We start from the raw sequence: 115343 nt of genomic DNA on the forward strand, positions 1-115343 counted from the left end.
TCTGGTTGCTGGGGGCTTTTTCATTGGTTTATTTTACCAGCTTTTGTCACCGAAGTTTTTTTGACCTGAATCCTTACAAAAAACCTTCTACAACATGGGGGTTATTCACTTTAGGTTGGGGGAAAAAAAGAAAGCGTGTGAGGATTACACTCAGGCAATTCAGCTTGAAGGGAAATTTGCTGAAGCTTATCACAACCGAGGCATTGTCTACGGTCAGTTGGGAAATTACGAAAAAGCAGCTCTGGATCTTCACCACGCTAAAAATTTATATCATGTACAGGAAAAAGAAGAAAATTATCAAGAGGTACTTAATCTAATAGAAGAACTTCAGCAAGAAGATTGAGAGCGATCGCATTCAGTAAATTGATAAAAAGAGCGATCGCTACATTGCTTAAAGCTTCAAATATACTATTCACTGTAATGATTCTTACAAGCTGCGATCGCAATTTCGACCTCCGTAACTTGGTAAACCAAACGATGTTCGTTATCAATGCGCCTCGACCAAAAACCACTTAACTCGTATTTCAGAGGTTCAGGTTTGCCCAATCCTTCAAAGGGCGATCGATCTATATCTTTAATCAATTCTACAATTTTGCGATAAATCTTTTTGTCTAATTTTGCCCATTCATTAAAATCTGCAAAAGCAGAAGATTCAAAAATAATTCTTCTACTCATTACAAATCCTGTAAATCGACTTCAACTAAATTTTGTCTGTCTTTAACATTTTCAATAGCTTTCAACAGTTTGTTTTTATTGATTTCCGATTTCAAAAGATATTCGGTTTCATCGCATTCTGAGACAATTATTTCAATCTCTTTATCTCCAAAAATCGCTTTAATTTGTTCTAAAAAGTTACGATCTAGTTCGCTGGCTTTTAAACGATAAACTGTTGACATCGTTTTTACCTATTTTTGATTGCGTTAAAATGCTTAATATTGTCTTTAAATACAGTAGTTTGAAGTTGACACTAAGGGCTGGCAATTTTGCCACCAGCCCTTAATTTGTTTTAGCGTTTGACCAACTTCTTAGAAACCTTCCGCAAGCGAATTGATTTTGGCGTTACTTCCACCAATTCATCCTGGCCGATGTACTCCAAAGCACGTTCCAAACTCATATCGACTGGGGCTTGCAATTGCGCCAATTCTTCACCGCCAGATGCGCGGTGGTTTGTCAACTGCTTCGACTTGCAAATATTCAGCTCCATGTCTTCATCTCGGTTGTTTTCTCCGATAATCATCCCTCTGTAAACCTTGGTTCCGGGGGTAATGAAAAACACGCCGCGGTCTTCAGCATTTTTCAGTGAATAAGTAGTTGCAACTCCTTCTTCAAAGGAAATCAATACTCCGTTGCGACGGGCGACAATTTCTCCACCGAGGGGGCGATAGTCGAGGAAGCTGTGGTTCATAATTCCAGCGCCGCGAGTCAACCGCATGAACTCGCCTCGGAATCCAATCAAACCGCGAGCGGGGACTGAAAATTCGATTTGGGTGCGACCGGTGCTGCTGACGTGCATATCTTGCATTTCTGCTTTCCGCTGACCGAGGCGTTCGATGCAGCCGCCGACTGCTTCTTCGGGTACGTCTAATACCAAACATTCAAAAGGTTCGCAGGGACGACCGCCGATTTCGCGGAAGATTACTTGCGGTTGAGATACTTGGAATTCGTATCCTTCGCGACGCATATTTTCGATCAGGATTCCGAGGTGGAGTTCGCCACGGCCGGATACGAGGAATTTGTCGGGAGATTCGGTTTCTTCGACGCGCAAGGCGACGTTGGTTTGGAGTTCTCGCATTAGCCGATCGCGAATTTGCCGAGATGTCACCAAACTACCTTCTTGACCGCAGAACGGCGAATCGTTCACCGAGAAAGTCATCTGCAAAGTCGGTTCATCTACCTTGATTAAAGGCAGCGCTTGCGGGTCGTTCGGACAGGTAATTGTCTCGCCAATATACGCATCAGCAAAACCGGCAACGGCGACAAGATTTCCAGCAGAAGATTCTGGGATATCAATCCGCTTCAGGCCTTCAAAGCCCATCAATTTGGTAATTTTTGATTTGACAATGGCGCCGCTTTCGGTGATTAAGACTGCTTGTTGACCGATTCTAATGGTGCCGTTGTGGATACGGCCGATGACGATGCGACCGACGTATTCTGAGTAATCTAAGGTGGTTACTTGCAGTTGTAGTGGCTTGTTGGGGTCGCCTACGGGGGGTGGTACGTGGTCGAGGATTTCTTCAAAGAGGGGCTTCATATCTACCCCTTCGTCTTCGAGGTGTTTTTTGGCGTAACCGCTTAAGCCGGAACCGAAGAGATAGGGAAATTCGCACTGATCGTCGTCAGCACCTAGTTCGAGGAACAGATCCAAAACTTTATCGACGGCTTTGTGGGGGTCGGCTCGCTCGCGATCGATCTTATTGACAAATACGATCGGGCGCAGTCCTTTTTCTAGGGCTTTTTTGAGCACGAAGCGGGTTTGTGGCATCGGGCCTTCGTTGGCGTCTACGATCAGCAGACAGCCGTCAACCATGCCGAGAACTCGTTCGACTTCTCCGCCGAAGTCCGCGTGTCCGGGGGTATCGACGATGTTGATCAGGGTTTCTCCGTACCTGACGGAGGTGTTTTTGGAAAGGATGGTAATGCCACGTTCGCGCTCGATGTCGTTGGAGTCCATGACGCAATCTGGGATTTCTTCCCCTTCGCGGAAGATCCCGGACTGTCTGAGGAGAGCGTCCACAAGGGTGGTTTTGCCGTGATCGACGTGAGCAATGATGGCGACGTTGCGAATGGGAAGACTCATAATGCGTCTGGAACGTTAAACGGATCTAACTAAAGATTTCTTAATAATTGTAGCGCATTGAGTCAAGGGGCGATCGGGCGCGGCTGTAAGATTCGACTGCGATCGTCGCTAGAATCAAGATTATGGAAGCGCAACCGAGAGAAATTCAGCGTTACACCACGCCTGACGGCAGAGTTTTTTTCGATCGGCAATTTTGAGTTGGCCTTGGTGAAGAAGCTTGGATACGGGGCGATCGCCGATATTAAGATGAGTGTGCAAGTACGATCGACTTTATGGAAGTACAACCGAGGGAAATTAGACGTTATATTACCCCAGACGGTAAAAATCCTTTCGCAGAGTGGCTTAGTTCCCTGCGAGATTTGAATGCGGTAGTTAAAATTGAGCAAAGGCTTGACCGAGTTCGCTTAGGGAATTTAGGAAACAGCAAGTCTGTTGGGGAAGGAGTCTGCGAATTAAAAATTGATTTTGGGCCGGGGTATCGCGTGTACTTCGGACAATTGGGGTCAACAATAGTTCTTCTTCTCTGCGGTGGGGATAAAAGCACTCAAGAACAAGATATCCGCAAAGCTAAGGAGTATTGGAAAGAATATGGAGAACGCGAAAATGCCAACGAGCGATAGTTACCAGGCCTATCTGATAGAAGCGCTCAAGGATAAAATACACGCTGCGGCTTATCTAACAGCGCATTTGCAAGACGAAGAGCCTGAACCTGGTTTGCTGGAACTCGCACTTCGCAATGTATTTGAGGCTCTTGGCGAACCAAATATGTCTGCAGAGGATGCTAAATTGCATTTGGAAAAATTAGATCTTTTGTTGTCGGGAGAAGGAAGTGCGAGAATTTATGCTTTGGCAAGTTGGCTGAAGGCTCTGGGATTGAAGTTATCTGTTGTGGTTGATGAAGGGGATAAAGGGGAAGAGAAAGATTCTGTTAGTGCTGCTGAATTGGCGGAAGTTGGTAATATTTGATGAGGCGCTAACTTCCCAAACATGGCTTTTTAAGTTTTTTTGATTTGAGGGTAGCACTATGTCAGAAACCGAACTAGATTTAGTATCAATAGCCACGAGAGTATTGCAGCTTGAAGAAGAGCAAGTTATTCTGAAAAAATATCTAGCCAAACTTAAGAGGCAGTTAGAGGCACAGGAACAGAGATTTAACGATCGCCCTGAACCGCAAATGCTAGAAAGTTTGACTGCTGAAATTGCGTCCCTGCAACAGCCGTGTGATTTGGGAAATGGCGATATGTCGGTCAGTGCTGAGCAGCCCATCGAGCTTGACACCGAGACCGAAAAGCCAAAGTCAGACTTTCAGTATCAGTTAGTATGCGATCGTCCTAACAGTCGTGCTGTATTGATGGAAGCTTTATCACTAGCTCAAGAGCGGCTGATTATTGTTTGCCCTTGGCTCAATTGTAACAGCATTAATGATGAATTGCTGCAAAAAATTAGAGAGTGTTTGAACCGAGGATGTTTGATAAATATTGGCTGGGGTTATCTGGGAGACAGGCAAAAAATCGGCAAGGGATGGCGCTACAATGCTTTAGCAGATTTGCAAGAATTAGCCAGCGAATATCCCGATAAATTTTGTCTCTCTTTATTGGGAACTCACGAAAACTTTTTAGTATGTGATTCTAGTTTTGCCATGTTGGGCAGTCATAATTTGCTGACTAACAGCGACCAAAGTGCAGAAAAAGAAGTGGGAATTCGCACGAATGACTGCCAAATTGTCAAGCAATTAATTCAGCGATTTGACAGCAGCGAAGTATTAAATGAGGAGGAGATAGAAAGGCGGTTTGTAGCGAGTTCGGATTACTTGGATAGAGCAGATTATTTGGAAGGATTGGCGGCGGATGCTGGAGATATTGCTTTAGAGGATAGCTGTGAGAATGTGGAGGATGAGTCTGAGGAATGTCGGGAACCTGTTGTTGCCGTTGAGGAGTTTTGGGAGCGTTGCACTAAGGGAGAAAGAGATTTTACTGGGATTAATTTAGCTGGTGCTGATTTGAGCGGAAAGCGTCTAAATTCTGGTGTGAACTTGAGTAATGCTAATCTGAATAAAGCTAATTTGATTGGTACAACTTGGCAGGCTGTAAATCTTAGTGGGGCAATTTTGAAGGGAGCAGATATGAGGGATGCACGTTTTGATGGCACAAATTTTAGTCAGGCTAATTTATCAATGACTAATCTCTCGAATACAAATTTATCCAGCACCAATCTGCATCAGGCAAACTTAGTCAACGCCAACCTTTCTCAGGCTAATTTATCCAGTGCGAATCTGCATCAAGCAAACTTGGTAAATGCCAACCTTTCTCAGGCTAATTTATCCAGTGCGAATCTGCATCAGGCAAATTTAATCAATGCCAACCTCGCTCAGGCTAATTTACAATCAACTAAACTAGAAAAAGCCAAATTAAGCAAAGCAAGCTTAAGATTAGCTCACGTAGAATCGGCAAATTTTAGTGATGCCGATTTGAACGGTGCAAACCTTAGCGGGGCGAAACTTAATCAACAAACAAAATTCACAAATGCCAACCTTGCTCAAGCTAACTTAAGCGAGCTATACTTGAGGAAAGTAGACCTAAAAAATGCTGATTTGACAAATGCAAATCTGAGTAATTCTAACCTTTTAGAAGCCAACCTCGATCGAGCAAATATCAAACGAGTTCAGCTTCAAGGAGCGATTTACAATGAAGCAACTTTATTTCCTACTGATTTCGATCCCGTGAAAGCGGGCGCTTACTTAATTGCTCCTTATGTATCGCTGCAAAATGCCGATCTAACTGGTAGGGACTTGAACAGTGTTAACTTCATGGGAGCCGATTTACAAGGGGCTAATTTGAGTTCAGCAAAATTAAATTATTCCGATTTGAGAGATGTTAATTTAAGTGGGGCCAAACTTCAGGGAGCAACACTGGATAGCACCAATTTGAGCAGGGCTAATTTAAGACAAGTTAACTTGAACGATGCAAGATTAGTTAGTGCCGATCTAACTACAGCAGACTTAACCGAAGCTGATTTGCGTCAAGCTGAATTAAACAGTGCAAAACTGCGTGGTGCTGACCTAATTTTAGCAGACCTCCGCGCGGCAAAGTTAAGTTTTGCCGACTTATCGGGCGCTAACTTAACAAATGCAAAAATAGGGGGAGCGGGCTTTCTAAATGCTACACTCACTGGTGCAATTATGCCAGATGGTTCTACTCACGAATAAAATTAGTTAAGGGGTTTGCTAAACAAACTCTACTCAAAAAGCGTGAATACACTCTTTCACCAAAAAATAAATATCATGAGAGGTTGTCTAAAAAAGTGATTGCTCTTCCGTTTCTGAGGCCGGGGGCCGATCGCCCTTTAATATCTAATTACTTAAATTCACAATACTTGCCCTTTGTCAAGCATAGAATTGGTGAGGTTGCGGATTTGAGAGCTGGCTGCTGAGAACGGTTCGACTCAGACAGAGGTTGCCACTCGATCGGGCGTTCACTACAGCACGCTGAAAAGCTATGCCCGATCGCCCGGTATGGCAATGGCTGACATCGGTGCTCTGCTAAAATTGGCGCGGACGTTTGATGTGTCGATCGCAGAATTGTTCGATTTTGTGGAACAGTAACAAATTACACTTAAAATAAACCAGCGCTACCAGCGCCAACCAGTTCGACCTCGCAGGAACGATCGACTGTGGGCCCAAGTAACAAATGCGAGAGTTGGCGGATGGGACGGGGCGAGGTCAGAAAGAGATGATATACTCTCAGCGGCAATTGTAGCTGTCCGATCGCCCATATCGGTCTACAATTTGTAACGTTGAGCCTTATTGAAGTGCAGGAGTGGAGCTGGCTTGGATAACGCTAGTCTGTCAAGAAAACCCCCGCAAGCCTCGGAGCTTGTCGCCGACGAAATTCCAGAAGCAGTGCGAGACCACCCATACCCAGAAGCACGGCAGAGTCAGTCTAAGAAAAAAGGGCTGATTTGGAAACTGCTAGGGTTGGCCGCCTTAGCCTTTGGGGTCAGCATCTGGCTGCACCTCAACTTTAACTTGTTCCCAGCCACCAGTCAGGCAGAGCAAACTCAACAAGACTCAGCGCCCACCAGTTCCGCGTCTCCGTCTGTCGCGAGTCCAGCTACCACCCCAAAAGTCCCCGCAATCCCAGAAAACCTGCTGGGACACTTGCCATACCCAGAAGCACCAGCAAAAGACTTGGTAAGCGTCACCTCCGACGGTAGCGTCAAACTCCGCACCTCAGCAGCAGCAAAATATCAGGAAATGGTTAACGCCGCAGCGGCATCAGGCATCTACTTCGCTCCCATTTCCGGCTTTCGCTCCCTGCAAGACCAACAGCACGTATTTTTTGACGTGAAAGCCGAACGCAGGCAAAACGCCAGCAAGCGAGCCGAAGTCAGCGCCCCTCCAGGTTACAGCGAACACCACACCGGTTATGCGATCGACATTGGCGACGGCACCGCCCCGGAACACAACCTCAGTCCCAGTTTTGAAAATACCCAAGCATTCAAGTGGTTAGAAGCCAACGCCGTCGCCTTCAGCTTTGAAATGTCATTTCCCAAAAACAATCGCCAAGGCGTCAGTTACGAGCCTTGGCATTGGCGGTTTGTGGGCGACAAGCAAAGCCTCGAAACTTTCTACAAAGCTCATTCCATGAAAAAGTAGATGTCAGTTGACAGTTGACAGTTGACAGTTGACAGTTGTCAGAAGGAAGGCACTACACGGATTAACACGGATACAAGGATAATAGACTCTCCCACTCCCCCGCTCTCTCTCCTCTTATGCCACATTCCCCCACTCCCCCCCACTTCGTTGAGCCAAACTCGTGATTGCAATCTATCCAGGCAGCTTTGACCCCATTACCTTCGGTCACGCAGACATTATCGAGCGGGGATCTAAACTTTTTGACCGGGTAATTGTTACCGTCGTCAGAAACCCCAGCAAAACGCCTCTCTTCACCGTAGAGGAACGGATCGAGCAGATCCGGCGCTCTACCCAACACTTGCAAAATGTAGAAGTAGACAGTTTTGAGGGTTTGACAGTAAACTATGCTAAGATTCGACAAGCCAAAGTGCTGCTGCGGGGGCTCCGGGTATTAACAGATTTTGAAATGGAACTCCAGATGGCCCACACCAATAAAACCCTTCTGGGTGAAATTGAAACAGTTTTTTTGGCAACTTCTAACGAGTACAGCTTTTTAAGTAGTAGTGTAGTTAAAGAAATAGCCAAGTTTGGTGGCTCCGTAGATCATCTTGTTCCGAAACACGTCGCCCTAGATATTTACAAATGTTACGCCAGCAGGAACCAACTCGCATCGAACCCGACACTACCGGACGCGGCACTGAGAACGAATCACCTCAGAACACAGCCACCTTCGGAGACCCCACCCGAACCGCAGGAGTAGACATCCAGCGGGAATTGAATCGGCTTGAGGAAATTGTTCTCGACAGTCCGCGAATTCCCATGACCAGACGCACTCTGGTGGATGAAGAACAGTTGCTCGATCAGTTAGACTTGGTGAGGTTAAATTTGCCGATCGCCTTTCAGGAAGCCGAGACGATCATCCGGCACAAGGACGACTTGCTTCAAGAAGCGGAACTTTACGCTCAGGAAGTGATAGAAGCAGCAGAACAGCGAGCAGCAGAAATTTTAAACGATATGGGCTTGCTCCAGCAGGCGAAGATAGAGGCAGATCAGTTGCGACAGCAAGTTTTGCTCGACTGCGAGGCAATTCAGCAGGCGACGCTGGCGGAAGTCGAACAAATTCGCTACCAGGCTCAAGAAGAATTGGAAGAGATGAGAGTCAGGGCGATGGCTGAATGCGAGGAAATTCAGAACGGAGCTGATGATTATGCCGACCAAGTTCTCGATAATATCGAGCACAAGTTGAGCGATATGCTGCGCGTGATCCGCAACGGGCGCGATCAGTTGGATAGTGTTTCTGCGTCGCACATCCATCACAGCAACGGTTAGCCAACAGTGAACTCATTGCTTGAACATTTCTAAAAGTCTACCTAATTTAGGTAGATTTTTTTTCGCAATAGTCTCTATAGTCTTTATTCCTCAGTCCCAGCAGTCGGTGACTTATTTTTGCCGGCCTAAGTTTTGTGAAGATAGGAGCAGATATAAAATTTCATGCTAGAGTTTGGTGAAAACTAATCAGACAAAAAATTCTTAATTGGGTTCCAATTTTTACAATCTAATTTTTACCATGCAAAAAGTTTCTAATCGGTTCGCTGAATTTGATTTGATCCGAGCTTTAGCAATCGTCAGTGTGGTGATTACTCATGCTGGGTTCTTTACATTTCGCGATCGCAGAATTTTATTTGTGGCGATCGATACATTTCAACTATTTTGCGTACCTGCATTTTTACTGTTGAGCGGTTTTTTTCTTAGCAACAAACTGGAAAATCAAAATAATCCCGCACTGGTAGTCAAAAAAAGACTGTCAAAAATTATACCCCCTTATCTGTTTTGGTCAGTAGCTTTGTACATCTTAAATAATTTGGGAGAAATCCAAAAATTTGACTTACTTTCATTACTCAGAGATATCTTGACGGGTTCAGTGATGCCTCCCTATTACTTCATCGTTGTGATTGTTCAATGCTACGGCTGGTGGTGGCTTCTCGTGAAATTAAGATTTTTAGAACCCAGAAAAATTTTGGCTTTGGGCTTAACAATTCAAACAATTTTTACAATCTTCTTCTACTTAACCGCTTTCCAATACATATCAATACCTCTACCTTTGATGGAGCGCTGGATTTTCAGTTGGATTTTGCCATTTTCAACTGGTCTATTTTTGGGCAGCTCCTATGACAGAATTCAACCCGTTCTCGAAGGAATGAAAATGCCAATTTTAGGGGCCACCATCCTTTTTTATCTAGCTAGCATTTGGGAATTTTACCTAAAAAGTGGAGTTAATTCGGAGGCATGGTTTCTCCGATCGTTTTTTAAACTATCTGCTCAAGGATACGCAATTTTGTTCGTATTGTCGATCCTCGCATTTTCTAAGAATATTGCACTTCCCAGTAGAGTGTCTGGGTTAGTCAAAATATTGGCTGCTTACTCATTCCCTATATATCTGCTGGATTCGACAGTAGTGAAATATGTCTTGTTAGTGTTTTATAAGTTTATTGACCCGGTAAATCCGCTACTGAAGCTCGGCTTTTTAGTTACTGGGACTTTGTTAGGTTGTTGGGCGATTATTTACCTGTTGCAGAAAGTTTTGCCGCCAAAATACAACCAATACATTCTTGGAATTTAAGCGGGTTTTGTGTTCAGCGGATGTCTTCATAAAACTGCTTGAGATACCTTGGGGAAACGCCAAAACCCCACAAAAAACCAATCGAAAGATAGATCGCAATAGCTTTAAATTCGCCCCAAGTTGCAACTCGACGGTCGCTACTTTCCACTACCCGATTGACTAACTTAAGTCTTCCCCGTCGCACTAACTTCAAACACAAATCCGCTTCCTCCATAATTGGCAGCGCGGCATCGAAACCAGCGCATTCCCAAAAATCGGTACGGCGGCAAAAAATAACTTGGTCGCCAAACAGCAAGCGCAATCCTTTGAAAAATAAATGAGGTCGAAATAACAGCGGCGCGTAATAAGTTTTTAGGTAATTGTGGAGGGAAAAACCCCATCTTGTTTGCTGCGAACCAGCCATCATGGAGATAAACCCGCCGCCGGCAATTTCGGCATCGGACAATGTTTTCTGGATGACTGCTACAATGTCGTCGGGAACTAAAGTATCGGCGTGGAGAAAGCACAGAATTTCACCGGTGGCGACTTGAGCACCTAAGTTCATTTGCACGGAACGTCCGGCTATACTGCTAGAAATAACGCGCGTGGCGGCGGAAAGTGCGATCGCCACTGTTTCGTCTTGACTGCCACCGTCTACCACCAACACTTCCCAAGCGGGAGGATTAAGGATGCTGAGTTGGCGGAGGGTGCGTTCCAGACAAGTCGCTTCGTTGAGGGCTGGGATGATAATAGAAACGCGATCCATCTGGTTGAAATTTATGCCAAAGATATTATAATAAACAACTGTGGCGATTCACAATTCACGAGAAAATAGAACTTACGCCTACAGATTCAAAAACCCGGTATCTGCCTGTGAACTCGTCACGAAACATCCGATTTTCTACAGAAATTGGTTTTTTGGGCGTCATTCCTATAAAATCACGCAAAAGTGCAATCGCCCTCTATATTTTCCACTAATCAGGACAGAGAAAATCGTGCAGAAAACAGAAGTAAAAAATGATTTAGAATTTTATGAGGAAAATGCCGATAATTGGTGGGACGAAAATGCTAAAATTTATGCCTTATACCATCTAAATAAACCCAGATTTGAGTTTTTCGACAGACATGCGACTAATTGGCAAGGGCTGAAAACCTTAGATGTCGGGTGCGGCGGTGGCTTTTCTTGCGAGTTTATGGCCGAGAGAGGTGCTATTGTTTCTGGAATAGATCGATCGCAAAAATGTATTGTAGCAGCTCAAAATCACGCATTTACCAGCGGTTTCGAGATTAACTACAGGCAAGGTTTTGCCGAAAATATGCCCTACGAAGACAATACCTTTGATGTTGTAATCTGCGTGGATGTTTTGGAACATGTGGCCGATTACAAAAAAGTTGTGTCTGAGGTTCACAGGATTCTTAAGCCTGGGGGACTGTTCTTTTTTGATACAATCAACCGAACTTTTTCCTCGCAAGTTGTGATGATTGGGCTGATGGAAAATATTTTGCAGGAGATTAGGCGGGGCGTTCACGATTGGGAAAAATTTATTACCCCGGATGAACTGTCTGTTGTAATGCGCGATACGGGTTTCGGCAAGATTGAAATTAAAGGTTTTGATATGTTTGGAGAAATGGGCGCTATTTTAGCCCAGATGCACGGTTTTTGGGGGAATCTTACAAGTGGAAAGCAGCTATTTCCTTCGGGGGAAAGTTTCCAACAAGTTTCTCAAGTGCTAATCTCTAATATCGCTAACTATTTTGATTACAAAAAGTCGGGCTTGTTTAAAATCAAAATTAATGAGGATACGTCGATTATGTATGTGGGCGTAGGGGCGAAGAATTAGTCGGTTAATTGGTGACTCTTGTCATTAGGGGCGGGTTTTAGACTGGTTTTTGCGATTGACAAATCCGGCTAAACCCCGCCTCTATTACATTTTTTAGGGTAAGCACGCAGCGGTACACCTTATCCTGTTGAGTGCAATACACATATTCCGTAGGCACGGCGCCGTATCCTTACTGTATTGCGGGCAATTGAGAATTGCTATATTGGCGAGCGCACGACAAACCTAAGTCTGGGCTCAGGGATACTGAGTATCGATCGAATTTTCATGACTCGCCCCAACTCCTCAAATAGCGATCGAGCAAGCATATATACTTAAATGTTAGGGCGGACATAGTGGCATCGCCCCTACCGATTCACAATTTATCAAGAATTATGCCAGCAAGTTTTCTGCCAAAATCGATCGCACAACTTACAGAATCTACCTCAATTGCCTTAGCCCAAAGCATTCAACAAGCAGCAATTACAACTCCCCTATCTTCTCGACCAATTGCCACAACCTACGTGCGCCAAGGCAGTGGCAACACACCAATTTTGCTAATTCACGGCTTCGACAGTTCCTTGTTTGAATTCCGCCGCCTGTTGCCGCTGCTAGCTGCCGAAAATGAAACTTGGGCGGTTGATTTGTTGGGTTTCGGGTTTACAGAAAGAGCGGCAGGCTTGGCATTCAGCGCGAGGGCAATTGAAAGTCACCTTTATTATTTTTGGAAAACGCTAATTTCGCAGCCTGTAATCTTAGTCGGTGCTTCAATGGGAGGTGCAGCAGCAATTGATTTCACTCTCAATTATCCAGAAGCTGTAAAACAATTAGTGTTAATAGATAGCGCAGGTTTTGCCATCAGTTCTAATAAGGGAAAGTTTTTAATTCCTCCTTTAGGGTATCTGGCAACTTCATTTTTACGCAATCCCAAAATTCGCCAGCGAATTAGCGTCAATGCTTATTTCGATAAAAATTTGGCTTCTCAAGACGCTCAAACTTGTGCTGCTTTGCACTTGGAAATGCCCAACTGGAATCAAGCTTTAATTGCGTTTACCAAAAGCGGAGGTTACGGTGGTTTTGGGGAAAAATTATCGCAAATTCAGCAGCAGGCGCTGATTTTGTGGGGAAAACAAGACCGGATTTTGGGGACGGCGGATGCGGAAAAGTTTGCAAGGGCGATCGCAAATTCTCAACTAATTTGGATACCCGACTGCGGGCACGTTCCCCACTTAGAAAAGCCACAGATTACCGCGCAACATATTTTAGAATTCATCACAAAAAGCGGACTCACGCAAAAAAATTAAACCTAGGGTGCGCTGCGGCGCACCTTATATATATGTTATATATATGTTTTCCCTTGGATATTTGGTATAGTTTGAGGTCAAATAGACAGGTTTCAAACTTTCGGCAAATACTTTTGTACGATCGTCCATCCTGTGAGCAACACAGTCACAAATCCCCCAAACAAGGCCAAATTAGTGCCGATGTGGAGGGGGCGGGCCCAAGGATGTTTAGGGCCAATTTGCAGCCCGCTTCCAACAGAAACCAACACCAAAGCCACAACAGCTAACCCCGCCGGTAAATGAGCCGAGTGACCCAAATTGCCGTAGTATCCTAGCGTACCGACTACACCAATTCCCAGCAGTAAAATTACCAAAGTTGCCATTCCCGCACCAGTGGCTAAATGAAAGGGACGCAGCCATTTTGGGCGCGGTTGTTTGGTACTCCTAGCGGCAAACATCCACGTTCCAGTAACGGCCAGCAACAAGTAAGCCAACAGGGAAACACCCATTGACCAAGCCGCTATTTTCCACAACCACAAGAAAGAAGGCAGATTCATCGGTTGCATCCCTAATTAGGATTTTCCACAAAAGGTTTCTTTCCGATTTTACCTGGACTTGAAAGCAAAAATGAATTATTTTGAGATCAAGTGAGATGTGCGCTCGGACTATCCACAGATTGCATCAGTCTTACCTTAAAGTCAAACCCACTTTCTCCGACACTCAGCTTAATTTATGCTAGAGATTGGTCGCTCACCTTTTTAGGAGCCACCTTTCCATTCTAGCTGGCTGGTTTTGCTCTCCATGAAAGGCATTTTATAAAACCCTAATTTTTGTTCTAAGATTAACCGGAAAAAAGGCAGACCTTCAATCAAATATCTTTTCCACAACCTTCTCGGTTCACTTAACAGTCGGTACGCCCATTCTATGCCGACTTCGCTCATCCATTTGGGAGCTCTGGCTTTGCAACCAGCTTCAAAATCAATGGTTGCACCTACGGCTAAGAAAATTTTGACGTGTGTTAATTTGCTCCTGTATTTAACCAGCCACTTCTCTTGCTTGGGCGCTCCCACTCCTATAGCGAGAACAGTCGCTCCTGATTTATTAATCGCGTCAATTATTGTTTCACATTCTTCCTCGTTTTTTTCAAAGCCAAAAGAAGGAGAAAGTGCTTCAACCACTATTTCTCTACCAATTTTTTGGTTAATTTTTTCCTGGGCTTTCTTAGCAATACCTTCAGCCGCTCCTAGCAAAAATATTTTAATTTTATCGTTATCTTTGTGATACATATAAAAGGCAGGAAACAAATCCGAACCTGAAATTTTTTCTTTGAGAGGAGTACCCAAAAACTTCGAGGCATACATCAATATTTGACTGTCGCAGACTCTATAACTAGATTTATTGTAAGCTTCATAGAAGTCGCGGTCATACTGCAACTTAATCAAGTGGTCTACATTTGGCGTAAATACAACACCGCCTTCGGAGTCGAGTTTTTCAAACAACTCTGTTATTGAGAAGTTATCTATCGAGACATTCAATAAATTAACTGTTTTCATTTATTATTCCCTTCCTGCTTTATATTAAACTACAACTCAAACTATTATAACCCGCAATACAGTTTCGTGTTTTCACTGCTTGGGCGCTTCATTGAACATACTTTTCTCAGTATATCCTCCTAGACCCTACCTGTCTAGTCAGGATTTTTAAAGATTATGTAAAGAATCAGCTCGTTTTAGAAAAAGTGTATAAAGCCAATTTTGAAGTTTATAAGTCGCAACACAGTTTCAAGTAAACAGCCATCCAGTGCTAATACTTGTTGAAGCATGGCATATGAATGTAAAAAAAAGAGTTTATGAGATTAAAAGTTTAACCTAGTGAAAAATATCTGGCAACTTCTGAACTGGATTTCATCCAAAAGTGGTAGATTTTTTAGTTTTTGTCTCCAGGGAAGGCAACCTAGTGTCAAGCTTGCAGTGAAGCAGCGATCGCCTTCAGGAAAATCATCCGGATTTTTGGTGAACCAGCGCCTGTCTTCTTGGTGGCGAACTGGTTTTCTTTGCCTTAAGACTTTCTGGAGCTTTTAAGACGAGACCCGATATTCCTCCAGCAATCAGCGCAAAAATCGGGTTAGTCATAGCATTCAAAACACAGTCAAACACGTACATACTTAAGGCTACTCCCAGGGCGGCAGCAGGGGCTACTTTGGGATTAGACCAGGTTCTGGCGGGATATTTGAACAAGCAAAAGACGATAACAGGAAGTAACATTGAAGAAAATAAACTAACTAAACCGACTGCACCGTTGATGCCAAATGCAATAATCCATAAGCTGTCGGTGACCGAGATATCATCACCGTACTCGTTATACACGCGGTTTCCGCCGGAATCTCCCCAGCCAAACATAAATCTTTGCCGCGCCTTTTCCCCCAATATCTCTTCATTGTCAAATCTAAACTTCAAAGAGGCGGCTCGTTCTTCGCCAAATATTTGAGTAATGAATGCAACCACGTCTTGGCTCGAAAATTGACCCGATGCAGCTATGTACAGATAAAACACTATATATCCAATTATCAAGAGCAAGGGCAAAGAGGTGCGAAAAATCTTGGCAGAGAATAATACGAGCAACGCCATTCCAAATAAACTGTAGGCGCCAGTAGAACGGCACAGGAAAAAAGCTATAGTTAATATAATTGCTAAAGTCTTGATGTTACGGCCCATAAACTTTTTGAGCGTCCCAGTTTGCCACAGCCAAACAGCAATTAAGGCGGCTGTCATCATCCACAGGCCCACCATCAAACCGTGCTGCATAAACACTACTGGTCTCCACCCCCCCAAACGCCTTGCTTGACCCCAGTCCTCAAAGGCATTGACGCCGTAAATCATTTGGTGCAGAATTGGGCCCCTAACCCCTTCAATTAAAGTAAAAGGAATGTAGGCTAACCCACCTGCAAAAATGCCGATCGCTAATTGTCGCAGCCCGTCTAAACTACCCACATACAAGCGTCCTAAAAAATAAGGCAGACCCCAAGTAACGATTTGGTTGATAGTCGGAGAAATCGGGCTGCCACCATTACTAACTTGTGAAATAATTGGACACAAACAGTAAATTACCATTGGCACGTCCAGCCAACCGGGCTTAAAAGAGGTGAGGCGCGCAGTATCGTAGATAAGAGTCCCCAGCAAAATCCCGTAGCAAGCTGCAGAGATTTTGGTATACGGTGGCAATGAGGGGATGGGATAAGAAGCTTGCGGTAAAAAAAGCCACGCTACTACAAAACTTATAATTACCGCCCGCTGAGCCGGAAACCTTATAAACAGGTAACAAACGACTGGAATAAAGCCGAACATAGCCAGTGGGATCAATGCAACCATAGGTCTTTTTTGGCAGTAAAATTGTAGAAAGAAAACTCAAATTGCCCGATAAAAATTCTCGATTAAACGATCGCCCAACCCCACTCTTTTAAATCAACCTCAATTTTACATCTTGTTCGTTAATTGTGCCTGACGTTCCAAAGCAGTGTACAGTGCCGCCTCGAAGAGATTAGTTGCATCCTCCCAAGTATAATTTATTACCGTATCCAAAGCTGCCTCGGACATTGCGCGCCATTCGGCATCAGGCAACTGACAAATCTGCTCGATCGCTTTTGCCATATCCTCTGGGTCTTCTGGCTTGACAAGTATGCCACCCCCGCCAGCAAGTAGTTCCGGAGCCGCACCTGCAGGAGTGCCGATGACTGGAGTGCCACAAGCCATAGCTTCTAAAATTGGCAAGCCGAAGCCTTCGGATCTGCTGGAAAACAGCCAAGCATCGCATTTGCTGTAAAATTCTCTTAGTTGGTCTTGAGTAGGTTCCTTATTATACTCAGTATCCTCTGGCACCAAATGGGGAAGAGGACGATCGTCGCCGGAACCAAATGCAACTAAACGAAGGTTCGGAATTTTTTTAGCAGCTATAGACAAAGCTTTCAGGGCAATATCGCAGCCTTTCCAAGGAGTTGTACTATAGTAGATCCCGACTGTGGGAACTAATTGCTTGCCTCGCGGCTGCTTCGATCGCGACTGGGGGTCGTAAAACTGTTTGGTGTCCACGGTAGGAGGGACGAGAGATACAGACAAATCGCCGTATTCATTCCGAGCTAGGTCTGTCAGCCACTGGGCCACAGCGATTTTGTGCATCGGCAGCCGCCAAGTTGCCTCTACTCTACCTTTTGGTACGTACTCAAATGCCTCGTAGTGTTGGAGAAAATATACTTTTGTTCCTTTGCTCGGAGAGAGTTTTGCCACCCACTCGGCAGTTTCCCACCAAGTAGCCATGATGATATCGGCATCAGGCACGTCCAGGTCGGTAATTGGACGGTTGGTTTCGAGAACTCGACTTTCGACATCCACTTTGTCAAAGTGAGACTTTTGTGTCTGGGAAGCGGACAGCCAACCCCTACCCCTCAGCAGTGATCGCAATTGTTGGAGCAAAGTTGGTTGCGGCACGGGCATAGACACGATAAATATTTTGTGTCCTCGCTTTTGCAGCAGTTCTGTGTAGATAGATAACACCCTCATACCACCTGTAAGGCTCAGGGTAGGAAGGACAAAAGTAATTTTCATGAATAGATGCTGAAGATTGATACTGGTTAAAACTCCTCCATAACAGCAAGTTCGCACTTACCAGCCTATTTTTGGCTTTTTTGCGGGGTGCGGATCTGTGCTGGAGGCGATCGTAACTCGATAGTCGAGCCGATCTTAACTTTGTCGTCAGGGACTTTTCCCAATTACAAATCGGGAGATGTTTGATGACAAGACAAGTTTAACCGGTAACGGAGCCAGCCTTAAAACCTCCGTTGCCCTCTAGTTAAGATTTTGGCAGATCAATTTATAACCTGTATTCCGTCGTCGCTGCGGTCAGAATTCGTGTCGAGACTGCTGCGTAGAAAACAGGACACAGGCGATTTTATTTGTAGCAGAAGTACCCCACCAAACGATATTGAGTTTCTCCCCAGAATCCGGCGCCGAAAACGCCCGTAGCGCCGAATTTCAAATGGCAGCGCGGCACTTAGCATTCAACCAGAATTTTTTTGTCCGCATAGTAGGGAGAAAAGCAATCTATGTTAACCTCGCGGTTTTTAGATTTGTCTACAGCAACTTCCAATGCCGCTTCAAAATGATCCGTGGCATCTTCCCAAGTATAATTGTTTACCTTGGCATAGGCGGCTTCAGACATGGCTTGCCACTTGGAATTTGGCAACTGACAGATAGACTCTATGGCTTTTGCCATTTCTTGGGGATCTTCTGGTCTTACAAGTATGCCAGTACCGCCGCTCAAAATTTCAGGAGCAGCACCTGCTGGGGTACTGATGACGGGAGTGCGGCACGCCATCGCTTCGATAATTGGCAAGCCGAAGCCTTCTGATCTGCTCGCCAGCAGCCATGCATCGCATTTGCTGTAATAGTCTTTGATTTTGTCTTGGTCGGGTTGAATTACATACTCGGCATTGGCCGGTAGGGGCAATTCCGAGGATGGGGCATCTACACCGAAGGCAACCAGACGCAAGTTGGGGATCTTTTCGGCTGCTAGGGAAAAAGCTTTGAGGGCGATGTCGGTTCCTTTCCAGTAGATTGTAGAGTACATTAGGCCAACTGTAGGAACCGATTGTTTGTTGCGAGGACAGGCGTAAAATTGTTTGGTGTCCACGCTAGGAGGAGCTAAGGAAACTTGGTCATCGCCATATTTAGTCCGAGCTAGCTCAACTAACCACTCAGAGATCGTAATTTTGTGCATGGGCAGCATCCAAGTTGCTTCTACTCTTCCTTGAGGTAGATAGTCAAAAATTTCGTGGTGCTGGATAAAATAAGCTTTTGCTCCTTTGCTAGGAGAGAGTTTGGCTACCCACTCGGCGGTTTCCCACCAGGTGGCAACTACTACGTCAGCGTCAGGTACATCTTTGTCTTCTACGGGGCGGTAGCGATCGGTAATTTTGTGTTCTACACCTAAGTTATCGAAAAATGAGGGTTCATTTTCAGGTGGGGAAATCCAACCCCGTCCTCGCAGCAGCGACTTGACTTGCTGGCGCATACTCGGCTGGGCACTGGGTACAGAGATGACGAACACGGAGTGTCCTCGCTTTCTCAAAAGTTCTGCGAAAATAGATATTACTCGTATTCCACCAGTCAGAGACAGAGTAGGAAGAACAAAGGTGATTTTCATTTTTAAGTCCCGCTGACGACTTTAACTCGCTCTCGGCGCTGCTAGCAGCGCTGATATTAGAGCCCAAAAGGAAAGAGGGGCGGGTGAATATTAATTACCGCTTTCCTGGTGTTTACATAGAATCCAACTGATCGACTGTTCGCAACACCCCAACATCTATCTGCCAAAATATCACTGTCATTGCATTGATGATAAGGATTTATTTGATCGCGAAACAGTTCCTAGAGGGATAATTTTCAGGTCAGCGAAAGTTCCTCCTGAAGATAGATTCCTCATCTAATAGGAGCTTTGTTCGCGACAAACACCAAGCTAGACAACACCCTCTGTTAAAGATAACATCATTTACGATTAAACAGACAGAGATGTACGGTAAACCGAATATCAGCCAACTTTTAATGTGGGGGATAAAGGTAGCATTAACAACAATATGCAGTAGATAGACACCGCTTTTGGCAAAATTTTATACTCGATTCAAGAGGGGAATTCTTACCTTGAGAATGTTGATTGCCTCATTGAACCAACAGAGCTAAATACAATCAGTGGCTGTGGTTTTTTGGTAACTGTGCTGTCGGTATTGCTTGATACAATATCCTATTTGGTCAAGATTCAGAGATGGTGGTTTTCTCAGATACCAGCAGGGGCGCGATCGCGCGAATCACCGTTGTGAACGCGCGAATGAGGGGATAAACCCTGTTTTTCAAGCGATATCCCTAGCCCTCACTTGTCGTATGTTCGTGTAAAAACCCGGTTGATGCGTCCACTGTTTGACAAAATAGGTTTCCCAATCGTGCTAAAGAAGATAGAGTTTTACCGATATAAATTTAGTTAGCTGCCTGAGTTTTAAATTTGTTAATAAAAGGCGATCGCATGAAAAAGTTCCCAAAAGAGACTGCCACTTCGGGGCAAAGTATATGTAGCGTCCCTGCCCAAGTTCTGTATAAGTAATTACCGTAAAAAACTTCTTACACAAATTATCAAATTATCCTAGAAAGATCAAAGGAATACTCAAGGTTGAGCCGCCTATATCGTGCAAACCTTGACTCCTAAGCAGTAGCAGCAACTTCGTGGTATGTATCAAGCGATTTCGCGTACAAAAAATTTCATGTTATGAAGGGATCATTTTTCCTAAGTTTGCAATTCCAGATGACAATCGGTGTGCTGTTGGGGCCCGGCCGCCGATGATTGTAGCGGTATGTGGGCCAGTTTTCATGCCGCTAAAATTATGCGATCGCCAGCAAAACCCAACCTAGAATTAAAATCAGATGCCTTAACGAAAAGCATCTTCCGGTGGGAAGATATGAACGGTCGATTATTGCACAGCATCAGTCAAGAGCTCAGTACAATCAGCATCAATGCCAGCAAACACTTGTCGCTGCTAGTTGGCATCAACCGCAGCTATAGCCACATATACCTTGCCGAATTTTAAAATTTGTCAGGGTACATTATCGCCCGCGGCAGTGGCACGCCGCCCGGATGATGGGGGGAGAGATTAATCTGGAGAGTGAGTTGGGCAAAAAGTCAATTTTTACTGTAGAATTGCCTGCGATTGTCGCTGAAAAAGCAGCTAGTTAAAGAGAATTTCCCAACCAATAGTTGCTAGGGCTAAATCTGCGATCGCGTGGCTGATATAACTCGACCAAAGCGAACGGTAAGTCACATAAGAGTGCGACCAAATTATCCCGGCGGCGAAGACAGCTAATGAACCTAATAGCACAGCCTGCCAGTCGCTGTAAGCTGCTATTACAAAAATGTGGTGGAGGGTGAAAAATAGCGAACTCAGAAATATTGCTTTTGGGCCCGGTATGAGAATCTGGCACTTGTTGCAGACAAACCACCGCCAAGTAAATTCTTCAATCAGCGAGTTAACTAGCACAAAATATGCTTCTACAATCAAGTAAATAGTAGGGCTGCTAATACCTAATTGGTACGATTTTTCTTTAGCAACTACAGGATCGATCCACTGCTGACCGAAAAGGCTATAGATACCCAGAATTACGGCAAACATGAATATTCCCCAAATAGATCCAGCCAGCAATTCTTGGCGCTTGGGCAGGGATAAACTGAGCTTTTTGCGATCGACAAAAACAGACCACGCGATCGGAAAAACCAACAACCAAACTTGACACAAGACAGACAGTGTTTGTCCCCAGCTTCCCGGGGCAATATACAAGCCTGCTATGATACCAATACTAGCTGCAGGGACAAGCAGTGTTAGAGACCATAGTGCTGTTTTGCGATCGCCCATGTCCAACATTTTTCACGCTTCATTACAAAATTGGATTAATACCAAAGGTAAAAAATTGCGACGGCGGAGAGATTATACCATTTTCAAGAAACAATGCAACTTTATGCCCAAATTCCCAACCCTTATGCAGTTAGTCATTCTCAAGGTTTTAATATAAAATCTAAAAGGGGAGGAGTTTTGTGCCGCTTATAAAAGTGGCGCTTATTTGTTGCAAATAAAAATATGCAGTTGCACAAAATTGAAGACTCGGCCGCGAAAGCTGTTCCGGTTGTAACAAAATCTTTATTCAAGCACAATTTGAGAATCTATTTGCATTTGCCGCTCCAAATACCATATTATAATCTAATCCCTAGTAGCTGTGTATTTTGGCTGAATGACGATCGCAATTGACTTTGGAACTAGCAACACCGTCGTCGCTCGCTGGAATCAAGTCCTCCAGCAGCCCGAAACTTTAAAATTACCGGGGTTGTCGGCAATCTCGGCTCAAAATCCGCCCCTAATTCCCAGTTTACTCTACGTTGAGGACGCTGCTCAAAGTAAAGTCATACTCGGTCAGCAAGTCCGCGACAAAGGCCTGGATTTGAGTGGAGATTCTCGGTTTTTTCGCAATTTTAAGCGGGGAATTGGCACTTCTGTTCAGGGTTTTGTGCCGGAACTTGACGGGCAACTTATTACTTTTGAACAAGTAGGTGAGTGGTATTTAAGCCAAATTGTGAACTCAATTCGCGAACTGCCTTTGCCGATCGACTCTTTGATTTTTACAGTGCCTGTAGATAGTTTTGAAGCTTACCGCCATTGGTTGGGCAAAGTGTCACAATCTCTGCAAGTAGAACAGGTGCGAATGTTGGACGAACCTACGGCGGCTGCTTTGGGTTACGGTTTAGCCGATCGCGAAAATCTGTTAGTAATTGATTTCGGCGGCGGAACTCTAGACCTTTCTTTAGTGCGTTTGGACGCTTCCACCGACAAAAAGCCCCTCGGTTTTATTCTTAAGTGGGGCGAAAAGCTATTAGCTGAATCTTCAGCGCAAAAAACAAAAGTTGCCCGGGTTTTGGCTAAAGCCGGACAAAATTTAGGCGGTTCTGATATTGATAATTGGCTAGTTGACTATTTTGTTAAAACAAAAGGGCTGGCAAAATCTCCGATTACAACGAGATTAGCAGAACGGTTAAAGATTCAGTTATCTTTAGTAAATCAGGCAGTTGAAGTTTATTTTGATGACGAAAATTTTGAGAGTTACGAATTAGAATTAGACAGAAGTCGTTTTGAATCTATCCTCGCTGAACATCAGTTTTTCGACAAACTGGACGACTGCATGAATCAAGTATTGCAGCAAGCGCGGCGCCAAGGCTTAGAAATTGGCGATATTGATGCAGTTTTGCTAGTTGGCGGTACTGTACAAATTCCCGCTGTCGGGCGTTGGGTGCAGCAATATTTCGATCCGGCAAAAATTTGCTGTGACAAACCCTTTGAGGCGATCGCCCAAGGTTCTCTGCAACTGAGTCAAGGCATAGAAATCAAAGATTTTCTCTATCACAGTTACGGCATTCGCTACTGGAACCGCCGCGACAATTGCCACAGTTGGCACAGTTTAATCAAATCCGGCCAATCTTATCCGATGAGCGAACCCGTAGAATTAGTCTTGGGAGCTTCTTTAGAAAGTCAGCCAAGTATAGAATTAATTATCGGCGAATTGGGAGCGGAAACTGGTGGCACGGAGATATATTTTGACGGCGACAGGCTAATTACTCGCCAACTCGCGGGTCAAACATCGGTACAGCCCTTAAATGATAAAGAAGGTGCACGCAGCATCGCTCAATTGACGCCGCCTGGGTATCCGGGGAGCGATCGCATAAAAGTTTTGTTCCGCGTTGACGAACAGCGCTTTTTACGCATTACGGTGGAAGATTTGCTGACAAATGAAACTTTGTTAGAGGATAAACCCGTGGTGCAGCTAAGTTAAGCATTCCTGAACGCATAGGAGCTCAGAAACCGGGTTTTTTACGAAAATCCTTCGTTGCAGCCCGCCGATTAAGTGAAAAACCCGGTTTCTTTGATGGAGTGTGTCCAAAACTAAAATTATTAAAAGCAGATGAACTACAAACTAGAATGTCCACTCTCTCCAGAACTAGAAAAGTATCGCGACAGAATCGAAGCTACCATTAAACCTTACATCGAAATTCAAACCCAGAATAATGATGACGTTAATTGGTGGCAGAGTAAATTTGGGGGATTGCCCTATTTACCTAAAGGCTTTGAATATCCCAAAACTTGTGACGGTAAATATTTATTTTTGCTAGCGCAACTCAACTTTGATGAAATACCGCCTTTAGATGGTTTTCCCGATCGGGGTATCTTACAGTTCTATATAGCTGACGATGACCTATATGGTTTAAATTTGGACAATTCTGCCAATGCAGATAATCATACAATCGAAGACCAATTCAAAATAATCTATTTTCCTCAGCCCGACTTCAAAGTTGAAAACATCATTACCAATTATGATTTTTTGCCGGAACCCGAATATTTTCCTGTTCAGGGCTGTTACGGCTTGCAATTTACTAAAAAATATGCGCCGATTAGTACAAATGACTACCAATTTACCGAACTTTTAGGATCGGAAATTGAAGAGTTATTTATGAACTCTGAAATAGAGGATGAGTACCTAGAAATATCACAACCCGTTGGTCATAAAATAGGTGGTTATCCTGATTTTACACAAGAGGACGTAAGAAAATATAGTAATACATCTGAGCAAAAACAAAAGCTAGACATTCTTCTATTGCAAATGGATACCGATTGCAATGAGACAGTAGATATCATGTGGGGAGACACTGGTGTAGGTAACTTTTTTATTGATGAATCAGCACTCAGAGAATTAGATTTTAGTGAGGTTTTATATAATTGGGATTGTGCTTGAAGGCAGTAATGAAGTAAGCAAGCTAAAAAAACCAGAACTGATGAACTCCGATCGAATAAACCGGGTTTTTGACCGAATCTACGGCTGTAACGCAGTATTTCCCAAAAAAACCCGGTTTCTGACCATCGGTGCATAAGTTCTAATAATGTTCGACTATGCCCGATGCCCGATTCCCAATTCCCAATTCCCTAAACCTGAGATTTGTGCACAACCACGGGTGTTCCCACCGAGGCCCATTCAAATAGCCATTTAGCGTGATTGACAGCTACATTTGTGCAGCCGTGAGTAACGGGATTGCCAAACAAATTGTGCCAGTAAGCGCCGTGAATTGCCATGCCTCCGTCGTAATACATTGTATAGGGAACGTCGGGTACGTCGTAGTCCGGCCCAGTCATTCTAGTAACGCGGTGTTTGGTTTCAACGGCAAAGGTTCCCGTGCGGGTGGGAGTCGATGATTTGCCGCTGGAAATAATCACGGCGTAAACGGGTGTATTTCCTTCCCAAGCTATTAACCTTTGTCTTGACAAATCTATTTCTATCCAGCGTTCGCTGGATTGCTGCAACAGCATAATTTTATTGGCAATTATGTTGTGCTGTTCGCTGGCAAATGCGGTCATTGAACCGCCGCAGAATGTAGCAAAAGTGAGGGCGAAGCCGGCACAGAAAGTTCCAGCGCGACGGAAGTAAGTTGAGTTAATAATCCTGTTCATTTCTCACACCTCGTACTATTTTAGATTTTAGGTTTTAGATTTTAGATTGGCTTGTCCTATTTTAGATTTTAGATTTGAAATGTTGGATTGGGAAAGTGGACTTAACAAGTTGTTAAGTTTTGGGCGAGAGTTCGGGCAATTTGGACGATCGCCCGCCAATCGCGATTTTCCACTAAGTGTTTAGGAAATAAGTCTCCGGCTAAACCCACGGCGATCGCCCCGGCGTCAATAAATACTTTGGCATTTTCCAGCGTCACCCCGCCAGTGGGAATTAAAGGAATGTTTCCCAGGGGGCCTTGCAGGCTTTTCAGGTAAGCCGCGCCTCCCAAAGCCGATATCGGAAATACTTTAACGCAGGTAGCGCCTGCTTGCCACGCCGTCACAATTTCCGTGGGAGAAAAAGCACCGGGGACGATCGGCACTCCGGCGTCAACTGCTGTTTTAATCATCGCTAAATCGGTGTGCGGAGTAAACAGAAATTGAGCGCCGCAGTCTATTGCTTGTTGCAACTCTTTTAAGTTTAATAAAGTGCCGGTACCAATACTCAAAGTAGGAAATTCTGACCGGAGTTCGGCAATTAATTCAGCAGCTTTGTGCGTGTTCCAAGTGATTTCAATAAACTGGATTCCTCCTGCTGCTACCGCTTTTGCCATCTGGGAAGCGAGTTCTTTTTCGGAGGAGCGGATAACTGCGATCGCGCGGTGTTTTTTTAGTAGTGTCAGCCAAAATTGATGATTCATACAATTTTAGATTTTAGATTTTAGATTTTAGATTTCAGCGTGCTCAGTCGAAGGATTTTAAATTGGGCAGATCCCAAATTTGAAACTCCTATCATTCTGACTCGCATCTAATTTTAATACAGGTTGCTAACTTCGATATATGGCAAATTACAATATGTGCGACGTTCAATTTTTAACGGACAATCTAGGCAACAAAACCGCTGCAATTGTTGACCTCAAAAACCACATAGATTTTTGAGCTGACGGCGTTGCTGATTTACGGTAGGAAAGGGTAAATATGCAAATCATAGAAACCAGTATCTATAAAGCTTCTGGATTTTCAACTAATTTTTTCATACCCTGATTAAGCAACGCCGAGCTGACGTGCTGGCTGAATGCGGCGAACCGACAGACTTTCTGTTTTTATATCAATTCCTGTTGTATCGGAATGATGAAACCGCAGAGGAAACAGAGGATACAGAGAAAGGGAAGAGAGAGATGAATAATTCCGATGCCAACGGATTTGATATTAGTTGAGTCTTAAGGCTAAAAAATCGCCTTACTGCTTGACTTCCAGTACCCAGACGATATCTGGGAGGATGTTGAGGACTGTCGGATTATTGAATATAGAAAAGATGAAAGAAGATTTCCCTGGGAATAATTTAAGCCCCAGCTTGAGGGAAAGCGTATGTTGAATGTCTGATTGCTTGGCTATTCTTTAGATTAAATCTAAAATCCAAAATTTAAAATCTAAAATCGCTCGATCGCGCTCATAAAAAAATCGGGGCGATTCCAGACAATCCCAGAATCACCCCAATTATTGATTTCAAACTTTAGATTTCATCTAAAATCCAAAATCCACAATCCAAAATTGATTAGGCGATCGTCGCCATTTTCACATCGCTATTAGCTAATAAATTTTGCAATTCATCCGCATCCACAGTTTCCTTTTCAACTAGCATATCTGCCAAAGCATTAAGGACGTGGCGGTTGCCGACGAGTACATCTTTAGCGCGACGGTAAGCTTGTTCTACCAACAAACGCACTTCATCGTCGATCGTCGCTGCGGTTTCTTCCGAGAAATCGCGTTCAGCCATAATATCGCGACCCATGAACATATTGCCTTGTTGACGACCGAGAGCTACAGGGCCTAGCCGATCGCTCATTCCGAAGCGAGTCACCATTTGCCGCGCTACTCTTGCCACTTGCTGCAAGTCGTTAGATGCCCCAGTCGTTACTTCTTCTTCGCCGAAGACAATTTCTTCAGCAATGCGGCCGCCCAAAGCTACCGCCATTTGATTTTGCAAGTAAGACCGAGAATACAAGCCAGAATCCATCCGATCTTCGCTGGGTGTGAACCAAGTCAAACCGCCAGCGCGGCCGCGGGGGATAATGCTAATTTTCTGCACCGGGTCATAATCGGGCATCAGCGCGCCGACTAAAGCGTGACCGGCTTCGTGGTAAGCTACCAAAGTTTTGCGCTTTTCGCTCATCACGCGGTCTTTCTTTTCCGGGCCAGCGAGCACGCGGTCGATCGCGTCGTTGACTTCATCCATCGAGACTTCGGTCAAGTTGCGACGGGCGGCTAAAATTGCTGCTTCGTTGAGTAGGTTGGACAAATCCGCACCTGTGAAACCGGGTGTCCGGCGGGCGATTTTTTCCAAGTCCACGTCTTTGGACAAAGTTTTGCCGCGGGCGTGAACGTTGAGAATTTCTAGGCGGCCTCCGAAGTCGGGGCGATCGACTACAACTTGGCGATCGAAGCGACCCGGACGCAGCAGCGCCGCATCGAGCACGTCGGGGCGGTTTGTGGCAGCAATCAAAATGATGCCAGTATTGCCCTCAAAGCCGTCCATTTCTGTCAGCAACTGGTTCAGGGTTTGTTCCCGTTCGTCGTTACCACCGCCCAAACCAGCGCCCCGCTGGCGGCCTACTGCGTCAATTTCATCGATAAATACGATACAAGGAGCGTTCGATTTAGCTTGTTCAAACAAGTCACGGACGCGGGAAGCACCGACACCCACGAACATTTCCACAAATTCTGAACCGGAAATCGAGAAGAAGGGAACGCCTGCTTCTCCAGCCACTGCTTTTGCCAGCAGGGTTTTACCAGTTCCGGGAGGGCCGACCAGCAGCACGCCTTTGGGGATTTTTGCTCCGACTGCGGTGAAGCGGTCTGCATTTTTCAGGAAGTCCACGACTTCTGCGAGCTCTAGCTTGGCTTGTTCGATGCCCGCCACGTCGCCGAAAGTTACCTGAGTTTGTGGCTCCATTTGGACTCTAGCTTTGGATTTGCCGAAGTTCATGGCTTGGTTGCCGGGCCCGTTTTGCGCGCGCCGCACCAGGAAAAACAGTCCGACCAAAAGCAAGATCGGGAAGAACAGGCTGCTGAGGGCTTTTACCCAGAAGCCTTCGTCGCTTTGGGGCAGAACTGAAATATCTACGTTATTTTTGGTCAGGATGTTGATCAGTTCGGGGTCGTTCGGCAGGTTAACGAGTACCTTGTTTCCGTCCTGGGCTGTGACCAGGGCTTTGCTGCGATCGGAACTGATATTTATTTTGTCTACTCTCTTGCCTTCGACTTCCTGAATGAATTGACTGTACTTCCAAACTTCGCGGCTTGGGGGCTGTTTGTCAAAAAAAGCCGTTGCTAAGGCAATGACTACAATAGCCAGCAGTGCGTACAGGCCAGCGTTTCTCCACCGTTTATTCACCGAGGTCGATCCTCCTAATTTTTAGTCCCTGTGATTTGGGAATTTTTATTTATGTTCATCAATCTTAACGTAATTGTAACTTGTTTTTGTGTGGTGAGGAATCCCGGCCATGCTGCGGCGGTCTGATGTGAGGTCGTGGAAACCGAACTGCCCTGAGCGTCGTCAGGAGATGCGGGTGCTGTCTTAATCGTTGAATTTTCGCCTACACTATAAGACAGAATTTGTCAATAGATTGTCTCTCGATCGACTGATAAATTAACTTGTTCGCAGTTGCACGCTCTTTGCACCGCGTGGCATTGAAACGCAACTTCTGTTTAGACCGACAATGTGACCGGAAATTTGGGTGCAAGCCCCTTCTTCAGTGGCCGGCTTTAATTATTTTATTGAAAAAGCGTCCCGACGTTCGCTCATGGTTGTGGTAGAGTCAGGTAGGAGGATAGAGCAAATGTTTAATTTAACCTACGAATTCAAACTTAAACCAACAACGGGACAGACAGCAATCTTTGAGGATTGGCTAGAACAATGCCGTCGCGTGTATAACTACGCATTAGCTGAACGTAAAGACTGGTTTAAGTCTCGTAGTTGTCAGATTAACGCTTGCTCTATCCGATCTGAATTCATCATAGGAGCTGAAACAAAACGACCAACTTATGCCAGCCAGTGCAAAAGTTTAACTACGGCTAGGGCAAACATACCTGCTTTGGCTGCTGTTCAGGTACACGTTCTACAACAGACACTGAAAAGACTTGAAAAAGCTTTTGTAAGTATGTGGGAACAAAAGCACGGTTTCCCTCGCTTTAAGAAAGCAGGAACAATGCGATCGTTTGTATTCCCACAATTGGGGGTTAACCCCGTCCAAAATCAAGCGGTGAAGCTTCCTAAGATTGGTTTGGTTAAGTTTCATCAATCACGGACTATCCCTGATGGTGCAACGATGAAGCAAGCAAGGATAGTCCGTAGGGTTAGCGGTTGGTACGTGATGTTAACCCTACAATGGGACGTTTCAGCGCCAAATCCAATGCCCCACGGTGAAGGTATCGGAATTGATGTTGGATTAACTAATTTCATAGCAACTTCTAACGGTCTTTTAGTCAAGCGCCAAAGATTTTTTAAAGACGCAGAACGCAAGCTTAAATTGCTGCAACAACGTGTCTGTCGTAAAAAACTAGGTTCTAACAATTGGCGTAAAGCTCAAAAAAAAGTCGCAAAACTGCATGAGTACGTTGCTAACAGTCGGAAAGATTGGCATCGTAAATTATCTCATCAAATCTGTCAAAATGTAGGAATGATTTTCGTTGAGGATCTGAATCTGATTGGGTTCTCTAGGGCGATGCTAGGGAAACATTGCTTAGACGCAAGCTGGGGTCAGTTCTTCACGATCCTAGAGCAAACTTGTTTGAAATATGGCGTGTACTTTCAGAAGGTAAGCGCCCACAAGACAAGTCAGACTTGCCCTAACTGCCTAACGGAAACGGGTAAAAAAGAGCTGTCAGAACGTACTCATTCATGCTTGAATTGCGGCTATACAACCGACAGAGACGTTGCAGCAGCCCAAGTAGTTCTAATTAGAGGACTTGCAGCCGTAGGGCATACGGTCAAGATGCTTTCTGAGGGTAAATTCGTCGGAATCCCTGCGAAGAAAGAATCTCCATGCCTTTAGGCTGGGGTATGTCAAGTATAAATTAAGATGCACCGATCGCAATTCACCGATCGCCAATAGCCCAAGGAAAACTCAAAATGTCAGATTCGCAAGATACTTTCATTTTCAACGGTCAACGGCTCGCCTACAACCGGCTCAAGCACAACAACTATCCCGCCTCGGAGAGAGCGGTAGAAATACCAATAGCCTACAACTTTATTGCCGGATTGAAGGATAAAAGCAGACTGCTGGAAGTGGGTAACGTGCTGCAATATTACCCCGAACTGATCCCGACAGATATTGCCGAAATTCAAGCTAGAAGAATTATCGACAAATACGAAACTGCTGTGGGAGTAGACAAAATTGATTTAATGGATGCCGATCCTGAAGAGAAGTATAGCGGTATAATTTGCATCTCTACAGTAGAACACATAGGACAAGGATCTGACCCAAGTGAAGCTTACGGTGAAGAGCAGGAAAAATATGATTGGCAAGGGCCTTTAAAGGCGATCGCCAAAATCTACGATTTGCTGTCAGATCACGGTAGAGCGCTGATTACAGTACCCTTCGGTAAATTCCTCGAAAGGGGGTGGTATATCCAATTCAGTCAAGATTACTTAAATCTCTTATTTGAGCCATACAATATTCCTAAAAATGCGGTCAGTGCCAGTTATTTAAAATTAGTTAAAGTTGACCCATCCCAGCCGCAGCCTTCAGTTTGGGAACAAGCAAATCCCGAAGAACTTGTTAGCGCACAATACAATGCACCTTTTCCTTTTGCCAATGCGATCGCCGTCCTAGATATTACCAAAATTCCCGCAACTCGAGGGGCATTGACTCAACCCCCAACCGCCGACAAACAGCCGCTAGTATTTAGTAGAGTAACAAGCAAGCTGTGCGTCAACCGAGACTTCGAGACAGATTACTATGAGCATTGGATAGACAAACTCCAAGCTTCCAAAACTATTCACCGCAAAAATTGGGAGTGGGTTGTCATGTCTCAAGCTTTGAATGAAAGAGGATTTCTCAAACCCGGAAAAAAAGGCATGGGTTTTGCGGTTGGTAACGAACCGCTACCGTCAGCATTCGCTTCTTTAGGGTGCGAAATTGTCGCCACCGACCAAAATTACGACATTCCGGAAGCCCAGGAACACTGGGCCACAACAGATCAACTTTGTCGCGGCAAACAAGCACTTAATGAAAAGCAAATCTGCCCGCCAGAAACCTTTGACAAACTTGTCAGCTTCCGCGAAGTTGACATGAATAATATCCCCGAAGACTTAAAGCAAGGTGAGTTCGATTTTATTTGGTCTTCCTGTGCCTTTGAGCATATAGGTTCGATCGAACACGGACTCAGATTTGCCAAAGAATCTCTGAAATGCTTAAAGCCCGGCGGTATGGCAATTCATACAACAGAGTTCAACTGTTCATCAAATGAAGGAACCTTAAACACAGACAATTTAGTATTCTTCAGACACAGAGACATTCAGCGTTTAATCAGCGAACTAACAGCCGAGGGATATCGCGTAGAACCTCCAGATTACTGGATGGGCGACAGCAAATACGATTTGACGCCGATGAAAGATCTTAGCAATCAATGGGCACCGCACCTGAAAATAGAATTGGGCGGTTACATTGCAACTTCCTTGCTTTTAATAATCCACAAACCCCAGGAAATATCTGCCGAATCTTACCCGCCAGTCTATGCGTATAGCGAAAAACAGCAGGAGTTGATCAAGATTTTTTATGACATATCCGTACTGGGATACGGACACTACGATTCGCGTTCTCGAACCGGTGTTGCCAGAGTCATCGAGAATATCGCATCGGGTTTAATTGCCTCGAAAGAGTTGGATTTATCTTTTTGCGCGACTAATTCTTGGTACGCCGTGAAGTCTTGCCTGGATTACTTGCAGACTCAGCCGAATTTTCGCGGGATACCTTTGGCTCACTCCAGCTTTTTCAAAAACTTTGAAAGCAAATTAATGGAGCTTTACAAGATGTTAGAAAACCGGGAAAAAATCTTCCCGGAACACAGCCAAGAACCCCAATCCAAACTTTTAACAGACAACTTAAAAAAATACCTCTCAAATTCGATCGGCATTTCAAAGCAACGCAGCCATTTAATCGACCAGGAGAGCTTGAGCGAAGCCGATATTTTCCACGCGACATTCTATCAGATTCCCAACCAAGCACGCGAGTGCAAAAAAGTCAAAAAAATTGCCACTGTTTACGATTTGATTCCCATCCTATTGTCGCAGTTATTTATCGGTAAAAATGATGAGGATTATCAGAGAATGCAGGCATCTTTAAACAGCTTAACGGCCGAGGATTACATTCTCTGCATATCTCAAGCCACCAAAAACGATTTGCTAAATCACGTCAAACTCAACCCGGAAAGAGTTTTGGTAACTCATCTCGCGGCAAATACCGCTTTATTTTACCGCTGTAACGATGCGGAAAATATGGCATCTGTCAAGCACAAATACGGCATTCCCGACGCACCGTATATCTTGGGTGTCAGCACATTAGAACCTCGGAAAAACCTCGAACACGTCATCCGCTGTTTCGCAAAAGTCGTGCAGCAACAAGGTATCAAAGACCTCAACTTAGTTTTAGTCGGTGCCAAAGGTTGGGAGTACGAAAAAATATTTCAAGAAATTGCTAACTTCGGTCTCTCAAAAGACCGTATCATTATAACTGGCTATGTAGCTGATGAAGATTTAGCCGTCATCTACAGCGGTGCGATGGTTTTTGTTTACCCGTCGCTGTATGAAGGTTTCGGTTTGCCGCCTTTAGAAGCAATGCAGTGCGGGATTCCTGTGCTCACCTCGAATAATTCATCGTTTCCCGAAGTAGTCGGCGATGCGGGAGTTATGCTTAATCCGACAGATGCTGACGGACTTTGCCACAGCATCCTAACACTGTACCGTACACCTGCTTTGCGGCAAGAAATGTCTTTAAAGTCGCTAGCACAAGCGAAAAAGTTTAGCTGGGAAAGGTGCACTCAGGAGACAATTGCTGCTTACAAAACAGCTTTGTCTGGTTGAGAAATCCCAGCAGGTTGACTGCGTAATTCCAGTCTGTCATTCGCAAGTGTGGCGAAGAATCTCAACCCTTTTCAACACCGCCATTGAGTGCGTAAGTCCTGTAAGTGTACGAAGCGAGTTAACCGAGTATGTCAATTGCACGGGAGAATCAAATTAAAGTTATTTACGATATCTCTGTCCTCGGACAGGGACACATGCACCAGCGCGCTAGAACCGGCATTTTTAGAGTTGTTGAAAGTATTGCTGAGAATTTAGCAAACTCGAAAGAATGCGATTTGTTATTTTGTGTCAGTCAGTATTTGCATTTGTTGGATGCGAGTTTCGATTATCTGGAAACGAATCCAAAATTAGCGGGTATTCCCCTGCTGCATTCGAGCTTTGCCAGGGTTTTTTACAGGCAGCTACTCGATGTTTACAATATGCTGGGTCTTCAAATCCAAGCAAATGAGGCGGGCAATGCTGTCGCGGAAAAAGCTGTTTTTGACCATTTGAAGAACAATTTACAAAATGCCGTTCAAATCATGGGTGGTTCCTGTGTTCCGGTAGATGCTAATAATTTAGAGTCAGCAGATATTTTTCACTCGCCCTACGATGAAATCCCTGTTTGGGCAAAGCAAACAAGTAAAGCTCAGATTTTTTTGACTATCTATGACTTGATTCCTATTTTGTACCCGCAGTTTCTGCTGAGCGAGCAAATCCCTTTACTTTACAAAAAAACCTTAGCAAGCATCTCTCAAAAAGATTGGGTGATTTGCATATCGCATTGTACTAAGAATGATCTTTGCAACTATCTAAAAATTGACGAATCGAGAGTTATTGTCACTCACTTAGCTGCGGAACCGAGTATATTTTATCCTTGTCGCGATACTGCAAAGATTGCCTCGATTCGCAGCAAATACGGGATTCCTGATACGGGTTACATTTTGAGTTTGGGTACGCTAGAACCTCGGAAAAATATAGACCACGCTATCCGCTGTTTTGCTCAACTGATTCAGGAACAAAAAATCAAAGATTTGTATCTGGTGTTAGTGGGGACTCCGGGGTGGAAATATGACAAAATTATGGCAGAAGTTTCCAAGCAGGGTTTATTGAAAGAGCGGATAATTTTTACTGGATACGTGCCAGAATCAGATTTGGCAGCTCTTTACAGCGGTGCTTTAGCTTTTGTATATCCTTCTTTTTACGAAGGTTTTGGTTTGCCGCCTTTGGAAGCGATGCAGTGCGGAGTACCGGTGATTACCTCAAATACATCTTCGCTTCCCGAAGTAGTTGGGGAAGCGGGAATTATGGTAGATCCAAAAGATACCGACGCGCTTTGTCATAGTATGCTAGAAATCTACAACAAATCATCGCTGCGAGAAAGTATGTCTTCCAAATCTTTGGCACAAGCTAAACTTTTTAGCTGGCAAAGGTGTACTGACGAAACTATCGCTGCTTATCGAACTGCTTTATCGTAATTTTACAGGAAACTCACTAATCATGAAAATAGTTATTGACGGCATATTTTTTCAAAGCCAGCAAAAAAGTGGGATTGCTCGCGTTTGGCAGTCTTTGATGGAAGAATGGGTAAAAAGCGGTTTCGCTGAGCATATAGTAATGCTGGATCGCGCAGGCACTGTACCGAAGATTGCCGGCATTCAATATCGCTCGATTCCGGTTTACGATTACAACAAAACCGATGCTGACAAACAAATGTTGCAGCAAATGTGCGATCGAGAAAATGCAGATTTATTTGTTTCTACCTACTATACAACACCCATTTCGACGCGATCGGCATTTGTCGCCTACGATATGATACCCGAAGTTACGGGAGGCGACCTGAATAATCCCATGTGGCGAGAAAAACATCATGCTATCCGCCAAGCATCTTCCTACATCGCCATTTCCCAAAGCACGGCCCGCGACTTAGTAAAGTTTTTCCCCGAAATATCTCCCGCATCAATTACTGTCGCTCACTGCGGCATTCAAAAACATTTTTATCCTTCTAATCTAGCAGAAATAGAAGCATTTAAAACTGCACACCGGATTGATAAACCCTACTTTTTGATAGTGGGAGAAAGATTGGGATTCAACGGTTATAAAAATACGATCGCTTTTTTTCAAGCTTTATCGAGACTCAGCAGCAAGTCGGGATTTGATGTTGTTTGTACTAGCGGTCAACCTTCGCTAGAACCTAAATTACAACCGTACACTGCTGGTGTAAACGTCCATCTGCTGTATTTGGGCGACGCTGAATTAAGAGCAGCTTACTCGGGTGCGATCGCCCTCATATTTCCCTCAAGATATGAAGGTTTCGGACTGCCAATATTGGAAGCAATGACTTGCGGTTGTCCCGTCGTCACTTGCCCCAACAGCTCGATTCCAGAAGTAGCAGGCGAAGCAGCATTTTATGTAGGTGAAAATGATGTTAATGCACTGGGAAATGCCCTGCTTGATGTGCAGAAACCGGATATTCGCAACTCGTTAATTGCTGCCGGACTTGGACAATCCCGCAAATTTTCTTGGTCAAAAATGGCAACAACAGTTAGTTCAGCGTTGATGCAAGCCTGCGGGAGCGAACATAAAATCTCGGCAAAATCGCCGCAAAATTCAATCTTATTGTCAAGCATTATCGAGGAATACCAGAAAAATTCCGCTGATTTATCTGCACTAGAAAATGTCCGCCAAGCTAGAAAACAAATTGCTGCAATTTGGCTTAGCTTACCAGCCGAACAAGTTGCAAATGCCTTTGCCGGCGAAGCAGGCAAACAGCACCAAGCGCTGCTGACCAGCGACATTAGATATGAACCGCTAACTGATACAGAAGAGACTTTGGTGAGCGAATTAGTCGCCAATGTGGCGAAAGGATTTAACGAGCCAAAAGCCATCAATTACCTGCTCGCAGCCATGCTGTACCGACGGGCAGACCAATTGCCGATCAAGTACGAGCGCGCTACAGTGCCTAATTGGTTCGCCAACGAATATCTCAAATTCATGTTTACTTGTCCGAACGTATTTCAAACCAGAGGAGAAGCAGACACTTACTATCAATTCATCCAAGGCTGGATTGATTACTTACATACTAATTTGTTCAAAAATGCAGATTCGCCACTTTGGCAGAATATTGCTTTGTTGTTCGCGCAAGTTGCCAACTTTATCCCGCTTTATTTTACCACGGCAAACCTACGCGATATTTACACCAAACGGGCGGAAATTATTGAGTTTTCGCTCAAAAATCGCGGCAGTTCAATTGATTGTATATTCCCGGCGCGATCGCCAAATCGGACAAAAATCCGTGTGGGCATCATCAACGACCATTTCGTGCCGCAAACCGAAACCTTCGCCACAATCCCGGTTTTCGAGCATTTAAACCGCAACGAGTTCGAGATATACCTGTACGCGCTCAACACCAGCGGCCACCAATTAGAACAATACTGTCAAAGTCGCGCCGACAAACTGGTTGCACTTCCGAAAGACTTTGCATCGCAAGTCCAAACAATCCGCGCCGACGACTTAGATATCCTGTTTTTCGGTACGAATTTAACAGCTATTAACAAACCGCTGACTTCACTAGCAATGCACCGTTTAGCGCGGGTACAAACTACATCTTTCTGTTCCCCGACAACCACCGGAATCCGGCACATGGATTACTACATCGCAGGTCAATTTACTGCGCCGGATGCTAGTTATCAAGAACAATATCGCGAACAGTTGGCTGTTCTTCAAGGCAGCGGTTTTTGTTTCACATACGCAACAGAATCGGAAGTAGCTACAGTTAAACCTACCCGCCAAAGTCTGGGGATTTCAGACAATACAACCGTTTTTATCTCCGGCGCTAACTTCTACAAAATTCTGCCGGAGTTGAGGGAGAGTTGGGTGAAAATTCTAGCTGCTGTACCCGATTCAATCTTGATTTTATATCCCTTCGGGCCGGCTTGGACTCGCACCTATCCAGCGACACCTTTTGTCAACAATCTGAATGCTGTTTGCGCTAAATACGGGGTCAATAACAACCGCTTGCGGTTCGTAAAACAACTGCCTAGTCGCGCGGATGTGAAAGAATTTTTGCAGCTAGCAGATGTTTATCTCGATTCCTATCCTTATGCTGGGGCAACATCGTTAATTGATCCTTTGCAAGTAGGATTGCCGGCGGTGGTTGTGGAAGGAAATGCTTTGCGGTTCCGCCAAGGTTCGGCGATGCTGCGGGAACTGCAAATGCCTGATTTAATTGCGTACGACGAAGCATCTTACATTCAGCTAGCCGTTACCCTCGGCACTAACCCGCAATTGCGGCAGCAAAAACGGCAGGAAATTCAGCAAAAAATGCAAGCTAATCCGGCTTGTTTTGACAGTGTGGCATACTCTGGGGCGATCGGCAAATTATTCCAAGAACTGTTTTGCCAATGGCAAACCAGCCACCTGGAAGCATCGCGAAACTTACAGGATAGCATTCCCAAGCAGCCAGATTTGGACGAGATTCTCTCGAATGCCCTCAAGCTTTACCAACGAAACTCCTCAAACATTTCAGCAATATCCGAACTGCGTCAAATCCGCAAACAAATCGCTGATTTTTGGCTGAACCTTCCCACTGAAAACCTGGAAACCGCTTACAAAAGCGCTTCAGGTAACAGCTATAAAATCCTGCTAAAAAGCGATTTCCAACGTCAACCGATGATCGAAAGCGAACAAATATTTTTGCAGCAATTAACCCAGATTAGCAAAGGATTAGTGCATCCCAAAGCTGTCAACGCCTTACTCGCGGCGATGCTGTATTTCCCGCCGGAAACTATGCGAATTCCCGCCGCTCGCAACCGTTTGCCGCACTGGTTAATTGGGGATTACGAACAAGTTTTTGAGACGGAAGCCGCCGCCAAGTCTGATTCAACTTCTGACTTGCTCGCTCAATACATTCAATCCCGGCAATTTGTGAATCAACTGTTAGGATGCGTCAATCTTTACCGCATTGATCCGTCAGACGAATCGGTAGTTTTGGAACTCCGCCAAATCAGGAAACAAATGGCTGATTTTTGGCTGACTGTTCCTTCGGAGAAACTAGAAAATTTTTACCGAGGACAAGTTCGCAAGGGATATCAAGCAATTCTTAGCTGCGGCTTGCAAGCAGAATCGATGACTGAAGTCGAACAGCAGTTTTTGCACAAATTGACTGAAATTAGCAAAGGGTTGGTGCAGCCTCAAGCTATCAATGCTCTGCTGGGGGCAATGCTGTATTTTGTACCGGGTAAAATGCGGGTTCCCGATGCTCGCACCCGCTTACCCCAGTGGTTGCTTGAAGATTACGAAAAGGTGTTTGAAAGCGCATTGGCGACCACAGAACAAACAGTGATCCAACAAGATTATATGCCGCAGTTTCTCAATGAATTAACTGCTGCCGTCAATCTCTATGAAATTGACCCGACGGATGAATTGGTAATAGCAGATTTGCGGCATATTCGCAAGCAAATTGCCGATTTGTGGCTGAGCGTTTCCGGCGAACAAGTAGAAGTTTTGTACCGGAGCGATTTGGGCAAGGGTTACAAAGCAATTCTGGGCAGCGGGTTTATTAACGAGCCGCTGAATGAGAGCGATCGCGAGTTTTTTAACTCGTTGGTTGTTGAGTTGAGTAAAGGGTTTGAAGGGCCGAAAGCTGTGAATAATTTGTTGGCGGCGATGCTGTATTGTCGCCCTGGACAGTTGCGGGTTCAGGATGCGAATACTTGTTTGCCTCCGTGGTTGTTGGCGGATTACGAGAAGTTGGTTGGGGGTGCGGTAAAGGTTGCTGTTGGGTGAAAAAGTGCGTTAGCGAAGCCCTCGAAGAGGATCGCGCTGCTGTTTACATCGGTACTATTCACTGGTATAATATCTAAAATTACTACCGAAGTTTCCATTTTCTTCTACAACAGATGAACAGCACCAGCGATCGAGACTCCAATTCCAACAGCAGTTCGGATGCAGGAGCGATCGCCCGCAAGGATATTTCAGCGCTCAACCGCCAAGCTGCTGTATATTTTACTCAGGGGAAGTTTGCAGAAGCGATCGCACTTTGCCATCAAGTCATCATCATCAAACCGGATTGCGCTTTAGCCTACGACATTCTGGGTGCTGCTCTCATGTCACAGAAAAAAGCAGCCCCGGCTATTCGCTCGTTTTCTCAAGCCCTAGCAATCAATCCTAACTCAGCACAAATCCTTGCTAAATTAGGCTATTGTTTGGTTGCAGAGGGGCGACTGGATGAAGCAATAACTACTTACCAAAAAGCCCTTCAGTTAAACCCGAATTGGGCTGATGTTTATTTGAGAATGGGCAAGGTATTGAGTCAGCAAAACCGCTGGGAGGAAGCTTTAGATTGTTGGCTTAAAGTTGCTCAAATCGCTCCGACAAGCATTAGTTCCCAGTCATTCTTAGAGTTAGGAAATTTTCATTTTACTCAAGGTAAATTAGATATGGCGAGCGCTTGTTACCGCCAGTCGATTTCTCATAAACCCGACTGTAAGTTGAGTTACTTAAACTTAGGAGTTGTCCTCAAAAAGCAAGGAAAAATCCCAGAAGCGATCGCTACTTGGATTCAACTCCTTCAAATTTTGCCGTCTGTGGACGAAGCTTACTACTATTTATTCAAATTATTTACACATTTAGGTAGAAAAGATGAGGCTATGGCTTGTTACTACAGCGCAATTCCTGTGCACCTAATTCGTGAATTTTGCCCTTCTAGCCTCGATAGTCAGTTAGTTACCTCTACATCAAAGGCGAAAATACCTGTTCTATCCCCGCAATTTCTACCCAGCGAAAACCTTGACTCTAATTCCCCAGCAAGTGAGGGTGAAAACGCACAACCATTTGTAGCTGTTATCCCTAACGGACGTGCTTGGGGAGATAAATTTACTCGGGCCGTCATTACTTCAGACGATCGGCTGTTAGAGGATATATCTACAGGTAGTCCCAGTTTGATTATCTCTTCAGATCGGTTGCCTCCCCCGGTTGCAATTGAAGGAACAGTAGCTTTTTTCGCGAAAAACTACTGTCACAATTATTATCACTGGATGTTTGAGTTTTTGCCACAGATGGAATTGCTCCGCCGATCGGGTATAGATATAGGTAGTATCGATAAATTTGCTGTCAATCATTGTTGCTTCCCGTTTCAGAGAGAAACAGTCAGCTTGTTGGGTATTCCGTTAGAAAAAATTGTAGAAATCGATAATAATAATAATCACATTCAAGCTCGTCAATTACTGGTGAGCACTGTCATCAGAGAAAGTACAAAATGGGCCTGCGATTTTCTCAGAAGAGAATTTTTAAATGATTCCATCATTGGCTTGCAGAAAAAACAGCGAATTTTTATATCTCGCAAAGAAAGACGCAGAGTGATTAATGAAGATGAATTAGTGGCATTTTTAAGTAAGTTTGGCTTTAAGAGTCTCGCGCCCGAATCACTGTCTGTTGCCGAACAAGTATCGCTGTTTGCTGCTGCTGAAGTTGTAATCGGAGTTCACGGTGCGGCTCTGACTAACACAGTGTTTTGCAGTCCAGGTACTAAAGTTATAGAAATATTTGCACCGGATTATGTCAACCCTTGTTACCGCAAACTTAGCAGTCAAGTTGGTCTCGAATACTGGGAATTTATCGGCGAAAGGGTTCTCGATCTTGACTCGCACAACCAGCAGGAGGGAGGGGAGAAAATTCACTACGTATTTGAAGATATTTTAGTCAATATTGCTGCGTTATTAAATATGATGAAATTGGCAGGTGCGATCTAGCCACCCTAAATGATTCCTGTAGCTTCTTCCAGGCAGAGCCTGGAAATTAAAAAAGGTTAATTCAATTCAACACCAGTTCTGGCTGCTGAGTCTCAAACAAAGGGCTAGTTACCTGACGCAGCAGCACTGTTTCTAAACTGCCTTCTACTACATTTGCTGCTTCTATTTCCAACTCGCCCCACAATAGCCGATCGCCTTGATTGGGAATTTTACCTAAATTGTGGATCACGAATCCGGCGATTGTTTGGTACGCTTGGTTAGTTGGCAAGTTTAATCCCAGTTTTTCGTTAACTGCTGTCACTTCCCAATTGCCAGAAATGAGTGCCGAATGAGCATCTTTTTGAACGAAAGTTGCCTGGGAAGATGACAGCAGCGGTTGAGACTCTTTACTGGTAATCCAACCAGTCAGCAGCCACACGGTACCGTTGAGAATTACTAGCAGCGGCCACAGTAATTTTGAGCAGAGTTCGAGGGCCGGCATCAGCAGCAAAGCGGTACGTTCTGGGGCGTGGGTTGCTAATACTTTGGGGATGAGTTCTCCTAAGACTATTTCTACGTAAGTTACTAAGATAAAAGCTACGGGAACTGCGATCGAATGAGCAGTCAGCACGGCCGGCAAATGACCGATCGGCAATTTCTCGATCCACGGTTCGATCCAGTGTACAGTCGCTCCCTCACCCAACCAACCCAGCAGCAAACTCCCTGCTGTTGTGCCAGTTTGAGTCACAGACAGGTAATGCGGTATGTTGTTTTGAGCTTGGTGGACGAGTTGGGCGGTTTTAGCGGTTGGGCGATCGTCCAAGTGGGCAAGTTGGCGGATTTGATGGCGATCGGCTGATACTAATGCTAGTTCGGACGCCACAAAAAAGGCGATTAAAAGTGTTAAGCCCACCAACATTGCTAACCTCAGCATTGTTTGAGCGACTTCTACTTCCAGGCAAGTAAGGTTGTTCAAAATAGATATCTAATATGATAGATGTTTTAAGTTAATTCTTTTATTTTAGCTTGGGATTCAGATATGTTTATCCCCCGACATTTCGGATATCCCCACTACCCTTATTCGTAGGTGCACCGAGGCGCACCTTACCCGTAGAACTTGCAAACTCTTTCTCTTCTCTTCCTTCGCGCCCTTCGCGTCTTCGCGGTTCGTTTTAACTGAGATATTGCACCATTCTCAATTACTTGTTTAGGAACAGGCATCTTGCCTGTTCTTGACAATGGTGCAAGATGTGAGTAAAAAAATCTAATTCACAAAGCCGGAACTCATTGCTGTATCAACTCTCCCTTACTCCCCTGAGCGAGTTAATTTCCGTAAAAGTCTGCACCGGATCGGACTTCAATCCGCCTTGAATGTAATTCAACTTCACTTCTTCTAACAAATCCGACAGCAGCGACTGCAATTCCGCGAGAGTTTTCTCATCTTGCAATTCCCGTCGCAAACTTTGATTAAATTCTTGGCTGAAATTATCGAGAATTTTTCTACCTTTATCGTCTTCATAAGTAGTAGCTACCACATCCACAGCAGTTTGAGCCAAATAATTCGCTAACTGTTCCGTCATCTCCGTCGGCAAAATGTTAATCGGAGAGAAAGTTTGCAGGATTTGATAGAAATCCGACTGTTTGATTGTTGTTTCCAAATTGTGGTGCAGCAAATCTTCCAAATCCGGTTGCACCTGCGGCAAAACTTTGTAAATTGTCAGATCCAAAATCCGCTTGGTAATTTGTTCGATCGTATTTTCTTGATTGACGTGAAGGTACGGCTGCTGCGCCAGCAACATCTGCGCCGCGTCGCCCTGTTTGATCGAACTTTTAGCTTGATTGATAAACCGCACCATCATGTATTCCGACATCGTATTGGCTAAATAAGCCACCGGTTCGTAGGTAACTTGAGTAACTACGCGATCGAGATTTACCAAACCCGACTTGTGCAGCCGCACCAATACCGGCAGAATCCGCCACCCCTGCCAAATCGGGATCACCAGAAACACTTCATACCAGCGCCTCAGCACAAAATTAAACCAAGTTACCCCCGGTTTACGGCGGGTGTGGAACAGACTTTTAATCAAAAATTCCGCCCCAAAAAAACCGATAAAAAACGTATCAATTCGCCAAAACTGGTCAGCGCTTTTCAAATATTCGGGATTTTGCAAACTCGAATCAATGCCTTTAATCGGGTCATAAATTTTAACTAAACCCGGAAAATAGCTCTGATAAACAGGACGCAACTGAAGGTAACTGAAATGGAAAAGCACCAGCAAGAAATTGACCACCGCTACTAATGCGCTCATTTTGGCCCAAGAAATTGCTTTTTTGGACATTTTTCCCTCGGTGTTGTTAACTGTTGTGTGGGAATCTGACATAAAAATAATCTTCCGAATTTGCTACTCGATAAATCTATCTTGTGGCTGAGGCTAAAAGACTCTTAACCTAGTATAATTCCTTATACTCAAAGTATAAGGAAACCAAATGCCGTGAAATTAAAAACAGTCATATCGCTGCTCAAAGAAACTTTTACTGAATGGCAAGAAGATAAAGCCCCAACCTTAGCCGCCGCCCTAGCCTATTACACAGTCTTCTCCCTAGCCCCGCTGCTAATTATCGTAATTGCGATCGCCGGTTTAGTCTTTGGTGCAGACGCAGCCCAAGGTCAAATCGTCGCCCAACTCCAAAGCTTAATCGGGAAAGATGGGGCCGAAACCGTCCAAGAACTAATCCTCAAAGCCTCCGAACCAAAGTCGGGAATGATTGCTACTTTAATCGGTATCGCTACACTTTTGTGGGGGGCTTCCAATGTGTTTACTAATCTCAAAGAAGCCCTCAATACTATTTGGAATGTTTCACCGCCTCCTGGACGCGGGATCTGGGGATTTCTGCAAGATCGCGTATTGTCTTTTGCAATGATTTTAGGCATAGGCTTTCTACTGCTAGTATCTTTAGTAATTAGTGCCATTTTAGCCGCCGTTAGCTATTGGTTGAACGGCTTGCTGCACTTACCAGTCGGCATTTGGCAGGTTGTGGACTTTGCTCTCTCCTTTGGCGTAGTTACGCTGCTTTTTGCCTTAATTTACAAACTTTTGCCCGATGTCAATCTTGCCTGGAATGATGTTTGGATCGGCGCCGCCATCACCTCAGTGCTATTTACGATCGGCAAATCCTTAATTGGAGTTTACCTAGGTGGTAGCGGTATTGCCTCTACCTACGGTGCTGCTGGCTCGTTCGTGATTATCTTACTTTGGATCAATTATTCGGCTCAGATTCTCTTCTTAGGTGCTGAGTTTACTCAAGTTTGGGCTAACCGCTACGGTTCCCTGATGCTGGCAAAACGCAAAAATTTGCTCAGCATTCAAGCTGAGGAATCCTCCGGGCCCAAACACCGGTAGAATTCTTAATATTAGATACAAAAAAATGCGATCGCTCGCTTTTGAGCCAGCCGGATGCCAGTACCTTGAAACCTATGTCAGTTGGGATGGCGAGGTCTGTCGAATCACTAAATTTTAGACTCAAACCATCGCCCAATCTGCCCGTGAACTTGACCGGGCGAACACTTAGTAGTATCACTGGATATGGTTGAAACCAGTTTATCTTGATCCCTATCGCTGCCCTTCGGTGATGACCGAAAAATTTGAAGTTTGCGATCGCCCCGAAAGAGATTTGTTTCCTTGCCAGTCCCCAATTTCAACAGTGAAACCAATCTCAAGTCCACAAACTGGGATATTTCAACCTGAACTGATATCAGGAGGTACTTTTGTACGCATCAAAACATCTGGGAAGCCACCTGCTCCCTATGTCAGACATGGAGCTAATTCGCCTGTGGGTAAACCGCAAACCCCCCCGCAACCGGCGCTTTAGCTGGCAGGCGGCCAACCATTTTCGAGTGTTTGTCGCAAAACCGCTGGCACAAGTTACTCTGACAGATGTGGAGACTTTCGCCAGAGCGATGAGATCTCGGAAACTTCCACCGCGTTTCTACCAGCAAACCTTGCTAGCGCTGAAATCGCTGTTCGCCTTCGGCCAGCAAACGAAAATTTTGCCCGCAACACTCCCCCTTCACCGGTGGCCGGTTCTGCGCCGGAATCACTCCAAACTCCTTCGTTTTCAACTCTCTTGGGGTTTCTTAATCTGTTTGTGCTTTTTCTTGGGTCGAATGACGCCGAGGCTGTTGTGGGGACAATCGGTCTCGGCAGGAAGCTCGCCCGCCCCGAAACGCCTGCAGGAAGTTGCGGCGCTCGATTCACCAGACAAACGAGAGGATAACATCGATCGCGATCGAGCACCAGAAACTGCAACCCTGAATTCACCAGCTCCCAGACAGGATAGCAGACTCGATAGCATCAGCCCGGAACGTCGAGTCAAAGCCTTTCTCGACACCATCGCAGCCGCCGAAGGAACCGCTAGCCCCGACGGCTACCGCACCCAGTACACCGGTACAAAATTTGTCAGCTTTCAAGATCATCCCAGGGAAATGAGGTGCGGCCGCCGCTATGGCAAAAAACTCTGTTCCGACGCAGCGGGGCGATATCAGTTTCTCAGCACCACTTGGGACAGATTTGCTAAAAAATTTGGTGTCCGCGATTTCAGCCCTCAAAATCAAGATTTGATGGCTATAGAGTTAATCCGAGAAAAAGGCGCATTAGAAGATATAGAAGCGGGTCGATTGGAGTCAGCAGTCAGAAAACTCGCTTACATCTGGCCTTCTTTTAGGCGTTATGGCGGTTCCGTGGAATCGTCGATGCCCAAACTCGAAGCAATGTACCTGCAAAATTTGGGGATTTACCGGCAAGGATTGGTTGTTAGAAATTAGTCAACAGTTCCAGGACAAGTTTAGATTGGGGTTGGGCAATTTTGGATTAAATTTTGACATCCAAAATTGAAAATGGGGGAGTTATGGGTGATGTCTATTCTTCGGAAATTTAAAAATTAGGCTAATTTTCCATCTTCCATGTGAAGGATGCGATCGGCAATATCCAAAATTCGGTTATCGTGGGTTACTAACAAAATAGTACAACCCTGCTCTTTGGCAAGTTGCTGCATCAAATTCACCACTTCGCGACCGGATTTGCTGTCCAGGGCGGCTGTCGGTTCGTCCGCTAAAACAATTTGCGGTTGACTGACCAAAGCGCGGGCGATCGCAACTCTTTGTTTCTGTCCTCCCGACAAATCATCTGGATAATAGTTAATCCGCTGTTCCAGCCCTACTAACTCTAGCATTTTTGCAGAGCGATCGCGCATTTGGGAACGCGACAAATTCCCGTGAACTTCCAAACCCATCTGCACGTTTTGCAGCGCCGTCAAACTGCGGTGTAAATTGTGCGCCTGAAAAATATAACCAATTTTGCGCCGCGCCTTTACCAATTGGTCTGCACTCGCTTTGCACATTTCTTGACCGATAATTTTGAGACTTCCCGATTGACCTGATCTCAGTCCGCCAATCAAAGTTAAAAGCGTAGTTTTTCCCGAACCGGAAGGCCCCGTCATCAGCACGATTTCACCTGCATTAATGTCGAGATCAATGTCAAAAAGTACCTGTTTTCGCAGTTGACCTTGACCAAAGTAGTGGTTGAGTTGGTGCGCGGAAATTATAGGTGCAGGAATCTGTAATGCGTTGGTTGTCGGGTAGAGAGTAGTAGAGTTCATAACTTTTTGATTTGAGGTTTGAAGTTTTAAACTTAATCGTTTTTGCCGCCGATAATGCAGAGGGAAAACAAGAGAATGATTACAAAAAATATGGGTGTATTCAGGACTTTATACAAAATTTTGCTTTAATACCCCCTTTATTCTTTATTCTCTTAGAGAGGGACTTAGTTTGTCTAGTAGCGGTTTCAACCGCCGAATCCTATAAACTGATTCATTTTCCCTTAAAACATATCTGCCGGATCGGCGGCTTGCAGCTTGCGAGTAGCAATTGCTCCCGAAATAGTGCACATAATCACGTTCAAAAGTAATACTATAAATGCTCTAAGCAGCGTCATATAAAGCGGTAAATTTGTGGCTTGGCGGGTTAAAGAGTAAAGTCCGAAAGAAACTCCTACTCCTGGCAAAAAACCGAGGACGGAAAGAATTAGAGCTTCTTCAAAAACGATGCCCAGTAAATAAACATTGCGGTAGCCCATCGCTTTAAAAGTAGCGTATTCTCCCATGTGGTCGCTGACATCGGTTGAGAGAACTTGATAAACAATAATCACACCAACTACAAAACCCATCGCGACGCCTAAATTAAACACAAAGCCGATCGCAGTATTCTTAGCCCAATAGTTTTTCTCAAAATCGATAAATTCTTGTTTGGTTAATACCTTGACATCCGGCGGCAAATATGCTTTCAAAACTTGTTGAACTTCCACGGGGTCAGCACCCGGTTGCAGTTGAATTAATCCGGCATTAACACTCGCGGCATTTTGTCTCGCAAACAGGCGCAGGTAATTTTGATCGCTAGTCATCAAAATACCATCGGCGGCAAAAGATGCTCCAACTGTGAATAAACCGCTGACGTTAATCGTGCGTCGCTCGACCTCAGCTTTAACGGCTTTGCCTCGATCGATTTGGGCGATCGTTTTTTGGTAATCTCCCCTAGAAGCTCGATCGAACAACACGGTATCCGGCAATTTAATCGCGTTCAAATTTTGGTTAACTTCGGGAAGCGCAAACGCAGGGCGATTCGGATTGAAACCCACCACCATCAGCGACGTTTCGCGCCGAGTTTCGGGATTTTTCCAGTTAGCAATTTTCACGTAAAGCGGCTCGGCTGATTTCACGCCCGGTACGTTCATTGCTTGATACAATCTGCGCCTGGGGAAGGAAGACAAATTAATCAAATTTCGCGCTTGGGGGTGAATCAAAACTAAGTCTGTTTCCAAGCTTTGATGCAGCCGCGTATTGCTGGTGTAAAGCGCATTTTGAAAGCCTAACTGCATGAACATCAAAACGTCAGCAAAGGCAATTCCTGCTACTGCAACGAGCATTCGCCCTTTGTCGTGGCTCAGTTGCAGCCATCCGAGGGAAGTTCTGCGTCTTAACTGTTGTAATGGTTTTATGAGTCCAATCATACTATTTTAGATTTGGGATTATTGATGGTTTACTCTCTTCGTACAGAAAGAATATGTGATTATTGAACCGCGAAGACGCGAAGGACACGAAGGAAGAGAGAGGAAGAAGTAGAGAGTTTTCTACCGGGAAGAAAGGAACATTTTTTACTTAATCTTTAATTTCCCCGATCGCCACTTTGACTTGCAAATTGGTGAATCCCGCTACTTTCTGACTGGAAGCTTCGTCTAAGCGCACTTTTACTTCGACAATTCGACTATCAATATTCGCAGAAGGATCGGTGTTAACAATGTTTTGCCGCTGCACTTGCAAACCAATATGTTCGACAGTTCCCCGCAATTCACCAGTCAAAGCATCGCTAGTAATTTTGGCGGTTTGTCCAAGGCGTACTTTGTCCACATCGCTTTCGTAGATTTCCGCAACAGCCAGCATCTCGCGAGTTTGTCCGAGTTCGACAATGCCGTCGTTTCCTACCCTTTCCCCCGGATGCGTGTGAATTTTCAGGACTTGGGCGTCTCTGGGAGCACGGATGTAAGCTAGATCCAGATTGGCTTTGGCTTGTTTGGCTGCTGAAGCGGCGGAACTGACTTCGGCGGCGGCTGCTGCTATGTCAACGGGACGCACTTCGGCGATGCGATCGAGATTTGCTTTGGCTTCGTCGATTTGCTGTTGTCGAGATTGCTCAACTTGGCTGAGTTTGGCTTGCGCTTCGTTAATCTGCTGTTGGCGAGATTGTTGAATTTGATTTAGTTTGGCTTGGGCTTCGTTAATTTGTTGTTGGCGGGATTGGCGAATTTGATTCAGTTTTGCCTTTCCTTCGTTGATTTGCTGTTGGGCTGTTTCGGCGGCGAGGCTTTTGCTGTCGCTAGTTGAGGCGGAAATTGCTCCCTGTTCATACAGTTGGGAGTAGCGCTGATCCTCGCTTATGGCGTTGCGGAGTTCGGCTTGTAGACGGGCAATTGTGGCTTGTTGGGTTTGAATTTCACCTTGTTGTTCGGCCCTCAACCGCGCAATTGTGGCTTGTTGCGCTGCAATTTCGGTGCTGCGATCGATTTCTAGACGGGCAACGATCGCCTGTTGCGCTGTGATTTCGTTGCTGCGATCGGCCATTATGCGGGCAATGGTGGCTTTCTGGGCTTGAATTTCGCCGTTTTTGGCTCCTGCTTTCACTTTTGCTAGATTTGCCTCGGCGACGCGCACTTGTTCTTGAGCTTGGTCGAGGGCGGCTTGCTGGCGATCGCGGCTGTCCAAAATTGCGATCACCTGACCTGTTTTCACCCTGTCTCCTTCTTTGACTAAGAGTCGATCGATCCGGTTTCCTTCGGCTGCACCGGAGGCGGAGACTTTAATTACTTCTCCTCTGGGTTCGAGTCGCCCCAAGGCTGTAACTGTTTTTAATTGGGATGCTGTGACGGCTGCTGCTGCGGCTACGGCGTTGGGATCGGGTATGCGCGATCGCCAGATCGTGTAGCCTGTGGTTCCCGCTGCCCCCAAGGTTGCTACTGCTGCCACAACTAGGAGTTGTTTAACTAGGGATGGATTTGAGGATAAGCCGTCTGCTGTTGGTTGGTGTACCATGACATACCTCTTTGTGAGAAAATAAAACTAAACGGTTTAGTTACGATGTCTTTTAATACTAAACCGTTTAGTATAATGATGTCAAGAGCCCAAATAAAAATTACAGAAGCAAGGTATGGCAAGGACAAAACCGATCGAAGCAGACGCAGCAGGAGGTGACAAGAGCGAGCAAATCCTGCAAGGTGCGATGCAAGAATTTTTAGCCCACGGCTACGCGGGGACGAGTATGGACAAGGTAGCGAAGACGGGCGGAGTTTCCAAAGCCACGGTTTACAGCTATTTTGCAGATAAAGAAGGATTATTCGCGGCTTTGGTACAGCGGCTGGCGCGAGAAAAAGTCCATTTTACAGTTCTGGATGAAGAACCGGCCGTAGCGCTGCGATTCGCTGCCACAACTATATTGGATCAGGCGACCCAGGAACCAGAATATCTCAATTTTGTGAGGTTAGTGATTGCGGAATCAGGGCGTTTTCCCCAGCTAGCGCAGACTTTTGTGAAAAACTTAGCTAAACCGGGTATCGAGCGGCTAGCGGATTATTTGGCATCGCATCCAGAGTTACAATTGCCCGATCCCGAGGCAACTGCGCGGATTTTTATCGGAGCTTTGGTATATTTTCAGTTAATGCAGCATATGATGCACGGTAAAGAGATTATCCCAATGGAGCGCGATCGACTGATCGATGGTCTGCTGCACTTGATTTTAGGCCCGCAGTCCAATTCCTAAAGTGCGATCGACAGAATCTAGGAATTTTATTTGAGAATGATTTAAATGCCATAAAGAGCGAGATCCCTTTATGGCTGCGATCGGAGGTTCTATTCAGGTGTTTTCCCTAACCTCTCCCTCAATTCCTCAGCCGATAACTGTGGCAGTTGTTCTACCAACAATGTCAATTCTGCCACAGGCAATGCCAATAAATTAGTAACGACTGTAGGCAGAATATCGCCCAATTCAGGCGATCGTATTTGCAAGACACTTTCAGCTAACAATTTAACCGCTGCTTCCCGCCCTGTTTCATCGACTGTTAACATCGATATTGCCAGCAACAAAACTGTAAATTCCGCCGCCAACTTGGATATTGGAGATAGAAAAACTGTCATTTTTGGACTTGATTCTCCAAATCTAACTCGCAGAAAATTTTCTAATATTAAGCGCTGTTGTTCTTGTCTGCCTCGTTCTAGTCCTTGTTCTAGCCCTCGTTCTAATCCTTCTTCTAGTCCTTGTTCTAGTCCTTCTTCTCTAGCTTGTTGCTGTGCGGCTTGTATTTGTTGTTGAAAAAGTGGTGCAATGGCCATAATTAACTCCCGCTCTTCTGGCTCTAATACTTGTGGCGCATCGGTTACTAAAATAATTGGGTTTAAAGCCCCGTCCTTGTAGGACGGCTTTCTGTGTTATACTTACGCTGACACGACAAGCGTAACTATGTTGGTATTTGAGGCAAAACTTGAGGGGACGAAGCAACAGTACGAGAGGCTAGACGAAGCCATCCGCACCGCTCGCTTCGTTCGCAATAGCTGTCTGAGATACTGGCTCGACAACTTGGGAATCGGCAAGTACGAGTTAAGCGCCTACTGCGCTGTCCTAGCCAAAGAATTTCATTGGGCTGCTAAACTCAACTCTCAAGCGCGTCAGGCTTCTGCCGAAAGAGCTTGGTCTGCAATTGCGCGGTTCTACGACAACTGCAAAAAAAGCACACCAGGGAAAAAGGGCTTCCCGCGTTTTAAAAAACATCAGACGCACGACTCTGTTGAATATAAAACAACAGGCTATAAGTTGTCGGATGATAGACGTACTATCACTTTCACTGATGGGTTTGAAGCCGGAAGTTTTAAGTTGTGGGGAACTCGCGACTTGCACTTCTACCAATTAAAGCAGCTTAAGCGCGTGCGTGTTGTTCGTAGAGCCGACGGTTACTACGTTCAGTTTTTGATCGACCAAGAACGACTAGAAAAGAGAACGCCAACTGGTAAAACACTAGGTTTGGACGTTGGTTTGACTCACTTCTACACAGATTCAGACGGTCAAACAATTGAAAACCCGCGTCATCTGAGAAAGTCCGAGAAAGCTCTCAAACGACTGAATCGGCGTCTTTCGAGAACAAAAAAAGGCTCCCAAAATAAAGCCAAAGCAAGAAACCGATTAAGTAGAAAACACCTCAAAGTAAGTAGACAACGTAAAGATTTTGCCGTGAAATTGGCAAGATGCGTAATCCAGTCTAGCGACTTGGTTGCCTACGAAGATTTGCAGGTGCGAAATATGGTCAAAAATAGAAAGCTAGCTAAATCTATTTCGGATGCTGCATGGTCTGCTTTCCGTCAATGGTTGGAATATTTCGGCAAAGTGTTTGGAGTGGTAACAGTTGCTGTACCACCGCACTACACTTCGCAAAATTGTTCTAACTGTGGGGAAATCGTCAAAAAGTCTTTGAGTCAAAGAACGCACCGCTGCCAACATTGCGGTGTTGTACTCTTACGTGACTGGAATGCCGCAATCAACATACTTGAGTTAGGACTTCGTACCGTGGGGCACACGGAAACGTTAAACGCCTCTGGAGACATCGACCGCTGCATTGGTGAGGCAACTCCTCAATGTAAGTCGAGTCGTGGAAAGAGGAAGCCTAAACAGTGATGTTTAGAATCCCCGACCGTTTACGGCGGGGAGGATGTCAATAAATTTGACTGTAACCGATACAGCAATTCTAGCGCGATAATCCGCAACGGATCGTCTGTTGCTAAAGCGCTTAATTGGGAAATAGCCCTTTGCTGCACTCCCCCTTTGCCCAAAATCCTCAACCACAGCGTGTCTGGAGTTTCTGGCAACTGGTGAATAGCCACAATTGCAGTTCGCAAAGATTCCCCCAAAAAATAAATTCCCTGCATCCAATTCTCTGTGTCTGGTATCGCATTAAAGCTATCTACCAATGCTTTCGATGCTGTGGGCATCAATCGATTTTAGATTTTAGATTTTAGATTGAAGAAAGTGAAGTAAACATCGATTTCTCAGACTTCCGAAGTCACATCGCGGCCGATATTAACCGTTCCGAGTGGCGACAGCAATTCCTCCAGGTATTCTTTGGCAAAGAGATCGTGAATAAATCGCGTCATAGAAATTATTTCAAACGCTAAATAGATTTTTTAGCCGTTTTCTCACCCATTCTACAGGATTTTCATCCTCTTCTGCTGCATCTACCAATTCCATTTCTCGCAATAATTGCTGTCTCTCGCTGAGTTCTTCTTTGTGTTTGACTATTTCTTGAATAATCTGTTCAGATAAATCCGGTCGTTCAGTTAAAACTTTCTGGAAACCTTCTTTATTGATGGCAAACAAAATTGTTTCTTCCAAAGCTCTTACCGAAGCAGTTCTGGGGATGCCCAACATCAAAGAAAGTTCCCCGAAAAACTGACCAGAACCGAGGTTATTCAGATGTTTGTCAATAGCTTCTACAAAAACTTCTACTGAACCTGAAAGAATCATGTAAAAAGCATCTCCGGGGTCGTTTTCGTGAAACAAATATTCTTGCGATCGCAGCCGTTTGCGGTATCCAACTTCAATCAATTGCCGCAATTCCAGATCGGTCAGATTTTCAAAGTATTCCACCTCTCGCAGCAAACAGCTAAGCGACGATGGCTTTTTCAGTTTCTCTGCAAAAATTGGCGGTTTTTGCTCATTTTCCGAGTAACTGTTCGGGAGGTCAATTGCAGTTTCTTTTTTGTTGAACATTGACAACAGAACTTCGGGGTTTTGCAAATAAATTTCTCTGTCATTGAACGGAAATTCTATCTTTTGGTGGCGGAAATTGTATTCAATTGCAAAATTTAAAGAACTTTTAATTATTTCTCTTTCAGTCGGCTTGTCCGTCCAAACTAAAAGTTCAAATTTAAAACTATCATCACCAAACTCGACAAACAATACTTTCGGATTGGGCTCGTACAAAACTCCTGCTTCTTTGTAAGCAATATTTAACAGAGTTTCTGTCACTAACAGCGGGTTACTATTCTCCGCTACTTCTACGGGAACTCGCAGACAGAGTAGGGAGTTTTCGTAACTCCAGTTAACAATTTTGTTGCTAATCATTTTGCTGTTGGGAACAATGACGCTAGAGTCCTCAGTGGTTTGGATGATGGTCGATCGAATCGAGATTTTTTTGACAATTCCCATTAATCCTTCTAATTCCACAAAGTCTCCAACTTTCACAGGTCTGTCTAAAAGCAGCGTTAAGCCACTGACAAAATTAGTTGTTAAATCTTGGATTCCGAAGCCAATTCCGACTCCCAATCCCCCCGCAACTACTGCAAAAGAAGCGAGGTTGAAACCGATGCTTTGGATGGCGACTATCACCCCCAAAGCTACTATCAAATACCCAATAATTACTGCGATCGCTTCCCGGTTTCCCTCGTCAATTCCCAGTCTGACTAGCAAGCGTTCCTTAAGAAAGTTTGTAAAAGAGCGTGCTATGACAAGGATAGCCATAAACAATACAATCAGTTCCACCAGTGACTGCAACGATACTGGATTTTCACCTATTTTAAATAGGGTAGCTGTAAATATTTGCGATATCTGTGTCAATACTTCTTCGGGAATTGTATTCAATTTAAATTCAGGAAACAAGGTTTTTTGTGTGGTCATTTTTTAAGGAAAGTAGTAAAAAATAAAGTTCTCAGTACCCAATGTAAAAATAAAATACTGAGATCGTTATCATAAATGTTAACCTGTTTTTAGAGTAAAAAAAGTGAAGTCGTTAGATAGAGATGTGGTTCCTCATAATACGCAGTTATCCCTCTTGCCAATTTTTCGGATACCTGGTCTTCGCAGGCCTGCGGTTAGTTTGCCACTTTTTCGCGAGCCGAGAGCCGACTCATCTATTGTTAAAGCGATCGCTCTACTAACTTTAGTCAACATTAACTCGATTTGAGTTTATCATACTCTCCACTATTTTTTTTTGAAGTCCCGTTATCAACTTAAGCAGGGATTATTCAATGACTATTTAAGTGGACAAGTCAAATATCCAAGTATTACAATGATTTTGACTGGTGGGAGAGATATTGCTATTACTCTGCCAGTTGCTTCCCTCTTGTGTATATCTAAATGAAAATTTAACGCATCTAGCTAAAATTGATAACGTTCCAAGAATACTTGGCATTCTACTGACATGGGGGAAAAACTATAATTTAATCGCATTTGTCAATCCGTAATTTTACTTAAAATACTGCTTGTTGAGGAGTGGAAAATTGGCGATTTGGGGGTTGGTGGGCATAAATATGGCGATCGCCATGATTGCTCGATCGCCCAAATCTAAGTTTTCCCCCAAATCTGAGTAAATGCTGAGCATAATTCCTGATTGACAAACGCTGCCCTAGCTTATGTTGTCACCAATGTACTACCCATAAAATTGATTAGGAATAGAATTGATGAGCAATAGAACTGCTTGGCGATACATCCGAAGAATTAACGGAAATATTGTCGCAAGGGATACATATATCGCCGATTGAAAGCCTAATGGTCGCCCTACTGAACGTTTTATTCAGTACCCAAATAGGAAAAAAGGAAAACCTTACGAACCCATAATTGGAAAGAAGTTCTAGAATTATAGCTGAAATGCACGAGCCAACATGAGCACATTCCCACCACATAAAAACCAACCGCCCCAGCAAGAGAACACAACAGCACAGGTATTGCGACAGGCTCACTTCGACGCTTTTTTTGCAGGTGCCAATGCCGGAATGCTGATTTTTGACCGCCAACTCCGGTATGTCCAAATTAACGAAGTTTTGGCCCAGATGAATGGCGTTTGTGTGGCAGACCATATTGGTAGGTCAGTGCGTGAAGTGCTGCCAGAATTGGCTGCGACTGTGGAACCAATGCTGCAAGGCATTCTGGATACGGGCAAGGCAATTCTCGACTATGAATTAGTGGGTGAAACGCCGAAAGAACCGGGCATCCTGCGCTACTGGCAAGCATCTTACTATCCTTTGTTGGACGAAAATGGCATCGTTTTTGGTCTTGGTGGGATTGTAATTGAAATTACCGATCGCAAGCGGGCAGAACAAAAGCAGGCACGACTGACGGCAATTTTGGAAGCAACTTCCGACTTAGTAGGAGTTGTGGATGCGGCTGGGCATAGCGTCTATCTCAACAAAGCCGGACAGGAAATGCTGGGGATGTCTCTAGAGGAAGCACGATCGCCGTTTACTATAGATTCTGTATTAGCTCCCTCGGCTAAAGCAAAGTTCCACAACGAAATAATTCCCACCGCCTTGCGAGAGGGTAGGTGGGCTGGTGAAATCCTATTTTTGTCACGGGATGGGGAAGAAATTCCAGTCTCCCAGGTTTTGATCGTCCACAAAACCGAAGCGGGTGAAGTCGAGTTTATTTCCACTATTGCGCGGGATATTAGCGAACAACAAGCTGCGCTGCGCGATCGCAAAAAAGCAGAGGAAGAGCGGCAATTGCTTGTTACAACGATCGAGAATAGCCGTGACTTTATTGGCGTTGCCTCGATGGATGGTCGCCCTATACTCGTGAATCAGGCTGGTCGGGATTTGGTGGGACTCAGTAGTTTGAACGAAGCCAAAACCAAACACATTACCGACTTCTTCATGGCAGAAGATTTGGACTTTGTACAGCAGTCTATTATGCCTGCAATAATGCAAGAGGGAAGTTGGCGGAGTGATTTCCGCTTCAGACATTTCGTGACAGGTCAACCCATCGCCGTAGATTACACCCTATTTCTGGTAAACCATCCAGAGACTAATGAACCCGTAGGGATTGCCACTATTACGCGGGATATTCGCGATCGCAAAAACGCAGAAGATGTCCTAAAACAAAGTGAAGAACGATTTCGTTCTTTGATCGAAGCTACCGCTCAAAGTATTTGGATCGGTAATGCTGAGGGCGAATTGGCCAGCGAGCAACCTACTTTAGGTGCATTTACAGGACTGACATTTGATGAGTACAAGGGATGGGGCTGGCTAGACACGATCCACCCAGACGATCGCGCTCATGTTGCTAGTATATGGTCGGCTGCCGTGGCCAATCGCTCGCTCTATGAAGATGAATTACGTATGCGCCGCTATGACGGCGAATATCGGTACATGAGTTGTCGTGGTATACCACTACTGAATGCGGATGGTTCAATTCGGGAATGGATTGGGGCTAATACAGATATTACCGATCGCAAACAAGCTGAAGAAGCTCTGCGCGAACAGCAAGCTGCGCTGCGCGATCGCAACGTCTTGCTGAGCTCTATCTTGGAAAGTACGCCAGACATAATAGTTGTTAAAGACCGGGAAGGCCGATACGTTGCCCTTAATTCCAATGGGGCAAAATCCTTTTACGGTAAACCCATTGAGGAGATCCTGGGTAAAGACGATTCGGAACTCCTTCCCCCGGAGGCCGCCGTTGCAATAATGGCAAAAGACCGCGAGATCATGGAAGCAGGCACTACTGAAACCTACGAAGAAGATGTTTCTAATGGTAAGATCACCACTTCTTTTTTAACGACAAAAGCCCCTTGGCGGGACGCTCAGGGCAATATTCTCGGCATGATCGCCATAGCACGAAACATTAGCGATCGCAAACAAGCTGAAGAAGCTCTGCGCGATCGTAATGCACTGCTAAACTCTATTTTGGAAAGTACACCCGACTTCATTGTCGTTAAAGATCGAGAAGGGCGTTATGTTGCCATTAACTCCAATTTGGCAAACTTCTTGGGGAAGCCAAGTGAGGAAATCATCGGCAAAGATGATTGGGAATTACTGCCTAACGCTGCCCGTGAAATGATGGCAAAAGATCGTCAAATCATGGCAACAGGAATCACTGAGAGTTACGAGGAAGATATCTCTCTTGATGAAACCCCTAGGACCTTTTTAACTACAAAAGCTCCTTGGCGGGATGCTAATGGCAATATCCTCGGCCTGATCGCCACAACACGAGATATTACCGATCGCAAACAAGCGGAAGAAGCGTTGCGACATAAAGAAACTCAGTATCGCAGTATTTTTGAGTCGGTGAACGATGGCATTATCATCACAGAACTAGAAACCGGAAAAGTAGTCGCCATCAATCCGGCGCAAGCCAGAATCCACGGCTACACTTATGAGGAGTTCACTCAACTACCACCTGGAGGCTTCATACACCCAGATAGTTACCACCTATTTGTGGACTTCTTAGAAACTGTGAAGGCAGGTAAGCAGTTCTTCTGTCATGCCATTGATATCCACAAGGATAACAAGTGTATTGATGTGGAAGTTACAGCAACCCCCTATTGGCAGGATGACAAGCTGTATGCGTTATCTGTGGTGCGAGATATTACCGATCGCAAACAAGCGGAAGATGCGATCAAACAAAGCGAAGAACGCTATCGTTCGCTAATCGCTGCTACGTCCCAAATGGTCTGGATAACGGATGCAGAAGGAAGATGCCCAGATCTACCAACTTTCAGAGCTTACACTGGACAAACCGTAGACGAAGTGGTTGGTTTTGGCTGGTTAGATGCAATTCACCCAGACGATCGCGAACCAACAGTTCAGGTCTGGATGGAAGCAGTGCAAACGAAAAGTAGGTATGACATAGAATATCGCATCCGGGGTGCAGATGGAAACTATCGTTATTTTCAAGCTAGAGCGGTGCCAATTCTGAATGAAGATGGCAGCATCCGGGAGTGGATTGGCACTTCCAGCGATATCCACGATCGCAAACAAGCGGAAGATGCGATCAAACAAAGCGAAGAACGCTATCGTTCGCTAATTCTTGCTACGTCCCAAATTGTCTGGACAGGCGATTCTGAGGGGCGATGCCCGGATATGCCGACTCTGAGAGCTTACACCGGACAAACCGTAGAGGAGGTGGTTGGTTTTGGCTGGTTAAATGCAATTCACCCGGACGATCGCGAATCAACCGCTCAGGCGTGGATGGAAGCAGTGCAAACGAAAAGCCTGTATGACATAGAATATCGAATCCGGGGAGCGGATGGAAACTATCGTTATTTCCAAGGTAGGGGCGTACCTATTCTGAATGAAGATGGCAGCATCCGGGAGTGGGTTGGCACTTGCACCGATATCCACGATCGCAAACAAGCAGAATTCCTAATGGCAAAAGCTAAGGAAGCAGCCGAAGCAGCAAGTCGCGCTAAAAGTGAATTCCTTGCCAATATGAGCCACGAGTTGCGGACTCCCCTGAATGGCATCATGGGATACGCCCAAATTCTTCAGCGTTCCAAATCCTTGAATCAAGAAGAGCGATCTCGCATTGATGTTATTTATCAGTGCGGTTCCCATTTACTGACCTTAATCAATGATATTCTCGACTTGTCGAAGATTGAAGCACAGAAAGTGGAACTCATGCCTACGGATTTTCATTTCCCGGCGTTCCTGCAAGGTGTCGCAGAAATGTGTCGTATCCGAGCTGAACTAAAGGGAATTCAGTTTCATTTTCCATCAAGCCCCGAACTCCCGATCGGTATTCATGCGGATGAAAAACGCTTGCGACAAGTGTTAATTAATCTTTTAAGTAACGCTATTAAATTTACGGATGAGGGTGCTGTTACTTTTATAGTCAGCTTTGCCACAGAAGAAAAAATTCGCTTTGAAATACGCGATACAGGTACCGGCATTGCCCAAGATCAACTCCAAGCTATCTTTCAGCCCTTCGAGCAGGTAGGAGATCGCAGGCGGCAGACGGAAGGTACGGGATTAGGACTGGCAATTAGCCAAAGGATTGTAGAACTAATGGGCAGTACCATTCAGGTTCAAAGTGAGATGAATGTTGGCAGTATTTTCTGGTTTGATGTCAATCTATCTCAAGCCGATGAATGGGTGAAAACTTCTCAAATTGACCATCGCGGCCAGATTATCGGCATCAAAGACCGCCAGCCTAAGATTGTGGTTATTGATGACAAATGGGCTAACCGTTCCGTAGTTAGCAATTTGCTCAGTCCGCTAGGCTTTGAGGTGTCTGAAGCAAACGATGGGGAGGAAGGCTGGGAAAAAATTCTGGAGGTACAGCCAGATTTAATCGTTACCGACTTACTAATGCCCGAACTAGATGGCTTCGAGCTAATTAAGCGGGTTAGAGAATCGGACAACTTCAAAGACATCATCATTATTGTCTCTTCTGCCAGCGTATTTGAAGCCGATCAATACAGAAGTTTAGAAGCAGGAGGCAACTCTTTTATTCCCAAACCTGTTCAAGCCACGGAACTCCTGCAAAAATTACAACAGTATCTTGATTTAGAATGGGTTTATGAAGCTAATGAAGATCCCCTGGCGATCGGCTCAGACACCGATGAGCTAATTGCCCCGCCAGCTAAAGAAATGGAAATTCTATACGAACTGGCTATGAAAGGAAATTTCCTAGAAATAGTTAAGCAGGCGGTATTACTTGAAGAAATAGATCCCCAATATATTCCCTTTGCTAAAAGATTGCATCAGATGGCAAAGGACTTTCAAGACGAAGAGATTTTAACGTTTATTGAGTCCTACAAGTAAGGTTTATGAATTCAGAAACTCAAGCAAATGGTACGATTCTTATAGTTGATGACAATTCAGCTAACTTGGGTGTCTTATCTGATGCCTTAAGCCAAGAAGGATTTGAAATTCGGGTTGCCAAATCTGGCAAAATGGCACTAGAGCGAGTCAAATATGCTCTCCCCGATCTAATCTTGTTAGATGTCATGATGCCAGAAATTGATGGATTTGAAACCTGTCGTCGATTACAGGCTAATCCAGAAACTAAACAGATTCCCATTATATTTATGACTGCGCTCTCGGATACGGCTAATAAAGTTGAGGGGTTTAAGCTTGGGGCTGTAGATTATATTACCAAACCTTTCCAACAGGAGGAAGTATTAGCTCGCGTCAAGCTGCATTTAAAGCTTCATGTTCTTGCTGATAAATTAGAAGAAAAAAACATCTTATTGGAGGAAAAAGTTAGAGAAGTCAGCCAAGCCTACGATGATTTACAACAAATGCAGCTTAAGTTAATCCAAAGCGAAAAAATGTCCGGCTTAGGGCAAATGGCGGCTGGGATTGCTCATGAAATAAATAACCCTATAAATTTCATCTCTGGCAATCTGGGTTATGCCCAAGAGTACGCTCATAACTTACTAAATATTATACACCTCTATCAAGAAGATTATGTAAGCCCCACCCCTCGAATTCAAGCAGCTATGGATGAAATAGAACTAGAATTTGTGGAGGAAGATTTTATAAAAGTTCTTAACTCAATCAACTTAGGAACGCAGCGCATTCAAGAGATTGTCAAGTCTATGCGAATCTTTTCTCGCCTCGATGAGGCAGACGTGAAAGCAGTAAATATTCATGAAGGAATTGATAGTACACTCACCATCCTGCATCATCGTTTAAAATCAAAACCAGAGCATCCTGAGATTGAAATAATAAAAAATTACGGTCATATTCCACCAGTAGAATGCCATGCTGGGCAATTAAATCAAGTGTTCATGAATATTATTTCCAATGCCATTGATGCTTTAGATGAATCTAATCAGCAGCGTTCGTTTGCAGAAATCAAACAACACCCGAACCGCATTCAAATTTCTACAAAAGTAATTCACGAGAATTGGGTTGCTATTCATATTAGTGACAATGGTCGGGGAGTTTGCGAAAGTTTACTACCGAAACTATTTGACCCTTTTTTTACCACCAAACCTATCGGTAAGGGAACTGGGTTGGGGTTATCTATCAGTTACCAAATTATCGTTGAAAAGCATGGGGGCAGATTATACTGCCAGCCTACAGAAGGAAAGGGAATAGAATTCGTCATTGAAATTCCAATTCGGCCACAAGCCATTCAAGCTGCTTAGTTTCCCGATGCAATGTCTCTTATGAACTTTGGTTAATTTCTCGCTGATAGCGGGGACGGCAAGGTGTTCCCGTGCAAACAAAGCTAGCTGGCATATTTTTAAAGACGCTGCTGCGAGCTCCGATTAAAGCGTTAGCACCAATTTCTACACCAGGGCCAATGAAGCAGTCGGCGGCAATCCAAACGCCGTTATTGATGATCACAGGTGCTGTGATTAAGCCAAAGGCTGGGTCTTGAGTGTTATGAGTGCCGGTGCAGAGGTAGCTTTTTTGAGAAATGACGCAGTGTTTGCCGATCGCAATTCGATCAAGACTGTACAATACAACATCATCTCCGATCCAACTGTAGTCTCCGATTGCAATTTTCCAAGGATAGGTAAAACGAGCCGTAGGGCGGATAATCACACCACAACCTATTTTAGCTCCAAATAACCGCAGCAAGCCGCTTCTGATGCGATTAAAAGGGTGTGGAGTGAGGGGAAATGCGATCGCCTGCACGAACCACCAAACCAAAATTACCCAAGTAGGCTTTCCTCGATCGAACTTTGATTGATCGTACTTCCGCAAATCAACCAAAGATTCGCCTGTCAAAGTATTTGGCTGATTGTCGCTAATTGGACGATCGTTTATTTGAGAATTTGGGGAATTTGCGATCGGATTTTCCGGATCTTGGTTCGGATTTGGTATATAATCGGTCATTGATAGTTAATTTAATGTTTAATTTAAAATCGAGTTTAACCTTAAGGACTGCTGCATGACATTTCTAGTTAGGGATAATTTTGACTCGGAAAACGCCAAGGATATCGCACAATGCGAGAGTACAAATCCCAGAATTGGCAAAGTGCGACTTTTACAAACAGCATTGGTACTGCTTAGCAGCTTTTTTGTAGCAGAGTTAATCGCCGCACTTAATTCTCATAGTTTGTCCCTATTAGCAGATGCGGGTCACGTTTTTTCAGATGTAGCAGCTTTAGCAATAACTTTGACAGCGACTTGGTACTCCTCAGTAAAACGCAAAAGTAAATCCGTAGATTGTACGATCGCACAATCCTCAATCCCTGAACGAGGAGAAATCATTGCTGCTTTAATTAATAGTATAAGTTTAGTAGCGATCGCCCTTTGGATTGCAGCAGAGTCTATCGCCCGTTTGCAGTCCCCAACTCCCGAAGTAGAAGGACTGCCGATGTTAATTACCGCCATAGTTGGTTTAAGCATCAACTCGATTAATGCTTGTTGTTTGCATTCCTGCTGTCACGGTGACTTGAACCTCAAAAGCGCCTTTCTGCACGCAGTCGCCGACATTTTTTCGTCGGTTGGAGTAATTTTAGCTGCGATCGCTGTGGCTTGGTTGCACTGGAATTGGGCTGACGGCTTGATTAGCTTGCTGGTGTCAGCATCAATTATTTTATTAACTCTACCATTGCTAATCGAAAGCATCCAATTGCTGCTAGGAAAAGTATCAGCAATATCAGCCAGTCAACCGCCTTGTGACTGCGAAAAAGTGAGCGCCGAAAAATTGCTTTTTCCATCCCTCGAAGAACTTATTAAATGAAAATGTCTCAAGCCACTCGCTATGGGCTGGCTTTCCTAATTCCCAATTCCCCCATGCTTCCAAAATATTAAGGCAATTTCACTTCAGTCTCCTGAGTGATAACTACTGGTGGCGAGAGAGGCGGTTGAGATTCTGCCACATTCAACTGACCACCACAACAACGCAACTCGTAAAGTTTGGCATTAATTTGATACTCATATTGACTCAATAACCTTGCATAAATATAGCCAGCTTTTCCATCCAAAAAGCCGAGCTGAATGAAGTAAAATAAAATAAATCTGAGCATGGGTTTAAAAGGCAGCCGCACCCAAACTTTTTTTAGAAAGCGTTTCCGCTGCACTGCATCTCCAAATAAGTGAGCGCCAATAGTGCCGCTGTCGTCGCGCCCTTCAATAATATTGTAATAAACGCGAGCTTCCCAATTAGAATAGCGGTTGTGCCGTTCTATCCAGTGAAATAAATCGCGGTAATCCTCGTGGATCATGTCATTTTTTAAGTAGCCGACTTGACCCGCTAAAATTACGTGTTCGTGAACTTCGTTGTCGCCAGTATTGGGGACGGATTCAGTGCCGAGGTTTTCGTAACGTCCTTTTTGATGCTTGAACAAACGCAAATTCCAGTCGGGATATCTGCCCCCATAACGCAGCCACTGACCTAAAAATAAGACTTTGCGGTTGAGGTAGTAGCCGTCAAAATTGGGGTCTTCGATCGCCTGCGCGATTTCGTCCCAAAGTTCCGGCGGAATGCGCTCGTCGCAATCGACAATTAATACCCATTCGTTGCGAAAGGGCAGATTGTCCAATGACCAATTTTTCTTTTTCGGCCAGCGGTTGTCAAAGTAAAACTGCACAACTTTTGCGCCGGTGCTGATGGCAATTTCTACCGTGCGATCGCTACTTTGGGAATCAACCATGAAAACTTCATCCGCCCTGGCAATGCTGGCCAGACACGCAGGTAGATTAAGTTCTTCGTCTTTTGCCGGAATGAGAACTGAAACCGGAATCTTGGATGAACTAGATGTCATAATCGAGTGCTTGAACCTGAATGCGGTCGAGTTTTGGTGGATGAAGTGCGATCGGCACAGCCGCGCCAACGAGTTGAGCAGCGAGGGATATTGCCTATAGCCTAATACCTAGTGGTCGATTTCGGTGCAAAAATCAGGCCGCGGATGGCTGCGCTCAAATAACCGATTTGACCCCAGGCAAAAACGAAATTTTCAAAACGCAGCGCCGGATCTCTAATATATTTAAAAGACTTCCAGACACCCCTCAAGATTCTTTCACCCCCCCGCCCAAGCTGAGCAATACCGGCTCGATCGGACAATTGTTCGCGATAACACTCGCTGATGCCTTGCCACCACCCGCGCTCTAGAAACCAAGCTTTGTTGAGCCTTTCTGTCGCGACATGGTGCAGCACCTGGGCATCAGGTAGATAAACTACTTGCCAACCTAGCTCTAATGCTAATTCTGTGGCGCGCAATTCTTCATTTGACAGCAACTTTTTGCCGACTCTACCGAGTTTGGCATCGAAGCCGCCAATTTGTTCGAGAAAAGCGCGCCTGATCGAGTAGTTTACCCCCCTGGGAGTCAAACCGGGAGCAGTCACGTACAGGCAAGTATCGCCTAAATCATATGCTCCCAAGTTCTGGGCCAATCCCGCTGACAGCCATTGGGGCGGGGAGACTCCACAAGGCCAGAGCACATTGACTTTGCCACCAGCTACGGCGAGTTTTTGATTGCTTTGATAAGCCGCGTGCAGCACCCTGAGCCAATTCGGCTCAGCAATAGCGTCGTCGTCGAGATAAGCTAATATTTCACTGCGAGCTTGCTTAGCGCCGGTATTCCGGGCTACTGACAGACCGATTTCCGGTTCCCAGACGTACTTGAGGCGCCGATCGCCCTGTCTTGCTTCTACCACCTCGCGGGTGCGCGAAATCGAACTTTCGGGGCTGGCATAATCGCTAGAAGCGTTATCCACTACTACTACTTCAAAGTTGTCGGGAAAATCCTGTACCAGCAAGCTGTCGATCGCCCCACCTAAATAGGCGGCGCGATTGTGGGTGCAAATAATCGCTGATATCTGAGGATGATCTGGCATAAATAACAGCTTGGGAAATACGGGGGTTCTCGATCGACTTACTCTGATATTGTCTCATCAATGCTATTATCGCTTAAAAAGCATTTGGTAGTTGGCCGTTTAAATCATAATTGGTAATTGCTAATTGGGAATTGGCAATTGGGAATTATGTTTAATCCTTTGTATGTGACCACGCCCAAAGAAGGGAGACAAGCCTGCAACATTAGTCGTGAGCAGCCCAAAAATTTTAACCAAACTTCAATCTCCCAAAATCATTTGTTGTGGAGTAAATCTAAAATCTAAAATCTAAAATTTAAAATCGACTGACTAATGACTAACTCAGAACCCACCACATCTAGACAATTAATCTTAGTAACTGGGCCGGCCCGAAGCGGCAAAAGTGAATGGGCCGAAACTCTGGCGGCGGGTTCGGGAAAACAAGTAATCTATGTGGCTACCGGTCAGGTTGATGAAACGGATTTGGAGTGGCTTCGTCGCCTCGATCAGCACCGAAATCGCCGTCCTGTTGATTGGACAACTCTAGAAGTGCCGATCGAATTATCGGCTGTTGTGCGGGCCAGCAAGCCCTCAGATTGCTTGTTAATTGATTCTCTGGGAACTTGGACAGCAAATCTTTTGGAACAAGAAGCGGCTGTTTGGGCTACTACGCAGCAAGATTTGCTCGCTAGTTTGAAGTCGGCGGCGGCTGATGTAATTTTGGTAGGGGAAGAAACCGGATGGGGCGTTGTGCCTGCTTATCCGGCGGGGCGGCTGTTTCGCGATCGCCTCGGTACTCTCGTGCGCCACATCGGGGCGATCGCCGATACTGTTTATCTCGCCACCGGAGGTTACGCCTTGGATCTAAGGGCTCTGGGTACCCCGCTGCCACCCGTAGCGAAAAATTAACAGCCGGAGTCGCGATCGACAAGAGAGAAAAAATATCGGTTTCCCGATAGACAATTTTAACTGAAACTCAGGTATAATTTTAACTAAGATTGACAACTCAAGAGTCACATAAATTAGTCAAAAAACATACTCCCTAGGGCGAAGCGCAGAATAATTTGACATGAGGAATAGCCAAATTGGGAAAATATGTAAAAGATAAAGTGTCTCTTAAGAAAGAGTGAGGATTTCCCATTAAAATCTAAAATAATCAATTAGTTGAAAGGTTGACTAAAAGTTATGGCATCAGATAGTGAAGTAAGAAAATATATTGCTTACTGGTTTCAGTTAGGCAAAAAAGTATTAATTCGCAACGGTTCCGAAGCGCTGCTGCCCAAATCGGTAAATGCGGGCGATCGTTACAGCCAGGAATTTGAAGAGTGCTGGCAAAAAATCATCTCCCGCGACAGCGGAGACTGTTACCTCGAAGGCACAAACGAAACAATTGCCAAACTGCTGACACCAGCTTGGGAAATCAGTCCCTGCGCGCGCTGCGCTATGCCCGTAGTGTTCCAACAAACCGGAATGCCCCCGGAGTTTTGTCCCTGTAACGACTTACCGAACTGGCCCGATACCGAAATGCCCCAACCTCGATCGCCCGTCAGCAGCCAATCGCAACTATCAGGCATTCGCGATCGACTCCAAAGATCCAGCGGGGAGTAAGTATATAAGAAGGAAGAAGGGTCTTCTTCCTTAAATTGTTACAATATATTTACAATGCTTCACACTAGGTCTGATTTATGAATGTCAAGACAGTATCGCCAGCCTCCCCGCAAACTTATGCAAATTCAGGGACTCAGGCTGTACTCGGCAATCTCCAAGATGCAAATACAATTCCCCTGCAAGCAGTACCAGTATCACTAGAGACGGAGGTCGCCACTCCCGAACCGCTCAAATCAGCCAGAGACATAGCTTTCGAGTTAGCCGGAGATGCTGTTCGGTACGATCCAGTGGCGATCGCAGCCCTGTACCGAAATCGACCCCTACAAGTTTGGGGAAGGCTGTCGAGCGTTGTTTGGACATTTTTTAGCTTTGCCTTCAGTGTGTGGTTCGACGGCAAAACAGGTCGTACCGCCACCAACGAAAAGCGTCGCGCCGTCCGACTGCGGGAAATTCTCGGCCAACTCGGCCCAGCTTTCATCAAAATCGGACAAGCACTTTCAACACGCCCCGACTTAGTACCGCCAGTATATTTAGAAGAACTAACAACGCTGCAAGACCAATTGCCAGCATTTCCCAACGAAGTAGCATATCAATTCATCCAAGAAGAATTGGGAGCCCACCCCAAAGACATCTACGCAGAAATCACCCCCGATCCGATCGCCGCAGCATCTCTCGGACAAGTTTACAAAGGCAAACTCAAAACCGGAGAAACAGTCGCAATCAAAGTCCAGCGACCAGGTTTAGCCGAAAACATCGGCTTAGATATCTACATCCTCCGGCGTCTTGCAGTTTGGGCACAAAACAACTTCAAAATAATTCGCAGTGACCTCGCAGCCATTATGGACGAGTTGGGCGAGCGCATTTACGAAGAAATGGACTACACCCACGAAGGTCAAAATGCCGAACGGTTTGCCCAACTCTACGGCCACATCAAAGACATTTACGTTCCCAGCATCTACTGGGAATATACCCGCCGTCGCGTCTTAACAATGGAGTGGATCACCGGCATCAAACTCACGAATTTAGAGGCCGTTAAAGCTCAAGGAATCGACGCTCCTTACTTAATTGAAGTGGGGGTGCAGTGCTCTCTCAGACAACTTCTCGAACACGGTTTCTTTCACGCCGACCCGCATCCCGGCAATCTTTTGGCAACTCCTGACGGTCAATTAGCTTATCTCGATTTCGGGATGATGAGCGAAGTTAAACCTTATCAGCGATACGGCTTGTTGGAAGCGGTGGTGCATTTGGTGAACCGCGACTTTGAAGGTTTAGCAAAAGATTATGTCAAGTTGGAATTTTTAACGCCCGATACGGATTTGACGCCAATTATTCCAGCTTTGGCGGGCGTTTTTAACAATGCTTTGGGTGCTAGCGTTGCCGAACTGAATTTCAAAAGCATTACTGACGAACTTTCGGCGGTAATGTACGAATATCCTTTCCGAGTTCCCGCTTACTATGCTTTGATTATTCGATCGCTCGTTACGTTAGAAGGGATTGCCATTAATGTCGATCCAGAATTCAAAGTGTTGAGCAAAGCTTATCCTTACGTAGCAAAACGGCTGTTGAGCGACCCCGCACCGGAATTGAGAGCATCCCTGCAAGATTTGCTGTTCAAACAAGGCGAATTCCGCTGGAACCGCTTAGAAAACTTGCTCAACAATGCCCGTGAGAGCGACGATTACGATGTCAGCAAAATCTTGAACCAAGCATTAGAATATTTATTTTCCGAAAGAGGAGATTTCATTCGCGATCGTATTGTCCTGGAATTAGTCAAAAGTCTGGACACACTTTCCACCAACGCTTTTGCTAACGCCAAAGCTGTAGTCGGCGAATGGTTTGGAGTCAAGGCAAATCAACCTGTGGTTTCACCAACTGAACAAAAAAACTTAGAACACATCAAGCGGATTTGGGATATTTTGCAATCAACTCCCGGTTTTGACACGATGAAAGTATTGCAGCTTCTTCCGCAGTTGTTGGTGAAACCGGAAGTGCAGAATATGGGGCAGAAAGTAGTCGGCGGTTTAGCTCAAAGAGCTGTTGCTAGGGTAATTCGTGAGTTTTTGCTTTCGCAGGAACCGGAGGCGATTCCCGTGAATGGAAGCTACCCTAAAACTTCGCCTCAGTTGTCTTTGCCTGCGGCGAAGTAGTGGGATGGGGATGTTTTTTGACCGCAGATATTAGCAGATAAACACAGATGAACGCAGATGAAATTTCGTCTGCGTTCTTTTAATTAAGTTAATGCTGTAGCTGCTGGTAATATCGTTTCTGGTAGCATCGGAATTATATCATGTCCGATCGATCGACCTCGATTTTTGTAGGGGTTTCCCTCACCAAGAATATCTGCCAATAATTGACAATCTCAAAAACCCGCCCGATCGGCATATTATAATTAATTGATCGCACATGATATTAATAGACATTGGGTTCCCAGAGATTTTCTGGGCATTTCTACATCGCAGAGTTAATCATGGGTAGTGTCGCTTGAACTCAGAAGATCGATCGACAAATCAGGTAAAATCCAAAATTGCGTTAAGAGGTGATAATGGAACCTCTGAGCTACCGCCCCTGAGCTACCTATGGTGGAACTATGAATGCAGTCGAAATCGAAGAAGCAGTTTCCAGGCTGGCTGAAGCGCCCTTTGACTCGGAAGAGTTCCCCTTTGCCTTCCTCGAAGCCTTTGGTAACAAGCCGACGACTCTCAAGCGGCTCAAAAGCAAAAGCGGTGGCTCCAACCAATCGGATCTCGGTGGCGTGCTCCAGCGTAACAATATCCATGTAAAGGTTTGCCCGGAAGGCGAGGTGACAAACACCCTCACAGCCTTGCGGGATAGTGCGGCGACGGCTCGGTATAAGGTTAAGTTTATCCTGGCCACCGATGGCAAAAGTTTTGAGGCGGAAAACCTCGCTGATGGGGAGATAGTCGCTTGCGATTACCCCGACTTTCACAACCATTTCGGTTTTTTCCTGCCCTTGGCGGGCATTACGACGGTCAAGCAGATCCGGGAGAATGCCTTTGATATCAAGGCTACGGGGCGTCTCAACCGCCTGTATGTCGAGCTGCTGAAGGAGAACCCGGAGTGGGACAAGGCCGATCGCCGGGAAGCGTTAAATCACTTCATGGCGCGACTAATCTTCTGTTTCTTCGCCGAGGATACGAATATCTTTCACAGCAATGCCCTCTTCACTGCCACCATCGAACAAATGAGTGCCAGTGATTCGTCGAATACGCACGAGGTGCTGTCGGAGATGTTTCGGGCGATGTGTACGCCACTTAAGGATCGGGAGGCGGCGAAGATTCGCAATTGGGCAGATAGATTCCCTTATGTGAATGGAGGGCTGTTTTCGGGTGGGGTGGCGGTGCCGCGTTTTAGCAAGATTGCCCGATCGTACTTACTTCATGTTGGCAATCTGGACTGGACAAAGATTAATCCCGACATTTTCGGGTCGATGATTCAGGCGGTGGCGGATGATGAGGAGCGGGGGGCGTTGGGGATGCACTATACGAGTGTGCCGAATATCCTCAAGGTGTTGAATCCGCTGTTTTTGGATGATTTGCGGGAGCAATTGGAGGCAGCGGGGGATAACGCCCGTAAGTTGCTGAATTTGCGGCAACGGATGGCGCGAATTCGGGTTTTCGATCCGGCTTGTGGATCGGGGAATTTTCTGGTGATTGCGTATAAGAAAATGCGCGAGATTGAGTGGGAGATTAATCGTCTTCGGGGTGAGGGCGATCGCAAATCTGAGATTCCGCTGACGAATTTTCGGGGAATTGAATTGCGTCACTTTTCCTGTGAGATTGCGCGGTTGGCGTTGATTATTGCGGAGTATCAATGTGATGTGATGTATCGAGGGCCGAAGCTGGCGCTGGCGGAGTTTTTGCCGCTGAAGGATGATAACTGGATTACCTGTGGGAATGCGTTGCGGTTGGATTGGTTGAGTCTTTGTCCGCCGACGGGGGCGGGGGTGAAGGTGCAGCGCGAGGATTTGGATTTGTTTGGCGAGATGCGGGAAGTGGCGGAGATTGATTTTGAGAATGAGGGCGGGGAGACTTATATTTGTGGGAATCCGCCTTATCTTGGATCTACTTGGCAATCGAAAGAGCAGAAGGATGATCTAAAGCTTGTTTTCGATGGACGCACTAAGTTGTGGAAGTCGCTGGATTATGTGTCGGGCTGGTTTATGAAGGCTGCGGATTATGGGACGCAAACGACATCAGCCGCAGCTTTTGTATCCACAAATTCGATTTGTCAGGGACAACAGGTGCCGATTCTATGGCCACTAATTTTTGAAACAGGACACGAGATCGCCTTTGCTCATACTTCATTCAAATGGGCGAATCTTGCCAGCCATAACGCCGGGGTGACAGTGGCGATCGTTGGATTTTCTAACCACGTTGGCAAAGTTCGGCATTTGTTTTCTGTCGAAGACAGCGGTGAAATAGTTATGAAAGAAGCTACGAATATAAATGCTTATTTGGTGTCGGGAGCGTTGGCATTTGTTAAAAATGACCGAAATCCTTGTTCATCTCAAGCACAAATGGAGCGCGGAAATGGCCCGGTTGACGGCGGTGGACTTATTCTAGATGAGTCTGAAGCCAAGTTGATTGATGTTACGCCTTTTGATCCAAATGAAGTAGTGAGAGCGTTTATTGGTTCATCGGAATTCATTAGTGGAACCCGGCGATTTTGCCTTTGGTTCGATGGCTATAATCTCGTGGAACATCAAGTTTCGTTAGATATAGAAAGTCGATTACAGCGAGTACGTTCATTCCGTCTTAAAAGTGATAAGGAGGCAACACGTCGGTTGGCAGATCGACCAGAATCATTTGCGGAAGTTAGACAACCATCAAATAGTCCACCGCTGGTGATACCGAAGGTTAGTTCGGAACAGCGACCGTTTCTACCAGTGGGCTATATGCCTGCAAGGACGATAGTCTCTGACAACGCCTTTGCCCTCTACGATGCGCCCCTCTGGAATATGGCGCTGATCGCCTCGCGCCTTCACCTGGTCTGGATCGCCACCGTCTGCGGCAAACTAAAAACCGACTTTCGCTACTCCAACACCCTCGGCTGGAATACATTCCCCGTCCCCACCCTCACCGACCAAAACAAAGCCGACCTCACCCGCTGCGCCGAAGATATCCTGCTAGCGCGAGAGCAGTATTTCCCAGCCACGATCGCGGATATGTACGATCGCGATCGTATGGATACCGAATTCCCTCTGGTTAGGGAAGCGCACGATCGTAATGACGAAATCCTGGAACGAATCTACATTGGTCGCCGCTTTAAAAACGACACCGAACGCCTCGAAAAACTGTTTGAATTGTACACAAAGATGACCAGTCAGCCAGCGCCCCTAAACAAGTCTGCCAAACGTAAAACCAAAGGAGAAAAATGATGATGGCAAAAGATTTAACTTCATCGCCACTCGATCGCCAAAATATCCTCAACAATCGCTATGCCCTAGAAAAAATAGAAGAATACTTGGGATTAGGAGGCACTTACTATGAAGAAGAACTGCTATTTACCAAACAACAACTGATTGAGATTTTCGGTATCAGCGAAAGTACAATTGAAAAGTATCTATCCAGTCACAACGATGAGCTGAAGACTAATGGCTATAGGGTGCTACGAGGTCAGAAGCTTCGAGAGTTCAAGGCTTTGATGGATGCTACCGTAACTGATTACGGTACCAAAACCACAGTCTTAGGGGTTTTCACCTTCCGGGCGACTCTAAATCTAGCAATGGTACTGCTAGAGAGCGATCGGGCCCGTGCAATTCGATCGCGCATCTTAGATATCGTCATTGACGTAATGGCAGAACGGGCAGGCGGACATACTAAATACATTAACCAGAGAGATAACAATTACTTACCAGCAGTCTATCAAGAATTTAGCTATCGTAAAACCTTTACCGATGCCCTTGATAATTACCTCGACATGGGTAAATTTAAGTATGGCATTTACACCAACAAAGTGTATCAGATTGTTTTCCGAGAGAAAGCCGAAGAATATAAGCAGATATTAAGTTTGGGTAAAAACGATTGTCCCCGTGATACCATGTATGCCGAAGTTCTCATCGCCATTGCCAGTCTAGAGAATGGTTTGGCAGCAGAATTGAAAGCCGAGTCAGAAAAGCTGGGACGAAAGCTGAAACAAAAAGAGGTTGATTCGCTATTTGAATCGGCAGAGGAAAACCCCTACCTAAAACCCATTATTGAAGATGCCCGCATCAAAATGGCCAGTCGTGATTTAGGGTTTCGGGATGCTCTGCATCAAAAATTAGAAGCGTATATCCAAAGTGTTCCAGAGAGCGACTTTGATAAATTTTTAGGAGAAACCAGCCGTTCTTTAGAAGAGCAACTTTCCGATCCGGCTCTTTTGGCTGTATTTAAGCGATTGAAGGATCGGTAAGTTATGGCAGCAGCTTTTTTTTACTTTGACATTCACTATGCGATCGAGCTGCATGATTGGATTATCGAAAACTCAGGCGGCTTTCCGGGTTCTAATAATCCGAGTCTACTAGAGAGCGCATTAGAACATATTCAAAACGATCTCTATTATCCTGAGATTCACCACAAATTAACTCACCTAGTTTTTGCTGTCAACAAGTTTCATGCTTTTTATGACGGAAATAAACGCTCTAGTATTGCATTGGGAGCTTATTTTCTAAAGCTCAATGGTTACGATTTTGTGGTAATAAAGTTTGTCCTAGAAATGGAAAATATCGCCGTCTGGGTAGCAGAAGGAAAAATTTCTAAAGAGTTTTTGTGTGAACTGATTGAGTCTCTTATTTTCGAGGAAGATTTCAGTGAAGAACTTAAGTTTAAGTTGGCGCTTGCTGTCATGGGCGATATTGATTCTAATGGTTAGCTTAGCTAGAGCAGAGTCGTTACCTCCCTTTTTGGGCGTAAAAGTGCTTATACCAATTTTAAAAAAGAATGCAACAGTATTCTTGTTCCCCCCCTTGGCAAGGGGGGGCTAGGGGGGGGTCGAAGAGTGTTGCACGATTGTAGAGAAATGGTATTAAATGCAAATCCACATGACGAAGCTCCAAAGCTTAAAACCCTTATGAATGAAGGATTTAAGTGCTTAAAAGCAAATGGGAGTCACCCCGAAACCATGCCCCCCAACCTCCGCGCAGACCACGCTACCCCAAAGAAGTCGCTGCTCGATCGTAATGACGAAATCCTGGAACGAATCTACATCGGTCGCCGCTTCAAAAACGACACCGAACGCCTCGAAAAACTGTTTGAATTGTATACAAAGATGACCAGTCAGCCAGCACTGCCAAAAAAATCCGCCAAACCTAAAGGAGGTAAATGAGGAGAAGTGCGATGGCTGCGCCCCGGCTTGCGCCTACGAGCTACCAAAATGACCCGTTAAATACAGAATGTTAAAATCAGACTAGCCCCTTATAGCCAAACAAGCCAATGCTAACCCTAGACCAACTCATTTCAGAAGCCACTGCATTACCAGATGCAGCCAAGGCTATCCTCATTGACAAAATTGTGGAGAGCATGGAAAGACAAATCGATCGAGATATTTTATTAGAAGGCGTGCAGAAAGCTCAAGAACGCATTGCCGAAATTGATAGCGGCGCAGTTCAAACCATTCCCGGAGATATTGCCTTAGCCCAAATACGGCAACTTGCACAGCAATGAAATATGAATTTCACCCAGTCGCCTTGCAAGAATATGCAGAGGCTGTGCAATCTAGACTTGAAGGGTTTTACGAATATCGTCGATTTAACTAACTGGCTTCAGCAAAAGAATTAAAAATTCTCAACTATCTCATAATCAAGCCGACCATATTCCCGCCTCGACTGAATGAAGCGAATTCTTGAGAACATACTAAGTAAATAATTACATGGACATTAATGCCTCTATCATTGACCAACGATTAGCATCAGTCGTTAACGAGATTCGTCAAAAGTCCGCCGAAGAATTGCACATCCAAGATGAAGGTAAAATCAAGTCTCTCGCATTTGTATACCTATGTGTTAGAACCATCTTGGATTTAGAAGATGACGACGCTTTCGAGTGCCTGACCGAAGGATCTGGTGACTTTGGCGTAGATGCCATGCACATTTCCGAAGAGTATGATGGTGAATTTACAGTTAGCTTGTTTCAAGCAAAATACAAAAACAAGCTAGCAGGAGATTCTAACTTTCCCCAAGAAGGCATTGAAAGTTTAATCAACGCAATTCAATACTTATTTAATCCAGCAGCTAGACTAGAACATATTAATCAACGACTGCTCGCAAAAGTCGAAGAAGCTCGTAGTTTGATTCGGGATGGTTACATCCCACAGGTTCGGGCATTAGCCTGTAACAATGGCCTAAATTGGAATGCGTCTGCACAGGAAGCTATTGAACGCACTGGCTTCGGCAGTCAAGTTACGTGGGAGCATATTAATCATGAACGCTTGGTCAAAATTCTGCAAGCTTCCAAACCCGTAAAAGATTCTTTGCAACTAAGTGGCAAGGCGATCGTTGAAGATATGGAATTTAGCCGAGTATTAGTTGGCAGAATTTCCGTCACCGAAATCGCATCACTAATTGAACGACATGGTGAACGATTATTAGAGCGGAATATTCGTCGTTACTTAGGCTTGCAAGGTAATCGCGTCAATGAGGCTATTAGAAACACTTTAACCAGCAATGAGAAGAACAATTTCTACTTTTACAATAATGGGATAACCCTAACTTGTGAAAACTTTTCGTACAACGCTTTGCAAGATGGTAATTATCAGGTGCGTGTCGAAAATTTACAAATTATCAATGGAGGTCAAACCTGTCTGACCATATTCAAAACTTTGCGTGACAACAATTTGCTTCATGAAAATGCCCAAGCTTATGTTCTGCTTCGGCTTTATCAATTACCTCATGAAAACGAAAGTTTAGTTCAAAGAATCACTTATGCTACTAATAGTCAAAATCCCGTAGATCTTAAAGATTTACGCGCTAATGACGAACTCCAGCAAAGACTGGAAATAGATATTCAGCAATTAGGATTCAATTACCGCCGGAAGCGTTCTGATTCTAGTACCCGTCCGATAGATATTACTTCAGGAGTAGCTGCTGAAGCCATACTATCTGTTTGGCGAGAAAAGCCTCATCAAGCAAAATTCTTCTCGCGCGAGCATTTCGGAAAACTTTATGACGCAATTTTCACCGACCAATTGAGCGGATCGCAAGTTGTAATTGCCGTTCAGCTTTACAGAATTGCAGAAAATCGTCGCAAAAGACCAAATCCTGCCGATCCAGATGTTGTTCGCTATGCTTCATGCTTTATTGCCATGCAGATGGGACGCAAGCTTCTTGCTGATTTGAATATTCAGATGAAAGACATTAGCCATCAGAATTTTAAATCTGCACAGCATCTGATTGAACAAAATAGCGAAGCCTATTTCGATGCCTCAGTACAGGATATTCAACGTGCGCTGCAAGATCTTTATGGGGAACAAGAGATTTCCTTACAGCAGCTATCTGCAACCTTTCGGCGTGGCGATTTAATCAGTAGACTTTGACTTACCAAAATGAATGTCCGATAAGTGCTACCGAACAGCCTGTCAATCGCAAAACCAAAGTTTACCACCCATGAGCAAGCCGATCGCGATTCCCTCAGTTTCCGTCACCTACGCCCAGGATGGCACCTCCACCCGCCCCAACGCCCTCGGTATGCGCCCCATGCAAGAACGCGCCTACCAAAAGCGCGGCGAACAATACCTCCTGATCAAATCGCCCCCCGCCTCCGGCAAAAGTCGTGCATTGATGTTTATCGCCCTGGACAAACTAGAGAACCAGAACCTCAAACAAGCTATCATCGTCGTGCCAGAAAAGGCGATCGGCTCCAGCTTCCACGATGAGCCGCTGAGTCAGTTTGGCTTTTGGGCCGATTGGCAAATTGAACCGAAGTGGAATCTCTGCGACGCACCGGGAAACGACGGCGGCAAAGTGGGCGCGGTGCAGAAGTTTCTAGCCAGCGGTGCCAAGATTCTGGTCTGCACTCACGCCACATTCCGCTTTGCCGTGGACAAATTCGGTATCGAAGTCTTAGACGATCGCCTGATCGCCATAGACGAATTTCACCATGTTTCGTCCAACCCAGACAACAAGCTGGGCGATCGTGTCCGCCAACTCATGGCCCGCGACAAAACCCACATCATAGCCATGACCGGCTCCTACTTTCGCGGCGATGCCGAAGCCGTCTTGCACCCCGAAGACGAATCCCGATTCGATACCGTCACCTACACCTACTACGAACAGCTCAACGGCTACCAATACCTCAAGCAACTCGACATTGGCTACTACTTCTACGCGGGTAGCTACACCGACGAAATCGTGCAGGTGCTAAACCCCAAAGAGAAAACCATCCTGCACATTCCCAACGTCAACTCCCGCGAAAGTACGAAGGACAAGATCCGCGAGGTGGAGCACATCATCGAGGAACTGGGCGAATGGCAAGGCACCGACCCCAAGACGGGATTTCAACTGGTTAAAACCGCCGACGGCACGATTCTCAAAATCGCCGATCTCGTAGACGACGACCCCACCAAACGGGATAAAGTCGCCACCGCCCTAAAAGACCCCACCCATAAGAACAATCGCGATCGTGTGGACATCATTATCGCCCTCGGCATGGCGAAAGAAGGTTTTGATTGGATCTGGTGCGAACACGCCCTGACGATCGGCTACCGCTCCAGTTTGACAGAGATTATTCAGATTATCGGTCGTGCCACCCGCGATGCACCAGGGAAAACCCGCGCTCGGTTCACCAACCTGATTGCCGAGCCGGATGCCGCCGAATCTGCCGTCACCGAGGCAGTGAACGACACGCTCAAAGCCATTGCAGCCAGCCTACTGATGGAGCAAGTGCTCGCGCCACGCTTCGAGTTCAAACCCAAGCGCCCCGACAATCAACCAACACCGGGCTTCGACTACGGGGAAGATGGTTACAATCCTGGCAAGTGCAACGTGGGCATCAATCCAGAGAGAGGCCTGATTCAAATGGAAATTAAGGGATTAGCCGAACCCAAGAGCCCGGAAGCCGAACGCATCTGCCGCGAAGACTTGACCGAACTGGTGACGGCATTTGTCCAAGATAAGCCCGCGATCGAGCGCGGCCTATTTGATGAAGAACTGGTGCCAGAAGAACTAACCCAAGTTCGCATGGGCAAAATCGTCAAAGAGAAGTTCCCAAATCTAGAAGCGGAAGATCGAGAAGCCGTCCGCCAACACGCGATCGCCGCCCTAACCCTTGTCCAGCAAGCTAAAAAAACCATGAACGAAAGTGGTGGGCAGTACGCCACAAATCCTGGTGGTGGGGAAGCAGTGAAAAACACCTCACTCCTCGATGGGGTGAGGAAGTTCGCCCTATCGGTAACAGACCTCGATATGGATCTGATCGATCGCATCAATCCCTTTGGCGAAGCCTATGCCATCCTGGCTAAGTCCATGAGCGAAGAACGGCTGAAGCAGGTGGCAGAAGTCATTGCGGCTAAGCGAGTAACCCTTAGCGTGGAAGAAGCGCGGGAATTAGCCAAACGGGCGCTGCGGTTCAAGCAAGAAAAAGGCAGGTTGCCCTCTCTCACAGCAGTCGATCCCTGGGAAAAACGGATGGCAGAAGGAGTTGCCTTCCTGCAACGCAAAGTAAAGGAGGAAACTAATGCCTAAGTACACCACCGATGATGATTTGGAATTGCTGGGTGAATTGGGCATGGACATGACCCCCGAACCCTCCGGCCAGCGTTCTGCCAGAGAAGAGCGGATCATCGCAGGCTTTGAGGAGATCGAGCGGTTTGTGGAAGAATATGGCAGACTGCCCCAGCATGGGGAAGATCGGGATATCTTCGAGCGACTTTATGCGGTACGGCTCGATCGCCTGCGAGAATCGGAGGAATGTCGCGCCGTCTTGGAACCGCTAGACTCACGCGGACTGTTAGATGCTGAGACTGATGCCAGCCTGAGCACAGTTCGCGATCTGACAGATGAAGCACTGCTGGCCTCCCTGGGAGTCGATGCAGCCTCAGAGAACGACGTTACCCAGCTCACCCATGTGCGATCGCGCAGCGAAATCAAAGCAGCCGAGGAAATCGCCCAACGGACTCCCTGTCAGGACTTTGATGAATTCAAACCCATCTTTGACAAAGTGCAACGGCAATTGCAGTCGGGGGAACGGCAAACCATCAAATATCAAGACTATGCGGCCGTCAAGGAAGGTGATTTGTTCATCCTTGATGGGCAGAAGGTGATGGTGGTCGATATGGGTGAGCCGTTTGTCAGCGACTATGGTCGATCGGACTGCCGGTTGAGGGTGGTTTATGACAATGCCACCGAGAGCGATTTGCTGTTGCGATCGCTCCAGCGTGCTTTAAATAAAGACAAGGCCAGCCGCCGCATCACCACCCCAGATTTCGGCCCCCTATTTTCCCATATTGAAGCAGCAGACGACTTACCAACTGGGTACATTTACGTGCTCAGGAGCCAATCGGATCACCCCTTCATTGCGGAGAATCGGTTTATTATTCACAAGATCGGCGTCACCGGAGGAGACGTAAAAAGCCGAATTGGCAACGCCAAGAAAGACCCCACCTATCTGCTAGCAGATGTGGAAATCGTCGCAAAATTCAAACTGGCAAATATGAACCGGAAGCGACTTGAGGCACTCCTTCAGAAGTTCTTCGCCAGCGCTCGATTGGATTTGGAATTACAGGATCGCTTCGGTATACCAGTGCAGCCAAGGGAGTGGTTCTTCGTTCCACTAGAAGCCATTGAAGAGGCGATCGAAAAAATCAAGGAAGGAACCCTCGATCAATTCCGGTACGATCTGGAAACAGCAAAGCTCACGCGATCGTAAGGCGCGATCGCAACAATAGCTAATATCAAATCCCGTACCATAATTATTGATATCTCTCTTCTCTCCCTCTGTGTCCTCTGTGTTCTCTGCGGTTAAATCATGACCAGGCAACGGTCAACGATACAACCCGGATTTGATATTACAAACCGAAAAAACTGCAAAAAACCCGGTTTCTTGAAGAAACCAGGTTTTTATCTATTCGATCGCCCTCAACCAAATCTACAATTACTACAAGGTAGAAGTGCCACTTAAATCGCTACTTGTTGGTAGCTGAATGGGACTCGGATTCGCATTGAGTAAGAGGTCAGCTTCCTGACCAGAAGGATTAGCAGTAGGAGCGATCGCACTACCAACAGTCGTCGCTGTCAAAGGAATAATTGGCTGAGTTTGAGCGTTGGTTAGAGATGTTAACAAGCTATTAGAGTCGTAGATGAGAATGTCATCATCGATGCCACTAAAGCTATTCATGGTTGGAATTGAACCGCCGTTTAGCAAGATGTCATCGGTGGTAGTTGTGGCAGCATTTGCTGTCGAAATAAGTGGATTAGTAGTTGTTGTCACCAGTGGCTGGCTGACACTTTCTAGAGTAGTAGTCGTGCTGTTTGGCTGACTAATTGATGCAGTAATCGTGCTGTTTGACTGGCTAATTGATGCAGTAGTCGTGCTGTTTGGCTGACTAATTGGTGCGGTAGTCGTGCTTGATGGGATAGTGCTAGAACTGCTGTCGATCGCACTTAGAACATCGTCACTATCAAGAGGTTCGCCGGTTAAAAGATCGGTATCCGAGGGAGTATTGAAAACTCCAGGCAGCGGGACTCCGGGGGTGATGGAAATAAACCGAGAACTGTCGATCGCACTAAATTGAGTATCTTTCACCCAAGCTAAATGTTCGCCGGTGCTTGCGATGCTAATCAAAGCATCGTTAGTATAATTTTCACCGCCTTGAACGATTTGCAATTGGTCAAAAGTGAGGTCTTGTGTTAGTCCGAAGTAATCGCGATCGGCCTGGAAGTAAACAATGTTATCAAGTCCCGAACTTGGTGATAGCACAAATATGTCGGAACTACTGCCTCCAATCAGCGAATCTTGACCATTTCCGCCCTTGAGCACGTTGTTACCTTCGCCGCCGTAGAGACTGTCATCGCCATCGTTACCGTTAAGGCTGTCGTTGCCGCTGCCACCATTTAAGAAGTCGTTGCCATTACCGCCATCGAGGGTGTCATTACTGCTGCCACCATCGAGACTGTCATCGCCTTCGTTACCCAAGAGGTTGTCGCTGCCAGCTTCCCCAGTTAGCAAATCGTTGCCACAACCGCCGTCAAGGGTGTCCTGACCGGCACCTCCCAACATGGTGTCGTCCTCGCATTCGCCGAACAGCAAGTCATCGCCGTTACCACCGCCCATCCAGTCGTTGCCACCACCACCTGTGAGGGTGTCGTCGCCGGAATCGCCTGTGAGGGTGTCGTCGCCGGAGTCGCCGACAACCAAGTCGTTACTGGCGCCTCCGTCCATCAAGTCGGTTTCGTCGCCACCGTAGAGGGTGTCTTCCCCTACTTCGCCTAACATCGTGTCTTGCCCCTGACTGCCAAACATCAAGTCGTTGCCGGCACCTCCGAAGAGTTTGTCGTCGTCGATACTGCCGTCAATTTTGTCGTTGCCGGCACCTCCTAATAATTGGTCGTTGCCCGTACCGCCGAACAGTTGGTCGTTGCCCGCGCCGCCGTCGATGGTGTCGTAGCCGGAACCGCCATCGATTTTGTCTTCGCCTGCTTCTCCAAAAATCAAGTCGTTGTCTTCGTCGCCCCAAATGTTGTCGTTGCCAGCGTTGGCGTTGATGAAGTCGTTGCCGGCCCCGGCCCAAATGTTGTCGTTGCCATCGCCGCCGAGAATCGAGTCTGCGCCGGAACCACCGTCGATGTTATCCTCTTCGGTTTGTCCGAGGAGGGTGTCGGCTGCATCTCCGCCGTAGATTTGGTCGTTGCCACGGCCGCCATCAATGAAATCTTGGTCTTCTCTGCCGTAGAGTTCGTCGTCGCCGTCGTTGCCCCACAGGGTGTCATTTCCGGTACCGCTATCGAGGAAGTCGTTGTCGTCGTTGCCTTCGAGGCTGTCGTTGCCGGATTGACCGAAAATTCGATCGCCCCCTTCTCCCCCTGCTAAAGTATCGTTGTTCGCCCCGCCGTCGATGTAGTCGTCGCCGCTGTTGCCGTCGGCGAAGTCGTTACCGTCATTTCCGAAAATGCGATCGCCCCCAGCGCCTCCAGTTAAGCTATCATCGTCTGCGCCGCCTTCTAAGTAGTCGTCGCCATTGTTACCGGAGAGGGTATCTTTGCCGATTTGACCGAAAAGTCGATCGGCCCCTTCGCCACCATCGAGGCTGTCGTTGCCGGATTCACCCCACAGTTGGTCGTCTCCGGTTTGTCCTAACAGCGTATCCTCGTTATCGCCGCCCCACAGTTGGTCGTTATCGGCATTGCCTTCTAAAAAGTCGTTGCCTTGGCGACCGTATAATTTGTCGCGGCCGTCGTTGCCGGAGAGAGTATCGTTTTCGGTACCGCCGTCCACGAAATCGTCGTCTGTTCCGCCAGCTAGCGTATCATTGCCACCTTCCCCGTAGAGGCTGTCGCTATCTTCGCCGCCGTCGAGTTGGTCGTTGCCGAAACCGCCGAACAGGGTATCGCTGCCGGATTCTCCCAGCAAGTTGTCGCTGTCATCCCCTCCCCAAAGAGTGTCGCTATCGTCGCCACCGAACAGGGTATCGAGGCCGGATTGACCGTAAATTCGATCGCGCCCTTGATTACCCTGAAGCAAATCATTGCCGGAACCGCCGTCAACAATGTCATCGCCCCGGTTGCCGATAACCGTATCATTACCGACTTGTCCGAACAAACTGTCGTTATTTTCGCCACCGTCGAGAATGTCGTTACCGTCGCCACCTTCGAGGGTATCGTTTTCAGTACCGCCGTCAAGGGAGTCGTTGCCGAGTTCCCCAAAAAGTCGGTCTGTTCCTGAGTTGCCTTCCAGGATGTCATCGCCACCGAAGCCGTACAGAGTGTCGCTGTCAGCTTGACCGAGAAGGGTATCGCTGCCTTCGCCTGCTAAGAGTGAGTCATCGCCGAAACCGCCTTGCAATAAGTCGTTGCCAGCTTGACCGAACAAGGTGTCTTTGCCGTCGCCACCGTAGAGGGAATCGTTGCCTTCTGCTGCATCAAGGATGTCATTGCCAGATTCCCCAAACAAGTTGTCATCGCCGGCTTTGGCTAATAAAGTGTCATCGCCTTGACCTCCCCACAGATAGTCATTGCCACTTCCGGCATCTAAAATGTCTTTGCCGCTAGCGCCGTAGAGGGAATCGTTGCCTTCGCCAGCATCGAGACTGTCGTTGCCGTTTTCGCCCCAGAGGTAGTCGTCGCCAGCTTGGGCTGATAAAGTGTCGTCGTCTTGACCACCCCAGAGGTAATCGTTGCCTGCGCCAGCATTGAGAAAGTCTTTGCCACTATCGCCGTAAAGGGAATCGTTGCCTTCGGCTGCATCGAGACTGTCGTTGCCGCCTTCGCCAAACAGGTAGTCATCGCCAGCTTGGGCTGATAAAGTATCGTCGTCTTGACCACCCCAGAGGTAGTCGTTGCCAACTCCGGCATCAAGAATGTCTTTGCCGTCTCCACCGTAGAGACTGTCGTTGCCTTCTGCTGCGTTGAGTGAGTCGTTGCCACCTTCGCCAAACAAGTTGTCGTCGCCTGCTTTGGCGTATAACGTGTCATCGTCTTGACCACCCCAAAGTTGGTCGTTGCCGATTCCAGCATCGAGAATGTCTTTGCCGTCGCCGCCGTAGAGGTTGTCGTTGCCTTCTGCTGCATCGAGGGTGTCGTCGCCCGCTTCGCCAAACAGGTTGTCGTCGCCTTCTTTGCCTAGGAGAATGTCGGCATCGTCGCCGCCGTAAAGTTGGTCGTTGCCGAGGCCGGCATTTAGGGTGTCTTTGCCGGTACCGCCGTAGAGGTAGTCGTTGCCTGTTCCGGCGTCTAGGGTGTCGTCGCCTGCATCGCCTGCGAGAGTGTCGTTGCCGGCTTCGCCGATGAGGGTGTCTTGGTCGTCGCCGCCGGAGAGTTGGTCGTCGCCGGTGCCACCGTAGATTAGGTCGGTGTCTCCTTCTCCGTAGAGTTTGTCGTTTTCGCCTTCGCCGTAGATGGTGTCTTGGTCTTCGCCGCCGTACACAAAGTCGTCGCCAGCGCCGCCGTAGAGTAAGTCTTTGCCTGTTTCGCCAAAAATTGTGTCGTTGCCGTAGCCAGCGTCTCCGGCAACGGTGTCGTCATCGCTACCGGCGTAGATTAAGTCGTCGGCATCGCCACCTCGGATGTAGTCTTGACCGGCTTCACCGTATAGGGTGTCTCGGTCTTGATTGCCGTAGATGCTGTCGCCGCCTTCGCCGCCGTAGATTAGGTCGTTGCCGAATTCGCCGTAGAGTTTGTCGTGGCCACCGAGTCCGTAAATGCGATCGTCCCCAGCATCGCCAGTGATAACGTTAACGGTATCGTCGCCGGTAATATCGTCGTTATGAGTAGAACCGGCGACGTTTTCAATGCCGGAAATTTTGTCTTGGTCGCCCCAACCGTCGGTAGCATCGCCTGTTTGTAAATTGACAGTAACGCCGTTGGGGTCGCGGCGGTAGCTGAGAATGTCGATGCCTTCTCCGCCGTAAAATGAGTCATTGCCGGCATTGCCAATTAATAAATCGTTGCCTTCTAATGCCCAAATTCGGTTATCTTTTTCGTTGCCAATTAAGATGTCTTCAAAGCGAGTACCGATGATGTCTTCTAAGTTCCTCAAAGCATCGGTAGTGCCAAAACCGTCTTTACCGGTACCAGCGGCAATTTCAAAATCCCGTTCAAGTTCCGTGTAGTATTCGCTGGGATTGACATCAGTAACGAATTCTTTGAAACGTTGGTTGGTGTTGTTGTCGTAGTCGCTATTTTCGTCAATATTAACGATAACGCCACTGGGAGAATTGATGTAATTAACGAGATCAACTCCTTCTCCCCCATCTATTAAATCATCGCCGATTTCTCCGATTAACGAGTCATTGCCAGTACCGCCAAATAATTCGTCATTTCCTGCGTTGCCGTTGAGAGTGTCATCGCCGCCTTGGCCTAAAAGTACGTCGTCATCGAAGCCGCCAAACAGGGTATCTTTGCCGTCGCCACCATCAATGTAGTCTTGACCTTGACTGCCGAAAAGGTTGTCTTCGCCAGCTTGTCCGTAAATATCATCGTCGTCGGCCCCGCCATCAATGATGTCTTGGCCGTCGCCACCTTCTAGCCAGTCATTGTTTTCGTTGCCTTGGATGACATCGTTGCCGGCTTGTCCGTAAATTCTGTCATCACCGGTATTGCCGAAAAGCAAGTCTTGGCCGTTGCCACCATCGATGAAATCGTCGTCGGCGTTGCCTTCTACGGTGTCGCTGCCCTCTTGCCCGTAGAGGATGTCGTTGCCTTCGTTGCCTTCGATGAAGTCGCGGCCGCTGCCACCTTCGGCGTAGTCTTCGCCGGTGTTGCCTTGGATGATGTCGCTGCCGGATTGGCCGTAGAGTTTGTCATCGCCGGTACCTCCGATGAGGATATCGTTGTCGCTACCACCGTCGAGGATGTCGTCGCCATCTTCACCAAAAAGTTGGTCGTTGCCAGCTTCGCCGTAGAGTAAGTCGGCATTTAATCCACCATAAAGTTGGTCTTGGTCGTCGCCACCATATAAAGTGTCGTTTCCGGCTTCTCCTTGTAACAAATCATCGCCTTCTTCGCCTCGCAAGTCGTCATTTCCCGTGCCGCCATTGAGGGTATCTTTGCCAATTCCGCCGTAAAGAGAATCGTTGTTTTCTTCTCCTTTTAAGTCATCGTCTCCTTCTTCGCCGTAGAGTTTGTCTTCTCCTTGGCCGCCGTACAAGGAATCATTTTCGGTTCCGCCGTAGAGAGAGTCGTTGCCATTTTCTCCTCGGAGGTCATCAGCGCCTTGTTCGCCGCGCAGTTCGTCTTCGCCATCGCCACCGTAGAGGAAGTCGTTATCTTGACCGCCGTAGAGTGAGTCGTTGCCGTTTTCTCCTCTTAAATCGTCGCTTCCTTCATCACCTCGGAGGTCATCATTGTCATCGCCGCCGTAAGCTTTGTCATTACCAGTGCCACCGTAGAATGTATCGTCTCCTTTTTGTCCCCAAAAAAGGTCGTTTCCGCCTTGGGCGTAGAAGATATCGCTGTAGTCACCCCCGGTCATTGTGTCATTGAAATTTGAGCCGCTGATGATTTCGATATTTCCAAGAGTGTCTACAGTTTTCGCGCCTTTTACAACAAAGCCATCTTCAACTTTGTAAACATCAAATTTGTCAGCAACTTTATCTGCCCAAACTTTAATTCCAATTAAACTGCCCGAGTAATTAGCAGTATCACTTCCTGTTCCGGTTCCACCGTCCAAAAAGTCGAAGCCAGAGTCACCTGTTAAATTGTCGCTACTGTCATCTATACCTTGTAAAACATCGTTGCGTTCTCCTCCTTGAATATAACCATTTCCTTTGATCCAGTCATCATCATTTGTTGAAGTTGTAGTGACTGTCCCTTTAGGGAAATAGAATCCATTAGGATGCAATTCGTAAGCAATTTTTTTAAAGATACTATCAATTATTGAGCCTTCATATAGGTACTTATTGAAGTCATGTTGACCAAATCCTAGTTGTTGAATAGCTGTTGTTCCAGCATCAAACAAACTCTTGATTTTATTCATCAAAGAGTCATTTGTAAACTGAAGCTTCGTAACTGGATCGCCATCGTTACGAATATTGTACTGATCGTTTCCATTGTAACTTTGAATTCCACCTGCCGCAAAGTAATTAGTTGGAGAACCGAATGCTAAAATTCTAGTTTTTGCAGGATCTGCACTAGCTCCCATAGTTTTTAAAGCATCTTCAAGGAAAAAATTTCCTTGCGAATAACCCATCAAAATTAAAGAGTTGTTAGTATCCTTCAGCCAGTTCGTCGCATCTGGAATCCATTTACCGTTTAGAGTTTCGCTGGCTTGAGTTGGATCGAGATACCAAAATTGTTCAAAAGCTTCTTTGAAGTCCTCTGGTACAGCAGCAAGTGCGCCTTTATAGATAGCGTCAGCAGCAGCTAACCAAGTGTCATAAGGAGGTGGCAAAGGAACAGCAGAAACTAATCCTTCCATTAAATCTATTAGTTTAGGAACAAATTCCCCGCTAGTAAAGGCATGAGTTGGATCTTTAAGTATAAGTTGTAACAACTCAGCAGCAGTATTGTATTTTCCGGTTAAACTTGAATCTATTTTGATGCTTGGATCTTTGCCATTAATTAAGTCTATGAAGCCGTTATAAATGTTGGAAAGTCCATTGCCAATAACTTCTTTGAAAATATCTTTCAGAAATGCTCCAGCTATTTCTTCAGGATTTTTCCAATTAATGTTATCAAATTCTCCAGGACCTTTTTTTAATATGGCTCCCAATGCAAATGAAATAAGTGCCGTACCCACGCCTTTGTTAAAAGCAATGATAGCATCGTTCCAGCCATTTCCAGTAGAATCTGAGCTATTGTACTGCGGATCAAACCAAACCGCTCCTTTTATATTATTTAATCCAGGAACTTGGATTAATTCTTGAGGCTTTGGCATGAACAACTCGTTGCCATTATTCATCTGAACAGGATTGAAGCTATTTTCTTGTTTATTGCCTAAAAAATTAAATTTTAAAGTTTCAACAATGGCTTTTTGTTGATCTTTAAACGATTCAAGTGTTGTCGAAACACCATTGATAAAAATGACTTGACTGTTTCCGCCTTCTTTAACCAGTTGATTGTAAACTTCTTCAAATTCAAACTTAGCAGTAGCCATGATTTTTATCCTCGCGTGGTAGATACAATGTGTTCTGAAAATTGACAAAGCGACTCTATCGACAAGCCCGATCGCACTTCTGCACTTCTTCTGCACTTCTGCACTCTCGAACTGTCGTATATCCGTCATTTACCCAAACTGAAGTCTCGCGAAGTGCGATCGCACTTCCACTCTGTTGTCGCAATTACCAGTTCAAATCAACTTAATAAATGCAACCGTGGAAATAGATTAAACCAACATCGGAAGAAGCCCTTTCCAATATCCGTTGGGATGTTGGTTCGGATGCGCGATCGGGAAGTTACGGGCGATCGCACTTTTGAATAAATCTCAACAAGTGCGATCGAACTTCGTAATTTCCCTTCTGTATATCTATCAGGGTGAGCTCGGTAGTTTTATGCAAAACTCTCAAGTTTTTTGATAAAGTTTTGCAAACACTGGTGGAAGTACGGAACAACGGGTGTTTTCGGGATTTCAGGGCGATCGATCCCACAGCGTGTCTATAAACCGAGTTTACGAGCACCAGTCCTGTTTACAAAACTCAACCTACACTCAAACAGCCAAATCCACGACACAGCAAGATTTTCAACCATCCGCTCAAAAAAACTTTGGCAGTTCGCAAAAAATTTCCTTACTCAACCTGATAAGTAAATGTAGGAACAAAGTTGCGGCCGCACTTAACGATGACTGATAAATCCAACCCCTCCGAGGGAGAAGACCACTTATCCGACGAATCCGATGCTGTTGGGTGTTCAGTAAAATCGGAAAAGTTCGATCGAGGTCCCGCCCACCAGCAAATCCTCGAACTCGTCACCAAAGCTTGCCAGCAGCCCCCCGGCAGTATCCAGCGAGGTCGTTTCTTGCATCGACTGATTCTAGAGATTCTCAAATCGGGCAAACTCTGGAAAGAAAACACACCTTACTATGAAGAGGCACTGAACAAGACATGGATCTATCTGTCTCGTAATTTATGTGAAGCTACCACAGCAAAACGACCTTACGATCCCGAAGAAAGCCTGATTACGACTTGGTTAAATCCATATCTCAAAAAGCGGCTGTTAGATTATCGCCTTGCCCAACAAAAAGAACAGCAAAAACAAAAACCCCGTCAAATAGTGTCCTTAGAAGGAGAACAAGACGAAGAAAATGTCAATTCAATTGAAAAAATACCAGCAGAAGCGGATTCAATTTTCTATGTTGAAGAAGTTATAGAATGGATAGAAACCGATCCAAATAACGAGTTGAAAAGCAGACACGTTAGAGGAAAACCGCAGATAAATTGTCAAGTTTTATTGCAGCGCCAATGTTTGTACGGTCAAAGTCTTCAAGAACTCGCCAAAGAGTTTGGTTGCGCGCATTCTACTTTATATCAATTGTTCAACAATGACTGTCGTCATCTGCTGCAAAAATTTTGCGAAGACCAAGGATATCAAACTTTAAATATACCAGGAGTGTACCAGAACAATGAACCATAGCAACCTTTGGGAAATCGAATCTTTGCCAATGCCAATTACTCAGAAGGCACTGCAAGTTGCTCAGCAGTTTGCCACCCAACAGCGCCACCCGCAAAGGCATGAGCAAGTTTATCTCAATACTTTGGCAGTGCTGGCAGTTCGCGATTATCTAAAAATCATTGATATTGAAACTGATTTGACTGAATGCGATAGCTGGAATCCCGTAATTCGCCTGTTTGCAGATGCGGGAGATTTGTATGTTAAAGGATTGGGAAAAATCGAATGCCGTCCAATTAACAATCGGCATCAAAATCCAGAAAATGGCAACCATAATTCATCGGCACATCCGCCTGAGATTTGCCAGGTGCCTGTGGAAGCAAGGGCAGAACGCATTGGCTATATTGCTGTAGAAATTGATGAGGAGGAAAAGGAAGCGAGATTGCTTGGTTTTTCTCCAACTGCGGATGCGGGGGAATTAGTATTGAGCGAATTGCATTCCCTGGATGATTTCTTAGGGCATCTAGAACATTTGTTGGAATCTAAAATTAACCTCAGTCAGTGGTTTATGAATGTATTTACGGCTGATTGGCAGCCTTTTGAAGCGGTATTTAACCCGCAATCAAAAAATTCTCCTGTTGAGATTGAAAATCCGGTTAAATCTAATTTAGGTAATTGGTTTCCAAATTTTGCAGAAATATTTTTGCAGCAATTGGAGGAAGCTAAACAAAAGTTAAAAAACCTGATTTCTCCTGACAAAACCCCCAGTTTTGCATTACGAGGAGGTGGAAATTCGAGAGAAGAATCTGCCTTACAAGGCAGTCAAAGTAGCATCAATAGGTTTCCCGAAGCCGATGTCACGCGGGCTAAGTTGATTGACTTGGGAATGCGGCTGGGAAGGACAACTGTTGCTTTGTTGGTGGCGATTGCTGAAGAGAGCGATCGCACTGTCAGAGTTCACGTTCAACTGCATCCGGCGATCGGAGAACGTTACCTACCCCAGAATATTAAACTTTCCTTAATCTCCGACATCGGTAAAAATCTAACCGAGTCACAATCAAGGATTCAGGAGAGGTACATTTTGCTGAAGGATATTGAGGTAGATCGAGACGAGAGTTTTAGTATTCGAGTAGCTTTAGATGATTTCAGCGTCACAGAAAATTTTGTGGTATGATATCTCGATTAACTCTATTCGCGTCTAATTTATGAGCTTAAGATTTATCTTGGGTTTAGGGATTGGGGATTTACACAAGGGTTTTCCCGACATCACAGGGGAGTTTCAAGAAAACCAAACAACAGTTCATAAATTTAAAGGAAGTTTGCCACCAGCCCCGGAAGTTGACGATCTGCAAAAAAGATGGCAACTTATTTGTCGTGCGGGACAATCTAGCAACATTCTTTCTAGAATTAAAGTTAAGGCTACAGGGACAACCAATATTTGTGAAGATAATCCTCAATTGATCTATCAATATTTGAATGAATCTATGAGGCTGTGGCTGAGTAGTGAGGAATTTTATGCAGGAATTGAGGAAAATTTTAGAAATGTAGTTGATGCGTTTGGTGGTCGAGATCAGTGCTTTGAAGTATTTCTCGAAATCAAAGATTCGGAAAATTGGCATCTGCCTTGGGATGCGTGGAAATTTCGCGAAGATTACAAAAACTGTGAAATAATCAAAAGTCCGTCACAGTATAGAAAAGCTCTCAAAAAGGCAACTACAGGAGAAATGCTTCTGCCTTCGCGAGGTAGAATTTTATGTGTCTCCGGTAATAGTGATGGACTGGATCTGCGACAAGATGAGAAAAGTCTTCAAATGTCTTTTGGCGATCGCTGCGAGTTACAATTTATTCACCAGCCAACACCGGAAAAGCTACGCGAGAAGTTGTTAGAAGATGAAAAGAATTGGCAGATTTTATATTACGGCGGACATAGCAATAGCAATGCTGTCAAGGGATGGTTGCATATTAATCAAGCAGATTGCGATAATACTGTCACAATAGACTATTTAAAAGAGGGGTTGGAAAAATCAATTTTTCAAGGATTGGAGTTGCTAATTTTAAACTCTTGTTCTAGCCTCCAATTGGCAGCAGATTTAGTGGCGGGAGGCTTGCCTTTACCGTCAATGATTGTGATGCGTGCGCCGATACCAGATAAAATTGCTCACGATTTTGTTAAGTCTTTATTCGGATATTTAAGCAAAGAATATCCTTTGTTTTTAGCAGTACGAAAAGCTAAGGATTATTTACAGAAGTGGGAATCTGAGTTTCCCGGTGCGAGTGCGATACCAGTGCTCTGTCAGCAGCCAACTTTTGAGGGGTTGACTTTACTGCAATTAAAGCACGCGCGGCGCAGCTATCCCGTAGGGAATCGCCTGCTTGTGTCTGTGGCCGATGTTTTGGGTGATACTGGGGGCGATCGCCGAAACAACGATATCTCTATTTTTATTTCTAATTTGATGCAGCGCCTGGGAATCGGTTTAGCTACTACCGCTAGCAGTTATATGTTAATGGGCCCGATACTTGCCCCAGTTGCTAATCAAATTGGCATGGAAAACCACCGTCAAAATAAACCTTTAATTGCGAAAAAATTTTACAAATTAGCAAGTTTAATTAACCTAAATTATGCACAACCTTACTATAACTTAGCTATGTTGTGCGACGAATTGAATGACGATAGAGGTGCGTTAGAGGCAATGCAAAATGCTGTATTGCGAGGACTTCCTGATGCTTCTGCTCAAATATCTAAATTATTCATTCGCAAGGATAAACATCAAGCAGCTTTAAAAGCGATCAACCTTTGTTTAGATCACGCTAAACACGACGGAGTAAAAGCTGCTTGTATCAAAAATCGCGGCTGGATACGGTTGAAAGAACAGCAGTATGACGATGCCGAAATAGATTTTCAAACAGCAATTGGATTGAAAGAGAATAGCCCGGAAGCTCAGTGTCTTTTGGCACAAGTTCTGGAAACTAAAGGTAAGCCCCATGAAGCGTTAGAACACTGGAAAAAAACGATTAAATATTCTAAATCTAGCGTACCAGAACAAGATAAATGTATCCAAACTGCCAAACAACATTTACGAATAAAAGGAAATATAAGATGAAAATCAGGATTGCAGTTTTTATAGCTTTAAGCTTGATCGCAACTACCGCACTAGCAGCCAGTAACAGAATCTCCAACGGACTGATTATCCATAGTAGCGGGGAAGTTGTGATCGAGCGCCAAAACGGTCGAATTGTCCGCCCTACCAGCGGTACGCCGCTTTATCCGGGAGACACACTGCGAACAGCACAAAACGGACAACTGACGCTCCAATGTGCAGATTTGGGAATTAAGTCGATCGCACCGGGTGAAAATCAATTGAATAGCTGTTTGTTAGCCAAAGAAGAGTCGAAATCTGATTGCAGCCGCGACTTGATTAAATGTCCCGATCGCGGCGACGGTAAAATTGCTTGGAATAGTGCGCCAATTCCTTATATTATCAGTCCGCGGCGCACGAAATTGCTCGACAGCAAGCCAATTTTGCGGTGGAATCCGGTTGCTGATGCGACTAGCTATAAGTTGAGCCTCCGCGAAAATGGAGCGAAATTAAACTGGGAAATGACTGTTAGCGGTACTGAGGCTGTCTATCCGGGAGAACCGGCGCTGAAACCGGGTGTTAGATACCGATTGATTGTCGAGGCGAATACGGGTGCTTCTTCAGAAAGTGCCGTGGGAGAAGGAGATACAGAGTTTAGCTTGCTGGATGAGAAGCAGGTTGAGGCTGTTAAAAATGCGGTTGGGGCGATCGACAAACAAGTACCTAACGAAAACGCCAAAAAATTAGCAATTTCTAGCATTTATCTTAACACAAACTTGATATCCGAAGCAAGAGAAATCTTAGAAAATTTACAACAAACTGGCATGGAAACACCGCCCATTTATCGCACGTTGGGCGATTTGTATCTAGAAAAGCTACAACTGGTTCCCCAGGCTGAAGTCTACTATTCCAAGGTGATTAATACGGCGCAACCTGACGATATTGAGGAGTTGACAGCCGCTCGATACGGATTGGGACAAGTTCATTCAGCCATCAGAAACAATCTGGAAGCTATGAAATATTTGCGAATGGCCAAAGATGGATATACAACCTTGGGAGATTTGCCGATGGTGGAAAAAGTAGATAAGCAATTGCGAGATTTGCAAAGGAGGGAAGACAGGAAATAGTAACGGGCTGTGACGTTAATTCCGGCAGAAATTGTGACGTTAATTCCGGCAGGGAATTCATTCCCTGCCTCAAAGCAAAAGTCCACTAAAGTGGACTGATATCAAACTTTTTTCTACAGTCCTCTTCAGAGGACTTTCGCTATTAGCCAGGGGTTTCAACCCCTGGCGGACTCGCGGGATGTGACGTTAATTCCGGCAGGGAATTCATTCCCTGCCTCAAAGCAAAAGTCCATTGAAGTGGACTGACATTAAACTTTTTCTAAAGTCCTCTTCAGAGGACTTTCGCTATTAGCCAGGGGTTTCAACCCCTGGCGGATTGACGGACTTTGGGACTGTCAGAGGGCGCTGGCGGACTTTCGCAATTATCAGAGTGTACGAGATATCATCTACTAACAAAACCATGAAATCAACACACAAAAAACCCCGCTTTTTCCTCACCTTTCTCTCATTCACCACCTTAACAATGTGGGAAATAGGACTTTTGGCCCCATCCCAAACAGCCACAGCCCAAATTACCCCCGCAACCGACGGCACGAATACTCAAATTACTCCCAGCGGCAACCAATTCAACATCAACGGCGGTCAACAATCTAGCGACGGCGCAAATCTATTTCACAGTTTCCAAGAATTTGGTTTAACTCAAGGGCAAACTGCCAATTTTATATCAAATCCTAATATCCGCAATATTTTAGGGCGAGTTGTCGGCGGCGATGCTTCGCTAATTAACGGCTTAATTCAAGTTACGGGCGGCAATTCCAACTTATTTTTAATTAATCCGGCGGGGATTGTTTTCGGTGCAAATTCTAGTTTGAACGTGCCTGCTGCTTTCACTGCTACTACTGCGACGGGCATCGGTTTTGGCAATAACTGGTTTAGTGCGGCTGGTACAAATAATTATACTCAATTAGTCGGAAATCCTAATACTTTTGCTTTTACAAATACACAACCGGGAGGAATTGTCAATTTAGGCAATTTGGCTGTGGGACAAGGGCAAAATTTAACTTTATTGGGCGGCACGGTTTTGAGTACGGGACAACTTTCTGCACCGGGAGGAAATATTATTGTTGCGGCTGTACCGGGGGAGAGTTTAGTCAGAATTAGTCAACCGGGAAATCTGTTGAGTTTGGAGATTCAACCGCAATCTGTCGCGGGGAGTTTGCCTCAAAATTGGGTATTGCCGGTTGCATCTTTGCCGCAGTTGTTGACTGGTGGCGGGGGAAGTGCAACGGGGGTGACAGTCAACGCTGGAGGGCAAATAGAATTAACTGGTTCTGGTTTGCAGGTAGAGAATGGAGATGTCACTGCTAAAGAAGTAAGTGCGGAGACTGCAACGCTGTCAGCTAATCGCAATTTGACATTAGTTGAAAGTCTGTTGCGTACAACTGGCGATTTAAATTTGTTGGCTAACAATACAGTGCGGGTGCGCGATAGTGCGGCAAATCCGTTTGTGGCAAATGCTGGCGGAAATCTCTACATTCAGGGAAATCAAAGTATCGATCTTTTGGCGCTGAATCATCTTTCGCAAACGCCTTTTGTCAGCGGTGGAAATCTGACTTTAGTGAGTGACGGTATTATATCTACAGATGCTCACTTTCGCAGTGGCAGTAACACATCGATTGTCGATTTATCTGGTAAACCTGCGAATTTTATTAGTCTGTACGATCCAATTTTTACACAACCTGATGACTATACTTCAGGGGGTTACACGGGTGCGTCTCTCAAGGTAGATACAACTTCTGGTACTGGAAATATTACGTTTAATGGAGATATCAATATTACGAGTACCGATGCAACTTATGCTGGTGCTTCTCCGGGTACAGATGAATTTATTTTGGGCAATTCGCGATCGGTAATTTTGCGATCTGGTGGCAACATTCAAACAAGAAAAATTGATACTTATAACAATACCTTCGGTAATGGCATAGGTCCTGTAGTTATGCAAGCTACAGGCAACATTACTATTGGGAGCTATACGGGCGCATCTATCAAAATAGATACGACTTCAGGTACGGGAAATATTATTTTCAATGGAGATATAGATATTACGAGTGCCGATGCAACTTATGCTGGTGCTACTACGGGTGATGAATTTATATTGGGCAGTTTCCGATCCGTAATTTTGCGCTCTGGCGGCAGCATTCAAACAGGAAATATTAGTGCTTATACGAGTACCCCCACGAACATAGGCCCTGTAATTATGCAAGCTACAGGCAACATTCAAACAGAAACGATTAGGACAGAGGGGATAAATGCTGATGGTGGTGATATATCTCTGACTGCTGGAGGCAACATCCTTACAGGAAGACTTTCTACTTTTCTTAGTGTGGGCGGGAGTGGCAATGGCACAGGCGGTGATATTACTTTGAATGCAGGTGGCACTATTTCTACAGGTAGTCTAGCTTCTTTCGCGTCCAGTGGAGGGGGTGACATTTCTCTCAAAGCAAAAAACGATATTACTTTAGACTGTGCTTCCCCTAGTTTTTGCATAGAGAGTTTTGCAGGAGGTGTTCCGGGCGTAATACCTACTGGCAGTAGTGGTAATGTTACCATCATCAGCGAACAGGGAGCTATTGTTTTTCCTACAAATGGATTACATATAAGCACTGGAAACAACGATTCCCCCGGCAGTCCTGGTTCTGTAACGTTACAGGCAAATCGTAACATTAATCTAGATATTATAGGCTCAAATAGTACAAATGCATCGAAAGCAGATGGTGCAAATATCAATATTACGAGCGTAAATGGCAATATCCAGCTTGGCGACATTAATAATTCTTCAGACGGCGGGAATGGTGGCAATATTACTCTCTCTACCAGTGGAAATATTAGAACGGGTGATGTATTAAACTACGGTAAATTGCAAGGTAGTAGTATCAAGTTTACTAGCACAAATGGCAGCATTACTACAGGTAAATTAAATACAACTAGCTCTCAGGATTCAGGGAATGATACTACTTTTTTTCCGGAAAATGGGGGAGCAATTACTTTAAAAGCCGATCGCAATATTACGACTGGCAATCTCACTGTAACGGCGAATCAAAACGGTGGCCCGATCGCACTTACGAGCACTGTCGGTTCCATAAATACCGGAACGCTCAATGTCACGGGCGATCGCGCTGCTGGAAATATTACCATTCAAGCCAGCACCGGCATCACAACACCGACAACAGGAACCGCGATCGCGGGTACTTCTAGTAAGGGCAACGGTAGCAATGTTACTTTATCTACTACCAACGGTGACATTAATATAGGCGATGTTTTAGTATCGGGAATACAGGGTGGAAATCTTAACTTTACTAACAGCAACGGAAATATCACTACAGGTCAGTTATTGACAAGTTATGACGGTTCATCTCCCGATCTTAAAACTAACACAGGGGGCAATGTTAATCTAAATGCTGGGGGAAATATTACTACCAGCGACATCCGGGCGATCGGCAATCAAGACGGCGGCTCAATCACGTTTAAAAGCGGCGGGGCGATCGACACTACCGCCGGAATCATCAATGCGATCGGCGGCAACAACGGCGGCAATATTTCCCTCGAAGCTGGAAGCAATATCAGTACGGCAGGAATTGGTAGCGCCCTATTATTAAGCGGGTTCAACGCCAACAGTGGCAATCTTCGCATTCAAAGCGGCGGTAATATCGACACAACTGCCGGCCCAATTATTACCGCCGCAGCAAATGGTAAGGGCGGAGGAGTCACCATAAATGCTGGCGGAACAGTTTCGACATCTGATATTAATTCCCGCACTTTCGCTCCCAGTATTACTGTTACTGGTGGCAATATTGATGTCCAGGCAAATGATTCTATTACTGCCAAGGGCAAGATCGAAACTAACCGCAATAACATTACTTTTAACGCTCCGGTAACATTAGGTAACGACCTCTCGGTCAAAATTTTAGAGACTGGCGATATTACTTTTAAGTCTACAGTTGACGGGCCTTACAGTCTGACTGTTCAACCCGATGCGGGAAGTGTTGACTTTGGTGGTGCTGTGGGCAGTGTTGCTCCCCTCAACAGCGTCAATATTCAAGATGATATCCCCGAAAGTTCCGCGGCAATTAACATTATTACTACGAATAATATTACCGCCCAAAATATTACCTCACCCGCCGGAATTTCTTTGTTTAGCGAGAACGGAGAAATCACAACTAAAAATATTGATGCGACTTCCCCTAACACTGGTGGCAATATCGCTTTGAGCGCTGGAACTAATATTAGTGCGGGCGATATCAATACCTCGTCTCCTGGTAATGGTGGCAGTATTTTGCTCGACGCTACCGGAAGTATTAATGTTGGTAAAATTGACTCTTCGGCTGAGGGGAATGCAGGGAATGTCACGGCTTATAACCGCAGTGCTGAGGGCGATATTACTGCGAGTCAAATTAACGCTCAAAGTAGTCTCGGCAAAGGTACGGGAGGCAATGTCGAGATTCTGATGGGAAGGTTTTTTCGATCGCTCAATTCCTTCACAGACAGAAACGGCATCAATGCTAGCATTTCTACGGCTGGAAATCCTGGAGATAGCAACGGCGGTACTATAACTATCCGCCACGGGGGCGCGGGAATAACGCCTTTTATTGTCGGCAATTCCGAGACAAATGGAACGGCGGGTGCAATTACTAGAGGAAATAGTAATCCCATACAAACAATTTTGCCCGATCGCGAATATCTTTATACTCACAAACAGGATGTCGATCGCATTCAAATTATCTCCGTACCGCCACCAATAGTTGCACCCACAGCAGCAGCTACTCCCACGCCCGCACCCACAGCAGCAGCTACTCCAACGCCCGCACCCACAGCCGCACCTACTCCAACGCCTGCACCCACACCAGCAGCTACTCCCACACCTGCACCGACAGCAGCAGATACTCCATCGCCCGCACCGACAGCAGCAGATACTCCAACGCCTTCCCCCACAGCGACTCCAGCGCCCGCAGGCACGCCCTCACCGCAACCCGCACCGCGTTTACCCCTTGCACCTTCGGCAACACCCGAAAGCTCGATCGCACCTGCCCCAACGCCGGAAAGCTCGATCGCACCTTTCCCAATTCCCCAAATATTTATCCCACTTGCCCCAATTCCCCAAACTTCGATCGCACCTTCGGCAACACCCGATCCGATACCTGGTTTTCCCATTGACTTCCAACTACCTGAATTGCCCGATTCATTCGTACTGCCACCCCGCGCGCGCCCTACACAGCCCTCAACGCCCACAACCCCAAACGCTGCTGCCCGCATAGCTTCTACACCTACCCTTCCCTCTGTTTCCCAAATCACCTCCTCCCTCGGCGCTCAACCTGCGATCGCCCCCGAACCTTCAAACGCGCCAAATCCCGCGCCCACAGCCCCTCTTGCCTCTCTAACCCAGCCTGTAACTCAGATTCAGCCAGCACCTGCAAGTGCGATCGTACCCACGCCTACAAGTGCGATCGTACCCGCGCCCGCTGTTAGCCCAAGCCAAACTCCCCAACAGGAGTTAGCTTTTTTAATTGGCGATTTATTGGGAGCTGAAACTTCTTTCGAGCTAAATCCTGAAACTGGAAATACCAGAGTTGGCTTTCAACTAGAAAATAATCGACAAATATCGATCGACATACCGCCCGTTGAAACACCCAATATTACCTTTATCCCAGCTTCAGAAAACCCTCCAGAAAACCCGCCGCAGCTTGGCGCTTCTTCCACCGAACAACCCGACGGATATATAGTCTTAAATCCCCCTCCTGCCGAGACGCCTCCTCCAGAACAACCTGCTGAAAACCCTACTAATTGGTTGGCAAATATTCCCCAAATCTCTCTGCCGCAAATAGAATCACCTCCCGTTAATCCAGTACCCGCACCAACTCCAGCGCCCGCATTAACTCCAGCACCAACTCCAACTCCTGCCCCCACACCAGCGCCAATTCCCGCACAAACTCCCACTCCCCCTCCGCTCGCAGAAAATCCCCCACCTGCAGATATCCCAAATCTCTTTCCCTCACAAATTAGCAGGTTGCTCGTCGAACAAACTTTAGACCAAGGCAATGCTAACGATGCTGTTGCTCTAATTGACCAACTCTTTGAACAAGACTACGAAAATTATTATGGGGAAAATTTCACGGATCAACAAGTTAATTTTCAATATGTGAGAGAAACTCTGAAAACAATTAAGGAAGAAACCGGGAAGCAAGCTGTAATTGTTTACGCGATCGTCCGTCTCGAAGAATTATCTTTAGTGTTAGTAGTTCCAGACGGCCCTCCGATTATCAAAAATATTCCGGTCAGTAGCGCAGTTTTGCTGGAAAAAGTGGCAGAATTTCATCGCTATTTGGGTCAATCGAATGATTCGCAAAGTGAAGAATATTTGCCAATAGCTGAGCAACTTTACCAGTGGTTAATTGCGCCGATTAGTTCAAATTTAGAAGCATTAAATATAGATACGCTAGTGTTTTCCTTTGATGCCGGTTTGCGCCAACTACCGCTAGCAGGTTTGCACGACGGCAAGCAGTTTTTAGTAGAAAAGTACAGTCTAGGCTCAATTCCCAGTGTCAGCCTGAGTAACACAAAGTATAAAAGTTTGAAAAACGCTCAAGTTTTAGCGATGGGTGCTTCCGAATTTCCACACACCGATCAAGATCCTTTGCCTGCGGTGCCGATCGAATTATCTGTGATCGCCGGTACCAGAAGCGACAGGAAAAATCAAGCGGGATCGAGCAGAAATGAAAGTTTTCTCAATCCTACTGCTGAATTGCCCTTGTGGCGGGGACGGTCTTTTCTCAACCAGAACTTTACTCTAAACAATCTCAGCAAACAGCGACAGCAACAGGCATTTGACATTGTTCACTTTGCTACTCACGCTAGCTTTCCGCAAAATCAAAACGGACGCAAGGAAGCTGAGATTCATTTGTGGAACCGTTCTTTGGCGCTGGATGAATTTAGATCGGCGAAGTGGTACGATCGCCGACAAGTAGAATTATTAGTGCTGAGTGCGTGCCAAACTGCGATCGGGGATAATACAGCAGAAATGGGATTTGCTGGACTGGCCGTCCGCAGTGGTGTCAAATCAGCGCTAGCGAGTTTGTGGAAAGTTAAGGATATCGGCACTTTGGCGTTGATGACCGAGTTTTATGGCAATTTGCGATCGGAAAATATTAAAGCTGAAGCACTCAGAAAAGCTCAACTGGCAATGATCCACAAACAAATTGTAGTAAAAGACGGTCAATTGCGGGGAACTCAAGGCGCGATCGACATTAATCAAGCCACAAAAGTAGCAAATGCAGATTTCTCTCACCCGACGTTTTGGGCCGGATTCACAATAATTGGTAGTCCTTGGTAATAGGCGATATCGGCAGGGAAACGGCACAGCGCCGTGTCGGGTGCGATATCTGTAGGCAAAAAACACGACCCGGTGTCCGGCGCCCAGAGTATCCCTGACAATCAAGCATCCAGGATACCCGCCACGTGATTAATTCCGAAAGCAGACTCAGGACGGAAAAATAAAAAACCTGTATCCGATCAAGGAGCCCCCGAATTTATCCGTGGGGTCAATGCTTCAATTCTAAAATCTAAAATCTAAAATCTAAAATCGATTGACTACTATCTTTTTATGTCATAAATTTGCTATGAATAGCAAAACTAAACACTAGCGGGGCAAAACCTGTGGGCAAGTTTGATAAAATATTCAATTCAGAAGACCAATCCGAAGCAAGCTTGACTTTAGAAGAATCTGTAGCAGCGGTAGCACTTGTCGCAGCAGAGGCAAATTCCCCTGACACGGATGCTGATATCTTAGAAAGCATACTTTGGGAATCAGAAATATTTGCTGAATACTCGGAAGATGATATGTCAGCAATGTTTCAAAGACTCGCCGGTATTGTTGCCCAAGACGGTTTAGGAGCATTATTTAATACTGCTTGGGAATCTATGCCAGATGAGTTAGTTTTGGATACTTTTGCCATAACCGCAGCAATGTTTGTCGCAGATGGCGAAATATCTCAGAAGCACCAGGCTTTTCTCCAAGAATTCCAGCAAGCATTAGGTGTGGAAGACGAGGAAGCAGCAGAAATTATTGAGGATGTAACTGCTGCTTACTCGGAAGTAGAGGGCGAAGATTCTGATTTCGATGCGGCATGGTACGTATCTCCTGAAGGCAATTTTAGCGTTCCCATTCCAGTTGACGAGGAACGAGGCGGTAAAATTGATGAGCAAGAAGGCTGTGTCGCATTTTCTGACGACTTTGGAGTTTTGCTGAAAATTGATTATTTCCCTGTTGCTGGTGAAGTTGAAGAAACAATCGAGTCGGTTGGCGAGGAAGGTTATCTCAAGTCTTTTCTCGACAATTTTGTTTCTCAGGCAATTCTTGCTAATGTTGCCAATTCTAAGTTACTCCACACAGAATATTTAGAAGATGAAGAAGCTTATTTCGTGGTTTTAGATTTGCCTGCGGGTGCAACTATCAGCGTGCAAGAAAACGATGGCCCTCTGACTCGGTTGGATGCTTACCGGGGACTTATGGCTTTTATTGCTGACGATTTTTGCTACACGGTAAGCTGTCAGCGCATTTATCAGGAGGGGGATGAATTGGGTTCCCTGGAGTCTGAAGTTGAGGGAATTATGAACAAGATTTTTGAGTTTATTGAGACAATCGAATTCGGGCCGATAGAATAAAAATGACTTGTTTATACGGGCTAAAAACCTGGTTTCTTTCTAGATGTCTCGCTGCTCAACCCTATATTTTTAGAGAAACCGGGTTTTTTTGCCAACCATTCTCAGGATATGAGATCAATTCCGGTTACTCCTCCGGAATTGTTGACTGTTGAAGGTTGACTGTTGACGGGCGGGTCGAAAAACTGAATGGTTGAGTGTTAACTGTTGACTCGATTTTATTATTCCGATGCAACCGGAAACGATATGACATCGTGTTCGGTCGATCGACCAAAATCCAACTGGTTGGTAGTCAGAACTTGAGTTTTCTTTACTTGCCCGATCGCGCTTATTTTACCGCACTGCTAGATATTAGAGGTTTTTTACCATAAAAGAGTGCGATCGAGAACAGGGTTTTTTGACCGATTCTCGATCGCACTTCCAGATACATTCAGTCAACCACAGTCGAGAGGCAGCAGCAATTAGCCGCCATTTTCGACTAATTAGTAGTCTGAGCTTCCACCAATCTTTGCTTGAGTTCTTCCAGAGCACTCGCCCAGCGCGGATCTGGCTGCACCGAGCCGGAATCAGCGCTCGACACCGTTGTTGCTGACTGATTGCGGCGAGACTTGTTGTTGTCACCCCGACGGCGATTGCTTTTGCTGGAACCGCCTCCACCTTGGGTAGGAGGAGCCGAAGCAGAGCGCTGCTGTTGCTGCGGCGCAGGCACAGGCATAGGCACAGACGCCGATGACGACACCAACTGCGGTGACTGCGGCGACTGCTGCTGATCGTCTTCGCCCTTCTCAGATTTACCCTTAGAGCGAGGCAATGCCTTCTCTATTTTCAGCGGGTTTTCTTTGAACATCAAGCCGTTATATTTCTCAATAACTTGGTCGGCTTGTTCATCGGTTAGCACCGTCACAAAACCGAATCCTCTGCATTTTCCTGTTTTGCGGTCTGTAATTACCTTGGTGGTAACAGATTCGCCCTCTGGTGCAAAAACTTCTTGCAATTCTAGGCGATCGAGTTCCTTCGGTAGATTGCCAACATAAAGACGAATAGACATGAAAAATTCCTCCCGACTTGGATTTTAATTAATTTGCTCGAACAGAATTACCTGAAGTCAACTGAATATTGACTTCAGGCAAACACCACATAACCCGAGAATTGGCGCATTCCTCCCACCAACCTTGACAGCTCCCCCCACCTTTTAGAACAAAAAGATGATTTACTCTGATAAGGCCGGAACTTAACCGCCGATGCAGAGAGCTTTTAAATCTCAGGTTGTTGTGTAAACTTTTAGTCATCACTCAAATGTTTAGGCTATTGGCTATTCTGTATTACTTGCTTCCGGTTTTGATTCAGAATGTTTATAGCCAGCGCCGTCTAGAAATTTATGTCCAAGGATGTCAATTGCAAGCGATCGGAATGCCAGTATTCAGTTTAATACAGTGATGGATAAAATGGCTAACATTTTTTCAGCCAGTAATCTTACCTCGATCCTAATCTCGCTCCTAATGCTGAGAACTACTCATTTACCCGGTATCCCTTAAATCAGGCCCGGCAGAGTCCGAGCATTCTTTAAAGGTATCACAGCCTTGGTAACAGAGCTAGTTATTTAGGAAGATTTCAGTCTGAATTTGACGGAAACCACATCTCAATCACTTTTGAGAATTCATCCCGCACAGCAAAAATAGCGGTAGAAAAAAAAACAGCCGACAAGCGGCTGGCTGTACTTGCTGTGTTGGGGTGTTGACAATTTTTACGCAATGCCTTATGAGATTTTAGCCAACTAAAGTTATCGCGCTGTTTGGTTCAATCCAATTCCTGTAAATTAATGTAACAGAGGGCTGGCAAAAAAGCAACTTTTCTTTACGAAGGAAGAAGGAACAAGACTGTAGGCTTTCGGGAAAACTTAACGTCAAACCCTGTCACGGACTGCTGTTTGACTATTAACCCTAGATCCCCCCTAGCCCCCCTTAAGAAGGGGGGGACAAGAGTCTTCTCAAAGTCCCCCTTCTTAAGGGATTTAGGGGGATCTAGACTCGGCTACAACCCTGATTTTGACATGGTTTCAGGCTTAAGTTGACACCAATGAAGAGTAGGCTGCGCCACCAGCACGGAGAACATCGCCCATCCGCTGTTTAACTCAAAACTCATCTGGGGCTGCGCGTTGTGCGCGATCGAGTGCGGCAATCTGATAACTATTCCTCATACCTGTAAAAAATGCAATTGTAGGCAACCTCGAAACCCTTATGCAGTAAGTCATTTCCCATTCTTCAATCTAAAATCCAAAATCTAAAATCTAAAATCGTCTCACCTTGGGCCCTGAATAATAATGTATGCGCCCCAAAAAGCAGCAGCAAAAGCCAAAACCGCAGACCAAATCGGATGTCCGCTGTCACTAACCCTCCCTCCTTGACTGCGGAGACTTTCAAGGTCGATCGCCACAGTAGCACCCCGGCGCAGCCAACCAGTCGCCACAACAGATGTTCCGATCAAATCGCTAGGGCGAGTAGTCTCTTTGAACAAAAATGGCCACAAAGAGCCAATGTAGCCAAACCTGGAAACATAGTGCAACCTCACCAAACCCGTCGCCGTTTGCAAAATCAAATCTTGTCCCAGCCAATTACTCATACCCGATCGACCCAAAAGTTCACCTTCCAGCCGCACCGGTTCAGCATCCAGCGGCAAACTATCGGGATTTGACAAAATTTCCGGCAAACTCGGCGAAGCGGTTTCTCGCGGGATAATATCCGGGAAGAAATAATTGATCCGCATCAAAGTACCGATAGAAAATCCGATCGGCAAACAGCCCCAAAGAATCGATCGATCGCCCCAAAGCCAATCCAACTGCCAAATACTCGTCCTCGAAAAAATCCCGCCAATCAGCCAAAGCAACCCGACTATCGCCAAACTCATCGGAATTCCAAAAAACGGCGCACCCTGTAAAAATAGTTTTGAGTCTTTAAATTCGACTATTGACTTAAACGGAGACAATTTTCCTTTCCTGGGTTGTTCTTGCACTCCCGCGTTTGCCAAATCTAACTCTGTCTCCAGTTGCCAGAATTGAGCATAAAGAGCCAAAAGCTTCAAACGCTCTCCCAGCAAAGGATGCGCGCGGTTAACCGTCAACCAATTGCGCTCCCGATTGCTGACATCCCACAGCAAAATCTGTTCTAGCGGCGCGTGTAATGCAGCAGAACCAAGGGTTACAGCTTGTCCAACACCTACGGGTAACAATAGATCGAAACTTTCGAGGAAAAAGCTAGTTTGTTTTTGCTGCTCGATATTATCAGCAATGCCGATCGCAATTTTAGACAAGGCCCGCGTCAAACCGTTAGGATTACCCGTAATTTCTGCAGCGGTGCGATCGCTAAAATACACTCTGCTGCGCGACAGCCACAACATCGGCCAGCGCAACAACTTATAAATCCCATAACTCGTAGCAGAAATTGCAGCGGCCACAAATTTAACAGCAGAACGCAAAAACTCGATCGTCATTAAATCACACAACCGCTCTTGCCAGTGCGCCACCTGCCAATAAATCAAGTAAGGAATCTGAATCACCAGCAGCGCCAGCGACATCGGCGCAAAATCCCAGTGAGAGATATGGCCCAACTCCCGCGCGAAAATAGTAGCAATTTCATCATCCGTCAATTGTTCCAATAGCCCGCGACTCACAGCAATCCGAGCAAAACGGGGCAAACAGCCGTAACTGAAAGCTACAGGAACATTCAGCGGCAAGAGTTTCAGCACCGGCATCGGCATATTTTGCTTCGTACAATAACTTCGCACCACCCGACTAGCTTCCTTGCTGTGCTTGGATAAAACTGACCCGCGCAGAGTTTCTATGCCGCAAAACAGTTTCAGCAGCGCGTCTATCAGCCAGGGAGACGAGGCCAAAAGCAATCCAAAAACCATCTGAACAAACGGAGTTGGATCGCGGTAAAAAAGCTGAATCGGCGCGAAAATAGGCAGTCTAGTGAATATGTAAAGCTGAACCAACAGAGAATTAGTGTTTGTCAGCAGGAATTGCAGGACAAACCGGGCTAGGAAAAATAGGGCGATCGCACTTGCAACGGCTTGCAGCCGAAACTCCAGCAACTTCAGCGGTTTGAGCGGGCGCGGGCTTTTCGTGCGCCCTGCTTCGCGCCAAGTGAGTTGGTAAGTATCTGGGCTGGCGACTCCGGGAATATCTGTTGGGGAACCGGAACTATTTTCGCCACTAATTTCTGCGGTTTCGGGTGCGGTTTCGGTCGAGTTTTCCGGTTCAGAAGTCTGGCTTGTGGGGGGTGGAGGTGGCGGGGAAATCGGTTGCGATTTGGCGTTTCCTGGTTCTACAACTGGCTCTAAAGGTAAAAATCCTGTTTTTTTATCTGCGGTCGGTCGATCGCCCTCAATGGATTTTTTCGCCGATTTTGTTCCTGCATCAAAGGCGACAAAGCCTGTTTCGGCGGGAGTTTCTGCGGATTTTGGTTTATTTTCCGGTGGTTTTGGGGGGCGAGGGGGGGTTAATTCTTTTAAAGCGCGATCGGCCCAAGTTTTGACTTGAGGGTTGGGACTTTTGGCGAGGGAAGAGCACAGGGCGATCGCCTTTTTCACATTACCGGTTGCTTTGTACGCAGCCACTAACCCCATCTGCGCGCGGATTCCCGACGGCTGATTAGCTGCGGTTTGAGTAACGGATTCTAAAAGGGCGATCGCGGTGGGGTAATCCTGCTGTTTCAAAGCTGCTAGCCCAGCCTCTAGAGACTGTTTTGCAGATGAATCCGCCGGATTTGGATTAGTGGGAGGTGCCATGACTGTGCTTTCGCTAGCGTCCTTTCTAAGATAGCTTGGCTGGTCGATCGATAGCTGTTCTAACACAGCTCTATTTCTCTGTCACCATTTGTTGCAGTTTCTTCGGCGGTTGAAACCGCTTAATAGTCAAACTTTCGGCCACTCCCAGCGGGCGATCGCAACGATCGGGCAGGAGTTTAAACCCCTCCCTCAAAGCTAAAGTCTTCGCTATGAAGACTGAAGAATTCTGCGAAATCCGGGTTAAATACTTCCTCTATCTCTTAGTCTCTTAGAGAGAAACGAAAGTTTGTGGAGACGAGATTTAAATCACCGAGCCCATCTAATTTTTGCTTATAATTAAATTAACACCTCACCTGCACATTTATGCCAATTGACGACGAAGATTTTGAAAGCGAATCTATTAGCGGCGATCGCCAACTCGAACTCTTCACAGACAGACACGAATTTACCCGCCGATTTGCCTTTTATTTAAACGAAGACCCGCCCCGCGAACAAATTTTGTATTTTTACGGCGATGGAGGCAACGGCAAGTCATTGCTGCTAAAACACTTGCAGGTTAACTGCTGCAAAAGATTTTCGCTGCAGGTTTGGCAACAATTGCGCGCACTCCCAGAATCACAAGCGGCCGAAGTTGCTAATTTCGTCCGCCACGCTGAACCTAAAACCTATACTCCCATACCCGTAGTCAGGCACGATTTCGGATTGATACCGATTAAAGAAGATAAGCCGCAAGATAGATTTTATGGCTTGCTGATGTTGCGGCGCAATCTGGCAGAATCAGCAAAGAGATATAAATTTAAGTTTCCCAATTATGATTTTGCTTGCTTTTGGTATTTGCTGAATAAAGGCGAGTCAAACGCAACTCTCGAACAGCTTTTCCCCGACGATGTAATGGAATTGCTGACACCTGTAATTGAAACTTTTGCAGAATTTCCCGTGGTGGCGCAAGCTGTAGCGGTGCTTAAAGGCATAGATAAATTGGGCGGTATTAAGCGAGCGATGAAATTAATTCAAAATCGCTTGGGTGTCAGCGACGAAAAGGCAGAGCAAATTCGCCGCAAAGATATTGATAGTGAGTTAATTAACTGTTTGCCGAAATTGTTTGCCCGTGATTTGAATGCGGCAATGGCTGGCAGAAATAAACCAGAACGCCTCGTCATGCTGTTCGATACTCACGAGAAATTCTGGGATGAAAAACGCAGTTTTCAGGGAATAAAATTTTGGTATCAAGATGAGTGGTTTCGGCGGTTGCTGAGGGCGATCGATTTCAAAGCGGGGATTGTAGTTGCGGTTGCGGGGCGAGATTGTCCAGTCACACAACTGCGGTGGCCGAATGCGCTTGCGGATACGGAAATTCCCGAACATTTGATAGATGCACAATTGGTTTGGCATTTGTCTCCCGCCGATGCTAGGGATTACCTGCACCAAGTCGAGATTGACAAGGCAGATTTGGCTAATGCTGTGATTAAATATGCCAGCGTCAATCCTGATGAGAGTTGGGAGAATTTGCAGGTACATCCGTTTTATTTGGCTTTGTGCGCGGATGTGGTGCTGGCAGAAAGAAGGCGGGGAATTGAGTTGCTGTCGTCGGATTTTGCGCGGGTTCCGAGGTTGGAAAATAAGACTGCGGAGTTAACGGATCGGTTGCTGAGTTATGTAGATCGCGAAGTGCGATCGGCGGTGCATTCGCTGAGTGCGTGTCGCGCTTTTGATGAGGATTTGTACATAAAATTGGGAGCAGGTTGCCACTTCCAGGCAAGTAGTGCAAATTTTGAGATTTTGACGAGTTTTTCCTTTGTGTGGAAGGAGCCGCAGCGGGGTGAAAAATGGTATCGAATTCACGATTTATTGCGGCGCTTGGATTCGGATAGGGATAACGATAAAACTCGCAGAGCTCATGAATTTTTAGAGCGCTATTACCGGGAATTGGGGAATGCGGCTGAGGCAATTTTTCATGCGAATCGCTTGGATTGGCAGCGGGGTGTGAAGGAATGGGTAGAAGTGTTTGATGAAGCATTGCGGCTGAGTCGTTACGGGGAATGCGAGTCGCTGCTGGCAGTTAGAGGTGAGTTGTTGATTAAAAGCTATTTTGGGCTTGGTAGAATTTCACACTCGGAGGGAAATTACTATGCTCGGTTGGCTCGATACGCAGAGGCAAAACAGGAATATTTAGAGGCTGTTGCAGCTTACGCTCGCGAACTCATTATAACTCCCGACAATGAGGGTATGCTCAACAACAAAGGAATTGTGCTACGCAAATTGGGTGAATTGCAGGCACAGCTAACTGAGTTTGAGGCGGCAAAACAGTCTTACTCAGAGGCGATCGCTGCCTTTAATTCTGCTTTACTTATTGCACCGGATTATAACTATCCTTTCAACAATAAAGGGATTGCACTTGGATGTCTGGGTAATTTGCAGGCAGTGCTAAGTGAATTTGAGGCAGCAAAACAATCTTACTCAGAGGCGATCGCTGCCTTCAATTCTGCTTTACTTATTGCACCGGATTATAACTATGCTCTCAACAACAAAGGGAATGCGCTGCGAAATCTGGGTGATTTGCAAGCAGGGCTAAGTGAATTTGAGGCAGCAAAACAGTCTTATTCAGAGGCGATCGCAGCCTTTAATTCTGCTTTACTTATTGCACCGGATGATATCGCTGCTCTCAACAACAAAGGGATTGCGCTGCAAACTCTGGGTGATTTGCAAGCAGGGCTAAGTGAATTTGAGGCAGCAAAACAGTCTTATTCAGAGGCGATCGCAGCCTTTAATTCTGCTTTACTTATTGCACCGGATGATATCGCTGCTCTCAACAACAAAGGGAATGCGCTGCAAACTCTGGGTGATTTGCAAGCAGGGCTAAGTGAGTTTGAGGATGCAAAACAGTCTTATTCAGAGGCGATCGCAGCCCTTAATTCTGCTTTACTTATTGCACCGGATTATATCGCTGCTCTCAACAACAAAGGGAATGCGCTGCGATGTCTAGGTGATTTGCAGGCACAGCTAAGTGAGTTTGAGGATGCAAAACAGCCTTACTCAGAGGCGATCGCAGCCTATAATTCTGCTTTACTTATTGCACCGGATTATATCGCTGCTCTCAACAACAAAGGGAATGCGCTGCTAAGACTGGGTGTGTTACAGGCAAAATTATCTGATGAACAGGAAGCACTCAAGAATTGGCAAGAGGCACTGGAAATGTGGAATCGATCTTTAGCTATTGCTCCTAATGACGATTCTGTTCGCAGTGGCCGCGATGCGCTGCAAGAATCTCTCAATAATTTGGGTGACGATACTGTCAGCAGTTAGCTCGATCGCAAGGAGTAAAGACGCGGCCTTAAAAAAGAGGACGTGTCCAGTTAACTTAAACCGAAAGGCCACCAGGGAATGAATTCCACGGGGCTTTTCGCAAAAGTTCTCGGTCGAGGACTAATGAATTCTTCAGTCCTCATAGCGAGGACTTTTGCTTTGAGGCAGGGGTTGAAACCCCTGCCGGGCTCAGGGCTGAACGTTAAAGGCCCGCCCTCGAATTTAGCTATTTAACCTTGCAGCTTACCGCCCAGATTGTCTCGGCGATGTACCATCAGCCCGCTTCCGACGGATTAGCACGCTCATCACCTGCTTCGGATTGGCTGCACGCTGTACGGGACTCCAATCGCCCACTTCTGCAAATCCCAGCCGGTACAAAGTGAGTATGGTTTCCCGGACACCTTTGGGCGAACCGACAACCGTTAACAGCACCACTTCCTGTTCGCATACTGCTGCTGAGTCGTCATTTGGGCGATCGGAAAAGTTGTCGTCAGGCACGAATTCCTGTGACATAATATGTTCTCCTGGTTTTGGGTTTTCTAGAAAAACCCAAAAACCCAGCCGCCCCGCATTTCAACACATAGCAGGGCGGCTACAGAGGATGTTAAGATACTCCGTTAGCCTCCAGACTGCTAGTCCCAGTTTGGCGGTTAGCTGTCCATTGCTGTTGGTAGCAGCTTTGGGCAGTGCAACTAGATTTTTGGGCGACGCGGGCTGCCTCCTCTACAAGCAAGCAACCTCTCACTTCAAAGCGTAGCCGCAGACGGGGGCCGCCGTCAATCCATTTTGGATTTTAGATTTTGGATCTTAGATTTTGGATTTACTCGTTACCAGCGTCAGCGGCTGGAAACCAGTTAGTTGGGCCGAAATGCTAAATTAAAAGTAATGTTGCTTTAGTACAACCATGTCCAAACGACTCACCATTGCCCAAGCACAGCAGCAGCTTCCAAACCTACCCCAAAAACTTATCAATGAGCCTATCATCATCACTCAAGATGGCGTTCCCGTTATGGCTGCAATGAGCTACACGCATTTGACTGAACTGTTAGAAACCTTAGATATTCTCACCGATACAGAATTCGTTGCCAAATTGCGCCAAAGCATCACCCAAACACGCCAAGGCGAAACTATTTCCTGGGAAAATGCCAAAGCAAAATTGGGACTATGAATCACGAAGAAGATGCGAGCGAATATGAGATCCAGATTACGCCACGGGCACTGGAAATGTTGGAGGCAGTCAAAGATCGACGAGAACAGGAAAAATTGCGCGATCGCATTGATTAACTAAAATTTGAACCACAAAAGCAAGGCAAAGCCCTTGTAGATAACCTATCAGGATTTCGCAGCATCCGAGCTGTTGGACAGCGCTATCGTATAGTTTATCAAGTCGAACAAGAGCGAGTTCTACTTGTTGTCGTGGGATTAGGGAGACGTAAAGATGGTGACAAAAAAGACATTTACACCATCTTAGAAAAACTGTTAGAGCCGTGATTGTAACTTCTTATATCCGGCGTATTTAAGCCGAATAAATATCATTTGTATGGACACAACAGTGTTGTGTCCTTTGCCTGCGGTAATCTTACTCCTCGCTAACAGCCAAACCAGAAACCACCGGGGCGATCGCATTTAACTTCAACACAGGATGCTCCCCTTCCACCTGTCGGCAATTCCACTCATTTCTAAACAGCAAAACCGGCCTTCCCCAAGTATCTTTCACCGTCACCGTATTAAACAGCCGCCCAACTTTTTCCAGCGCATCCCAACCGCCGTCAACCCAACGAGCTACACTGTAAGGCAACATATCGATTGTCGTTTCCACATTATATTCCGACTGCATTCTGAACTGCACAACTTCAAATTGCAACTGTCCGACAGCCGCCAAAATAGGCTCGCGTTTCGACTCATCAACCGAGTACATAATTTGCACTGCGCCTTCTTCTTGCAACTCAGAAACGCCTTTGCGGAACTGCTTAAACTTAGAAGGATTGGGATTTCTCAAAAAAGCAAAAAGTTCAGGAGAAAAACAGGGTATCCCTTCATATTCCAGTTTTTGGCCGGTGTAAATAGTATCCCCGATCGCAAATACTCCCGGATTGTTCAAACCGATCACATCGCCCGGATACGCAACCTCGATCGACTCGCGATCCTGAGCAAATAACTTTTGAGGCCTTGACAAACGCACCGTTTTACCACTACGAGCGTGAGTCACGTTCATGTCCTTTTCAAACTTGCCCGTACAAACCCGAATAAACGCCACCCGATCGCGGTGTCTCGGGTCCATATTCGCTTGCAATTTAAACACAAACCCGGTAAAGTCTTCATAAGTGGGCGGCAAATCTCCGGCGCTGCTCTTGCGGGCGATCGGCTTCATTGCGTAATCTAAAAACGCATCTAAAAACAGTTCGACCCCAAAATTGCTCATTGCGCTGCCAAAGAAAACTGGCGTCATTTTGCCAGCCCGAACCAAGTCTAAATCTAGTTCAGTTCCCAACTCATCCAGCAGTTCCAACTCTTCTTTGAGCTGATAGTAAAGGTCTTGTTCCAACAAATCTTCAATGCGCGGATCGCCCAATTCAATGACGGTATCAACAGCAGCACGAGAACCGTGTTTAGCCCGCTCGAATAAGTGAATTTTGCGCGCCCTGCGATCGAAAACACCTTTAAAGCGATCGCCCGTACCTATAGGCCAATTTACCGGATAAGTCTGCAACCCCAATTCTTTCTCAATTTCGTCCAACAAATCCAAAGGTTCTCTGCTAGGGCGATCGAGCTTATTAAAGAAAGTAAAAATAGGCAAACTTCGCAGCTTACAAACTTCAAATAACTTCCGAGTTTGCGGTTCCAAACCCTTAGCAGCATCCTCAAGCATCACCGCATTGTCAGCCGCCGCCAGAGTTCGATAAGTATCTTCGCTAAAATCTTGGTGTCCCGGAGTATCGAGCAGATTAATGTGATATTTTTTATACTCAAACTGCAAAACAGTAGAAGTAATAGAAATTCCCCGCTGCTGTTCCATCGCCATCCAGTCAGAGGTAGCGTGTCGCTGAGCCCGCCGCGCTTTCACAGAACCTGCTTCGTGAATTGCACCTCCGTACAGCAGCAGCTTTTCTGTCAAAGTAGTTTTACCCGCGTCAGGGTGCGAGATAATAGCAAAGTTGCGCCGGCGCTCAACAGCAGTTAGCAGTTCAGTTTCGAGTTCTGTTGTCATCACAAATTAGGTAGGGGAATCATCACCCGATCGCCATTATAGCCTGTGCTACAGTGGCTATTAAAGGTAAAATTATCACTAAAGTCAAGGAAAAAAAAGTAATATGTACGACTCCGACAAGCGGAAGCTGCTATCACTGGTGTGCCACGGGGCGATTTTTTTCAGTACGTTAGTTTTCTCGATCGGAGCGCCGATCGCTGTATTGTTAGTATCAGATGACCCCGTTGTCAAAGAAAATGCCACAGAAGCCATCAATTTTCACCTTAATGTATGGGTGTACAGCACCGTGATTGTGGTGTTAACTGTCGTCACTTTCGGTCTTGCTGGCTTTATCCTAGTGCCCCTAGGTTATCTGCTGCATTGGGGACTGACAATAATGGCTATCCTCCAGGTTTTGCAAAATCCTAACCAACCTTACCGCTACCCTTTTATTTTCCGAATAGTTTAGACAGAAAATCGCGCTTCACCATCGATTTCAACAACCCGATTTCTTCAAGAAGAAATCGGGTTTTTAATTGTTTTATAACTCACATTCGTGACGCCCAACTGGCCAATACACTGCTAAAGTGACAAAGAGGGTTGATTATCGGAGACAAGATTCAGTAAAAAAACTTAAAAGTTTGTGAAACTAAGCATCATCCAGTTGGGGATTTCAGAAAATTGACCTAACATCATGAGTAAAATTTTCTTAATCCATAAAACTTCAAAAATTAGAGCACAATCAACTATTAATTATGGTGTCTTTCCCCTGTTGCAGCGCTGTTGTGAACGCTAAGTTGATCTTCCATTGATGCCGTTTCCCAAACTATGCTACTGCCTTTGGGTTATTTCGCAGAGTTAGCGCTGATGTTCGATCGCTCCGAACCATCGTTTTTGCTTTAGCTGTGCTATTTTTGCATCTGGCGATCGTTTTATTGAAATTTTCCACCAATTCTATCTCTAGCAGGTGTATTAAAACTTAATACAATATTTTGCCAATAAAAATCCCGCTCTTGTGGAACGGGAAAGCCATCAGGGTGCATCTATATATATCTCACTGTAACTCATAGGGGGTATAACCCCTCGTAGCTTTATCGAATCTTTACAATCAACAAATTTTTGTAAAGATTGAGGTTTTTATTTGACTGATCAGCCGTTTTATGAAATTAAAATGGAAAATGCTGACATTCATAAAATCAAGTGAGTTTCCTCTGAATAATCAAAACTTTAAGCTCCTTTACCATGCTTCGGCCAATGGTGGAGCAAATACCATAAAATGGCTACATTTGTGATAAATACCGCTAACTTAAGTACCGTGACCCCGTGAACTAATTCATATATTTCAGGGGGTATACTGATGCTTACCAGCACTAACACTAAGATTGTTGCCCAGTCTTTTTCGTACCACAAACCAACGGCCTCAACAGCAGTTAAGACTGCATAAAGTGCTGCGGCAAGTCCGCTAAGCAGTAAGTTTTTAGGCTTGAGAATTAGAACTTTGTCTAAGATGAATTCAATAATTTTTAGTTTGCTTTCTAACAAATAAGATTGCGAAAATTGTTCTAAGACTTGATGATTTTTTAATGCAAAAAGCAAAGCAATTGAAGTTACTGTCAAGAGGGAAGCAACAAAACTTTTGTAAAGGACAATTGCGATTAAAGCAGGAGCGCGCTGTTTTTTCACCTTAATTCTCGAAATATCAATAATGTGCGATCGCCTGGTTAGCCTGTTTGGAATTGAAAACTTAAAATTTAGTAGAGTGCGTCAGCAATTAGCTAATCAAGCAGAGAAAAAATAACGCGCTGCTGACGCACCTTACTAAGTTTGAGGATAACGTTGTGCTAAGAAAGAGATAGCAGCAGCCCGATCGCCCAAATCGCCATCCAACCTCGCCGCCAACAAATCATCCAACATTCGTTTAAACCCAGGCCCCGGCTTATAACCCAAAGCCTTCAAATCGTTGCCATTCAAAGGCGGCTCAACATTCGTCCATTTGGTGAGATATTCCCAAATTTGGCGGCGTGGACTTCGCGGACTTTGTAGGGCGATCGCAATTAACACCGGCAACTCATAATTCCTCAACAGCAGAACCAATTGACTCGGCAACTCGCACTTAGGCAAACCCTCTGCTAACTCGTTCTTTCCGGCTTCCAAAACTTCCAGGCGCTTAATGCTGTCAGCAGGTAACTGAAGATTTGCAGCCACCTTGCCGCGATATTCCGGTGCTACATAAGCTATCAAAACTTCCAGCCGCATCTGCCAATCGGGAATATTGATAATTGGGAATTGGGAATTGGGAATTGGGAATT

Annotated in this window: 82 protein-coding genes (1 of these 82 running past the window's edge); 48 read left to right on the forward strand and 34 right to left on the reverse strand. The window is 45.7% G+C overall.

The annotated features are described in order from the left end of the window. Positions 1–94: 94 nt before the first annotated feature. On the forward strand, positions 95–343 hold the full coding sequence (locus Q5691_RS04445; protein ID WP_333343989.1) for a tetratricopeptide repeat protein: 249 nt from the start codon (positions 95–97) through the stop codon (positions 341–343). A 65-nt stretch (positions 344–408) separates the two neighbouring features. Here the strand turns inward: Q5691_RS04445 and Q5691_RS04450 are convergent, their stop codons facing one another. The 4 genes from Q5691_RS04450 to Q5691_RS04465 form a co-directional block, all read right to left on the reverse strand. Further along, positions 409–675 (reverse strand): Txe/YoeB family addiction module toxin, encoded by a 267-nt coding sequence (locus Q5691_RS04450; RefSeq protein WP_332967907.1) that lies wholly within the window; start codon positions 673–675, stop codon positions 409–411. Beyond that, positions 675–896 carry a hypothetical protein gene (locus Q5691_RS04455; protein WP_333094472.1) on the reverse strand — a complete coding sequence of 74 codons (222 nt, stop codon included), beginning with the start codon at positions 894–896 and terminating at the stop codon, positions 675–677. The genes Q5691_RS04450 and Q5691_RS04455 overlap by 1 nt, the downstream gene beginning before the upstream one ends. Positions 897–1006: 110 nt before the next feature. Beyond that, the gene (gene typA, locus Q5691_RS04460) at positions 1007–2797 is read right to left on the reverse strand and encodes a translational GTPase TypA (RefSeq protein ID WP_333343990.1); all 1791 of its coding nucleotides are present in this window, start codon (positions 2795–2797) and stop codon (positions 1007–1009) included. Between the two features lie 62 nt (positions 2798–2859). Then, a complete protein-coding gene (locus tag Q5691_RS04465; protein WP_333343991.1) occupies positions 2860–3081 on the reverse strand; it encodes a hypothetical protein in 222 nt (73 codons plus the stop codon). Between Q5691_RS04465 and Q5691_RS04470 the strand changes: the two genes are divergently transcribed. From Q5691_RS04470 to Q5691_RS04505, 8 genes are all read left to right on the forward strand, one after another. Then, positions 3070–3417, forward strand: a complete 348-nt coding sequence (locus tag Q5691_RS04470; RefSeq protein ID WP_333212005.1) for a type II toxin-antitoxin system RelE/ParE family toxin — start codon at positions 3070–3072, stop codon at positions 3415–3417. The genes Q5691_RS04465 and Q5691_RS04470 overlap by 12 nt on opposite strands. Beyond that, positions 3401–3763 carry a transcriptional regulator gene (locus Q5691_RS04475; protein WP_333212003.1) on the forward strand — a complete coding sequence of 121 codons (363 nt, stop codon included), beginning with the start codon at positions 3401–3403 and terminating at the stop codon, positions 3761–3763. The genes Q5691_RS04470 and Q5691_RS04475 overlap by 17 nt, the downstream gene beginning before the upstream one ends. A 58-nt stretch (positions 3764–3821) precedes the next feature. After that, positions 3822–6002: a pentapeptide repeat-containing protein gene (locus Q5691_RS04480; protein ID WP_333343992.1), complete on the forward strand. Its 2181-nt coding sequence runs from the start codon at positions 3822–3824 to the stop codon at positions 6000–6002. A 213-nt stretch (positions 6003–6215) separates the two neighbouring features. Then, the gene (locus tag Q5691_RS04485; protein ID WP_333212016.1) at positions 6216–6398 is read left to right on the forward strand and encodes a helix-turn-helix transcriptional regulator; all 183 of its coding nucleotides are present in this window, start codon (positions 6216–6218) and stop codon (positions 6396–6398) included. A 225-nt stretch (positions 6399–6623) separates the two neighbouring features. Further along, positions 6624–7451 (forward strand): M15 family metallopeptidase, encoded by an 828-nt coding sequence (locus tag Q5691_RS04490; protein ID WP_333212000.1) that lies wholly within the window; start codon positions 6624–6626, stop codon positions 7449–7451. A 160-nt stretch (positions 7452–7611) separates the two neighbouring features. Then, positions 7612–8190 carry a pantetheine-phosphate adenylyltransferase gene (coaD, locus tag Q5691_RS04495; protein WP_333211998.1) on the forward strand — a complete coding sequence of 193 codons (579 nt, stop codon included), beginning with the start codon at positions 7612–7614 and terminating at the stop codon, positions 8188–8190. Next, positions 8073–8759: a DivIVA domain-containing protein gene (locus Q5691_RS04500; RefSeq protein WP_333081909.1), complete on the forward strand. Its 687-nt coding sequence runs from the start codon at positions 8073–8075 to the stop codon at positions 8757–8759. Before coaD ends, Q5691_RS04500 begins: the two co-directional genes overlap by 118 nt. 238 nt (positions 8760–8997) lie before the next feature. Then, positions 8998–10050 (forward strand): acyltransferase, encoded by a 1053-nt coding sequence (locus Q5691_RS04505; protein ID WP_333211997.1) that lies wholly within the window; start codon positions 8998–9000, stop codon positions 10048–10050. 13 nt (positions 10051–10063) lie between these two features. Here the strand turns inward: Q5691_RS04505 and Q5691_RS04510 are convergent, their stop codons facing one another. Continuing rightward, positions 10064–10795: a TIGR04283 family arsenosugar biosynthesis glycosyltransferase gene (locus Q5691_RS04510; RefSeq protein ID WP_333211995.1), complete on the reverse strand. Its 732-nt coding sequence runs from the start codon at positions 10793–10795 to the stop codon at positions 10064–10066. A gap of 229 nt (positions 10796–11024) precedes the next feature. On the opposite strand from Q5691_RS04510, the gene ubiG reads away from it, so the two are divergent. Further along, entirely contained in the window at positions 11025–11870 is an 846-nt protein-coding gene (gene ubiG, locus Q5691_RS04515) for a bifunctional 2-polyprenyl-6-hydroxyphenol methylase/3-demethylubiquinol 3-O-methyltransferase UbiG (RefSeq protein ID WP_333211993.1), read from the forward strand. A 371-nt stretch (positions 11871–12241) separates the two neighbouring features. Then, positions 12242–13150 carry an alpha/beta hydrolase gene (locus Q5691_RS04520; protein ID WP_333169355.1) on the forward strand — a complete coding sequence of 303 codons (909 nt, stop codon included), beginning with the start codon at positions 12242–12244 and terminating at the stop codon, positions 13148–13150. A 92-nt stretch (positions 13151–13242) separates the two neighbouring features. Here the strand turns inward: Q5691_RS04520 and Q5691_RS04525 are convergent, their stop codons facing one another. From Q5691_RS04525 to Q5691_RS04545, 5 genes are all read right to left on the reverse strand, one after another. Continuing rightward, entirely contained in the window at positions 13243–13686 is a 444-nt protein-coding gene (locus Q5691_RS04525) for a DUF4079 domain-containing protein (RefSeq protein WP_333067855.1), read from the reverse strand. A gap of 201 nt (positions 13687–13887) precedes the next feature. Next, positions 13888–14682, reverse strand: coding sequence for a WecB/TagA/CpsF family glycosyltransferase (locus tag Q5691_RS04530; protein WP_333169352.1), 795 nt, complete (start codon positions 14680–14682; stop codon positions 13888–13890). 444 nt (positions 14683–15126) lie between these two features. Beyond that, positions 15127–16497 (reverse strand): O-antigen ligase domain-containing protein, encoded by a 1371-nt coding sequence (locus Q5691_RS04535; RefSeq protein WP_333169349.1) that lies wholly within the window; start codon positions 16495–16497, stop codon positions 15127–15129. Between the two features lie 105 nt (positions 16498–16602). Then, positions 16603–17727: a glycosyltransferase family 4 protein gene (locus Q5691_RS04540; protein WP_333343993.1), complete on the reverse strand. Its 1125-nt coding sequence runs from the start codon at positions 17725–17727 to the stop codon at positions 16603–16605. Positions 17728–18172: 445 nt separating this feature from the next. Next, positions 18173–19324 carry a glycosyltransferase family 4 protein gene (locus Q5691_RS04545; protein WP_333211989.1) on the reverse strand — a complete coding sequence of 384 codons (1152 nt, stop codon included), beginning with the start codon at positions 19322–19324 and terminating at the stop codon, positions 18173–18175. A gap of 1192 nt (positions 19325–20516) precedes the next feature. On the opposite strand from Q5691_RS04545, the gene Q5691_RS04550 reads away from it, so the two are divergent. After that, entirely contained in the window at positions 20517–20750 is a 234-nt protein-coding gene (locus tag Q5691_RS04550) for a hypothetical protein (RefSeq protein WP_333343994.1), read from the forward strand. A gap of 138 nt (positions 20751–20888) precedes the next feature. Here the strand turns inward: Q5691_RS04550 and Q5691_RS04555 are convergent, their stop codons facing one another. Continuing rightward, complete coding sequence (locus Q5691_RS04555; RefSeq protein WP_333343995.1) at positions 20889–21578, reverse strand: CPBP family intramembrane glutamic endopeptidase; 690 nt, start codon at positions 21576–21578, stop codon at positions 20889–20891. A gap of 364 nt (positions 21579–21942) precedes the next feature. Between Q5691_RS04555 and Q5691_RS04560 the strand changes: the two genes are divergently transcribed. Further along, complete coding sequence (locus tag Q5691_RS04560; RefSeq protein WP_333343996.1) at positions 21943–23532, forward strand: Hsp70 family protein; 1590 nt, start codon at positions 21943–21945, stop codon at positions 23530–23532. Between the two features lie 129 nt (positions 23533–23661). Beyond that, on the forward strand, positions 23662–24489 hold the full coding sequence (locus Q5691_RS04565; RefSeq protein ID WP_333211982.1) for a DUF1963 domain-containing protein: 828 nt from the start codon (positions 23662–23664) through the stop codon (positions 24487–24489). A gap of 188 nt (positions 24490–24677) precedes the next feature. Here Q5691_RS04565 and Q5691_RS04570 read toward each other — a convergent pair whose 3' ends face one another. The 3 genes from Q5691_RS04570 to ftsH3 all read right to left on the reverse strand — a co-directional run bounded on the left by Q5691_RS04570 (position 24678) and on the right by ftsH3 (position 28632). Next, entirely contained in the window at positions 24678–25199 is a 522-nt protein-coding gene (locus Q5691_RS04570; protein ID WP_333211981.1) for a L,D-transpeptidase, read from the reverse strand. A gap of 101 nt (positions 25200–25300) precedes the next feature. Continuing rightward, positions 25301–25939, reverse strand: coding sequence for a bifunctional 4-hydroxy-2-oxoglutarate aldolase/2-dehydro-3-deoxy-phosphogluconate aldolase (locus Q5691_RS04575; RefSeq protein WP_333311735.1), 639 nt, complete (start codon positions 25937–25939; stop codon positions 25301–25303). Positions 25940–26793: 854 nt separating this feature from the next. Next, positions 26794–28632: an ATP-dependent zinc metalloprotease FtsH3 gene (gene ftsH3 / locus Q5691_RS04580; protein ID WP_006633639.1), complete on the reverse strand. Its 1839-nt coding sequence runs from the start codon at positions 28630–28632 to the stop codon at positions 26794–26796. A gap of 445 nt (positions 28633–29077) precedes the next feature. On the opposite strand from ftsH3, the gene Q5691_RS04585 reads away from it, so the two are divergent. The 5 genes from Q5691_RS04585 to Q5691_RS04605 all read left to right on the forward strand — a co-directional run bounded on the left by Q5691_RS04585 (position 29078) and on the right by Q5691_RS04605 (position 41051). Further along, entirely contained in the window at positions 29078–30292 is a 1215-nt protein-coding gene (locus Q5691_RS04585; RefSeq protein WP_333343997.1) for a transposase, read from the forward strand. Positions 30293–30369: 77 nt separating this feature from the next. After that, on the forward strand, positions 30370–33321 hold the full coding sequence (locus tag Q5691_RS04590) for a glycosyltransferase (protein ID WP_333343998.1): 2952 nt from the start codon (positions 30370–30372) through the stop codon (positions 33319–33321). A gap of 128 nt (positions 33322–33449) precedes the next feature. Further along, positions 33450–34778, forward strand: a complete 1329-nt coding sequence (locus Q5691_RS04595; protein ID WP_333343999.1) for a glycosyltransferase family 1 protein — start codon at positions 33450–33452, stop codon at positions 34776–34778. Between the two features lie 22 nt (positions 34779–34800). Continuing rightward, positions 34801–39087, forward strand: a complete 4287-nt coding sequence (locus Q5691_RS04600) for an O-linked N-acetylglucosamine transferase family protein (protein ID WP_333344000.1) — start codon at positions 34801–34803, stop codon at positions 39085–39087. A 113-nt stretch (positions 39088–39200) separates the two neighbouring features. Beyond that, positions 39201–41051, forward strand: a complete 1851-nt coding sequence (locus Q5691_RS04605; RefSeq protein WP_333344001.1) for a tetratricopeptide repeat protein — start codon at positions 39201–39203, stop codon at positions 41049–41051. A 61-nt stretch (positions 41052–41112) separates the two neighbouring features. Here Q5691_RS04605 and Q5691_RS04610 read toward each other — a convergent pair whose 3' ends face one another. Together Q5691_RS04610 and Q5691_RS04615 are read right to left on the reverse strand one after the other, a co-directional pair. After that, positions 41113–42006 (reverse strand): CNNM domain-containing protein, encoded by an 894-nt coding sequence (locus tag Q5691_RS04610; RefSeq protein WP_333344002.1) that lies wholly within the window; start codon positions 42004–42006, stop codon positions 41113–41115. A 319-nt stretch (positions 42007–42325) separates the two neighbouring features. Next, positions 42326–43411 carry a hypothetical protein gene (locus Q5691_RS04615; protein ID WP_333311740.1) on the reverse strand — a complete coding sequence of 362 codons (1086 nt, stop codon included), beginning with the start codon at positions 43409–43411 and terminating at the stop codon, positions 42326–42328. A 111-nt stretch (positions 43412–43522) separates the two neighbouring features. Here Q5691_RS04615 and Q5691_RS04620 point away from each other — a divergent pair, with 111 nt between their 5' ends. Next, positions 43523–44431 (forward strand): YihY/virulence factor BrkB family protein, encoded by a 909-nt coding sequence (locus tag Q5691_RS04620; protein ID WP_333311741.1) that lies wholly within the window; start codon positions 43523–43525, stop codon positions 44429–44431. Between the two features lie 404 nt (positions 44432–44835). Next, positions 44836–45852: a glycoside hydrolase family 104 protein gene (locus Q5691_RS04625; protein ID WP_333311742.1), complete on the forward strand. Its 1017-nt coding sequence runs from the start codon at positions 44836–44838 to the stop codon at positions 45850–45852. Between the two features lie 116 nt (positions 45853–45968). On the opposite strand, the gene Q5691_RS04630 is transcribed toward Q5691_RS04625, so the two are convergent. From Q5691_RS04630 to Q5691_RS04640, 3 genes are all read right to left on the reverse strand, one after another. Continuing rightward, positions 45969–46685, reverse strand: a complete 717-nt coding sequence (locus Q5691_RS04630) for a DevA family ABC transporter ATP-binding protein (protein ID WP_333344003.1) — start codon at positions 46683–46685, stop codon at positions 45969–45971. Positions 46686–46906: 221 nt separating this feature from the next. Then, positions 46907–48091: an ABC transporter permease DevC gene (devC, locus tag Q5691_RS04635; RefSeq protein WP_333311927.1), complete on the reverse strand. Its 1185-nt coding sequence runs from the start codon at positions 48089–48091 to the stop codon at positions 46907–46909. A gap of 148 nt (positions 48092–48239) precedes the next feature. After that, positions 48240–49667, reverse strand: coding sequence for an HlyD family efflux transporter periplasmic adaptor subunit (locus tag Q5691_RS04640; protein ID WP_333311926.1), 1428 nt, complete (start codon positions 49665–49667; stop codon positions 48240–48242). A 115-nt stretch (positions 49668–49782) separates the two neighbouring features. Between Q5691_RS04640 and Q5691_RS04645 the strand changes: the two genes are divergently transcribed. Beyond that, positions 49783–50391 carry a TetR/AcrR family transcriptional regulator gene (locus Q5691_RS04645; protein WP_333311925.1) on the forward strand — a complete coding sequence of 203 codons (609 nt, stop codon included), beginning with the start codon at positions 49783–49785 and terminating at the stop codon, positions 50389–50391. Positions 50392–50480: 89 nt separating this feature from the next. Here the strand turns inward: Q5691_RS04645 and Q5691_RS04650 are convergent, their stop codons facing one another. Further along, positions 50481–50960: a hypothetical protein gene (locus Q5691_RS04650; RefSeq protein ID WP_333311924.1), complete on the reverse strand. Its 480-nt coding sequence runs from the start codon at positions 50958–50960 to the stop codon at positions 50481–50483. A gap of 127 nt (positions 50961–51087) precedes the next feature. Between Q5691_RS04650 and Q5691_RS04655 the strand changes: the two genes are divergently transcribed. Continuing rightward, the gene (locus tag Q5691_RS04655; protein WP_333211951.1) at positions 51088–52293 is read left to right on the forward strand and encodes a transposase; all 1206 of its coding nucleotides are present in this window, start codon (positions 51088–51090) and stop codon (positions 52291–52293) included. A gap of 20 nt (positions 52294–52313) precedes the next feature. On the opposite strand, the gene Q5691_RS04660 is transcribed toward Q5691_RS04655, so the two are convergent. From Q5691_RS04660 to Q5691_RS04670, 3 genes are all read right to left on the reverse strand, one after another. Next, positions 52314–52607 carry a hypothetical protein gene (locus Q5691_RS04660; protein ID WP_333311923.1) on the reverse strand — a complete coding sequence of 98 codons (294 nt, stop codon included), beginning with the start codon at positions 52605–52607 and terminating at the stop codon, positions 52314–52316. Positions 52608–52779: 172 nt separating this feature from the next. Continuing rightward, entirely contained in the window at positions 52780–54291 is a 1512-nt protein-coding gene (locus Q5691_RS04665; protein WP_333211948.1) for a mechanosensitive ion channel domain-containing protein, read from the reverse strand. A gap of 568 nt (positions 54292–54859) precedes the next feature. Continuing rightward, the gene (locus Q5691_RS04670) at positions 54860–54994 is read right to left on the reverse strand and encodes a hypothetical protein (protein WP_333211946.1); all 135 of its coding nucleotides are present in this window, start codon (positions 54992–54994) and stop codon (positions 54860–54862) included. A 280-nt stretch (positions 54995–55274) separates the two neighbouring features. Between Q5691_RS04670 and Q5691_RS04675 the strand changes: the two genes are divergently transcribed. Then, entirely contained in the window at positions 55275–60149 is a 4875-nt protein-coding gene (locus Q5691_RS04675; RefSeq protein WP_333211944.1) for a PAS domain S-box protein, read from the forward strand. A 5-nt stretch (positions 60150–60154) separates the two neighbouring features. Beyond that, positions 60155–61483, forward strand: coding sequence for a response regulator (locus tag Q5691_RS04680; RefSeq protein ID WP_333311921.1), 1329 nt, complete (start codon positions 60155–60157; stop codon positions 61481–61483). Between the two features lie 19 nt (positions 61484–61502). On the opposite strand, the gene hpsU is transcribed toward Q5691_RS04680, so the two are convergent. Then, positions 61503–62180 (reverse strand): hormogonium polysaccharide biosynthesis acetyltransferase HpsU, encoded by a 678-nt coding sequence (gene hpsU / locus Q5691_RS04685; RefSeq protein WP_333211941.1) that lies wholly within the window; start codon positions 62178–62180, stop codon positions 61503–61505. A gap of 55 nt (positions 62181–62235) precedes the next feature. Here hpsU and Q5691_RS04690 point away from each other — a divergent pair, with 55 nt between their 5' ends. Then, positions 62236–63033, forward strand: a complete 798-nt coding sequence (locus tag Q5691_RS04690; protein ID WP_333311920.1) for a cation diffusion facilitator family transporter — start codon at positions 62236–62238, stop codon at positions 63031–63033. A gap of 67 nt (positions 63034–63100) precedes the next feature. Here the strand turns inward: Q5691_RS04690 and Q5691_RS04695 are convergent, their stop codons facing one another. Beyond that, positions 63101–64036 (reverse strand): glycosyltransferase family 2 protein, encoded by a 936-nt coding sequence (locus Q5691_RS04695; RefSeq protein ID WP_333344030.1) that lies wholly within the window; start codon positions 64034–64036, stop codon positions 63101–63103. Here Q5691_RS04695 and Q5691_RS04700 point away from each other — a divergent pair. Next, on the forward strand, positions 63945–64157 hold the full coding sequence (locus Q5691_RS04700) for a hypothetical protein (protein WP_333094623.1): 213 nt from the start codon (positions 63945–63947) through the stop codon (positions 64155–64157). The genes Q5691_RS04695 and Q5691_RS04700 overlap by 92 nt on opposite strands. A gap of 1 nt (position 64158) precedes the next feature. On the opposite strand, the gene Q5691_RS04705 is transcribed toward Q5691_RS04700, so the two are convergent. Next, positions 64159–65130 carry a glycosyltransferase gene (locus tag Q5691_RS04705; protein WP_333344004.1) on the reverse strand — a complete coding sequence of 324 codons (972 nt, stop codon included), beginning with the start codon at positions 65128–65130 and terminating at the stop codon, positions 64159–64161. 309 nt (positions 65131–65439) lie between these two features. On the opposite strand from Q5691_RS04705, the gene cobU reads away from it, so the two are divergent. From cobU to Q5691_RS04760, 11 genes are all read left to right on the forward strand, one after another. Further along, entirely contained in the window at positions 65440–66015 is a 576-nt protein-coding gene (gene cobU, locus Q5691_RS04710; RefSeq protein WP_333344005.1) for a bifunctional adenosylcobinamide kinase/adenosylcobinamide-phosphate guanylyltransferase, read from the forward strand. A gap of 276 nt (positions 66016–66291) precedes the next feature. After that, positions 66292–66714, forward strand: a complete 423-nt coding sequence (locus Q5691_RS04715; protein ID WP_333211933.1) for a hypothetical protein — start codon at positions 66292–66294, stop codon at positions 66712–66714. Between the two features lie 77 nt (positions 66715–66791). Then, positions 66792–68861, forward strand: a complete 2070-nt coding sequence (locus Q5691_RS04720; protein ID WP_333311918.1) for an AarF/ABC1/UbiB kinase family protein — start codon at positions 66792–66794, stop codon at positions 68859–68861. Between the two features lie 440 nt (positions 68862–69301). Continuing rightward, entirely contained in the window at positions 69302–72112 is a 2811-nt protein-coding gene (locus tag Q5691_RS04725) for a DNA methyltransferase (RefSeq protein ID WP_333344006.1), read from the forward strand. Beyond that, positions 72109–73128, forward strand: coding sequence for a DNA-binding protein (locus Q5691_RS04730; RefSeq protein WP_333344007.1), 1020 nt, complete (start codon positions 72109–72111; stop codon positions 73126–73128). Before Q5691_RS04725 ends, Q5691_RS04730 begins: the two co-directional genes overlap by 4 nt. A gap of 3 nt (positions 73129–73131) precedes the next feature. Continuing rightward, positions 73132–73587, forward strand: coding sequence for a type II toxin-antitoxin system death-on-curing family toxin (locus tag Q5691_RS04735; RefSeq protein WP_333344008.1), 456 nt, complete (start codon positions 73132–73134; stop codon positions 73585–73587). Between the two features lie 198 nt (positions 73588–73785). Continuing rightward, a complete protein-coding gene (locus tag Q5691_RS04740) occupies positions 73786–74040 on the forward strand; it encodes a type IIL restriction-modification enzyme MmeI (protein WP_333311914.1) in 255 nt (84 codons plus the stop codon). A gap of 107 nt (positions 74041–74147) precedes the next feature. Beyond that, entirely contained in the window at positions 74148–74378 is a 231-nt protein-coding gene (locus Q5691_RS04745; protein WP_333053276.1) for an addiction module protein, read from the forward strand. A gap of 205 nt (positions 74379–74583) precedes the next feature. After that, positions 74584–76245, forward strand: a complete 1662-nt coding sequence (locus tag Q5691_RS04750; protein WP_333311913.1) for an AIPR family protein — start codon at positions 74584–74586, stop codon at positions 76243–76245. Between the two features lie 13 nt (positions 76246–76258). After that, on the forward strand, positions 76259–78391 hold the full coding sequence (locus tag Q5691_RS04755) for a DEAD/DEAH box helicase (RefSeq protein WP_333344009.1): 2133 nt from the start codon (positions 76259–76261) through the stop codon (positions 78389–78391). Then, positions 78384–79574 carry a GIY-YIG nuclease family protein gene (locus tag Q5691_RS04760; RefSeq protein WP_333344010.1) on the forward strand — a complete coding sequence of 397 codons (1191 nt, stop codon included), beginning with the start codon at positions 78384–78386 and terminating at the stop codon, positions 79572–79574. The genes Q5691_RS04755 and Q5691_RS04760 overlap by 8 nt, the downstream gene beginning before the upstream one ends. A gap of 228 nt (positions 79575–79802) precedes the next feature. Here Q5691_RS04760 and Q5691_RS04765 read toward each other — a convergent pair whose 3' ends face one another. Together Q5691_RS04765 and Q5691_RS04770 are read right to left on the reverse strand one after the other, a co-directional pair. Beyond that, a complete protein-coding gene (locus tag Q5691_RS04765; protein WP_333344011.1) occupies positions 79803–87455 on the reverse strand; it encodes a hypothetical protein in 7653 nt (2550 codons plus the stop codon). Positions 87456–87510: 55 nt separating this feature from the next. Further along, entirely contained in the window at positions 87511–87639 is a 129-nt protein-coding gene (locus Q5691_RS04770) for a hypothetical protein (protein WP_333344012.1), read from the reverse strand. Positions 87640–88135: 496 nt separating this feature from the next. Here Q5691_RS04770 and Q5691_RS04775 point away from each other — a divergent pair, with 496 nt between their 5' ends. The 6 genes from Q5691_RS04775 to Q5691_RS04800 all read left to right on the forward strand — a co-directional run bounded on the left by Q5691_RS04775 (position 88136) and on the right by Q5691_RS04800 (position 101762). Then, positions 88136–88927, forward strand: coding sequence for a sigma-70 family RNA polymerase sigma factor (locus Q5691_RS04775; protein ID WP_333344013.1), 792 nt, complete (start codon positions 88136–88138; stop codon positions 88925–88927). Beyond that, positions 88917–90077, forward strand: a complete 1161-nt coding sequence (locus tag Q5691_RS04780; protein ID WP_333344014.1) for a DUF1822 family protein — start codon at positions 88917–88919, stop codon at positions 90075–90077. Before Q5691_RS04775 ends, Q5691_RS04780 begins: the two co-directional genes overlap by 11 nt. Positions 90078–90108: 31 nt before the next feature. Continuing rightward, positions 90109–92004, forward strand: a complete 1896-nt coding sequence (locus tag Q5691_RS04785; protein WP_333344015.1) for a CHAT domain-containing protein — start codon at positions 90109–90111, stop codon at positions 92002–92004. Next, positions 92001–93107 carry a hypothetical protein gene (locus Q5691_RS04790; protein WP_333344016.1) on the forward strand — a complete coding sequence of 369 codons (1107 nt, stop codon included), beginning with the start codon at positions 92001–92003 and terminating at the stop codon, positions 93105–93107. The genes Q5691_RS04785 and Q5691_RS04790 overlap by 4 nt, the downstream gene beginning before the upstream one ends. 463 nt (positions 93108–93570) lie before the next feature. After that, the gene (locus tag Q5691_RS04795) at positions 93571–100431 is read left to right on the forward strand and encodes a CHAT domain-containing protein (protein WP_445305823.1); all 6861 of its coding nucleotides are present in this window, start codon (positions 93571–93573) and stop codon (positions 100429–100431) included. A gap of 323 nt (positions 100432–100754) precedes the next feature. Next, entirely contained in the window at positions 100755–101762 is a 1008-nt protein-coding gene (locus tag Q5691_RS04800) for a tellurite resistance TerB family protein (protein ID WP_333344018.1), read from the forward strand. 475 nt (positions 101763–102237) lie between these two features. Here the strand turns inward: Q5691_RS04800 and Q5691_RS04805 are convergent, their stop codons facing one another. Together Q5691_RS04805 and Q5691_RS04810 are read right to left on the reverse strand one after the other, a co-directional pair. Continuing rightward, a complete protein-coding gene (locus tag Q5691_RS04805) occupies positions 102238–102807 on the reverse strand; it encodes an RNA-binding protein (protein ID WP_333216296.1) in 570 nt (189 codons plus the stop codon). 1250 nt (positions 102808–104057) lie between these two features. Beyond that, complete coding sequence (locus Q5691_RS04810; RefSeq protein WP_333344019.1) at positions 104058–106610, reverse strand: zinc metalloprotease HtpX; 2553 nt, start codon at positions 106608–106610, stop codon at positions 104058–104060. A 297-nt stretch (positions 106611–106907) separates the two neighbouring features. On the opposite strand from Q5691_RS04810, the gene Q5691_RS04815 reads away from it, so the two are divergent. Further along, positions 106908–109847, forward strand: a complete 2940-nt coding sequence (locus Q5691_RS04815) for a tetratricopeptide repeat protein (RefSeq protein WP_333344021.1) — start codon at positions 106908–106910, stop codon at positions 109845–109847. A gap of 243 nt (positions 109848–110090) precedes the next feature. Here the strand turns inward: Q5691_RS04815 and Q5691_RS04820 are convergent, their stop codons facing one another. Continuing rightward, positions 110091–110360: a hypothetical protein gene (locus Q5691_RS04820; RefSeq protein ID WP_333344022.1), complete on the reverse strand. Its 270-nt coding sequence runs from the start codon at positions 110358–110360 to the stop codon at positions 110091–110093. Between the two features lie 88 nt (positions 110361–110448). Between Q5691_RS04820 and Q5691_RS04825 the strand changes: the two genes are divergently transcribed. After that, positions 110449–110604 carry a hypothetical protein gene (locus Q5691_RS04825; protein ID WP_333344023.1) on the forward strand — a complete coding sequence of 52 codons (156 nt, stop codon included), beginning with the start codon at positions 110449–110451 and terminating at the stop codon, positions 110602–110604. Positions 110605–110751: 147 nt separating this feature from the next. Next, complete coding sequence (locus Q5691_RS04830; RefSeq protein ID WP_333344024.1) at positions 110752–111015, forward strand: type II toxin-antitoxin system Phd/YefM family antitoxin; 264 nt, start codon at positions 110752–110754, stop codon at positions 111013–111015. A 411-nt stretch (positions 111016–111426) separates the two neighbouring features. Here Q5691_RS04830 and prfC read toward each other — a convergent pair whose 3' ends face one another. Beyond that, positions 111427–113055, reverse strand: a complete 1629-nt coding sequence (gene prfC, locus Q5691_RS04835) for a peptide chain release factor 3 (RefSeq protein ID WP_333050296.1) — start codon at positions 113053–113055, stop codon at positions 111427–111429. 103 nt (positions 113056–113158) lie between these two features. Here prfC and Q5691_RS04840 point away from each other — a divergent pair, with 103 nt between their 5' ends. After that, positions 113159–113503 carry a DUF4870 domain-containing protein gene (locus Q5691_RS04840; protein ID WP_333344026.1) on the forward strand — a complete coding sequence of 115 codons (345 nt, stop codon included), beginning with the start codon at positions 113159–113161 and terminating at the stop codon, positions 113501–113503. A gap of 758 nt (positions 113504–114261) precedes the next feature. Here Q5691_RS04840 and Q5691_RS04845 read toward each other — a convergent pair. Further along, entirely contained in the window at positions 114262–114717 is a 456-nt protein-coding gene (locus Q5691_RS04845) for a DUF2127 domain-containing protein (RefSeq protein ID WP_333215971.1), read from the reverse strand. Positions 114718–114852: 135 nt separating this feature from the next. Then, positions 114853–115343, reverse strand: the 3' portion of a protein-coding gene (locus tag Q5691_RS04850) for a CBS domain-containing protein (RefSeq protein ID WP_333344028.1). The gene runs 2455 nt beyond the window's last position; 491 of the gene's 2946 nt are visible here — the last part of the coding sequence; its start codon lies off the right edge, out of view; it ends in the stop codon at positions 114853–114855.

The organism is Microcoleus sp. w1-18aA5, from assembly GCF_036701705.1.
GTDB lineage: Bacteria > Cyanobacteriota > Cyanobacteriia > Cyanobacteriales > Microcoleaceae > Microcoleus.

What these genes read in the sequence shown, in the direction of transcription:
- Q5691_RS04600 (WP_333344000.1), top strand. Translation starts at nt 34,801, where the DNA reads ATGAAAATAGTTATTGACGGCATATTTTTTCAAAGCCAGCAAAAAAGT.
- Q5691_RS04815 (WP_333344021.1), top strand. Translation starts at nt 106,908, where the DNA reads ATGCCAATTGACGACGAAGATTTTGAAAGCGAATCTATTAGCGGCGAT.
- Q5691_RS04830 (WP_333344024.1), top strand. Translation starts at nt 110,752, where the DNA reads ATGTCCAAACGACTCACCATTGCCCAAGCACAGCAGCAGCTTCCAAAC.
- Q5691_RS04530 (WP_333169352.1), bottom strand. Translation starts at nt 14,682, where the DNA reads ATGAAAACAGTTAATTTATTGAATGTCTCGATAGATAACTTCTCAATA.
- Q5691_RS04575 (WP_333311735.1), bottom strand. Translation starts at nt 25,939, where the DNA reads ATGAATCATCAATTTTGGCTGACACTACTAAAAAAACACCGCGCGATC.
- Q5691_RS04840 (WP_333344026.1), top strand. Translation starts at nt 113,159, where the DNA reads ATGTACGACTCCGACAAGCGGAAGCTGCTATCACTGGTGTGCCACGGG.
- Q5691_RS04565 (WP_333211982.1), top strand. Translation starts at nt 23,662, where the DNA reads ATGAACTACAAACTAGAATGTCCACTCTCTCCAGAACTAGAAAAGTAT.
- Q5691_RS04725 (WP_333344006.1), top strand. Translation starts at nt 69,302, where the DNA reads ATGAATGCAGTCGAAATCGAAGAAGCAGTTTCCAGGCTGGCTGAAGCG.
- Q5691_RS04585 (WP_333343997.1), top strand. Translation starts at nt 29,078, where the DNA reads ATGTTTAATTTAACCTACGAATTCAAACTTAAACCAACAACGGGACAG.
- Q5691_RS04735 (WP_333344008.1), top strand. Translation starts at nt 73,132, where the DNA reads ATGGCAGCAGCTTTTTTTTACTTTGACATTCACTATGCGATCGAGCTG.
- Q5691_RS04740 (WP_333311914.1), top strand. Translation starts at nt 73,786, where the DNA reads ATGAATGAAGGATTTAAGTGCTTAAAAGCAAATGGGAGTCACCCCGAA.
- Q5691_RS04560 (WP_333343996.1), top strand. Translation starts at nt 21,943, where the DNA reads ATGACGATCGCAATTGACTTTGGAACTAGCAACACCGTCGTCGCTCGC.
- Q5691_RS04645 (WP_333311925.1), top strand. Translation starts at nt 49,783, where the DNA reads ATGGCAAGGACAAAACCGATCGAAGCAGACGCAGCAGGAGGTGACAAG.
- Q5691_RS04555 (WP_333343995.1), bottom strand. Translation starts at nt 21,578, where the DNA reads ATGTTGGACATGGGCGATCGCAAAACAGCACTATGGTCTCTAACACTG.
- Q5691_RS04665 (WP_333211948.1), bottom strand. Translation starts at nt 54,291, where the DNA reads ATGACCACACAAAAAACCTTGTTTCCTGAATTTAAATTGAATACAATT.
- Q5691_RS04675 (WP_333211944.1), top strand. Translation starts at nt 55,275, where the DNA reads ATGAGCACATTCCCACCACATAAAAACCAACCGCCCCAGCAAGAGAAC.
- Q5691_RS04715 (WP_333211933.1), top strand. Translation starts at nt 66,292, where the DNA reads ATGGCATCAGATAGTGAAGTAAGAAAATATATTGCTTACTGGTTTCAG.
- devC (WP_333311927.1), bottom strand. Translation starts at nt 48,091, where the DNA reads ATGATTGGACTCATAAAACCATTACAACAGTTAAGACGCAGAACTTCC.
- Q5691_RS04750 (WP_333311913.1), top strand. Translation starts at nt 74,584, where the DNA reads ATGGACATTAATGCCTCTATCATTGACCAACGATTAGCATCAGTCGTT.
- Q5691_RS04720 (WP_333311918.1), top strand. Translation starts at nt 66,792, where the DNA reads ATGAATGTCAAGACAGTATCGCCAGCCTCCCCGCAAACTTATGCAAAT.
- Q5691_RS04765 (WP_333344011.1), bottom strand. Translation starts at nt 87,455, where the DNA reads ATGGCTACTGCTAAGTTTGAATTTGAAGAAGTTTACAATCAACTGGTT.
- Q5691_RS04680 (WP_333311921.1), top strand. Translation starts at nt 60,155, where the DNA reads ATGAATTCAGAAACTCAAGCAAATGGTACGATTCTTATAGTTGATGAC.
- Q5691_RS04730 (WP_333344007.1), top strand. Translation starts at nt 72,109, where the DNA reads ATGATGATGGCAAAAGATTTAACTTCATCGCCACTCGATCGCCAAAAT.
- Q5691_RS04545 (WP_333211989.1), bottom strand. Translation starts at nt 19,324, where the DNA reads ATGAAAATCACCTTTGTTCTTCCTACTCTGTCTCTGACTGGTGGAATA.
- Q5691_RS04520 (WP_333169355.1), top strand. Translation starts at nt 12,242, where the DNA reads ATGCCAGCAAGTTTTCTGCCAAAATCGATCGCACAACTTACAGAATCT.
- Q5691_RS04510 (WP_333211995.1), bottom strand. Translation starts at nt 10,795, where the DNA reads ATGGATCGCGTTTCTATTATCATCCCAGCCCTCAACGAAGCGACTTGT.
- Q5691_RS04700 (WP_333094623.1), top strand. Translation starts at nt 63,945, where the DNA reads ATGAAAACTTCATCCGCCCTGGCAATGCTGGCCAGACACGCAGGTAGA.
- Q5691_RS04475 (WP_333212003.1), top strand. Translation starts at nt 3,401, where the DNA reads ATGCCAACGAGCGATAGTTACCAGGCCTATCTGATAGAAGCGCTCAAG.
- Q5691_RS04825 (WP_333344023.1), top strand. Translation starts at nt 110,449, where the DNA reads ATGTTAAGATACTCCGTTAGCCTCCAGACTGCTAGTCCCAGTTTGGCG.
- Q5691_RS04630 (WP_333344003.1), bottom strand. Translation starts at nt 46,685, where the DNA reads ATGAACTCTACTACTCTCTACCCGACAACCAACGCATTACAGATTCCT.
- Q5691_RS04650 (WP_333311924.1), bottom strand. Translation starts at nt 50,960, where the DNA reads ATGGCCATTGCACCACTTTTTCAACAACAAATACAAGCCGCACAGCAA.
- Q5691_RS04775 (WP_333344013.1), top strand. Translation starts at nt 88,136, where the DNA reads ATGACTGATAAATCCAACCCCTCCGAGGGAGAAGACCACTTATCCGAC.
- Q5691_RS04450 (WP_332967907.1), bottom strand. Translation starts at nt 675, where the DNA reads ATGAGTAGAAGAATTATTTTTGAATCTTCTGCTTTTGCAGATTTTAAT.
- Q5691_RS04615 (WP_333311740.1), bottom strand. Translation starts at nt 43,411, where the DNA reads ATGTCAGATTCCCACACAACAGTTAACAACACCGAGGGAAAAATGTCC.
- Q5691_RS04605 (WP_333344001.1), top strand. Translation starts at nt 39,201, where the DNA reads ATGAACAGCACCAGCGATCGAGACTCCAATTCCAACAGCAGTTCGGAT.
- Q5691_RS04660 (WP_333311923.1), bottom strand. Translation starts at nt 52,607, where the DNA reads ATGCCCACAGCATCGAAAGCATTGGTAGATAGCTTTAATGCGATACCA.
- Q5691_RS04760 (WP_333344010.1), top strand. Translation starts at nt 78,384, where the DNA reads ATGCCTAAGTACACCACCGATGATGATTTGGAATTGCTGGGTGAATTG.
- Q5691_RS04705 (WP_333344004.1), bottom strand. Translation starts at nt 65,130, where the DNA reads ATGCCAGATCATCCTCAGATATCAGCGATTATTTGCACCCACAATCGC.
- Q5691_RS04805 (WP_333216296.1), bottom strand. Translation starts at nt 102,807, where the DNA reads ATGTCTATTCGTCTTTATGTTGGCAATCTACCGAAGGAACTCGATCGC.
- Q5691_RS04595 (WP_333343999.1), top strand. Translation starts at nt 33,450, where the DNA reads ATGTCAATTGCACGGGAGAATCAAATTAAAGTTATTTACGATATCTCT.
- Q5691_RS04670 (WP_333211946.1), bottom strand. Translation starts at nt 54,994, where the DNA reads ATGCTCAGCATTTACTCAGATTTGGGGGAAAACTTAGATTTGGGCGAT.
- Q5691_RS04755 (WP_333344009.1), top strand. Translation starts at nt 76,259, where the DNA reads ATGTCCGATAAGTGCTACCGAACAGCCTGTCAATCGCAAAACCAAAGT.
- hpsU (WP_333211941.1), bottom strand. Translation starts at nt 62,180, where the DNA reads ATGACCGATTATATACCAAATCCGAACCAAGATCCGGAAAATCCGATC.
- Q5691_RS04445 (WP_333343989.1), top strand. Translation starts at nt 95, where the DNA reads ATGGGGGTTATTCACTTTAGGTTGGGGGAAAAAAAGAAAGCGTGTGAG.
- Q5691_RS04480 (WP_333343992.1), top strand. Translation starts at nt 3,822, where the DNA reads ATGTCAGAAACCGAACTAGATTTAGTATCAATAGCCACGAGAGTATTG.
- Q5691_RS04690 (WP_333311920.1), top strand. Translation starts at nt 62,236, where the DNA reads ATGACATTTCTAGTTAGGGATAATTTTGACTCGGAAAACGCCAAGGAT.
- Q5691_RS04790 (WP_333344016.1), top strand. Translation starts at nt 92,001, where the DNA reads ATGAAAATCAGGATTGCAGTTTTTATAGCTTTAAGCTTGATCGCAACT.
- Q5691_RS04505 (WP_333211997.1), top strand. Translation starts at nt 8,998, where the DNA reads ATGCAAAAAGTTTCTAATCGGTTCGCTGAATTTGATTTGATCCGAGCT.
- Q5691_RS04795 (WP_445305823.1), top strand. Translation starts at nt 93,571, where the DNA reads ATGTGGGAAATAGGACTTTTGGCCCCATCCCAAACAGCCACAGCCCAA.
- Q5691_RS04785 (WP_333344015.1), top strand. Translation starts at nt 90,109, where the DNA reads ATGAGCTTAAGATTTATCTTGGGTTTAGGGATTGGGGATTTACACAAG.
- Q5691_RS04550 (WP_333343994.1), top strand. Translation starts at nt 20,517, where the DNA reads ATGTGGGCCAGTTTTCATGCCGCTAAAATTATGCGATCGCCAGCAAAA.
- Q5691_RS04625 (WP_333311742.1), top strand. Translation starts at nt 44,836, where the DNA reads ATGTCAGACATGGAGCTAATTCGCCTGTGGGTAAACCGCAAACCCCCC.
- prfC (WP_333050296.1), bottom strand. Translation starts at nt 113,055, where the DNA reads ATGACAACAGAACTCGAAACTGAACTGCTAACTGCTGTTGAGCGCCGG.
- Q5691_RS04500 (WP_333081909.1), top strand. Translation starts at nt 8,073, where the DNA reads ATGTTACGCCAGCAGGAACCAACTCGCATCGAACCCGACACTACCGGA.
- Q5691_RS04570 (WP_333211981.1), bottom strand. Translation starts at nt 25,199, where the DNA reads ATGAACAGGATTATTAACTCAACTTACTTCCGTCGCGCTGGAACTTTC.
- Q5691_RS04455 (WP_333094472.1), bottom strand. Translation starts at nt 896, where the DNA reads ATGTCAACAGTTTATCGTTTAAAAGCCAGCGAACTAGATCGTAACTTT.
- Q5691_RS04745 (WP_333053276.1), top strand. Translation starts at nt 74,148, where the DNA reads ATGCTAACCCTAGACCAACTCATTTCAGAAGCCACTGCATTACCAGAT.
- Q5691_RS04470 (WP_333212005.1), top strand. Translation starts at nt 3,070, where the DNA reads ATGGAAGTACAACCGAGGGAAATTAGACGTTATATTACCCCAGACGGT.
- Q5691_RS04780 (WP_333344014.1), top strand. Translation starts at nt 88,917, where the DNA reads ATGAACCATAGCAACCTTTGGGAAATCGAATCTTTGCCAATGCCAATT.
- Q5691_RS04820 (WP_333344022.1), bottom strand. Translation starts at nt 110,360, where the DNA reads ATGTCACAGGAATTCGTGCCTGACGACAACTTTTCCGATCGCCCAAAT.
- Q5691_RS04590 (WP_333343998.1), top strand. Translation starts at nt 30,370, where the DNA reads ATGTCAGATTCGCAAGATACTTTCATTTTCAACGGTCAACGGCTCGCC.
- cobU (WP_333344005.1), top strand. Translation starts at nt 65,440, where the DNA reads ATGACTAACTCAGAACCCACCACATCTAGACAATTAATCTTAGTAACT.
- typA (WP_333343990.1), bottom strand. Translation starts at nt 2,797, where the DNA reads ATGAGTCTTCCCATTCGCAACGTCGCCATCATTGCTCACGTCGATCAC.
- Q5691_RS04640 (WP_333311926.1), bottom strand. Translation starts at nt 49,667, where the DNA reads ATGGTACACCAACCAACAGCAGACGGCTTATCCTCAAATCCATCCCTA.
- Q5691_RS04540 (WP_333343993.1), bottom strand. Translation starts at nt 17,727, where the DNA reads ATGAAAATTACTTTTGTCCTTCCTACCCTGAGCCTTACAGGTGGTATG.
- Q5691_RS04655 (WP_333211951.1), top strand. Translation starts at nt 51,088, where the DNA reads ATGTTGGTATTTGAGGCAAAACTTGAGGGGACGAAGCAACAGTACGAG.
- Q5691_RS04535 (WP_333169349.1), bottom strand. Translation starts at nt 16,497, where the DNA reads ATGGTTGCATTGATCCCACTGGCTATGTTCGGCTTTATTCCAGTCGTT.
- Q5691_RS04525 (WP_333067855.1), bottom strand. Translation starts at nt 13,686, where the DNA reads ATGAATCTGCCTTCTTTCTTGTGGTTGTGGAAAATAGCGGCTTGGTCA.